The following is a 115,343-nucleotide window of genomic DNA, read 5'->3' as shown; positions in this document are numbered from 1 at the left end:
TCCCATCTTGGGAACATAGACAGAATGTAATTGAAATTGCCATAGGGCTTCGATTCCTAGGCATACAACGACCATTTCGGGCGGAAAGCCAATTGCGGGAAGCCACATGTAGAAGAGGGGTTTGTATAAAATGGTAAACCATCCGTTACGTACGGCGGTCCCTAAATTAAAATTGTCCGAGGAATGGTGTACAATATGTGCAGCCCATAGGATGCGCACTTCGTGATTGGCCCTGTGGAACCAATAATAAGTAAAATCATCCGCTAATTGACATAGTAACCAAACATACCATGCGTATCCAAAGGATTCATATCCAAAAATGTTGGTTCTGATGCCATTGGTTATTGGATTGAATAATTCATAGGTAAATTCAAATATTACAATGGCCGAAACAACTTTGATCAATGGGGCAATAATGGCAGAGCCAACACCCATAAATCCACTTGCTGCCAAATCTTTCCAATCATATAAATGATCGTCGCCATGAGTCTTGCTATAAGTGAGTTCCAATAAAATAAAAGCTATAAAACAAGGAACTCCATATACCAGGGGGTTGGTAAAATCCATAAAAAATCAGTTTTTGCAAATATAGGCTATTCTGGAGGGAATTCTTAAGGAATTACTCCAATTAACCATTAATTAATGTAAATAAAGAGGGATATCGGTATTTTTATTATTGAACAGTTATCCCTGTAATGTCCTAAAATAGAGTCGTCTGTCCTTCATCATCATCCTTATCCGGATTTTCTTCTTTCTTGGGTTCTTCTTTGCTTGCTCCTGTTTTTTGGGCATCTGCCTGTTGGTCTTCCTTGGGTGCTATGTTCTCTTCGTCCACAACTTCAATTTCGCCGGGTTCATTTTTTTTGGGCTCTTCAAAAGGAAGTGGTTCCAGGGCATTAATATTTTTCACCTTGTCAGAAGTAAGTTGGTTACCTAAAGCTTTTATTCCTTTAATCGATATAAAATCCTCTAAATCAACAATTTGATTAGGTTTCACATCCTTTCCTCTGGGTTTGGTAAATTCAATTTCGACCACTGGTCGCCAATCGGTGGAAACAAGTTCTAAAAACGATTTGGGGTGTTCCGAAATAAACAATTCCTCCTTGTTTTCATTTTCGATTATAAAGCGTTTTACGTAATAGCGTTCTTTTTCCCCTTCGTAGTATATGGCGGACAAGGGCTTTCTGGGATTCCATTTTTCCAAAACGACCATATCTTCATCGAAATGAGTGGAAAGGTTGGGGATGAAAGTTTTTGCCACCCCTTTTTGGGTAACGACCAATAGCATATCGTCCCCTTTGAATTCTCCGAGCAGTTCTCCGCGGCCATCGACATTTAGTCTTCTGACAATTTCATCAAACCATATTTTTCTAGGCTTTAGGGTGGAAACCCCTTTCTCCTTTAATTCGATTCGCTTTACAGAGTATTTGGTTACAATATTTCCTTTGGAGGCCCTTCCCTTGATCCGTACATCTGCGAAATCTATATCCCACTTCAGTTTCTTTACGCTGCCCACTTGTCTTAAAAGAACGGTAATAACTTCGGCCTCCCCATTGGGGTTGGCGGAGAAGTATAGAACCTCGGATTGTGGTTTGCCCGTGGTAAGGTCGTAAGGTTTGTCCCGGGTTACTCCCGTTACGCTGAATCGTTTAATGTAACTGGCTCCGCCTTTGCCATCTTTGTAGATCATGTTGTAAATGGTCCGTTTGTCCTTTTTCTTGAACACGGCCACATGAATAATATTCTTGCCTATAAAGATTTTGGAGTCTACTTTGGCAATCATCATTTTTCCCTCCTTGGTAAACACGATAATATCGTCTATATCGCTACAATCGGTAACATACTCATCCCGTTTTAGGGAGGTGCCAACAAATCCTTCCTCGCGGTTTACGTATAATTTTGTATTTCTGATCACTACCTTGGTAGCTTCGATGTCATCAAAAATCCTAATTTCCGATTTTCGCTCACGTCCCTTTCCGTATTTTTCCTTTAGGGATTTGAAATAATTAATGGCAAAGTCGATCAGATTGGCCAAATGGTGTTTTACCTCGGCAATCTTTTCTTCAAGGCTGTCCAAATATTGTTGGGCCTTGTCCAAATCGAATTTGGAAATTCTCTTTATTCTAATTTCGGTCAGACGAACAATATCGTCTTCGGTCACCTTTCTTTTCAAATGGGTTGTGTGCGGGGCAAGACCTTTGTCTATAGCGGCAATAACGCCTTCCCAGGTTTCCTCCTCTTCAATATCGCGATAAATCCTATTTTCAATAAAGATGCGCTCAAGGGAAGCAAAATGCCATTGCTCTTCCAGTTCTCCCAACTGTATCTCCAATTCCGCTTTTAGAAGTTCCACTGTGTAATCCGTAGAACGTTGCAACATTTCGGTAACTCCTATAAAAAGCGGTTTGTTGTCTTCGATGATACAGCCCAACGGGGATATGGATGATTCGCAGGAAGTAAAGGCGTAGAGGGCGTCTATGGTTTTGTCCGGTGATAACCCTGTTGGTAGGTGTACCAGTATTTCCACTTCTGCAGCAGTATTGTCCTCGATTTTTTTGATTTTAATCTTGCCCTTTTCGTTGGCTTTCAGGATAGAATCTATTAAAGAAGAGGTGTTGGTTCCGTAGGGTATCTCCCTGATTACCAATGTATTTTTATCTAACTGTTGTATCTTGGCCCTGACCCTGATCTTCCCTCCTCTTAATCCGTCGTTGTAATTGCTTACGTCTATGATGCCGGAGGTGGGGAAGTCTGGATATATGGTAAATTTCTGTCCTTTTAGATGTTTTATGGAGGCTTCAATAAGCTCTATAAAATTGTGTGGCAGTACCTTTGTGGAGAGTCCCACTGCAATACCCTCTGCTCCTTGAGCCAATAAAAGGGGGAATTTAACAGGGAGGTTTACAGGTTCTTTTTTTCTCCCGTCATAGGAGAGTTGCCATTCTGTAATTTTTGGACTAAAGACAACTTCGAGGGCAAACTTGGTTAATCTGGCCTCAATATAACGGGATGCAGCGGCACTATCGCCTGTTAAGATGTTTCCCCAGTTACCCTGGGTATCGATTAGGAGGTCTTTTTGTCCAATTTGCACCATGGCGTCCGCGATACTCGCATCTCCGTGAGGGTGATACTGCATGGTGTGGCCCACAACGTTGGCTACTTTATTGTATCGGCCGTCGTCCAGTTCTTTTAAGGCGTGCATAATCCTTCGCTGAACAGGTTTAAATCCGTCCTCTATTGCGGGTACTGCACGCTCCAGAATAACATAGGAAGCGTAATCTAAAAACCAGTCTTTGTACATCCCCGTAACCTTGGTAAGGGTGTTGTGGGTTTCTTCTTGATTTTCTTGTGGTACTTCGTTCAGTTCTTCATTCTCTTCCATAAAGAAAGATTCGTATTAGTTATGCCTGCGTAATAGCAGGCAGGTTTATATTTGGTTTTCCTCAACTAGGTCTACCTCTACTTTAAGGTTGTTTATTATAAATTCTTGACGGTCAGGGGTGTTCTTGCCCATATAAAACTCCAATAGGTTTTCTATGGACATTGCTTTGTCCAGCATTACCGGTTCCAATCTAATGTCTTCGCCAATAAAATGTTGGAACTCATCCGGGGAGATTTCTCCCAATCCCTTAAATCGGGTTATTTCGGGTTTTCCACTTAACTTTTCAATGGCCTGTAGTTTTTCCTCATGGCTGTAGCAATAATAGGTATCCTTTTTGTTTCGGACCCTGAACAGCGGTGTTTGAAGTATATATAGGTGGTTTTCCTTTATTAGTTCCGGGAAAAATTGCAGGAAAAAAGTTATCAATAAAAGTCGGATGTGCATGCCATCAACATCGGCATCCGTTGCTATTACTATTTTATTATACCTTAAGTCCTCCATAGATTCCTCTATGTTCAATGCCGCTTGGAGAAGGTTGAACTCCTCATTTTCATACACTATTTTTTTGGACATCCCATAGGAGTTCAAGGGCTTCCCCCTTAGGCTGAATACGGCTTGGGTGTTTACATCCCTGGACTTTGTTATGGAACCCGAGGCTGAATCCCCTTCCGTGATGAACAAGGTGCTTTCTAGGCAACGATCATTTTTGGAGTCGGCCAAATGTACTCTACAATCCCTTAATTTCTTATTGTGGAGACTGGCCTTTTTGGCTCTGTCCTTGGCCAATTTTCTAATTCCCGAGAGTTCCTTTCGCTCCCGCTCTGCCTGCATAATTTTGCGCTGCAGCTTTTCTGCGGTGTCCGGATTTTTGTGCAGGTAATTATTGAGCTGGGTTCCCACAAAATCGTTGATATAGGTGCGCACCGTTGGTAGGTCGCCACCCATATCGGTAGATCCCAATTTGGTTTTGGTCTGACTCTCAAAAACAGGTTCCATTACCTTGATGGCTATGGCGGAAATAATGGATTTCCTAACATCGGACGAATCGTAATTTTTACCGTAGAATTCCCTAACGGTTTTTACTATTGCCTCCCTAAATGCTGTTTGGTGCGTACCTCCTTGGGTAGTGTTTTGTCCATTGACAAACGAATGGTATTCTTCGCTATATTGTGTTTTGCTGTGCGTTAAGGCTATCTCTATATCATTACCCTTTAGGTGAATTATAGGGTAGGTCATGTCCTCAATATTGTTATTGTCTTCCAAGAGGTCTTTTAGTCCGTTCTCGGAATGAAATTTCTCACCGTTGTATATAATGGTGAGACCAGGATTGAGGTATACATAATTTTTGAGCATGCGTTCCACATACTCGTTCCTGTACTTGTATTTTTTAAAGATAATTTCATCGGGAGTAAAGGACACCTTGGTTCCTTTGCGCTTCGAAGTGTCTTCAGGACCTATTTCGGCTACGAGGTTTCCCTGTTGAAATTCTGCGGTTTTAAGCATATTGTCCCTAGAGGACTCCACTTTAAAAAAACTGGATAGCGCATTTACGGCTTTGGTACCTACCCCGTTTAGACCAACCGATTTTTTAAAGGCCCTGGAGTCGTACTTACCTCCCGTGTTCATTTTGGATACCACGTCCACAACCTTTCCCAAAGGGATCCCCCGGCCATAGTCCCTCACATTGACTATATTATCCTTTATCACGATTTCTATGGTCTTACCGGCACCCATTACAAACTCATCGATACAGTTGTCTATAACCTCTTTTAGAAGGATGTAGATACCGTCATCCGCTGAGGATCCGTCGCCCAATTTACCAATATACATTCCAGGACGCATCCGGATATGTTCTTTCCAGTCTAATGAGCGAATGTTGTCTTCTGTGTATTGGGCGTTATCTGACATGATCTAGGGCTTTATCCAAAGTGTTGCTAATATAGCAAGTGTTATAAAAAGATGAAACCCCTAGGCGTTAAAGTAATTAACAAAGGAAACCAACGATTTGTTGATAGTAAGGGGTTGTTTGTATGCTATAATCTTAACAGGAAGAATAATAGCAAAACAAAAGTATAAAAATTTATTGATTTTCCGGAGCAACAAAAAATCATGAACAAGGCTGTCCTGGCTTTTGCTAATTTGTGGATACAGTATTACAAGTGCCCACCCCTAAGGGAGCGGAATCATGGCAACTACAGCGTTTATCGGGCCTGTGTACTACTTTACACGTTAAACCTAAAGTGCATTACATCGCCATCCTTTACGATGTATTCCTTTCCTTCAACCCGCATTTTTCCAGCTTCCTTGACCTTGGCCTCGCTGCCAAAGGAAACAAAATCATTATAAGCAATTACTTCTGCTCGAATAAATCCCTTTTCAAAGTCGGTATGTATCACCCCCGCAGCTTGTGGCGCCGTGGCACCCACAGGAATGGTCCAGGCCCTTACTTCCTTTACGCCGGCGGTAAAATAGGTCTCCAGATTTAATAGTTTGTATGCTCCCCTGATCAATTTAGCGGAACCGGGTTCGGTAAGCCCTAAATCTTCCAAGAACATTTGCCGCTCTTCATAACTCTCCAATTCTGTAATGTCGGCTTCGGTGCCTACGGCCAAAAAGATAACCTCTGCATTTTCGTTGGCAACAGCAGCCTTAACTTGTTCTACGTATGCGTTACCTGTGGTTGCGGCATCTTCATCCACATTGCAGACATACATGACCGGCTTGTCAGTAATAAATTGTAAGGGCCTAACAAATTCTGCACGATCGTCCTTGCTGATATCCAGGGCGCGTACTGAGGTACCTGTTTCAAGGCCTTGTTTGATCTTCAATAGCACCGCCTCTTCTTTCTGGGCCTCTTTATTTCCAGTTTTGGCTGCCCGCTTTACTTTTTCAAGCTTTTTGTCCACGGTTTCCAAATCCTTTAACTGGAGTTCGATATCGATGGTTTCTTTATCCCTAACCGGATTTACAGAGCCATCTACGTGTACAATATTATCGTTGTCAAAACAGCGAAGCACATGTAATATGGCATCTGTCTCGCGAATATTGCCTAAAAACTGGTTGCCGAGACCTTCACCTTTACTGGCTCCTTTTACCAATCCTGCAATATCCACAATCTCTACAGTTGCAGGTAGCACTCTTTCAGGGTTCACCAATTCCTCCAATTTTTGAAGTCGCGTATCCGGTACGTTTACCACGCCAATATTGGGTTCAATGGTGCAAAATGGAAAATTGGCACTTTGCGCCTTTGCGTTGGACAAGCAATTAAAAAGGGTGGACTTTCCTACATTTGGCAATCCTACAATACCTGCTTTCATGATCGAGATCTATATTAAACGGGAAACATAAATTAGGTCTGTTTCCCAGCTATTTTTTAAACAGCTGCAAAGATACTATTTATGTACGTTTATGAACACATATTGGCAATCTTAATTATGTAAAAATAAAATACCTAAATTAGAAGTCTAAATACTTAAATTCATTGATATGAAAAAAATAATCTTATTAACTGTTTTTATGTTGGCCAATTTCACCTTGGCAGTAGCCCAAAACTCCGTATCGGGAAATATCACGGATGATACTGGCGAACCCTTGGTTGGCGTAAACATAGTGGAAAAGGGGACTACCAATGGCACAACAACCGATTTTGATGGGAATTATCAAATATCGGTCATGGATAATGCAACCCTTGTTTTTAGTTATATAGGTTATGATACCAAGGAGGAAAATGTTTCTGGAAAATCGGTTATCAATGTTTCCTTGTCCGGGGGTATGATGCTGGACGAAGTTCAATTAGTGGGGTCCAGAAGCCCTAAGCGAACCTCTACGGACACCGCCGTTCCAGTAGATGTTATAGATATAGCGGAAGTCTCCACACAAACTGGTCGTGTGGAAGTAAATGAGTTATTGCAATATACGGCACCTTCGTTCAATGCCAATAAACAGTCGGGATCGGACGGTGCCGACCATATAGATCCGGCTACCCTAAGGGGGTTGGGACCCGATCAAACCCTGGTACTTATCAATGGCAAAAGAAGGCATCAATCCTCTTTGATCAATATTTTTGGTACTAGGGGGCGTGGTAACACGGGTACCGATTTGAACGCCATACCGGCATCGGCCATAAAACGAATAGAAATATTACGTGATGGGGCTGCAGCGCAATATGGTTCGGATGCCATTGCAGGGGTAATAAACATTGTTTTGAAAAACCAAACGGATAAGGTATCCGGTTTTATTAATTATGGAGCCTATAGTACCAATGCCAAAGGAGATTTTCCGGCAGGAACGCCCAACACGGATGGTAATCGTTTGGATACGGATAAGGACGGAAATGCCATTGGGGAGGATAAGAGTTTTGATGGAGGCTCTTTAAAAGCTGGAGTTAATTTTGGAGCGGCTATTGGCAATGATGGCGGATTTGTCAATGTCACCACGGAATATATTAGCAAAAATAAAACCTTGAGACCAGGATTCGATTTTAGGCGAGGTTTTGGGGAAGCGGCCATAGATGGATTCAACTTAATGGTAAATGCCTCCGTTCCTCTTTCGGACAATTCAGAATTATATGCCTTTGGCGGAAGGAATTATAGGGATACGGATGCCTATGCCTTTACAAGAAACGGAGGCAATAGGGTAATTCCTTCCATATACCCCAATGGCTTTACCCCAAGGATTACCTCCAATATTATTGACAATTCCTTTTCGGCCGGGTTTAGAACCGAATTGGATAATGGCTGGAAACTGGATATTAGTAATACCTACGGCAGTAATAATTTTCATTATTATATAAAGGGCACCCTCAACGCTTCTTTGGAAGATGTTTCCCCCACCGATTTTGATGCGGGCGGACACAGTCTTGCCCAGAATACGGTGAATTTGGATTTTTCCAAGTATTATGACGATGTATTGGAAGGTATGAACTTGGCTTTTGGGGCAGAATACAGAACGGAAAATTTTATCATATTTGCTGGTGAAGAAGGATCTTGGGGCACCTATGACGTAAATGGCCTATTGATTACGGATCCGGCCAACCAAACCCAACCCATTGATCCGGATTCGGGCGATCCACGCCCCGGCGGATCCCAAGGTTTTCCAGGTTACAGTCCCAAGAACGAAGTGGACAGAAGTAGAAGCAACTTTTCCCTGTATGCGGACGGGGAGTTTGATCTAACGGAAGCCTTTCTCTTGAGTGCTGCTGCGCGATTCGAGAATTTCAGTGATTTCGGAAGTACGCTCAACGGCAAATTGGCCGCAAGGTTAAAAGCATCGGACAACGTTAATATAAGAGGTTCTGTTAGTACGGGCTTTAGAGCTCCTTCCTTGGCCCAAAAATATTACAATCTACAGTTCACCAATTTTGTTGGCGGAGCGGCATTGGAGTCCCTGTTGTCTCCCAATAACAGTCCGGTAACCGCTTCATTTGGAATAGATCAGTTAACGGAAGAAAAAGCCCTTAATGCCGGATTAGGGTTTACCGCGACTTTTGGGGATTTTACTGCTACGATAGACGGGTACTATATTAAAGTAGATGACCGTATAGTACTTACCGGTAATTTTGATGCGCCCCAGATCCCCAATGTGGAGGCAGCACAATTCTTTGTCAATGGGGTGGATACCAAAACTACGGGCTTGGATATTGTTCTGGCATGGAAGAAAAGTTTTAACGACAATAGGTTATCGGCCACCTTTACGGGGAATATAAACGATATGAAAATAGATAAGGTAAACAATGGTAGTCTGGATGCGGAAACCTTTTTTGGCGAAAGGGATAAAGGGTTTCTCCTTGCTTCGGCACCTAAAAGCAAATTTACCCTAAATATGAACTACAGTAGGGACAAGTTCGACGCCGGGCTGGCCTTTACCCATTTCAGTAAGGTGGAGCTATTGGATTACCAAATGTATGAGCCTACCTCTGATTATGCCAGTTTCGAGGACCAAATCAATCAGGCAACGGATACCTACGATGCAAGGTTGGTAACCGATCTGGTTTTTGGTTATCAATTATGTGAGGGATTGAAATTGAATGTAGGTGCCAATAACCTATTTAATGTATATCCCGATCAACAGGATGATTGGGTTGAAGGAGGAGGATATTGGGACTCTGTACAAATGGGCTTTGGCGGGGCATATTACTATGCTAAAATAGGATTTACATTTTAAAGGATTCTAAATCCATACATAAAAAAGGCTGCTTTAAAGCAGCCTTTTTTAATATTGTAGTATTCAAATAATCCTTCGTAAGGATATGTAATTTTATAAGAATGGGCATAAAAATTTTGAGCACCCGGCCTTAAATGGTAGTGGAAGATTTACCTAACCCATCTACAGCCCTATTCGGGATGCATAAAACGCTGCTTGCCCAAAAGAACTTCTTCAGACTCCACATGGTCTTCATCAGGGACACAGCAATCCACGGGGCATACTGCGGCACACTGTGGTTCATCATGGAAACCTTTACATTCCGTACACTTATCTGGGACAATAAAATATATCTCGTCGCTAACGGGCTCCTGTGATTCCTCGGCATTGACTGCTTTCCCATTGGGCAGTACAACATCTCCCTTTAAAAGGGTTCCATCACTATAGCGCCAATCATCCGCACCTTCGTAAATTGCAGTATTTGGGCATTCCGGTTCACAAGCTCCACAATTTATGCACTCATCTGTTATTATAATTGCCATATTTTATATTTCTTTTATGCTGATTTAATTTCAGTATCAATACTTTTGTACAAAGGTAAAGCCTAATAAAATCTTTTACAAATATAATGACTGACCTTAGACATAGATTTAATGCTTTTGTTAAACTTGGTAGTTTTTTCAAAGAATATTGCAAATATGCGAAAAACAAAATTCAAATTGATGATAATCAGCATGCATGGTTTGTAAAATTCGATGAAATACTAATCTTGGCCGGACATCACAATGGATGGTTTACCCCTGAAAATATTTTATTCAATATTGAAAGTTGGGCGGAGTTGCTTACACCGTCAGAACTTGAAAGTTGGCTTTCAAAGTATGATTTGGGTAAAAGCAGGCCAAAGACGGTGGCCTTGATCATGGCAGGGAATATCCCTTTGGTGGGCTTCCACGATTTTGTAAGTGCCGTGATAACGGGAAACCGGGTCTTGGTAAAACTCTCCTCCAACGATAAAATTTTACTGCCCTTCATAGCTCAATACTTAATTGAATTGGAGCCATTGCTAAAAGACCAAATTACATTTGCGGAAGGCAGACTGGACGATTTTGATGCCGTTATTGCCACGGGAAGCGACAATACATCCCGATATTTTGAGCATTATTTTGGTAAAAAGCCCAATATTATTAGGAGAAATCGGAATTCGGTGGCCATCCTTAGTGGCGATGAAACCAACGATGAGTTGATGGCCTTGGGTGAGGATATATTTAGGTATTACGGATTGGGCTGTAGAAGTGTTTCCAAATTGTTTGTACCTCAAAATTATAATTTTGAGGCCCTTTTTAAGGCGCTATATCCATTTAATACCATAATTGAGCAAAAAAAATATGCCAACAATTATGATTATAACAAGGCAGTTTACCTAATGAGTTTGTATAAGATACTGGAAAATGGTTTTCTAATGTTAAAGGAGGACAAGAATTATGCCTCCCCTATTGCCACCCTATTTTACGAGTTTTATGAGTCACCGGAGGAATTGAAAATTAGGCTAACCAATGAAAAGGATAGGATTCAATGCATGGTGGCCAATGGATTTATGGCCGATGAGGTGCCCTTTGGGCAGACGCAAAAACCAACCTTAACGGATTATGCGGATAATATTGATACTGTTGATTTTTTGTTGAAAACATAATGTAATAATTTAGGTGCATACTACCCTACTTCCTAAAATATTTATGACCTTTAACCTTTGAAAAAAATATAACTGAATTTGAGAATAACTGTAAAATAGCCGTAGCCCGAACATATGTGATTGATAAATATGTTTCTTGTGACCGGTATATAGCAGTAATTTTTTAACCTCTCAGAGAAGGAATACCATTCTTTGAACAACTCTAATAAGTGATAAATGAAAAAACATAATTTTAGTGCCGGCCCCTGTATCCTTCCTCAGGAAGTAATCATAAAGGCGTCCGAGGCCGTCTTGGATTTTAATGGATTGGGACTTTCCCTGATCGAAATTTCACATAGAAGTAAGGATTTTGTGGCGGTAATGGACAAGGCCAGGTCTCTGGCCTTGGAACTATTGGGTCTAGAAGGCAAGGGCTATCAGGCTTTATTCCTACAAGGAGGTGCTAGCATGGAGTTTTTAATGGTGGCCTACAACCTATTGGAAAAAAAGGCGGGTTATCTTAATACAGGTACCTGGGCAGATAAGGCGATAAAGGAAGCCAAGCTTTTTGGGGAGGTCATGGAAGTAGGATCATCCGAAGACGGGAATTTCAGTTATATTCCCAAAGGTTACAGTATTCCTAGAGACTTGGATTACCTGCACCTTACGTCCAATAATACCATTTATGGCACCCAAATAAAGAAATTTCCTAAAACGGAAGCTACTTTGGTCTGTGATATGAGTTCCGACATATTTTCCAGACAATTGGATTTCTCCCAATTTGATCTTATTTACGCTGGTGCCCAAAAAAACATGGGTCCGGCCGGTACCACCTTGGTAGTGGTAAAGGAGGAAATCTTGGGCAAGGTTAGTAGAAAAATTCCATCTATGTTGGATTACAAGGTGCATATTGCAAAGGAGAGTATGTTTAATACCCCAGCTGTATTCCCCGTGTATGTTTCCATGCTTACCTTGGAGTGGCTTCAAAAATTGGGCGGAATTGCTGCCATTGAAGAGATTAATGAAAAGAAGGCCCAACTTTTGTACTCTGAAATAGATTTAAATCCATTGTTCAACGGCTATGCACATAAAGAGGACCGTTCCAATATGAATGCCACCTTTACGCTAGCGGAGGAAAAACTTAAGGACGTATTTGATGAAATGTGCCGTGAAGCGGGAATTAATGGAATAAACGGACATCGTTCCGTTGGGGGATATAGGGCCTCCATGTATAATGCCCTTCCTTTGGAGAGCGTAGGTACCTTGGTAGATGTAATGAGTGAATTGGAGCGAAAAGCTTAAAAATCGAGTTTTAGGACTTGCGATATTGCCTAGGAAAGGTCTTGGCAATTAGCCAATACCATACAATTGGCGTATTGGAAGGGTCAACTCAGTAACAACTTTAGAGTTCTAAAGAATAACAATCAACAGTTAGTATGAAAATTTTAGCAAACGACGGAATATCAAAAAGTGGCATACATACTTTGGAAAATGCCGGTTTTGAAGTTTTGGCGGTGAATGTGGCACAAGAGCAGCTTGTATCCTATATAAATGAAAATAAAGTATCGGTGCTGCTGGTCAGAAGTGCTACTAAAGTCTTTAAGGATGTAATAGATGGTTGCCCAGGCTTGAAAATTATTGGCCGGGGTGGTGTGGGAATGGACAATATAGACGTGGATTACGCCAAATCCAAAGGCATACATGTCATCAATACTCCGGAAGCCTCATCTTCCTCGGTGGCTGAACTGGTGTTTGCCCATTTGTTTAGTGGGGTAAGGTTTTTGCACGATGCCAATAGGAATATGCCGTTGGAAGGGGATAGTAATTTTAAGAAACTAAAAAATGCCTATGCCAAAGGCGTGGAATTAAGAGGAAAGACCATAGGGATCATAGGGTTTGGAAGAATTGGAGTGGCAACCGCCAGAATAGCTTTGGGCATTGGGATGAAAGTAATTTTTACCGATCCATTTTTGGATGAGGCCACGGTGACCGTACCTTTTTATGACAATAGATCAATTTCTTTTGAACTTACAAGTACTCCTTTGGAAAACTTGTTGAAAACCGCTGACTTTATTAGTCTTCATGTTCCAGCTCAAAAATCCTATATTATTGGCAAAAGGGAATTTGGTTTGATGAAGGACGGCGTAGGTATAGTAAACGCTGCCCGTGGAGGTATCTTGGATGAGGTAGCCCTTGTAGATGCACTGGAAAGTAGGAAAGTGGCTTTTGCGGGATTGGATGTCTATGAATCCGAACCTATCCCGGAACTACGTATTTTGATGCATCCGGATATTTCCCTTAGTCCACATATAGGTGCTGCTACCGAGGAGGCCCAGGATAGGATCGGCTTGGAACTGGCTTCACAAATTATTGAACTTTATAAATAGGGATTTGAAAATAAAAACAGTTTGTTCAAACTCTTTTTTGTATCTTAAGCATATTAATACTAATCATAACACTTATAAAAATGTCAGGATTATTGGATCTTTTAAGTAGCCCAATGGGCAAACAATTAATTAGCGGAGTTGCAGGTCAGACTGGACAACCCGAAAACAAAACAGCAGATGTCCTGAGCATGGCGATGCCACTTTTATTAGGTGCCATGAAGAAGAATGTTTCTTCCCCACAAGGGGCCGAAGGTCTAATGAATGCACTTTCTTCCAAACACGATGGTGGATTGTTGGATAATCTTGGAGGATTGTTCGGTGGAGGGGTTGATGAATCCGTTATTAATGATGGAGCTGGTATATTAAGTCACGTTTTTGGTGGAAAACAAGCCAATGTTGAGAATGCCTTAAGTCAGAAATCCGGACTGGATGCAGGATCGGTGGCCCAAATCCTTAAAATTGCCGCGCCATTGGTAATGGCCTACTTGGGTAAACAAAAAGCACAGAGCAATGTAAACGACGCCAATGGACTAAATAGCTTATTGGGAAGTATGCTTGGTGGCCAACCTGAACAGAACCAGAGCTTGATTACTACTTTATTGGATGCGGATGGAGATGGCAGTGTACTGGACGATGTTGCTGGGATGGTCATGGGAACCGGTAAAAAGAAAGGTGGGTTGGGAGGCCTGCTAGGCGGACTTTTTGGTAAATAAGAGTTTTAACATAATATAAGGAAAGCCATTTGTAACATAAATGGCTTTTTTTGTATCTTATAAGTAGGAAATATAAGATATGTTGGCAATTGAATTTTAGGTTATAAACCCGGTAGACCATTGCTGATACGTATAATATTAATGACTTTTGAAATAATATAAGCGATGAAAAAGACTATTTTTACCATTGCGGTTACTGTGATGTTTCTTTTGTTTTTGGCCAATTGCTCCAGTACCAAGCAAGCAATTTCGGTTACAGAGGCAGAAAAGGCCGCTTTTTCCCAAACGGAAGGAGATACCATAACCATTAGGGACGAGAAAACGGAATACGAAATTATTATAATTGAGCCAGGCTTTGATCTATGGCTTCAGAGTATTGCCAAGCCTAAAGGGTTTTATTCCCAGTCCTATCTGGAAAACAGGAATAGGATCATGGTTCAGGAATGGAATCAAAGGGTAATGCAGCCATTTAGATATAGTCCCAATCTTTATGAGCTCCGCATCGATTACGACCCGAATATAGATTATGGGTACGAGGTGAATTATAAATTGTACAACTACTTTATTTATTTTCAACGCAAATACAATCAACGATTGGGGCCATTTGTTCCCCGTGTATAAAAAGTTATCTTTGTAACGATTTTTTATAGTATGAAGAAATTAAAACAACGTTGGGGCGTAAGTTCCAATATGCAGCTTGCAATCATATTTATAGTATTCTCCATTACTGGTTCATCAGCAGTGTATGCAGCTAAGCCGTTTCTAAATTGGATCGGATTGAATCGGGAAAACTTTTCCCCCGATTTCCTATGGGGAGGCCTTATTTATTTGATTTTTAGAATATTGTTGATTTTTCCCATCTATCAATTTCTATTGGTTATCTACGGGTGGTTGTTCGGTCAGTTCAAATTCTTTTGGGAATTTGAAAAAAAGATGTTAAATCGTATGGGCTTGGGCTTCATACTTAAGTGAAAAATATAACATAGCATATAAATCACCATTGGTATGCTACAGAAACGGCAGGAATCTAAATATCCTTGATAAATATTGGTTTGGTTGCATATACTTTTTTTCAATAAGCCAACCACCAACGACAGTAGCAAAGTCATAAATTATATTTTTATTAACAATCATTTTGTTGGGATACCACTAGATTTGAAGAGTGAAGATTCATTTGAGAAATATAACCTTTTCAATTATTGCCGTCCTCTTGGTCGGTTTAATAACCCTTCCTTCCATTTTAAAATTAAAACATGCCATCTTTGAGCACCACACCTTTGTCTGCAAGGAAAAAGGTAAACTGCATATACATGAAGTAGAATTGGATTGTGATTACCATAAATTCAATCTTACACATTTGTATACCCTTACGCAACAGGAGTTTGCTACATTTACAATAGTACCTAAAACAGAAAAAATTATAAACTTCTATAATTTTTTAAGTAAGTATCAAAAACTCCATTTCTCCAGAAGGGGACCTCCATCGGCCCTATAATACTTTTTACCGGACTTGTATAATCGTGCGCACGCTAACATTATGCCTGTGAAACCCTATAGTAATATAAGGCGGCCAAAACTCTATGTTGCAGGCACGCCTAGTTATATGAACTACATTTGGGGTATTTGAGATAAAAGGTCTTACTTATAATTACACCAAACAGTTTTAAACAATTTTTTGGACGCGAATTACCTCTAGCTAATTCTCGCCATTACCTATAAAAAAAATAAATGAGAAATATAATCCTGTCAATGCTCTGCATTTTGACATATATAACAGCAAACTCCCAAAATACCCTCTCCGGAAAAATAATTAATACAGAGAACCAAGAAGGTCTGGAACAGGTTACCATCTATTTTCCACAAATGGAAAAGGGTGGTGTAACCAATAATGATGGGGAATATAAAATTGGATCCTTACCAACGGGAACCTATAAAATAGTGGCTTCCTATATAGGTTTTCTAACTTTTTCAGACAATATTACCATTGAAAAAGGGAGCAATACCTTGGACATTTCATTGGTTCCAAGTGCCATTGAAATGGAAGAAGTTATTGTATCTACCCCATTCCATAAATTACAACGTGAAAATGTTATGAAGGTAGAATTCGCCAAATTGGCAACACTCAAGAGCCAAGGTGCCCCTACTCTGGTGGAAGGTATAGGGGCCATACCCGGGGTGGATGTGGTTTCAACAGGTGTGGGAATAGGGAAACCCGTAATTAGAGGGCTTACTTCCAATCGTGTTTTGGTGTATACCCAGGGTATTCGCTTAGAAAACCAGCAATTTGGGGCAGAACATGGTTTGGGAGTAAATGAAGCCGGCATAGAAAGTGTTGAGGTAATCAAGGGGCCTGCTTCCCTACTATATGGGTCTGATGCAATGGGGGGAGTGCTTTATCTGAACCCGGAAAAATTTGCAGTTCCCAATAGTACCGAGGGAGATATAAATTTCAACTACAATACCAACACCCAAGGTATAAGTAGTGGGGCCGGCATTAGAGCTTCAGGGGATAGATTTAAATATCTTCTACGCTTGGCAACCAATAACCATGTGGATTATTTGGGTGGAGATGGCAATAGGGTTACCAATTCCAGATTTAATGAGAAAGATCTAAAGGCCGGCTTGGGTTATCAGGCAACCTCCTTTAAAAGTGAGATTAGGTATAATTACAACCGATCCAATTTGGGGATACCTGAAGAGGTGGGCTTGCAAACCACTTCCAGAACACCCGATTTACCATATCAAAAATTGGACAACCATATATTGAGCTCCAACTCCAAATTATTCTTTAACAACTCCAATTTGGATATCACCTTGGGCTACATAGGAAATAATCGTAAGGAGTTTGAAGACCATCACCATGAGGAAGAGGAAGAAGGCCACGAGGAGCACGAAGAGCATGAAGAAGAAGGTGAAGAGGGGGCTGCCTTGGACATGAAGCTCAATACCTTTAATTATAATCTGCAGTACCATCTCCCTAAATCGGGAAAATTTGAAACTGTTGTTGGCGTACAAGGAATTTATCAGACCAATGAGAATTTTGGGGAAGAGATTTTAATTCCCGATGCCACTACACAAGATATAGGATTTTTAGGGACCACCCATTTTCACCTCGATCAAAACAACGATTTTCAGGTGGGATTGCGCTATGACCACAGGCAAATAGACGGAAAGGCCTATGGTATAAGCGGTGCAGAAGATTATATAGCCCCTTTAAAACGCAACTTTAATAGCTTTAATGGTGCTTTTGGATACAAAAACAATATTTCCGAACAACTCACTGCTAGAATCAATGTGGCTACAGGGTTCCGGGCGCCCAATTTGGCCGAACTCACTTCCTATGGTACCCATGAGGGGACCAATAGGTTCGAAATTGGAAACAGCGACCTGAAGAACGAGCAAAACCTACAAATTGATCTGGCATTGGAATTTCAAAATGAACATTACGAGTTTTTTCTGAATGGTTTTCACAATAGTATAAAGGATTATATCTATATAGCGCCCAGTGGAACTTTAATGGATGAAACCCCTGTTTTCAACTATCTACAACAGGATGCCATTCTTTATGGAGGGGAAATTGGATTTCATTTGCACCCCCACCCGTACGATTGGTTGCACATAGAAAGTAGTTACCAAACGGTGTTCGGTGAATTACAGACTAGTGAAGCCTTACCTTTGATCCCCGCCAATAAGTTGACCAATACGTTTAGGGTAGAGTTTAATAATGCTAAGGGATGGTGGCTTAGGTCCAATGCGTTCGTTTCCTTGAACACCACCTTTAAACATGGAAAAGTAAGTACTTTTGAAACCGTTACTCCTGGATATTCCCTATTAAATGCCGGTTTGGGAGGGGACATTCAATTTTTGAAAAAAAGCATGAATATTACTCTTAGTGCCAACAACTTATTGGATAAAAAATACATTGCCCATTTATCCCGTTTAAAAAGTGATGAAATTTTGAATATGGGAAGATCTGTTGTTGTAGGACTTAACATACTATTGTAAAAAGGTGTACCCATGAGGGGCCTTTAAACTAATTTTGGTGTAACACCCATTCCAATAATAAGAAATACCTACGGCTTGATTCTTTTTAAACCGTAGGTTATTTGTTTCCAAAAAGAATTTGGAATTTTTTCATCCCCTTCAAAGCCCAATTCAATGTTACCACTGTCTTCGGGGATATAGTTGGTTTTAAAAATATAATCCCATAGACTAAGGCTGATTCCAAAATTAACACCGTATTTCCCATCTGGTAAATCGTGCGCGTGATGGTATAGGTGCATTACCGGATTGTTTAAAATATATTTTAGCCAACCCCAGGTAATTTTTATGTTGGCATGATTGAAATGGCCAATGGCTATCGCAAAAAAATGGACTATATAGGCATGTTCGGGTTCAAAGCCGCCCAAGATCATGACCCCAAAGGTCTTTAAGGGTTTGTAGAACACATTTTCCATCCAATGATAACGTAGGTGTGCCGCAAATCCCATCTCCTTTACACTGTGGTGTATTTGATGGAATTTCCATAAAAATGGATACTTATGGAGCAAAATATGGGTAAACCACTGGACAAAATCCAATATTATAAAAAAGATCAATAATTGAAGCCAATTGGGAAAATGGGACATATCCAAAAGGGCAAGGCTACTTTGTTGTATGCCCAAATCGCTAAAAAGAAGACCCAATATCTTGTAAAATCCACTTATGGCAATGGCGAAAAGGAAAAAATTAAAAAACATATAAAAACCGTCCAACCAAAAATCCTTACGGAAAATGGATTGATCCTTACGCCATGGAAACAAAATTTCCAGCAACCAAACCACAAGGGAAATAATTATAAGCCCCCAAAAATAATTGGTATACCAAGGAACGTCGAATATTATGGATTTCCAGGTCCAATTCGCTGTTCCTATAATGGTGTTGATGAATGCTTCAAAATATTTTTCCAAGACCTTTATACTTATCGCAATAACTTATTCCGTTACTCATTTAATGGGTACCATTGCACATCGGTCAATGCCTCTCTCCTACCCTTGCTCTTGGGAGGGTAGTTGGTGACCAAATAATTAATAATGACCTTTTCATTGGCCCCTAAATCCCATAAATTTTGGGTTTTTTGCATCCAGCGAATGGTCTCCGTCCATCGCTCTTCGTTCATTCTATTCTGTATGACCAATTGGGCGGAATGACAATTGGTACAATTATTTACCACTGTCATTAAACCCTCTCCTTCTTTTAATCCTGTCCTCAGGTGGATACCGTTTTCAATCTTATCCCAATCTTCATCCTCGGTGCTTGTTCCAATTACTTCAGAATTGGGTGTATCGCCTTTAAAAGAAAAGGCAGATGGGTCCAACATATAGGTAATCCCCAATATCCCTATGAGTACAACCATGACGAAAGAAACCACTAAAACGCTATAAATGGACTTTACCTGCTTTCTAAAATTATCCTGTTTGTTCATTTAACTTACTTTTACCGCAATCCTATGGCATGCATTGTTAAGGTATCCTTTGGGGTTCCATCCGGGCAATAACATGGGCTGACTTACCCCCCTTGAATCCGTAGCCCGTGCCCATACCTCGTAATAACCGGATTTAGGAAAACTTATACTTGCCTTAAAATGTTGCCAAGCCAATCGGTTTGCTGGTTTTTCCAAGGAGCATTCGGACCAGGTAGCGCCGAAGTCGATAGAATAGGATACTTTGGAAACTTCCAATTCCCCTGCCCAGGCATGGCCTCTAATATTAAGCTTCTTTCCCATAGGAATCATGGCTCCCGATTTAGGATAGGTAATCAAGGATTTCACTGGCATGGATTCTATAATGCACATATCCTCATCCTTGACCTTTTCTCCAGGAGCAACAGGGTTACAGGGCACCTTATAAGAGGTTCCTGTCATTTTTTCCCCATCATGGACTATGTTGCGCACACTGATCCTATTTACCCATTTTCCGGAAGTAGATGCCGGCCATCCACCACATACCAAACGCAAGGGATACCCGTGTACCAAAGGAATATCCTCTCCGTTCATTTTAAAGGCCAACAAGGTTTCGTCCATCATAGCCTTGGCAATAGGAACCCCTCTGGAAATAGGCTCTTTGTTTGGGTCCCTACTTAAGTGTTGGTCTGCAGCATGATAGCCAATGTACACGGCATTGTCCTTGATTCCAACCTCTTTAAGGACATCTTTTAGGCGAACCCCTGTCCAGTTGGCACAACCTACGGCCCCAATGGTCCATTGGTTTCCCTTGGCGGGTGGATCGAATTCGCTCCTACCATTGCCGCCACATTCTACGGTAAGTTGATAGGTATGGTGGGGAAATTTTGTTTTTAGCTCTTCCAAGGTGAAAGTTTTCGACTCCATTACGGATTCACCATCAAATGTTATGGTCCACTCCTGTACATTGATGTTTTCAGGAACCAGTCCATTGTTTCGGATAAACATATATTTGTTTGGTGTTACCCTGTCGTCCAATAAATGGGCCACTGCTTCCATGTTCCATGGTTTGCTGTTCAGGACCACCATTTCCTTATCTTTGTTGAACATTTGAAATGGATCAGGATCCTGAAGCCCCAAAAGTGTATAATTTTCAGGAATTTTAGCACCATAAACAATATCCAATCCCAGGATTCCTGCCAAAGAACCTAAGCTGGTTTTTTTGACAAAATTTCTTCTTTTCATTTACTTGATATTAAAATACCAGATAAATCTAAGAAAGTTATCGGAAAATTGGGGTAACATTGGTTACTTAATAATTTTATATGGATTTGTTTGGTTCTAAAAAAAATGAATGCCAATTTACTTGGCCGAAATAATTTTTTCTTTTCTAAAGGACTTAAATACATAAGTATAAAGCCACATGATGGTAAAGGTGGGAACAATGTCCAAACCAGGTAATATTTCTTCAATAAAGGTTATTGCCCCTGCAGTCCGTCCAATCTTGCCCTTGTATAATCTGGTCATTAGCCAGCCGGCCAAGGGAGCCCAGATAACATCAGAAAATTCGCCGATACCGGGAATAACGAAGGAAAGCATTCCTATTCCGTCAAAAAGCAATCCCAATAATAGATTTCTTAATTTATGGTCTTTCAATGTAGTTATTTTTACATATTGATTTACAGCTGCTTTAAAGCAAATAAAGTGCCAAAGTATTGAACAAGCGATTTAAGATAATTTTGAACTTATTAATTTCAAGAATTCGTTCCTTGTTTCTATTTTCTCAAATTGCCCCCTAAAACCCGAGGTGGTGGTTACCGAATTTTGTTTTTGTACTCCCCGCATCATCATACACATATGCGAGGCTTCTATGACCACGGCAACACCTTGTGGCTTTAAAGTATTGTTAAGGCATTCCAGGATATCATTGGTCAATCGTTCCTGTACTTGTAATCTTCTTGCAAAAACATCTACTACCCTCGGTATTTTGCTAAGGCCAACTATATGGCCGTTGGGAATATATGCTATATGGGCCTTGCCAAAAAAGGGCAGCATATGGTGCTCGCACAAAGAATACACTTCAATATCCTTAATGATGACCATTTCATCGTAAGATTCCTTAAACATGGCACCTTTCAGGATTTCTACAGCATCCTGCTTATAGCCTTGGGTTAAAAAAAGCATGGCCTTTGCGGCTCTCTCGGGAGTTTTTATGAGTCCGTCCCTGTTCAGGTCCTCCCCTATTTCATTGATAATAGACGAGTATCTGGATCTGACCTCATCGGTAATTTCCAGATTGTATTCTTCCAAATTTCTATATTGTCTCATAAAAGGCTTGTCCTATAATTTATCATTTTGTAGCTCCCACAATATAATCATTACCTTATTATTATAAAAAGAATATCCAATTAGAATTTATTGGCATTGTTTCTGCTATAATCAGCTGTTATAAATGTGTATAATAAAAGGCCAACTAGAGAATAAGTATTTTGTATTCTTCTTCTTAATGTTTACTTTCAACCCATAATTTAGAAACATGATAAAGGCTACAAATATCAATAAATTTTACGGTAACCTACAGGTGCTCAAGGGGGTGGATTTGCACATAAAAAAGGGAGAAGTGGTGTCTATTGTAGGTCCCTCTGGAGCCGGAAAGACCACTCTTTTACAAATACTGGGCACTTTGGATACCCTAAGCAATAAGAAAGACAGTACCCTTTTGATCAATGATGAGGACGTAACTAAATTATCGGATAAGGCTATGGCCAAATTCCGAAATAGCCATATTGGTTTTATTTTTCAATTTCATCAGTTGTTACCGGAATTTACAGCCTTGGAAAATGTTTGTATCCCCGCTTTTATTAAAGGAACAAAAAAGGAAAAAGTGGAAACACGGGCTGCAGAACTTTTGGAGTTCTTGGGACTTTCCCACAGGTTGCAGCACAAGCCCAATGAACTTTCTGGGGGGGAACAACAGCGGGTAGCGGTGGCAAGGGCCTTGGTGAATAGCCCTTCGGTTATTTTTGCGGATGAACCCAGTGGCAATTTGGATTCTGAAAGTGCCGATAATCTTCATAAATTGTTCTTCGATCTGAGGGATGCCTTTGGGCAAACTTTTGTCATTGTAACCCATAATGAAGAACTTGCCAATATGGCCGACAGAAAGCTGACCATGGTAGACGGTGCCATTACCCTATGAAAATATTGGTCAGGGTCTGGAATTTTATAAAAGCGCCTGCATATATTCGCTTGGACCATACCTCCAATTCGTTAAAGTTAAAAATTGTTTTGGCCCTTCTGCAATGGGGTATTGTAATAGGTGTCACTATAGGCATGTTTAATCAATGGTTGATGGGGCTATTGAAAATTGATCTTGGCGAGCATGCCATTGAAACATTTCTAGCCAAATATTCCGTTATTTCGTTGTTTTTTGTGGCTGTAATTCTTGCCCCTATTGTTGAGGAAACGCTTTTTAGGGGTCCGTTGATTTGGTTCAGGAATACGAAGTATTTCAAATTTGGGATATATGCATCGGTTTTATTATTTGCGGCCGTGCATTTGACCAATTTTGAAATGTCTCGGCAAGTATATTATATTGCACCATTATTAGTGGCACCTCAATTGATCTTAGGTGTATTTTTGGGCTATGTTCGGGTTAAAATGGGGCTACAGTGGTCTATCTGTCTGCATGCCATGTATAATGGTGTGCTAATTACGCCCATGCTTCTTTATAAATTTTTAAATCTCCCTTTGGAATGACGCAGGAAGAACTAAAAGAATTTTTGGATACCAAGGTAGAACAATACAATCGCCCGGATTTTTTATCCACAGACCCCCTCCGGATTCCGCATAGATTTACAAAAAAGGAGGATATTGAGATCAGTGGGTTTTTAACCGCCACCATTGCCTGGGGCAATAGAAAAAGCATCATTAACAATTCGGAACGAATGATGGAATTGATGGATAATTCCCCTTTCGACTTTATTATGAACCACCAAGTGGCGGATTTGGACAAATTTAAAGGGTTTGTTCATCGGACCTTTAATGGGGAGGATCTTGCATATTTCATCCGTAGTTTAAACAATATTTATACAAATCGTGGGGGATTGGAAAATACATTCGCCTTAAAAGGGGATGTAACCACACTGCAAATGTCGATCTCGCAGTTCAAGACCACTTTCTTTGAACTGGACCACTTGCCCAGAACCACAAAACATGTGTCCGATCCCCAAAAGGGATCTGCCGCTAAACGAATCAACATGTTCTTAAGGTGGATGGTACGAAATAATAGCAGTGGAGTGGATTTTGGTATATGGAATAAAATTAAACCTTCCCAACTCTCATGCCCTTTGGATGTTCATACCGGTAATGTTGCCCGTAAACTGGGTCTCATCCAGCGCAAACAGAACGACGGTAGGGCCTTGGCAGAATTAGATGCGAACCTCAGAAAAATGGACCCCCATGACCCTGTAAAGTATGATTTCGCTTTATTTGGCTTGGGGGTGTTTGAAAATTTTTAAGGGGTAGTCTTCTTTTTCTGACCAGGTGCCGGGTTTGCCTTTTGCAGGTATTGGACCCTTGTATTAATTATCGTGATCAGTAAGCGACTCCAATATTTCCATTTCACTGTGTTTTTTGGAAAAGTTCATAGCACATTCAATTAGTGCCAAATGCGAATAGGCCTGCGGAAAGTTGCCCAATAACCTTTTAGTCTTAAAATCTATATCCTCACTGAACAGACCTAAATGGTTGCTGTAGCTCAGTAATTGATCAAAGTGTTTCATGGCCTTTTGTTCGTGACCTATTTTAAATAGACTATTTATAAACCAAAAGGTACAAATGGTGAAGGATGAGGAGGGCAGTCCAAAATCATCTTCATTTTTATATCGATACAGTAGTCCATCATTGCACAGCTCTTTTTCAATGGCCAGTACCGTACTCACATATTTTGGGTCTTTGGGGTCTATAAATCCGTAGGATTCCATCAGTAAGACAGAGGCATCCAAATGCGGTGAACCATAAGATTGGGTAAATGCCTGTTTTTCTTCATTCCAAGCGTGGCTATGAATATCCTCTCTAATTTCCTTTTCCAAAGTTCGCCATTTATCCAACTTTCTATGTTTCCCAAATAGTTCGGCCACTTTAATGGCCCTGTCAATAGCCGTCCAACAGAGCACTTTTGAAAACGTAAAATGCCTATCCTCGGTACGAAATTCCCATATCCCTTTATCGGCTTCCTGCCAATGCTTATTAACGATCCATACGATTCCCTTTGTAATTCCCCAAAGCTCTTCCCCATTCTCTATTTCCGTATTAAATTTTTCCAATTGCGTATATATAACATCCATTAGGATACCGTATATATCATTCTGTCGCTGCTTGTAGGCCGCATTTCCTATTCTTACCGGTTTGGAGCCCATGTAACCTTTTAAATGGTCCAAGGTTTCTTCCGTTAATATTTTTTCCTTGTTGATGCCATACATAATTTGCAACTTCTCATCCTTGTCGGGAATGAGGTCAATGATAAATTGCAAATACCGTTTTGCTATATTCTTATGACCCAATTGGCCTACAACCTTTATTACCATAGAGGCATCCCTGATCCAACAAAAGCGATAGTCCCAATTTCTAACCTCACCTATGGTTTCCGGAAGTGAGGTGGTAGCGGCGGCCAGTACGGCCCCCGACTTGTCATAGCTCAACATCTTTAAAGTTAGGGCACTTCTTTTTATCTCAGCATCGTACTTCTTATAGGTAGGGGTCTTGCTGGACCAATTTAACCAATAGACTTTGGTGCGCTCCAATTCTAAATATACCCTGTCCAGGCTTGGTTCCAATATCTTTTCATTGTATCCCAACAGAAAATAGCCATCGCCTTGCAGCACAATATCCCGTTGGTACATAACACTTTCCTTATCAAAGGAAGTGTAAAGAAAAAAAGTGTCGAACTTCACCTCATGGGTCAAACTGGCAATGAAGTTTTTTTTCACATAGGTATTGGTTTTCCCCATGGCATATTCCAATTTAGGATTGTACAATACCCTGAACACCGGCCTGCCCGAAATAAGCTTTATATATCGTATAATTTCCGGTGGTGCATTGTAATCCCCATTTTGCTTGTAATATCGAGGCATAAAATCCTGAACTTCAAAACTATTCTTACCATCGGAAAAGGTTGTGACCAAAATAGCCGTCAAAGGAATGTACTTTTGATGAATGGTATAGTTGTCATCCACTAAGATTTCAAAACTACCGCCTATTTTATCGTCAAGAATTTTTGCAAATATGGAGGAGGAATCAAATTCTGGCAAACAACACCAATCCAATGAGCCTTTCTTAGAAATCAAAGCAGCACTTCTACAATTTCCTATAATTCCATAGTCTAAATTATCCATATTCCATTTTGTTCTTTAAATAACCTTAATTAGTAGGTTTTACACATCATTTTACCGAAATTTAGGGAAATTAAATACGAATAACACTTAAAAATGTCAAATTATGGCCAAAACTATCATAATCTCAAATAGACTGCCCGTACAATTACAAATCGACAATGGAAACATCACTGCAATACCAAGTGTAGGCGGTTTGGCTACTGGTATGAAATCTGTTCATTCGGGAGGTGATAGCTTATGGATCGGATGGAGCGGATTAACGGATGAGGAGATTCCGGACGGACTTGCCCCGGAAATAGACAAGGCATTGGCCAAGCACGGATCATCCAAGGTAAATCTAACTTCCGAGGAAGTGGATGGTTTTTATTATGGATTCAGCAACCGTACCATATGGCCGCTCTTTCATTATTTTTTGGAATATTCAGAGTTTGAGCTTGAAAGTTGGGATACTTATAAATCCGTTAATCAAAAATTTGCGGATGCTATTTTGAAAGAAGCGGGGGACAACGATACTATTTGGGTACACGACTATCAGTTAATGCTGGTGCCTCAAATGGTTAGGGAAAAGCGCCCTAATATTTCCATTGGTTTCTTTTTGCATATTCCCTTTCCTTCCTATGAGATATTTAGAACCTTGCCCTGGCGTAAGGAAGTTTTAATGGGGCTTTTGGGATCTGATCTGATCGGTTTTCATACCTATGATTACGAACGTCATTTTTTAAGTTCTGTACGGAGGTTATTGGGACTTGATGTTAGTTTTAATGATATCTATTTGGAAGATCGGGTCATTAAAGTAGATTCTTTTCCCATGGGAATTGATTATAAAAAATTTAGTGATGCCGCAAAAAAGCATGATGAAAACAAGACAGGTCAGCGATCCGAATTACAGCGCAGGCTGGATATGCACAAAGAATCGGACCCCGAAGCCAAGTTCTTTTTATCTATAGACAGATTGGATTATTCCAAAGGGATAGCAAAAAGGCTTAATGCCTTTGAATACTTTTTAACCAAATACCCGCAGTACAAAGAAAAGGTGCGACTTATTGTCTTAGCGGTGCCATCGAGATCCCATGTTCCACAATATCAATTATTGAAAAAGGAAATAGACGAATTGGTAGGGAGGATCAATGGTGAATTTTCCACGGTAAGTTGGACTCCTATATGGTATTTTTACCGCTCCATGCCTTTTGAGAACCTGATTGATCTTTATACCTCCAGTGATATTGCCTGGCTAACACCAATAAGGGACGGGATGAACCTTGTTGCCAAAGAATATATTGCTACAAGAACAGATAAAACTGGGGTCCTAATCTTGAGTGAAATGGCCGGTTCCGCCAATGAGATGAACGAAGCCCTTTTAATAAACCCGAATAATTTTGAGGAAATTGCGGATACATTATATGAGGCTATCAATATGCCGGTAGAAGAGCAACAGGCCAGAAATGCCATTCTGCAAAAAAGATTGGAAAGATATAACGTAGAAAAATGGGCCAATGATTTCATGACCTCTTTGCAAAACCAGAAACTGATAGACCATTCCTATAAGTCGCGCAGGTTGTCCAATGACATTTTGAAGGGGATAGTAAAGGATTTTGGGAACGCAAAAAAAAGATTAATGTTCTTGGATTATGACGGCACTTTGGCAGGATTTCAGGGCGATCCACAAAAGGCGAATCCCGATGAGGCATTATATGATTTACTAGATCGTATGTCCGCATTGGAAAACACGGATGTCTATTTAATCAGTGGCCGTGATAAGGATACTTTTACCAAATGGTTTTTGCCCAAGAAGTACAATATGATCGTGGAACATGGAGTGTGGATTTCCGAAAAAGGGGAAGCCTTCAGAATGTTGGAAAATGTTAAAAAAGATTGGATGGAAAAAATTAATCCAGTACTGGAATCCTTTGTGGATAGGACCCCAGGTAGTTTTATCGAGGAGAAAAATTATTCTTTGGCCTGGCACTACCGTAAGACCGATCCAGACTTTGGGCAGAAACGCGCCACTGAACTCAATACGGTCCTTACAAGTTTAATAGCCAATGACGATTTGAGTATTTTAAACGGAAATAAGGTCATAGAAATAAAGAGCAGCAATGTGAACAAAGGTAGGGCGGCCATGCGGGTATTCTCCCAAAAGGAATATGATTTCGTATTTGCCATAGGCGATGATTGGACCGATGAATTTATGTTTCAGGAATTGCCGGAAAGCGCCATTACCGTAAAAGTGGGGCGACAAAAAACTCAAGCCAGGTACTACGTAGACAGTATTAAAAATGTCCGAGGATTACTGGAGCATTTTATCCGCTAGGAACAGGGAGCATTTCCTGTAAACAGCGGTTGGTTATTACCGCTGTTCTTTGATCATATTTGCTAGTGCATGTCCATTGTGAAATACAGTACTAAATTGAAGTTAGGGGGGTATATATTGCCCGTCATTATTATTTCGCAGTTTGCGTGCACCTCTTTGTGGTTTGCGGGGAATGCTGTTTTGGATGATCTGATATTAAAAACGGGATTGGGAATCCAAATTATTGGTTATGTGCTGTCTTCGGTTCAAATAGGCTTTATTTTGGGTACCTTGGTGTTTGCGATTTTAATGATATCGGATCGCCATTCCCCTTCCAAAGTCTTTTTGTTCAGCTCCTTTTTGGCGGCCCTCTGTAATATGATGTTACTGCTCCAGGACATCTCCAATACAACACATTTTGTTGCCAGATTGGGTACCGGTTTTTTTCTAGCCGGTATTTACCCTGTGGGGATGAAGATAGCGGCAGATTACTATGAACAGGGGTTGGGAAAGGCCTTGGGGTATTTGGTTGGGGCACTGGTCTTAGGTACTTCATTTCCCTATTTGCTACAAGGTTTGGAGTTGGGTGAAGATTATACGGTTGTAATTAAAACAACCTCATTATTAGCTATTTTGGGAGGTTTGTCCATGTTCTTTTTGGTACCTGACGGCCCTTACAGAAAGCCTTACAGGATATTGAAATTAAGAATGGGAATTAGGCTCTTTGGAATACCTGCCTTTAAAAAAGCTGCCTACGGTTATTTTGGCCATATGTGGGAACTTTATGCCTTTTGGGCCTTTATTCCGTATGCTATTAAAACGTACAATTCCATTCATTATAAAGATCTTCCAATTTCTTTATGGACCTTTGTAATTATTGGACTGGGCGGTATTTCCTGTGCCATTGGCGGACATATGGCACTTAAATGGGGCAGTGGAAAGGTAGCCATGGGCTCGTTATTGCTATCTGGACTCCTGTGTTTTGCCTCCCCTTTATTTTTTCTCTTGCCCACTCCCCTATTTCTAGTCGTATTTTGTCTTTGGGGAATATTTGTAACCTCAGATTCACCACAATTCTCTACTTTAGTAGCTTCCACAGTCCCTATGGAGTTAAAGGGTACGGCACTAACCCTGGTAAACTGCATTGGTTTCTCCATTAGTATAATTAGCATACAATTGCTAACTTTCTTGTTGGATGTTGTAGATACGCGCTTTATTTTTACCTTCTTGACGATTGGTCCAATAATTGGTTTATCGGCAATGTTTAAGGGAGGTCTTAACAAATAATTAAGAAGCTGTTTTTACGGATAAGCGTAAATTACCAAGCCAAATCCAGGACGAATGCACAAATTAACTATTGGTTGTATATTTCTATTTTCTTTCTGCCTCATGGGGCAAACAGATCAGCGTATTTATGATATAATAAACGAGGTTTCGGCCGAGAGAATTAAAAAGGACGTCATTACCTTGGTCAACTTTGGTACAAGGCATACCTTGAGCGATACTCTTTCCAATACCAGGGGAATTGGTGCAGCAAGACGATGGATCAAAAGTGAGTTCGACAGAATTTCCGACAATTGCAACAATTGTCTTGAGGTAAGTTTTCAAAGGGACTTGGTAAAAAAGGAAGAAAGTAACAGAATACCTCGGGATGTGTGGGTGGTAAATGTTATGGCCGTTCAAAGGGGGGGCAAATACCCAAACCGCTATATAATTATGAGTGGGGATATAGACTCCCGCGTAAGCGATGCCAATAATTATATTTCAGATTCACCCGGTGCCAATGACAATGCCAGTGGGATGGCAGGGACCTTAGAGGCCGCTAGGGTCCTATCCAATTATAAATTTGAAAATAGTATTATATATCTGGGACTTTCAGGAGAGGAACAAGGTCTTTTTGGAGGCCAGGGCCTGGTAAGAATGGCCAAAGCCAAGGGTTGGGATATTATAGGGATATTCAATAACGATATGATAGGTAATATAAAGGGCGGGGATGGAATTATTAGCAATACCGATTTTAGGATTTTTTCTGAACCTGTGCCCCCGACCGAGACGGAAAGGGAAAGGAATATGCGCCGTTTTTATGGGGGTGAAGTAGATGGTATATCAAGGCAGTTGGCCCGCTACGTTCACAAGAACGTAAAAACCTATATGCCGGAAATGAACCCTATGCTGATCTATAGATTGGATAGATTTGGACGTGGCGGGCATCACCGCCCATTCAATGATGCCGGTTATGCAGGAATAAGGATAATGGAAGCACACGAAAATTATACCCAACAGCATCAGGATATCAGGGTAGAAAATGGAATTGCCTATGGAGATGTATTGGAGCATGTGAACTTTGAATATGCCAAGAAACTAACGGCGGTGAATGCGATTAATTTGGCTTCTTTGGCCTGGGCACCTCCTGCTCCCAAAGAGGTTGGCATTGGAGGTATTGTAGAACCCTCGGCAAAGTTGGAGTGGAGCAAGGTACCCGGTGCAAACGGATATAAAATCTATTGGAGGGATACTACCTCCCCCACTTGGGACCATAGCAGGTTGGTAGGAGATGTTTCGGGATATACTTTGGAAGGCGTTGTATTGGACAATTTTTTATTTGGGGTGTCCGCTATCGGGAAGGATGGTTTTGAAAGTGTGGTGGCTTTTCCCAATGCAATTTTAAAGTAACATAGGTAGGTTATAACTAAATTTATGAAATTAATTTTGCAATTACTTGTCCTATTGTTGGGCTTTAGCGGGAATTTAAAGGCTCAGGAATTAATGCAGGCTGCTGAAATTCCCCGACCTGCGGAATGGGTAGATTTTAAAAGGGATAACGGAAGCGAAGTAAAAGCTTTGGTTGTTTACCCCGAAAGTGGTGAAGCTGTCAAAGCAGTAATATTAATACATGATAATTTAGGATTAAACCAATTTATAAAAGACTTTTCAGTAATGATAGCTGGTCAAGGATTTTTGGTCATAGCCCCAGATCTGATATCCAATATGGTTGAAGGTATTGAAAAAACGACCGATTTTGAAAATTCCGAAAAAGTCAGGGAAGCCATTTATGCCTTGGACGACTTGCAGGTGACTAAAGACTTGGATTTAGTATATGATTTTGTGAAAAACAACCCTTTGTTCAATGGGAAAATTTCCGTTGTTGGATTGGGTTGGGGCGGGTCCCAGAGTTTTGGTTATGCAACACAAAACCCAGATCTGGAAAGTACAATAGTTTATTACGGTACGGCCCCAAAGGATTTAACAAGCTTAAAAAATATTCAGTCCCCAGTGTTCGGTTTTTATGGTGCCGCCGATAATAGGGTAATTGGGACGATACCGGACACTGAAAAAACAATGAAGGAATATGGTAAACCTTATACTTTTGAGATCTATGAAAGTGTGGGGCATGCCTTTATGAGTAGAGGTGCCGAAGAAACTTATGGACCAAACAATATGGCTTATGAAAAGTCATGGAATAAATTAATAACTCTTTTAAAATGAAAAAAATCACCGCTACATTGATGTTGGCCATTGGGCTATCCTCCTATGCACAACAACAAAATTATACAGAACAGGATTCCCTAAGAGGCAGTATAACCCCGGAGCGCTCCTGGTGGGACCTAAATTTCTATAATTTGAGCGTTGAGGTGAAGCCGGATGAAAAATTCATCTCTGGTAGCAATATAATTCGTTATAAGGTTTTGGAGGAAAGGCAGCGGCTTCAGGTAGATCTACAACCGCCTTTAATTATCGAAAAGATCACTCAGGAAGGGGAAAATTTGGAGTGGGAATCCAATGGGAATGCCCATTTTGTAACGCTTAAGAAGCCACAATTGAAAGGGGAGATAAATGAAATTAAGGTCTATTACTCCGGCCATCCAAAAGAAGCGGTCCGAGCCCCATGGGACGGAGGTTTTTCATGGAAAAAGGATAACAATGGAAAACACTTTGTAGCTACTTCCTGCCAAGGTTTGGGTGCCAGTATCTGGTGGCCAAATAAAGACCACATGTACGACGAGGTAGATAGCATGGCCATCAATATTACAACTCCAAAAGATTTGATGGATGTTTCCAATGGTAGGCTTCTAAAAGTGGTAGAAAAAAAGGATAGTAAAACCTATCATTGGTACGTGTCCAATCCTATCAACAATTACGGGGTAAATATCAATTTGGGCGATTATGTTCATTTTGGAGAAACCTACAATGGGGAAAATGGACCACTGACGATGGACTATTATGTGTTACGGGATAATGAGGAAAAGGCAAAAGAACAGTTTAAGCAGGCGCCAATGATGATGGAGGCTTTTGAATATTGGTTTGGCCCCTACCCTTTTTATGAAGACGGTTATAAATTGGTGGAAGTACCTTACCTAGGGATGGAACATCAAAGTTCTGTTACCTATGGGAATAAATATGGTAACGGTTATTTGGGCAAGGATCTTTCAAAATCAGGGTGGGGATTAAAATTTGATTTTATCCTTATCCACGAATCGGGCCATGAATGGTTTGCCAATAATATTACCTATAAGGATATTGCCGATATGTGGGTCCATGAAGGCTTTACCGCCTATTCCGAAAATTTGTATGTGGATTACCACTTCGGGAAAAAAGCTTCTTCCGATTACGTTCTCGGTACCCGTAGCAGTATTCAAAACGACGTGCCCATCATTGGAACCTATAATGTAAATCAAAAGGGTTCCGGGGATATGTACTCCAAGGGAGCCAATGTACTTCATACCATAAGGCAGTTGGTGGACGATGATGAAAAATGGCGGACTATTTTACGGGGTCTCAATAAGGAGTTCTATCATCGGACAGTTACTACAAAACAGATAGAGGATTATATCAGTAGTAGTTCCGGCATAGATCTTTCCCGCTTTTTTGACCAATATTTACGCACTGTTAAAATTCCTATCCTAGAATACCAAGTGAAGGGCAAAAAACTGCGATATAGGTATACCAATATTATAAAGGGTTTTGAGATGCCGGTAAAAATCAGTATAAATGGCACCCAAGACTGGGTTTATCCCACCTCTGGTTGGCAGTCAAAATCTTTTAAAAAAGATATACTATCGGTTGATGTGGATAATAACTTTTATGTTGACTATAAGAAAATTTAATTCTTGAAAGTAGTAAGACAATTTTATTTTAAGACGGATGTGGAATGGCGGGCTTGGTTGGAAACCAATCACCAAAGTAGTACTGGTGTACATCTTATTTTCTATAAAGTGGCCCACGAAAGGGATAGCATGCGTTGGGAAGATGCCGTAAAGGTTGCTCTGTGCTTCGGTTGGATAGACAGTACCGTTAAAAGTCTTGGGGATGGAAAACGGCAACAATATTTTTGTCCCAGAAAGCCCAAAAGTGTTTGGAGTAAATTGAACAAAACATATATTATAGAACTCAAAACAAGGGGGGAAATGCACCCGAGCGGACTGGAGAAGATTAAGGTAGCAAAATTGGATGGTTCCTGGAATGCTTTGGACGATGTTGAAAACGGTGTTATCCCTGAAGACTTACAAGTTGCATTCGATGCGGAGCCAAAGGCTTATGTCAATTTTCAAGGTTTTGCCCCCAGTTACAGAAAAAGCTATCTTTATTGGCTCAACCAAGCCAAACGGCATGAAACAAGACAAAAGCGGATAGGGATAATTATATCGCTTTGCAAAGAGAATAAAAAGGGGCGCGACCAATAAATGGTTAGCTCCGTAAAAATTTAAATCCAATAATTTTATAAAATGGACATAAATCTAGCAGTATTAATAGACGGTGACAACATTCCCTCTGCCTATGTAAAGGAGATGATGGAGGAAATTGCCAAATACGGCAACCCTACCATAAAAAGAATTTATGGCGACTGGACCAATCCCAAACTATCCAAATGGAAGAATTTGTTATTGGAAAACGCCATAACGCCAATTCAGCAGTATGCTTATACCACTGGTAAAAATGCTACCGATTCCGCAATGATCATCGATGCCATGGATATCTTGTATTCCAATAAGGTTGGTGGTTTTTGTATTGTTTCCAGTGATAGCGATTTTACCCGTTTGGCAACAAGGCTAAGGGAGGCCGGTATGAATGTAATTGGCATAGGGGAAAAGAAGACCCCCAACCCATTTATTGTTGCTTGTGATAAATTTATTTATATTGAAATTCTTAAAAACCAATCAGAGGAAAGTTCCTCCGGAACATCAGATAGCAAGAGGGATAAGAAGGACAACGTGGACAAGATTACCCAAAAGGAAATTAAGCTTATAGCCTCCACTATTTCCGATCTTGCCGATGAGGATGGATGGGCCTTCTTGGGCGATGTGGGTAGCCTTCTTCAGAAGAAGCAGCCCAATTTCGATTCACGTAACTATGGTTTTCAAAAACTGACACCATTGATCAAATCCATTAAGAACTTTGAAATAGACCAACGCGAAAATGTAAAGGGACGGTTTAAATTAATTTACGTTAGAAACAGGTAGGACCTTTTTTTTGAACTAGGTTGAAATAAATGGTATTAAACCTCAGGGCAGGCCTGTCTGCCGACAAAGGCAGTCCCTGAACCCAATAATAGGAATCGACCCTAGGGTCGAGGTATTGAACCTAGATCCCGCCGAAAAAGGCGGGATTAGTTCCACTTGCAATTTTAAGTACGTCTTACGGACTTCTCAAAATTGAGTTTCACTATTAAATAATTCAGGACAATTCAGGTTGTCCATATTGGTTAATTCCCCCTGCCACCAATAATGGCATTGCTTGTTAACTTAAAACCTATACCAACATGAAAAAAATTAGTTTACTCATTTGTATTGTAACTTTTCTTTCCTGTTCCCCAAAAAAGATAAGCATTAGTCCCACGGCCGTATTGATAACAGATGTCAATATCGTTGATGTCAGTAATGGTGATATTCTAAAAAATAGACAGGTAGTAATCGACTCCGGGAAAATAAAAAAAATTTTGGAGTCGGTAGGGAATGTTGGGGAATATCCAAATATTATTGAAGCCAAGGGCAAGTACCTTATCCCGGGACTTGCAGAAATGCACGCACATATTCCCCAGCCTCCTACAAGCGATACCCGTATAGAGGAGACATTGTTTCTATATCTTTCCAATGGCATTACCACGATTAGGGGAATGTTGGGTCATCCTACCCATCTGGTATTAAGGGAAAAGGCTTTAAATGGGGAAGTTTTGAGCCCTCGTATTTTTACTTCCAGTCCTTCGTTCAATGGCAATTCCGTAACCACCAAAGAGGAGGCCGTGCAAATGGTTACTGCCTATAAGGATGAAGGTTACGATTTTTTAAAAATACACCCAGGAATAGAGCTGGAGGTTTTTGATCAAATGGTGGAAACCGCCAATGAACTTAATATCCCCTTTGCTGGCCATGTACCGGTGATGGTTGGGATTCGTCATGCCTTGGAAAGTAAATACGCTACCATAGACCATGTTGATGGATATTTGGAAGGACTTGTACCGCAATCTGAAGCTGTTGATCCTACTGCCAATGGGTTTTTCGGTTACTCCTTTACCACATTGGCAGATACTTCTAAAATTGATGAATTGGTGGCGCTGTCCAAAAAGAACCAGGTATGGGTCGTACCTACACAGAGTTTGTTTGAGCGGTGGTTTGCCCCGGTAAGCTCTGACGAATTGTTGAAGCAACCGGAAATGAAATATATGCCCGTTTCCACTTTGGAGAATTGGAAGAGAAGAAAGGATGAATCCACGAAACCTGAAACCGGTTTTAACGAAGAACAATGGAGTAAGTTTACAGCCATAAGAAGAGAATTGATACGAAAATTACAGGAGAATGGGCACGGTATGTTATTGGGCTCGGATGCTCCCCAATTGTTCAATGTGCCGGGCTTTTCCATTCATCATGAGGTTGAAGGAATGAAGGAAGCGGGATTAACGCCTTTGGAAATTTTGCAATCTGGGACCATTAACCCAGCTATTTTCTTTGGTATGGAGGACACCTTTGGAAGTATAAGGGAAGGTCTGGATGCAGATTTGGTGTTATTGGGCTCCAATCCATTATTGGATATTTCGGCGCTAAAAGATATTAATGGCGTAATGGTAAGGGGAAAATGGCTGTCCCAGGATTCAATAGCGGAGCAGTTAGGGCAAATAGCCAGTAATGCCAAAAACAATTAATATCCTTTATTCCTTAAGAAGACCTTTACTATCTAAATTCATTCATGATTTGGAAGGATACGAGGAGCCTGGAATCAAGTATATATAGAACGTTATTCATGGGAAACCCAAGAAATAAGCATTTCCACGGAAACTGTATTTTTGGGTCGGGGATGGAGTAAATTCCTCTCTATAGCGGAAATAATTATTAAATAAATCACAGACGGAAACATTTTAACATTATGAAGAAAATTTTAGGCTTGCTATTGCTTATCTCAACGTTTACAATTAAAGCACAGGAAAATGGGGAAAACAAATTGGGATCTTGGCATATGTATTTTGGCACCAATAAGATTAGCAACAAATTAAGTATCCACACGGAAGCGCAACTCCGCTATTACGAACAGGCCAAAAATTTTAATCAATTACTATTAAGAACAGGTATAAACTATCATATTGATGCCAATACATGGACCACTCTTGGGTATGGATATATTGTCACGGACGGTAGTTTTGAGGAATTCCCAGAAGAAACAAATTCTAAGGAGCACCGTATTTTTGAACGATTTTTCCTAAAAAATAAGGTTTGGGAATTTAACTTTGAACATAGGTATACTTTGGAACAACGTTTTTTGGATTTTGGGGATCGGACCGATGTACAGCATAGGATGCGGTATCGTTTGCAAATGACATTACCCTTGACCAATACTTTTTTCCTTAATTTCTACGATGAGATCTTCCTGAACCTTCAAGATGATATATTTGGTCAAAACCGACTATACGCTGCTCTTGGAGTAAATGTGACGGAAAATTTGAGCCTTCAGATAGGCTACCTAAAAAATCATTTTTCAGAGGCACATTATGATCGTCTCCAGATAGGTATTACCTATAATCCCGACTTAAGGGGTGTATTGAAGAAAAAATAGTGTTATGAACCAACAAAAAGTAAGTTTCAAAAATGTACGGGGAGAAACCCTGTTTGGGCGTTTATCCCTACCTGCCAATCAACATCCACATAATTTTGTGCTATTTGCCCATTGTTTTACCTGTAATAAAAATTTTACTGCCATAAGGAATATAAGTAGGGCCCTGACTTCTCATGGTTTTGGGGTCTTGCGGTTCGATTTTACGGGTCTAGGGGAAAGCGAGGGGGAATTTTCAGATTCCAATTTTTCTGGGAATGTGGAAGATTTATTGGAAGCGGCCAAATATTTGGAAGAGCACTATAAGGCCCCGACCTTGATTGTTGGGCATTCCTTGGGGGGAGCTGCAGTTATTCTTGCTGCGCAAAGAATATCTTCCATACGAGCTATTGCAACTATTGGAGCGCCATCCAATCCTTTACATGTAAAACATATCTTTAAAAATGATATTGAAACCATTAAGGATCAAGGAGCTGCCGAAGTAAATATTGGAGGAAGAAGCTTTACCATCAAAAAACAGTTTTTGGAAGATTTAAAATCACAATCCTTCCAGAATACTTTAAAGAACAATAGAAAGTCCATTTTGGTTCTTCATTCGCCCCAGGACAATGTTGTTGAGATAAAAAATGCAGAGGAGATTTACGTTGCCGTTCGCCATCCGAAAAGCTTTGTTTCCTTGGATGGGGCCGATCATTTGCTCGGTAACCCAAAAGATGCAACCTATACTGGGGAAATCATTGGAAAATGGTCCAAAAGGTATTTGGAGATGCCCGAGGCCAAAGCCTTGGAAACGGAAAAAGAAGTGGTGGCCAGTTTGGATAGTGATGATGGATTTACTACCCAAATGAAAGTTGGCAGCCATTATATCATCGCTGATGAGCCTGTTTCATATGGGGGCAATAATTTTGGCCCCTCTCCCTATGAATTGGTGTCCGCCGGGCTGTCGGCCTGTACGGTAATGACCATACAGATGTATGCCAAAAGAAAAAAATGGCCTTTGGAAAATGTGGAAGTACATACCTCCTATCAAAAATTACACGCAGCAGATTGTCAGAACTGTGATTCAAGCGTGGCAAAAATAGATACATTTCAAAGAGCTATCAAACTTACAGGTAGTTTGGATGAAAAACAAATTGCCCGAATTATGGAGATTGCAGATAAATGCCCGGTTCACAGAACCTTGGAAAGTGAAATAAAAATCAATACCACATTGATTAACAGGTAGAATTGTCCATATACCCTTATAAGATAGCAGGGCTTTAATAATTTATGATTATTTCATTTTAAAGAATTGTTGGACAATTTTTTTTATGCTTAACTTTATAGCTAATATTTCAAATAAAATATCATGAAAAAAATCGCTTTTGCATGCTTAGGTTTACTTTTGATTACGGGGATAAGCTGTAAGGATGCCAAAAAAGGTCAAGATGGTGGTGCCATGGAACAGGATACCGCCTCTTCCGAAAAATTTAGCTTGGTAAAAGATTCTACCAAAGTGGGCTTTACGGCTTATAAGACCACCGAAAAATTGCCGGTTGGTGGCAAGTTTACCAAAATTAATATTACAAATACCAAGGAAGGCAGTACAGCAATGGAAGCCCTGAACGGTACTACCTTTAGTATTCCCGTAAGCAGTTTGTTTACGAATGACGCCACGGGAACCAGGGATCCAAAAATATTGGAATTCTTTTTTGGTGTTATGGATAACACAGAGCTTATTTCAGGGGTCTTTAAAGTTACAGGGGAAGATACCTGTTCCATAGATGTTACCCTAAACGGAAAAACGGCCAATATTCCTTTGAAACATGAAATTTCAGGAGACAACAGCCATTCCTTTAGTGGTGTAATGGATTTGGAGAATTGGGACGCCTTGAATGCGGTGGCATCCATAAACAAAGCTTGTGAAGCTTTGCATACAGGTAAGGATGGGGTAAGTAAGACTTGGAGTGAAGTGGCCGTACATGCCGATGTCCTTATGCAAAAAAAATAGTTTTTAAATTATCAGAAAGGAATATTGTCCAAATGATCCCCTTTCCCTGAAATTAGAAGGATTTGGTAGAAAGTCCCTGTATTTGACACATTCAAATACAGGGACTTTTTAATTTATCTGAAGCTGTTATTGACGCTATTACATTATAAAATAACGCGTATCCCTTTTAGGCTTGACATCATTTCACAAAATTGGTAATTTTAAGAGAACCTAAAAAAAATAAAAGATGAGAAATATTCAAATATTATCAGTGGTGTTGCTTTTCCTGGGTTCCTATAGTTGTAAGGAAGCAAAGAAGGATACCAAAGGCACTATGGAAGCTGTGGAAGCTATGGCCGAGGAAATAAACAATGAGGTTAAAACCTTAAAATTTCCCTTGGAGCCAAAAAGTGATAGTAATGTTAAAGGCGAGGTAAGCTTTACGGAAGAAAATGGAACCGTAAGCATGAAAGCTAGCTTGTCCGGACTAAGCCCTGGGGAGCACGCTGTACATATCCATGAAAAGGCGGACTGTTCTTCGGCTGACGGAAAATCAACGGGGGGGCATTGGAACCCAACCTTTTCTCCTCATGGCGAATGGGGTTCCACAAAAGGCTATCACAGGGGAGATATTGGAAACTTTACGGCAGATGCGCAAGGCAATGCAACTATTGAGTTTTCTACAGATGAATGGTGTTTGGGCTGCTCGGACGATACCAAAAACCTAATGGGTAAAGCTGTGATAGTACACCAAGGAGCGGACGATTTTGTTACCCAACCCACAGGCGACGCCGGGGGAAGGATAAGTTGCGGTGGAATAATTGAATAGTGAGACACGAAAAAAAAAAAGCTGCCATTTTTGGGCAGCTTTTTTTTTCTTATAAAAACAACACTGAAGATCGGTATACAGGGGCAAGCCAAACATCCAAATTCCTATAGGGTGATGAAAAAATAAAAATAAAACAAAAACCTATGAAATTTTACTAATAATAATTCCTACAAAATGATAGACCTTTGTTTAGTTTAACACCCCAATATCTAATAATATGAACCTACCCAATAGCTATAAAGGGATAATCGGCTGCATTATTACGTTATTCTTCTGTTCGTTGTCCGCCCAAGAATCCAAGGTTTCCACCAACAGTAAGTCCAACGAGTACGAAAACAGCCAAAGAGCAGGCAAATATCTGCAACTTCTAAAACTGGGATACAAGGAAAACGAAATATTCGAGGATCTGGGCAATGCCAATTTTTTGGCTGAAAATTACGAGGAAGCCATATTTTGGTACAAAAAGTTAATTGATACCAATACAAGTTCCACTGCAAGGCCTGGTTACTATGAACGATATCTATTTGCACTAAAGAAAATTAGGTCAACAGTGGTGGAAAGTACCTCTGAAGATAAGGATTGGCTGGCCCAAATTAAAGGGGACTATAAAATAAACGGCACCCTCGTTGAAAATAATTCCAAACCTGAAAAAGTAAGTAAATATAGGGATTTCAATTTTCAACATCCTCAAGAAACTGTGGTGTCCAGGGAATTGACTATGGAAGATCTAGGTTTAAAAAATGAGTTGATATCCGATATGGGGGATCAGGAAAAATTTAAATTTGCCTATAATGCGCCCGTTGCAGTCACCGAAGATGGCAATACGGCATATTTCAGCAAGGCTGTATATACAAAGCCGTTGTATGGGGTCTTTTCAAAAAAAGAATTGGTACACAGAATATTCAAAGCGAATAAAGTGGACGGGAAATGGCAAAATATAAAAGAAGTTGCCTTGGCACCCAAGCATTATTCGGCCATCCATCCAACTGTTTCACCAGACGGGAAAAGATTGTTTTTTGCCTCCAATATGCCCGGTACTTTTGGTAAATATGACATTTACGTGGCAGACATACAAAATGACGGTTCCTTTAGTGTAGCTAAGAATTTGGGCAAAAAAGTGAACACGGACGACAACGATCTTTATCCAAAAATATTGGGAGGGTCTTCCTTGGTCTTTGCATCGGAAGGAAGAAAAGGATTTGGTGGATTGGATGTGTATATGGTTCAGGTTGATCAAAGGAAAGTGGGGACTTCCGTTAACTTGGGAACCGATATTAATAGTGTTGAGGATGACTTTTCAATTTTACTAACTGGTAGCAACGGAATGGGGTACGTTATGTCCAATAGAGGTAAAAGTAAAAGTACCCCTCAGAGGGTGGCATTTACCTATTCCAAAGAAAAAAAGGACAGGCTATTGGAAAAAAGGCAATTCAATATCTTGGAAAGTATTGATGACAAGGCCCAAATTAATTATTCAAATACTGTTTTTGAGGAGTAAGTCTTTCCCATATAAAAATAGCTATAGTAATGGATAATTTAAAAAGCAGTAATACTATGATAAATTAACAGTAAGAATTTACTTACAATATTGTAATTTGGTCCTCTATATTTTTTTGGACCATTTCAATCTAACTTTTTAAAGCCCAGACCAGGTTGGAGGTCAATAGGAATTGAATGATCCAAGTTAAGCGAGAGACACGCACTATATGATTATAAGAAATAAATTATGATCTGAATAACACAAATTTTCCCCCTTGGATGAACTGCAGAGTTGCCATTTTTAAGAAGGTATTACTCCTAATATTATTTTGCATTGCACTCTGCAATGCTACTGCATTTTGTCAAGAGGCCAATTCCGATTTTAATTCCTCTACCTCCTACCACAATCAATTGGTCTACAACAGGTTTTTAATAAATCCTGCCTTTTCATTGGTAAGGGAGAACAAATCCTACGTTAATATTCTACACCAAAATCAGTACGCCACCTTTAATGACAATAATCAAAATTATTTTCTGGGTTTTGGCAACAAATTGAACGATAATACCGCCATGGGTCTAGGTGTCTATACCAATCGTTCGGGGGTTATGCAGGAATTTGGGTTAAACGCCAATTATGCCACTGCGGTACAATTGGGACGGAACAGTAAGTTGAGTTTCGGAACCAATGTCACTTATCTCAATGCAGGGATCGATAAAAATAGGATTATTGCTTCGGAAAACGACCCGGAAATATTGGATGCCAGAAACGAGACGCGGTTGGCCCTACAGCCAGGGGTGGTACTTTCCATGGGGCAGTTGGATTTTGGACTATATGCCCAAGACCTTATCAGTTATAATCAAACGACCAATAGCGTTATCACCGATTTTAGCGAAAATGCCCTGAAGGCATCGGTGCAATATACGCATGAACTTGACGCTAGAAGGGGATTGTTTACCAATGGCAGAATTATGCCTTTGGTACAGGTCCATAGGGATGAAGAAGAGAATTTTTCTATAGCGGGATCGGTATTGTTGGACTTGCCGGATTATGGCTGGGTCCAGTCGACCCTGGATGATAGGTACGGCCTGTCCGTGGGATTGGGATTTAATCTTGGTAAAAAGATGACCTTGGGATACGTATTTGAAAAGAATTTTTTAAAATATGGGGCCAGCCTTGGTTGGAACCACGAATTATCCTTGGCCTACACATTTAAAAATGATTTCCCCGAAACTAGAAGGCCTATAGTAAATTCAACCTATAGAAAACCAACCTCATCCAAAAAAAGAAAATCGGACCCCGTTGTAAAAAATTACCAAAAAGAGATTAAAAAACTGAAAGCTGAAATACGGAGAAGGGATCAGGACATAAAATTAAGTGATCGACCATATTCAGAAACGACAGAAGATGATTATACCGTTAACGAGGGTTCTGGGAATCAAATGTTAAGATTAGGCTCCGGCAATGACAGTGGTAGCGCTAGTAATTGCGAATGTCAAAGCACATTGGCGTACCAGAATCACTTGCTTTTAAAAGAGCTGCTTAAAAAGCAATATGCAAATAATGACGACTCCAAAGATCATGTAATAAACCTTACTGTTAATACCGCCAATGCCGATAATGTTGATAAAACAGAGAAAAATGATGCCTGTCAAAACACCCTTGCCTATGAAAATCGGTTAATATTGGACGGACTTATATTACGACAAGACTCGTTGGAATCTGCCAACAAAAGGGAGATTGATAAAAGGTTCGATATGTTGGTACGTATACTGAAAGACGAAATAAGGCAGAACATGAAAACCGACCTTCAGAAATTAAATAGTGAAGAATACGAAACCGCTGTAGCCGATATCCAAGAAAAAACGATATATAAAATTAATAATGCGGAGAAAAAAGATTACACCAAGTTGCCTATAAGGATGGAGCAGCAATCTGGCATAGCTGGTGTAAAGACAGGTTATTATTTGATAGCCAACGTTTACAAGAATAAGGAAAACGTGGATTCCTTTATAAGCGACCTTAAACACAAGGGAATTGACGCCAAACATTTTTTTAATAAGGAAAATGGTCTATACTATGTGTATTTGGCAGATTACAACCTGAAGAACGAGGCGGAAATGGCCTATACCACAGACTTGGATGGTAAGTATTTCAGTGAAAAGTGGATTATGAAAGTCAATAATAACACGGCAACGGCCGAGACTTTATTCGAAGACGGGGAATAGCCGGCCGAACGCTCTGTATTGTAAATATCCAATAGGAAGGGCTGTATTGTTAGTATTGTTCATACAAACAAAGGTTTGCAAATTCTGGAAGAATTTTTGACCACTATTTGTTTTTAAATGTACTCCCTCCCTACCCTTGTCATGGCTCGGCTATTTGGATAACTTTCGTGTTCCTATGTCCTTCAATATGACCTACTTATCCTATTGGTTTGCTTCCAAGTGGCAAGCAATTGAAGTTGTAATAATACATTTAAATTGGCTAATTTTTATGAATAATTCATAATTAACCTTATAAATTAATTTTGTAGGAAAATACATCGACTATTTATGCAGGTTCTAATTTTTATACTTATATTTAACTTTTATTAACATAACTTTAGGCTTTAAAATTTGATAGTTCAAGACAAACCACAATTGTATGCGATTTACCTACGGTCTTAATACGAAATTTATCAGTGTGTTTTTTGCTACCAAATACGAATACAAATAGAAATAATAGTAACACCCCAAATCACCAAAACATGAAAATTCAATCTACCCCATTAAGTAAAGAAAGGAATAATAGCGTATCCCTAATGGGCACCAAGAGTTTCTTTTAATATTGAATTCAAGTATTGCGCTAGAATTTTATTGGCACCGCCAAAGGGTATAATACCCCGAGGCTTGCCTCGAAAATTAAAGTTCGTCTCCTACGAATGCCTCGCGGGCTTGCCTCGAGGTAGTTTACTAACATTAAAATAAAAAAATTCCCCAAACCTCCTTTAATATGAAATCCAATCTCCTAAAAATTATCGTTATAGATGATGATCTGTCTTTACATGATGCCTACAAATACTACTTTAAAACTTATAAGGAATATACCCTTGCTGGAATATATGTTTCGGTAAAGGAAGCGTTATTGGATTACGACAATGTTCTGCCCGATATTATTGCTTCGGAAGTGGCTATGCCCGATGGTTGCGGTATTGAAGGTATTGGACATTTTCGGAAAAAAGATCCTGAAGTAAAAATTATTATGATAAGTGATCAAAATGATTTTGAGATCGTAAAAAGAGCTTTTAAAAATATGGCGAACGGTTATCTATCCAAACCTGTTGGCATAGATAATCTGTACCATGCCCTTAATGCAATAAAGTATGAAGGTGCTACCATGAGCAACGATATTGCCAAGAAAATAATATCTATGTTTCAAAGAAAAACCCAGGCATCATTTTCCGAAAGGGAAAATCAGATTATTGACTATTTATGTCAGGGAGCTACCTATAAGACTATTGCGGAGAATTTATATGTTACGCCGAGCACCGTTAATTTTCATATTCAGAATATTTATGTAAAATTAAATGTAAATTCAAAATCCGAGGCCTTGTCCAAATTGAGGGAAATGGAAAATTCTGCGCAACTGATCTAAAGGGAAATAATTGGAATGATTAAATAGTTACTCTTAATTATAGAGGTTGTTCTTAACATTTGCCTGGTTTATTGAAGTATCCCGTAGACTATCTTTGGCAGTGGTGTAGCTAGTTGAACCACAAGGAAAGTATAGGCCCATTTAGATCAAAGCCCTATAATTAAAAAAAGATGCCCTTAGGCACCTTTATACTCTTTTAGAAGAATATTTATTACGAATTCATTGCTGAGATAATAAACTCTTTGAATTCCTTGGAAATAGGTATCAGGGTATTGTTAATCAATATATCCTTGGAGTTGATGGCATCAATATGGTCTACGTTGACAATATAGGATTTATGTGCCCTATAGAATTTTTGCTGTGGTAGTTTCTCCAAGTAATCCTTCAGCGGGGATCTAACCAAAAACTTTTTATCTACAGTATTTACTTCTAAATAAACATTATCTGCTTTAATAAATTGTATATCCCCAAATTGGATTCGATAGTACAAATGTTGTTTTTTAACGAAGATGGAATCCTTTAATACCTTATTGGACATAAGTTTATCATCTTCTTCTTCCTGATTTTCCGATGCCCCATTGTTCTTGACCGAAGTAAAGTTGGAGAGCGCAATTTCGATGGAAGTATATAAATCCTGCTGCTCAAATGGCTTAACCAAATAGCCATTGGGTTTCACAGTCTTTGCATTTTCAACAGTGGCCCTATCGGAATTTGAAGTAACAAATATAAAGGGGATATTGTAGTTCTCCCTGATATGCTTGCCCAAATCAATTCCTGTTTTATCGGACGCCAAGATAATGTCGATTAAAACCAGGTCAACTTCCTTATTTTTTAAGACTTCAACAGCCTGTTCGTAAACAATTACATTGTCCACGATTTCGTATCCAATCTCTTCCAACATAGATTGCATATCATCTGCAATTATTACGTTGTCCTCTACAATAAGAATTCTAATTGGTTGTTCCAAAGTGCATTTTTTTGATTGGTTATTATCTCAAAATTACGAAAAATTATTAAAACTAAAATAAAACAGAATCGACAATAAAAAAGTGCTCAATGCCAGCTTTTTTAATTCGGGATCCAGTAGAACCGTATTCTTAAGTTTCCACATTTTGTTAAGATGCATAAATATAGGTACAAAAGCTAATAAATGGATGGCATTTTTCCAATTCTCGTAATGAATTATGGTAAAGGCCAAGATGCTTATAAAACTGAATACGATTAGGAAAACATGGTATATCTTGCCATTTTTAATACCCATTTTCACGACTATTGTGTTTTTATTGGAATTCTTATCCGACTCATAGTCCCTTAAATTGTTAAGATTAAGGACTCCCGTACTCAATAGGCCTATAGCTACTGCCGGAAAAATGGACATGGCATAAAGAGTTTTGGTGTAAAGAAACATTGAACCCATAACCCCTAGTAGACCAAAAAAAAGAAATACGAAAACATCCCCCAGTCCCTTATATCCATAGGCCGATGATCCAACTGTGTATTTTATGGCGGCCCATATACTAAATACACCTAAAGCTCCAAAAATTACCGTGAAAAGTAGGTATTTAGTACCAAATGCAACATATAAAAGGGCTATCGTTAAAAGGGCACATATAATAATAGATATAATAATACCCATTTTAAGCTCGTTCCGGGACAATTGTCCGCTTTGAAGTGCACGCTTGGGCCCTACTCTGTTTTCATTATCGGTACCTTTAACGCCATCGCCATAATCATTGGCAAAATTTGAAGTAATCTGGAATCCGACAGTGGTTAATAAAGCCAAGACAAAAATATCCCAACTAAATTGGCTGTACATACTTGCAAGTGCCGTGCCTACAATAATTCCTGACAACGAAAGAGGAAGTGTCCTCAATCGGGCCGCACCTATCCATGCTCTTATTTTTGGCAATTTAATATGGGTCTTCTATTTCTAAACGCTTTCCTTCTTTGTAAGAGGCAACGAATGCATCCTCAAAACCCATTTTTACCAATTGGAACCTGAATGACCTGGCTTCTTCCAAAGTTTCGAAATTTCCAAGGGAGTAAGAATAGAAGGGATTGGTTTTAACAAATATTGTATTGTTAAGTGATTCGGACGCAAGGGTTATGTTGTTGTCCACAAAGGATTTAACCTGTACGGAATAAATTTTTTCTTTATCCAAAAACTTTTTGGCTAAATAAAACTCCTTCACCAAACTAAGTTCTTCGTTCTGCTCCTTAAGATTGTCTATTCTTGCTTTTATGACCTCCAAACTATCTATGGACACCAAAAGGTTATTCCCCATATTATTTCTACTTTCATAATTGGAGGACCTAATAAATCCGGCATTGTACGAGAAAATGGCCAGAGTACCAATTAAAAAAAGCACGGTAATACTACCGAATAGATTTCGTTGTATCTTACTGCGCTTTAATTCCTTGTTCTTGTATTTTATCTGATCCAACAGACGCTCATTAATAATTTGGGCCTTGTCTATGTCTTTATGCAATTCCAATAAATCACTTTCCTCAATGAATGGCATAGTATAAATTGTTTAGGGGATGAGTTCTAAAATTAGTAAAAATAAATCGACTATATAACTTTTTAAACTTGGTTGTTGTAAAAGTAATGGTTTTTGTTGCAAAACGACAAATAATTAAAACGAAAATCCATAAATAATTGGACACCATTTAATTAAAGATTGCTATTTAAAGCTAGTTGCTTATAGCAAGTTTATACTATCTGGCTTAATCTCTATCTTTCTTTCCTTGTACAAAGCCCCTATCCCCTTTTTAAAAGTCTTCTTGCTCATCTGCAAAATTCTTTTGATATCCTCCGGGTCCGACTTGTCGTGTAAATTTAATACCCCACCATTGGAGACAAGTTTGTCATAGATTAGGTTGGCTGCCGGCTCTAAACTTTTATAACCTATAGGCTGCAGGCTGACATCAATTTTGTTGTCCGGTCTAATATTTTTAACATACCCCTTTATCTTGTCCCCGACGGCCACTTTTTTGAAAATTTCATTGGAGTAGACCAATCCTTTGTGCTTATGGTTGATGATTACTTCCCAGCCCAAATCGGTCAGCCTTGTAACTACCAGATCTACCTCGTCCAATGCATTCACTGTTAAGTCGTCATTGGATAAAAATTTATCCAGTTTGTTGGAAGCTACCAATCTATCTGTTTTTTCATCCAAATAGCAGTAAACAACGTACCATTGGCCTTCCTGCATTTTATTGCGCTGTTCTCTAAATGGCACCAACAAATGTTTTTCCAACCCCCAGTCCATAAATGCACCGTATTCGTTTACTTCGGCAACCTGTAATAGTTGAAACTGATCAACCGTCACATAAGGAACCAATGTGGTAGCCACAATTCGTTCTTCGTGGTCTAGATAACAAAATACTTCAATGCGGTCTCCGATCTCAAATTCCTCTGGAACATATTTATTGGGCAATAGAACATCATTACCCTCGTCATCGCCCAAAAAGAGACCCACTGTGGTATCCCTAAGTATTTCTAAATTATTATATTTCCCAAGTGCTATCATTCGGCAAAAATACGTTTAAAATAAATCTCAATAAAAAAAAGCCGCTCTTTTTAAAGGCGGCTCAAATATTATATACAGCGGGTACCATTATTTATAGACGGACTCCTTTTTAAAGTGCTTGGCCAACATGTAATAAACTACTGCCCTATGCTTACTCTTCACGGAACTACCGTATTTATCTGTCACAGATTTGATGGCATCCATTAATTGAGGGCTATCTTTTAGTCCAAGTTTTTTAATCAGGAAATTATTTTTAACCGTTTGCAATTCTTTATCATCCGACCCGGACACTTTTGATGCATCCATGTTATATATGGAAGGTCCTAATCCTATCGTCACCTTCGTCAGTAAATCCATATTAGGTGTTTCACCAAATTTGTCCTTGATGTCTGCCGCATATTTTTCGATCAATTCATCTCTTTTGCTCATAATATTAAATATTCTTAATGATTAGATTAATATCCTTCTAAGATATGAAATCAAAATAACTAAGCAAAATATTGTCATTCAATAATCTTGGCGTTTTTATTTCCAGGATTTTGGGTTTTTCTGATTCGTTATAAAAGTTCTTCATGGCCTTGTTTAAGTCGGTTTTATTGGAAACAGATTCAAATTTAAAGCCATACATTTTGGCCAGGGATTGTAACTTAAGCGTATGGGTTGTCTCGAAAAAGGTGTTAAAATTGTCTGTTTCCTCTTTACCGGGCAGGATCCTAAAAATGCCACCACCATTATTGTTAATGACAATTATCCTAAAACTTGGCTTAATATAATTATTCCATAAACCATTGCTGTCGTATATAAAACTTAAATCGCCTGTAATCAACAAGGTTGGATTTTGCTCGTAAATTGAAGCTCCTACGGCCGTTGAAGTACTCCCGTCTATACCGCTGGTACCTCGATTACAGTAAACACGGATAGAGGGCTCCAAATCGAATAATTGGGCATATCTCACCGTAGAACTGTTGGACAATTGTAGCTGGTAGTTTTTCGGAATGCTTCCCAAGGCCTTGTGGAACACCCACATGTCCGAAAATGGTATTTCCAGTAAGTACTGTTTTCTTTTTACCCTGTAACGATCCCTCCTTTTCGCCCAATACTCGTAATAGGAGCCTTCCTTGGCCGAGGTGTCTGTCAAAAGGTTTTTAAATAGTTCATTGGGACTTGTTTTAAAATGTTTATTTAGACAAAAAAAGGTATTATACGCTTTTTTGGGATTTACGTGCCAATGCATAAGCGGGGAATAATCCCTTAAAAAGGCTTTTATTTTTTTCGAGACAATCAGTCCTCCAAAGGTTAGGACAATTTCGGGACGGAGCATTTGGAACAATTCGTCCTTGTTGGCGGATTTCTCAATGGGAGCTATGATACTGTCTATATTGGGGAAAAAGTTGGGGTGGAATATATTGGAGGTGCATTCTGTAAGTACCACAACCGTTGGGTCTTTTGCCAGCATATCCAAATAGATTTTTTCAACTTCGTTAGGCGCATTTACCCCTACCAAAACCATTTTCCGTGAAGCGTTTTGCCAGCGATCAATATATTCCTTCCATTCTTCCTGGCCATTTTTAGCCTGGACCTCCAACAAATCAATTTGTGGCAAAATTGGGGATTCATCCATTGTATCATATAAAGGCTCTTCGAACGGAATATTTACATGTACCGGAGTATTATTGGCAATGGCTATGTTTAGAGCCTTGTTGAGAATCTTATCATTGTATTTTTGAACCAGGGCCTGGGATTGCTCAACGGTATGGCCCGCCAATTGAACAGGGTCATATTTCCGTACTTTATGGGTAGCATGGCAGACATCCTGCTTGAGGTTTGCCGAATACCCAATATGATTTTCAAACACATTGTTCTGTCTTATGGTTTGTCCGTCCCCAATATCAACTTTATAGGATGGCCTGTCCGCAGAAATAACAATAATGGGTATATCGCTATAGAAAGCTTCCGCAATGGCAGGATAATAATTGAGCAAGGCGCTTCCGGAAGTGCACAGGATCGCAGTAGGCCGTTTTAGTTGTTGTGCTATGCCCAGGGCAAAAAACGCAGCACAACGCTCGTCAACAATACTGTAACAAGTAAAAAAAGGGTCTTCCGAAAAACTTATGGTCAAGGGGGCATTTCTTGATCCCGGGGAAATGATTATGTTTTTAACACCGCGTGCCTTGCAGTGATGGACAAGGGACTGTGCTGTGGGAATACTGGAATATTTCATTATTGCAAAATTACAACTCAGGTTTTTCTAAAACCAATACATTGTTGCTTTTTGGTTTATTTTAAAACTATATTTAACATGGTGTTACTTTTGTCCTTGGTCTCCTGCCATTCTTTTTCAGGTACGGACCTGCTCGTTAAGCCGCCACCAACATAAATTTTAACCTTATTTCCCAATACTTGCATACATCTTAAATTCACGAATAAAGAGGTCTTGTTCTTTATGGTCCTGTAAGCCATATTTTCCTGATTTCTTCTTGTTGACGGTCTGCTGATATCTTCCTTGAAATTCAACTCCCCCAAAAAACCGGTATAAAATTGCCGATCATAGTTCTCATTGTCCAATATAAATTCTTTGGCCGCTTTCTTGGGTAGCCCGCAAACGGCAGGTGTTGGATGTAGGGCCCCTATTATTTCTTCAAGCCGCGAATTATTTATGTTCCCGGTCACGGATGTTTTTAGGTGCCAAAGATTCCCCGCTTTAAATGAACTTGTCTCCGATACCTTTAGAGGGGTAGCCTTATCTTCCAGTGAACTACGGATGAACTGGGTCACCATCTGCTGCTCCTCCAGTTCCTTTTCTTGCCAAATAGGTTCCTTGCCTATCCTGTGCAGTTGGGTGCCGGCCAAAGACATGGTTCTAAATTTATTGTTTTCGGTTTCAAGAAATATCTCGGGGGTGGCTCCCAGCCACAGACCAACCCTTGGGTGGAACCAAATATAGCAGAAAGCTTTTGGGTATTGGGTCAGCAAATCGTTGAACATAACAAAGGAGGTCTTGGAGGTTTGCACCTCTATACTTCTGGAAAGGACCACCTTTCTTATATTTCCCGAATCGATACTACTGATCGCCCGTTCTATTAGTTTAAGATAAATATCCTTATCGGCGTCCTGGTCAATAGTTCTTGGTAAAGGATTTCCGGAATGTTTTGGAACCGCCCCAAAGGCTTCGGCAATAGCCTTGTCTTTTCTAATTAACACCGCAGGTCTGTCCCCATCAAAGGGGGCAAAAACAAAACCGCACTCGGTATAGTCGGTTACATAATGTATCTCAGGGTCATTTTGAAAAATTACCTTTACATCACCCTCATTGGGTTTCCTATAAGCCACAAATGGCAGCCCTTTACGATACTGTTCTTTTATTTGATCCAAAAAACCTAGGGACATACTATTTTTTTGATAAGGCAATGGTGGTAAGTTTGCAGATCGAAATTAGCTTACCGTCTTTATCCGTTACTTTGATATCCCAGATTTGTGTAGTACGTCCTTTATGTACCACCTCTGCCCTGGCGTAAACATCACCTTCCTTGATACTCTTGACATGATTGGCCGAAATTTCCAATCCACGAACAAAAAATTCTTTGGTATCCAAAAATATATGGGAAGCCATACTTCCTACACTTTCGGCCAAGGCTACCGTTGCCCCACCGTGTAATACTCCGTCTGGTTGATGAACCTGGGAAGTAACTGGCATTTTCGCCACCAAATAATTCTCTCCCACATCTATGTATTCTATCTTCAAGGTTTCCATTAGGGTAGCCTTGTTGGACTCATTACAAATTTTCAGAATTTTTTCTTTGTATTCGTTCATGAATTATTTTTTTGTAAAATTAAGCATTAGAAATTCAACAATTGCGTTACTTTATCCCTTATCCCAAAATTTATGTCATCAGAAGAAAAACAAATTTCATACACAACGGCCAATACCTACAGTACCATGAATACCTTAAATGAAAAGACAAGGAACGTGTGGATCGTATTTCACGGTATTGGGTTTTTGAGCAGGTATTTTATTAAATATTTTAGTGAACTGCCCAAAGAAGAAAATTATATAATAGCCCCACAAGCTCCCTCAAAGTATTATTTGAACACGGATTTCAAGCATGTTGGGGCTAGTTGGCTTACGAAGGAAAACACGGCCTTGGAAACGACAAATGTTCTGAACTATATGGATAAGCTCTTTGCCACGGAAAAAATTCCCGCCCATTGCCGACTATTGGTATTGGGGTTTTCCCAAGGGGTATCCATAGCTACCCGTTGGACTGCGAAACGTAAAATAGAACTGGATCAATTAATATTATATGCAGGACGAATTCCAGAGGAACTCACTCCAGAGGATTTTAAATTTTTACATACCGGAAATGCCAGGATAAAATTGGTAGTGGGCAACCAAGATCAATTTATAACCAAAGCCCGTCTTGAAAATGAGAAGGAAAAAATGGATTCCCTATTCAATGGAAAAGCCGAATTGATTAAATTTGAAGGCGGACATGAAATAAACAAGGAAGTTTTAATCAACCTAATTAAATGAAAAATGCCACCCCGATCCTGGAAAACGATTTTGTGAAACTGTCGCCACTCTCTTTGGGCAACTACCATTATTTACTTCCTATTGCCGGTCAGAAAAAGCTTGTTCAGTATTCCCCTTCCGATATTGAGACTTCCGAAGCTCTAAAAAATTACGTTGAACAAGCTTTGGAAAAAGAAAGGAGTTTTTTGGCAATGCCTTTCATCATATATGACAAAAAAAATGAAAAGTACGCAGGAAGTACCCGATTTATGAATATCGACCGGAAAAATAAGGTTCTTGAAATAGGTGCTACCTGGATTGGAAGGGAATTTCAAGGCACTGGGCTCAATGGTCAGGCAAAACTTCTCATGATCAATTATGTGTTTAATGAAATGTTGTTCGAAAAGGTTGAATTTAGAATCGACGAGCGCAATGTTCGTTCCCGAAGGGCAGTGGAGAAATTGGGGGCGAAATTGGAGGGTATTTTGCGCAAAAATGTTTACCTGCTGGATGGGTTTAAAAGAAATACCTGTTGTTATGGTATTTTAAAGGAGGAATGGGGCTAACGCTTTGAAGTATCTTCAAAGTGGGGTAAATCCATACTTTTGTAATTAAAAAAAAGATTTAGGATTTGACTTCCTCTATAGGTTCCTTTTCGTAATATTTGATTTTTCTGGTTTTATAAGTGTTGTCCGGGGTAATGATCTGTTTGATCCAGTTGCCCGATTCGTGGCTATCATATTGGTAGATAAATTCTTGGACTTTCACAGATTTACCAACTAGGGTCTTTAGTGAAGTTAGCATACCCTTGTCATTGTACGTGTAAATAAAACTCTCGGTAGGAATAAAGGTTTTTTGGCCCTCGTTGTAGACGAACTTTTTTTCGGAAACTAATTTATTGGAATTGTCATAGGTTTGTTCCAGGGCCTTTTGAGGTAAGCCTTCCAGAAATTCCTTGGTCAGAATCATTTTGTGGACCGTATTGTCTTTTCCTTTTACCTTGGAGGTTCTTATTGATTTGAATATAATATCGTTCAAATAATAAGTAACGGTAAACTCTCCTTTATAAACTTCATATTTCAGGGCAGTTTCATCAATACCGCTGTCATTGATTCGCTTTATGGTAGAAAGCTTGCCATCCTCCCCATAGCTATATTCGTATTGCTCTAAGAATTCCTTGTTATATGAAATTATTTTTTCCGTAATCTTTTTCCCTTCAGTGGTATCCAATTCATAAAAATTGGCAATGGAGGTATTCTTTACAAAAACGCCATCCCTATAATTTTCCAGCCGTTTTTCCAATAGTGCAGATCCATCCAGCTTGTAAATTGTTATGTCGTAATCCGTATCATTATAACGCGTAACTGCCTTTGTAAGAAGGCCATCTTCGTTGAAGGCATATTCCTCTTTTCCATAGTCGGTCGAAACCAAGCAGGATTTAACGGGGCCGTTTAAATCAAAATCTTCCACAGAAAACACTTTTATTTCTTGAGCGGACGTACCTAGAGGGAAGGCAATACCCAGAACAAGGGCAATACGCAAAAGAATATGGATCAAGTAGTTTTTCATCATATGCCAAAATTAGTCTTTAATAAGTCATAATAAAAGCAAAAAAGAAGATAACAATAGCATAGTATTGGGCTTTTGGCCATAATGGACCTATGATATAGTATGGTTTCATTTAATTTTGGTAACCACTAAGTTAGAAAATTGGAAATTTACGTAGAAATTGAAGTCGGTTGTAATTTTGTCCCCAACCATAATAATATAATCAAGACCCATGTTATAAAGGTCTGCCAGCTGTTGGCATTCTATCCAAGACCTAATTTTTATTGGCACCGCCAAAGGGTATAATACCCCGAGACTTGCCTCGAAAATTAAAGTTCGTTTCCTACAAATGCCTCGCGGGCTTGCCCCGAGGTAGTTTACTTTGATGTTTTACAAGGTTCTCCTTTGCTCTAAATTTTACGATTTTGGTAATTAAAGGCAAAGGCAAGGGGTGGTCCAATGGAAATTGAACGGAGCCCTTCCCTTGTTTGTAGGGCGCCAATTCTTTTTCAAACTCTTTATGGCCCGTAGGTGTGGCATAGAATCCGATATGTTTTTTGTGGGCAGCAAAGTACACCAACATACCATGGTATTTATAGGCTGGCATTTTGTAACTTATCAATTCTTCCGCCTCGGGCGCTGCCCTTAGTATGGTATTTCGCAATTTTTCCAAAACCTCCTGCATTTTTGTCGGACAATTGGCAATGTATGTTGAAACATCTTCTACAGTGTTTTTTGAGGTGATCTTGGACATAATGGTTTATTTAGAATTAAAAGTCAATATAATTCCATTAAATTGTTGATTTTTAAACACTTGTATGTTGTGTGTTTAATTTAAGATCCAAAGATTATGCGAAGCATAACTTACATTGATTGGTCTTCGTTGAAGCTGATCATCCATCGAATACCGAACTTGTCAACGAAGCTGCCAAAATAATCGCCCCAGAACATATCATCCATATCCATTTCAACATTACCTCCTATGGAAAGTCCCTTGAACAATCGATCAGCTTCCTCTCTACTTTCTGTAGTCAACATGATATAGGTTTGGCTGCCTGCTTGTAAAACCTGTCCGGCCGAAGGCATAATATCCGAAGCCATTAAAACAGTGTCCTTTGCAATTTGTAGGGAAATGTGCATGGTAAGGTTTTGTTCTTGCTCGGAGAGTTTATCACTTTCAGGGATTTCAGACATTTTCATATTGGCCAAAAACTCGCCTCCAAAGACCGATTTATAGAAATTAAACGCTTCCTCTGCCTGCCCGGCAAAATTTAAATAAGGATGTACTTTCATTACAATTAGGTTTTAGTTGAGAATAATTCTCTTTGGAGTTACATAGTTTGGGTACATATTTGAAACATGGATTTGGGGGATGATTTTATAAAGATAATTCAATTTAGATAATTCCGGGAAGTGAATTGTGACCATAGCTCTACCCTAGGGTCGATTCCTAATTATTGGGTTCGGGGCCTGCCTTTGTCGGCAGACAGGCCTGCCTTTGTCGGCAGACAGGCTTGCCCTGAGGTTTAATACCTTTTATTTGCCCTTGACAGTGCTATATTTGTTAATGGAAAAATGAAAATTTCCAAACTATTGTCAAGAGGACTACACTAATCGTAGTTGATTGAAATACGATAGGTTGGCCAACTTCCAGGTAATATAAAATGTCTGGTTTTTAGGAGGTGCATTTCATTTGTTGAACCTCAAAACCCATTTTTTTTGTCGACATATTCAGGTACTAAATTGCGTCAACCCTTATTGCATAAGGGTTCGGCGATTTATAATAATTTAGAATTAATTTTAGTATAACATACTGTATATTTGTTTCTTATAAAATGCCAAACACTAACCCTGGGCATTAAAGTTGATGGTATTCCTGTGGCCAATGGTAGCGGGAAATTTGGGCTGTTCCCAAACTTTGGTCTTGCTCAACTTTAATACCTTATGGTGGCTTGTTCAAATTTCGACCATGAAAAACACTAAATTAAAATGCATTTTAATAGACGACTCCACCTTACAGCGACGTGCAGTGGCCAAGGTTATAAAGGAACATTCCAAGCTGGATCTTATAAATGAATACGATAATGGTTTGGATGCCAAAAACGACATAGGAAGCAGTATTGTGGATTTAATTTTTTTGGATATTGAAATGCCGGGCTTTAACGGGTTTGAGTTCTTGGAATCCATGGAGCATAAACCTCAGGTTATCCTTGTTTCCGGTAACCCGAATTATGCAATGAAGGCCTTTGATTATGATGTAACCGATTATTTACAGAAACCATTGGATAAAAAGCGCTTCGATGTCTCCATTAGAAAGGCGATCAACAAGTATGAACTTCAAAATGCAGAGGAGGTAGTGCTAGAGTACATATATGTAAATAGTAACCTAAAGAAAACAAAATTAGTCCTGAACGAGATTTTATGGATAGAGGCTTATGGAGATTATGTAAAAGTTATCTCAAATGGAAAAAAGACTTTAGTACTTTCTACCATGAAGGCATTTGCCAAACAATTGCCCAAGGATAAATTTTTGAGAATCCATAAGTCCTATACCGTTAATCTGGAAAAAATTGAAAATTTCAACGGTTCCACGGTAGAGATAAACGAACAGGTCATTCCTTTAAGTAGGCATAAAAAAGAGGCCTTGATCAAGGCCTTGGTGGTAATTGAATAGAACACCCGAAAAGTAAGGCAGAGCCCATATCGGGAAAGCCATTTTTTTTATATCTTTACTGTATAAATGAGCAAAATATTTTCCATAACCCTGTCTCTACTATTGTTGTTCCAAAGTTTTAACTTGGACATGGTTGATGTTGCCCAGTTGGATGATTTCTTGGCCCATGCCCAGTTCCATAAACAAAAATACGGTGACAATTTGTTGGTTTTTATCTCAAAACATTATGGGGAACTTAAAACCCAGCACAATTTGGAACATAAGGAAGAACATGAGGATCACGAAGATTTGCCCTTTAATCATCAAACCTGTTCCCATTTCTCCATTGCCTTTGTAATGTGCGGCGCTGATTTCGCGGTTCTTAAAACGCCTCAGGTGGCAGATACCACTTCAAACTTTTTTTATCAAGAATCGTATCGCCAAATAGAAAATTCCGACATTTTTCAACCCCCCAAGACTGCATAATTCATTACTGATTTAAATCATTATTTAACAAGTTGTTTTTCAATAGCTTGTAATCTTTATTATCTATGAATTATGTTATCCAATATTATACTATTCAGTGTAAAGAACAAATTGATTGTTTTTTTACTAACAATATCCATTATAGGTTTTGGATTGTATTCCTTGACCCAAATACCCATTGGGGCCGTACCCGATGTAACCAATAATCAGGTACAGGTAATAACCACTTCCCAAAATTTGTCCACCCAGGATATGGAGCAATTCATAACCTATCCGGTGGAATTGGAAATGGCCAACCTACCTGGCGTTATTGAAATTCGTTCGGTGTCAAAATTCGGACAGTCGGTGGTCACCATTGTCTTTGAGGATAAGATGGGGACTTTTTTGCCACGGCAGTTAATTTCCGAAAAATTAATATCGGCTTCCGAGAAAATACCCGAAGGTTTTGGTACTCCCCAAATGGGCCCGATCACCACTGGTCTTGGCGAAATTTATCAGTACATTCTGGATACCAAGCCGGGGTATAGGGACAAGTATTCCGCTATGGACCTTCGTACTATCCAAGATTGGGTGGTTAAGAGACAGCTGTCTGGAATTCCAGGGGTTGTGGAAGTAAATACCTGGGGTGGCTATTTAAAACAATATGAAGTGGCCATAAATACCCAAAAGCTGCACGCTATGAATATAACCATTGCCGATATATTTACGGCCTTGGAGAAAAATAATAGTGTTTCGGGCGGTGGCTACATCGAAAAAGTAAACCAGGCCTACTTTATTCGGGGAGAAGGACTTATTTCCTCGCTGGGGGATATTGAAAACATTGTGGTTAAATCCACCAACAACCTTCCCATTTATATTAAGGATGTAGCACAAGTTGGTTACGGAAGTGCCACGCGTTTTGGGGCCATCACTGGAAATGGCGAAGGGGAAAAGGTTTTGGGACAGGTAATGATGCTCAAGGATGCCAATTCCAAAAAGGTTATTGAAGCGGTTCATGAGCGCATAGATGCAATTTCCAAAACCTTGCCTGAAGGTGTTTTCATCAATGGATTTTTGGAACGTAGCGAGCTTATAGGCAAAACAACTTTCACCGTAGCGGAGAATTTGATCTTGGGCTGTTTGATCGTTATTTTCGTCGTTGTCTTGTTGCTGGGGAATCTTCGTTCGGGTTTGGTCGTAGCTTCCGTAATTCCACTTTGTTTGTTATTTGCCCTTTCCTTAATGTACATTTTTGGGGTAGATGCCAATCTTATGAGCCTTGGGGCCATAGATTTTGGGATCATTATAGATGGCGCGGTTATTATTGTTGAGTTCATAGCCTTTCAAATAACCGCTAAAAAGAGTGAATTGCAACTGCTCGGCGCTAAGGCCCAACAGACTTTAAAAAATGAAATAACCATTAAGGGCGCTTCCAAAATGATGAACTCGGCCATCTTTGGACAACTGATCATATTAATCGTATTTATTCCCATTTTGTCCTTAAGTGGTGTAGAAGGAAAGATGTTCAAGCCTATGGCACTAACCTTTAGTTTTGCTTTAATAGGTGCAATGATCCTGTGTTTTACCTATGTGCCTGTAGCAGCTTCAATATTTATTAAACCCTCTACCGCGTCCCCAAGAAACATTTCGGTACGCCTTATGGATTTTCTAAATAGATCCTACGATCCCATTATTCGTTGGGCCCTTAAAAAGAAAAAAATGGTGTTGGCCATTTCTGTCTTGCTATTGGGGGGGTCCATATATTTATTTACCACTATGGGAGGGGAATTTGTTCCCACCCTGGACGAGGGGGACTTTGTTATACAACCTGTTTTGAAGACCGGGACATCCTTGAGCGAAACGGTTAAAATTACCACCAAGATAGAACGGATACTATTGGATAATTTTCCAGAGGTAAAACAGGTGGTTACCAGAATTGGTGCGGCCGAAGTGCCCACGGACCCTATGTCTATGGAGGAGAGTGATGTTATTATCATCCTTAAGCCCAAAAAGGAATGGGTTTCTGCAGAAAGTAAGGATGAACTGGCCGATAAGTTTAAGGAGGCCTTGGCCGTAATCCCGGGAATGGAGGTGGAATTCACCCAGCCCATTGAAATGCGCTTTAATGAACTAATAACGGGAGTGCGTGCAGATATCGCCATTAAAGTTTTCGGCGAAGATTTGGAGATCCTTAATAAGAAAGGGAATGAAATAAAAAATTTGGTCAAGAATGTTGATGGGGCCGCGGACATAACGGTAGAGAAAATTGCAGGACTTCCGCAAATGAACGTAAAATTTGACCGCGCCAAGATAGCTAGGTACGGTCTTAATATTGCCGATTTAAACAGTATTATTTCCATGGGGTTTGCAGGTGCCAATCTGGGGAGTGTCTTTGAAGGGGAAAAACGATTTGATCTTACCCTAAGGCTGGATCAAAAAAGTAGACAGGACATTACCAATTTAAAGAATTTGTATGTGGACACCCCGTTAGCGGGTAAAATTCCCTTAGGGGAGTTGGCCCAGATATCCTACACCACCGGAGCGGCCAAAATTTCCAGGGACGATACCAAACGTCGGATCGTTGTGGGTATCAATGTGAGGAATAGGGACCTTCAGTCTGTAGTGGACGACGTTCAAAGGCTCATCGAGGAAAATGTAAAACTTCCTATAGGTTACACCATCACCTATGGAGGGCAGTTCGAGAATCTACAAAGTGCCAAGGATCGTTTAAAAATTGCCGTACCAGTGGCGTTGGTCCTCATTCTAATATTGCTCTATTTTGCGTTTAAATCTATAAGGGAAGCATTGATTATTTACTCGGCCATTCCTTTGGCAGCTGTAGGTGGTATACTCCTTTTATTTGTAAGGAACATGCCATTTAGTATTTCTGCGGGAGTTGGCTTCATCGCCCTTTTCGGAATTGCTGTCCTTAATGGGATTGTATTGATAGAACATTTTAAAGAACTTAAACACCAAGGTATGGAAGATTCTGATGAGTTGATTATCCAAGGCTCCAAAGATAGATTGAGGGCGGTTTTGCTTACTGCATCCGCTGCAGCACTTGGTTTCCTTCCAATGGCTATTTCCACCAACGTTGGGGCAGAGGTGCAAAGACCACTTGCCACCGTGGTTATTGGGGGGCTTATTACCGCAACCATTCTAACATTGGTAGTACTGCCTATCCTCTACTCTATTTTTCATTTAAACGATGAACACAAGGAGTTACAAATTAAAGGCAGCTCAAAGATACTGGGAATTATTATACTGTTTATGGTGTCTGCCACATCGGTTCAAGCACAGGAGGAAGGACTTAATTTTGAGGAAATACGTGCAATGGCACTCAAGGGGAATTCTGGTCTAAAAGCATCTAAATTAAAAGTAGATGAATCCAAGGCACTGATAGCAAGTGCCTACAACTTTGACAAGACAGAGTTCTATTATCATTACGACCAAAATAACTTAGCCTTTAACGACAAACCATTGAAGGTATTCGGTGTACAGCAAAATTTCCTTTTCCCAACCGTATATTTTGCTGCCAAAGGAGTAAATAAAGCCAATTATCTTATAGAAAGTAGTAATTATGAGCTGAAAAGGCAAATTCTGGAACAGGAATTGGCGTCTAGCTATCATGAACTGCAATATGCCAGACAAAAGGAAAAGACCTATAGTGAATTGAATCGGATGTATGAACGCTTTTCCTACTCCGCACAAAGAAAGTTTGAATTGGGGGAGAGTAATTATTTGGAAAAAATAACGGCCCAGGCCAAGCAAAGGGAACTTCAGACACTTTATGAAAAAGCCATTGAAGATGTTAAGCTTGCCTATAATCAGTTGATTAAAGTGGTACAACCAGATTCTACCTTGTTGGTCAATACCCTGCCTATGGAAAAACTACAGTTAAAGGATATCAATATCGAGGAAAATGTTGGTATGGCCTACTTTGAAAACAGAAGTAAAATGTTCGTAGCCAAAAGTAATCTTGAACAACAGCATTTATTGCCCGATCTGAACTTCAATTATTTCCAGGGCACCAATTCCAATTTGGGAGAGAATCTCCAAGGTTTTCAATTGGGTATCAAAATTCCATTATTTTTTAGTGGTAACGCCTCAAAAATAAAGGCCGCCAAAATAGCCAAGGATATTTCCCAAGCCGAAGCACAGGATTACCGGGTACAGCTTAGGGTCAAGTACGATTCACTAATGGGACAGTTAAAAAAGTATCAAGAGGTACTGTCCTACTATGAGACCGAAGGTCAGGGTCTTGCCGATGAAATTATTAAAACTGCGACCTTAAGTTATCAAAGTGGGGAAATTGACTTCTTCCAATATATCCAAAGTATGGAAAATGGCTATAATATAACCCTTGCCTATCTGGAAAATTTAAATGCCTATAATCAAACGGTCATTGCAATTAATTTCATAAACCTATAAAATAAAGACTATGTCACGTATACTATATATTTCGCTTTTATCCATCCTTTTGTTCAATGTTATGGGCTGTGGGGATTTTAGTAATAAAGATAATGACCAAGGCGTTTCGGAGGAAAGTGCCGATAATGCAAATACCATAAAGGTTACAAGAGCTCAATTTGAAGGAGAAGAAATGGCGTTAGGGAGTCTTAGCCAGCAAAATTTTCCGGTGGTGGTGGAGGTTACGGGTACTATAGATGTCCCACCTCAAAACAAGGCAATAGTTAGTGCCTTTTCTGGCGGATATATAAAAAGGACTCCCCTTTTAATAGGTAATAAAGTAAAAAAGGGGCAACCCTTGCTGAGCCTGGAAAATCCGGAATTCGTTCAAATACAACAGGAATATCAGGAAAGCTTTGAACAGCTAAGCTACCTTAAATCGGAATATGAAAGACAAAAAAGTTTGGTTGCCGAGCAAATAACCTCACAAAAGAATTTTTTAAAGGCGGAGAGCGAATATAAACGCACTCTTGCCAGGTATAACGGTTTGGGACAAAAGCTTAAAATGCTAAATATCTCTCCAGGAAATGTGGAAAAGGGAATAATTGTATCCGAAGTAACCATCTTCGCCCCTATTGATGGCAGTATCACCAAAGTAAATGTTAGTAAGGGTATGTATGTGTCCCCTTCAGATGAAATAATGGAGATCATAAATACGGACCATATTCATTTGGAATTATCCGTGTTTGAAAAGGATGTTATGAAAATCAAAAAAAATCAAAAAATTCGCTTTAGGATTTCAGAGGCCTCACAAGAATATTATGAGGCGGAGGTATATTTGGTCGGTACTTCTATTGATACTGACAGTAGAACCGTGAAAATACATGGCCATTTACATGATGATGAAAATCACAATTTTGCTGTAGGGATGTTTGTAGAAGCTACCATTATTACCGAAAATAGGGTTATGAAGGCTTTGCCCAGTGAGAGTGTTGTTACCATGGACAACAAGCAATATGTTTTATCACTGGTTTCCGAAGACAATGAGGTAAATGTTTTTAAAACAAATCGGGTACAGACGGGTGACGGTTATAACGGTTATATAGCCATCACCGATGTTGGCGAACTTAAGGATAATGACCAGGTAATCGTTAAGGGTGGATTTAATTTGTTGGGCGAGACTGCTGGTCATGATCACTAACCATCTTGGCATACACAATAGTCGACCAGAAATGTAAAAACTGTTTAAAATACATTTCTGGTCAGCTAGTATTGTGCATTAGAACTTTCTATTTGGCGAAAAGCCATTTATGTCCATAGATGTTTTCTTGTCCGAAATTATTTCCGAGACCAGTTGTCCTGTAACCGGTCCTAGGCTCCATCCCATCATGGAATGTCCTGTGGCAATGGTTAAATTTTTTAAGGAACTACATTTTCCAATATAGGGCAGGCCGTCTGGAGAAACTGGGCGTAGACCGCTTTTGGCATCCCCTATTTCTTTGGTGTTGATTTCTATTTCAGGATAAAACTGGGAGACAGCCTTGGCAATGGCCTCAACACGTTGTTTTTTAATAATATCGTTAATTCCCGAAAATTCCATGGTGCCTGCAAAACGGGTATATTCTGCCATTGGAGTTACCGCTACCTTGGCTTCCATTAGAATGGCGGGAATGGTAATCCCGGTAGGTCTTGCTACATTTATACTATATCCCTTTCCTGCCTGTATGGGAAGTTTAAGGTTCATTTTCTTGGATAATTTTTCACTCCAAGAGCCTGCCGCCAATACAATTTCTTCAGGTGAATACTGGGTCTTATCTGTAATTACGGTGGTTATTCGGCCATTATCGGTCACAATATCGGTAACCTCCTCATTGGTTTTTATGATTACACCGCTTCGCTTTAAATAATCCAACATTTTTTTCATGAACTCGGTCGGAGTGGTATGTCCATCGCACTCATAATGAACGGCTCCCTTAACATCCATGGTAAGGTTGGGTTGTAATTTGTTCAACGCTTTTTTGTCCAAGGAATTAACTTCCAGGCCTAAATAGGAAGCCTTTTTAGCGACCTCCATTTCATGTTCTCCTTCTGCGTCGGTTTTATACAACATTAATAAGCCCTTTCTTTCCAGCTGAAAATCCCCTAAATCCCCAGTGTTTTTAATAGCAGTGAAAAGTTCCCTGCTCAATATGTTTATCTCCTTGATCAGGGGAATGGCCAGAGCAACCTTTTCCTTAGTGGAGGATTTATGGAAATACCAGGACCATTTAAAAAAATCGGTATCCCAACGGGGTTGCATATAAAATGGACTGGATGAATTGAACATCCATTTAATGCCTTTTAAAATCATCCCAGGGGAAGCAAGGGGAATAATATGGCTGGGGGTAATATATCCAGCGTTGACAAAGGAGGCTCCCGAGCTAATATCAGATTTGTCCAATAGGGTAACATTATGGCCCTCTTTATGTAAAAAGTAGGCAGAACAGAGTCCTACTATTCCCCCGCCAATAATCAATACGTTCTTTTTCATTCTATATTACTTGAAAACCGTGGGCATAGGGATCATCATCATCAATAATGATATTGTTATAGCCGTAAACCTGTGCCCAACCCTTAATACTGGGGATAATGGCTTTCATTCCGGCCAAACTAGTCTCTTCTTCCACTTTCCCAACAAATTGGGAACCAATAAAACTTTCATGGATAAACTCATCTCCCACTTTTAGCTTCCCCTTGGCATGCCACTGTGCCATACGTGCAGAGGTTCCGGTACCACATGGAGATCTGTCTATAGCCTTGTCCCCATAAAAAACAGCATTCCTTGCCGTAGCTTCGGGTGATATCGTTTTCCCCGTCCACTCTATGTGGCTCACACTATTGATCGTTGGATTCTCTGGGTGGATAAATTTGTTTGGATATTTGAGGTTTATCTTCTCCCTTATCTCTTGACTGTATTGGACCAATTTTCCTGCAGAATAATCCTGGATACCCTTAAAATTCTTTTGTGGATCAATAATAGCATAATAGTTGCCGCCATATGAGACATCAAAGACGAGCTCCCCTAAATCGGAGCAATCCACAGTCAGTTCGGATGCCGCTAGGTACGATTTAACATTTGTTAATTTTACCCAATCAATCTTTTTGCCTGTTTGTTGATACTGGATATTCACCAAACCAGCAGGGGTTTCCATTCTTATTTTTCCCGGTTCCCTTGGGGTTAGCAGACCTTCTTCTATCCCGATGGTTATTGCCCCTATAGTACCGTGTCCGCACATGGGGAGACAGCCACTGGTTTCTATAAACAGAATACCAAAATCGTTTTCAGGGTCGGTGGGCGGGTAAAAAATACTTCCGCTCATCATATCATGGCCTCTTGGTTCAAACATTAAACCTTTCCGAATCCAATCGAACTCTTTAAGGAAATGCTGGCGCTTTTCGCTCATATTGTTCCCCAATAGATTTGGTCCTCCCCCGGCTACCACCCGAACGGGATTGCCACAGGTATGGGCATCCACGCAAAAAAAGGTCTTCCTGGCCATTAATCTATATTTTCTGTTTGGTATGTTCGCCGTTTACTAGCCTCATAATGTCCAAGGGATTATTATTCCTTAAGGCTTCCGGCAATAATTCTTCCGGCCAACTTTGGAAAGACACCGGTCTTACCCATCGTTTTATTGCCGAGGTTCCAACGGAAGTGAACCTACTGTCCGTAGTGGATGGAAATGGGCCTCCATGCATCATGGATGGGCAAACTTCCACTCCTGTGGGAACTCCGTTGAAGATGATGCGTCCTACTCTATTTACCAGGGCGTTTACTACCTCCGGACTGGATTTTATCTCGGATTCCGTTCCTAGGATGGTTCCGGTTAATTGTCCCTCCAAATGCTGGATTACTGTGGCCAATTCCGATTTGTCCTGACATTGTACAACAATAGAGAAGGGGCCAAAGACCTCCCTGTGTAGCACGGGGTTCTCCAAAAAATCCTTTGCCGCAACGGTCAATACTTTTTGTTCGGCAAAATTGGGATCAACCTGCCCTTTAAAGGAGGCTACTTCTTTAGTGTTGGGTTGGGAGGACAATTCCTTTTTTCCTTTTTCATAACCTTCGTGTATGTTGGGGTGCAACATACAGGTAGGATCCAATTTTTCTATTTCCTTGCCCAAGTGGGTGGTAAAACTATCCATGGCCTGTCCTTTAATGCCAATAATAAGTCCTGGATTGGTACAAAATTGGCCTGCTCCCAACATAATGGAACCCGCGTATTGGGATGCCCATTCGGACCCTTTTTCTTCCAAGGCAGATGGAAGAACCACTACGGGATTAATACTGCCCATCTCCGCAAACACAGGGATCGGCTCTTTTCTTTGTGTTGCCAATCTATATAAGGCCATACCTCCATTGGTACTCCCTGTGAAACCTATCCCTTTTACTTTGGGATGTACGGTTAATAGCTGTCCAACCTCTAAATCACTACTGTTTAGATTGGAAAATACACCATCGGGCATTCCTGTTTTTTTGGCTGCTATGGCTATAGCGGAGGCTACCAATTCTCCGGTACCGGCATGCATGGGATGACTTTTTACAATTACGGGACACCCTGCAGCAAGAGCACTGGCGGTATCTCCCCCAGCGGTGGAAAAGGCCAATGGGAAATTGCTGGCACCAAATACAACTATAGGACCTAAGGGAAGCAACATTTTTCTAATGTCCGCTTTTGGCAACGGCTCCCTGTCCGGCTGAGCGGTATCTATGGTAGCTTCTACCCATGAGCCTTCCTCCAATAAGGTGGCAAAGGCACGAAGTTGTCCCATGGTCCTACCGCGTTCGCCTTTGGCCCTGCCTTCCGGCAAACCCGACTCCTGGACATAAACTGAAATCAGTTCGTCGCCCAAGGCTTCAATTTCACTGGCTATGGCCCTTAAAAATTCTGCTTTTTTTCTGTCCGAGAAAGTGCGATATGTTTCAAATGCTATCGCAGCCTTGTCAATTGCGGCATTTACCTCTTCCTTAGAGGCCTCATGGAAAATCCATTCCGTAGGTTTATTCAATTTTGGATTGAAAGTTGAATATGTTCTACTGTTCTTGGCCGATGTATCTAGTCCAATATAGTTTTTCCCTGTAATCATTGTAAATTTAAATTTTATTTATTCGCTCTATTGAGCTTGAATTTCCTTGACTAAAGTAATACTTTTAGGAGGGTATTAAAAGTATTATTGGTTTAAACCAATTCCGATTTATAATCAGGAAGGGTCGGCCTAGTCTTCATTCCTTCTTCAATAATTCCCAACACCCTTTTTCTTTCCTCTCCCTGAAGAGGTAATCTAGGAGCTCTTACCTGTTCCGTTCCTATGCCGGTAGCCACTTCTGCCAATTTAATGTTTTGTACCAACTGGGGGTTGATATCCAGTTCCAATAAAGGTAAAAACCACCTGTAAATAGCTAGGGCTTCTTGAATTCTCCCGGTTTTTGCCAAGCTATATATAGCTACGGTTTCTGCAGGAAAAGCACAGACCAGACCAGCAACCCAGCCATCTGCACCCATTAGAACACTTTCCAATCCTAAAGTGTCAACCCCTGTAAACACCTTCAAACGGTCGCCAAATCTATTTTTAATCCGGGTAATGTTGGAGATATCCCGGGTAGATTCCTTTACGGCCTGTATGTTCGGCATGGTCAATAATTCTTCGAACATATCCAAAGTTACCTCTATTCCGTAATCTACAGGATTGTTGTATATCATTATTGGCAAATCTGTACTCATGGCCACTGCCTTAAAGTAGGTAACCGTTTCAAAGTCATTCGCCTTGTAACGCATAGGAGGAAGCATCATTAAACCGCTGGCCCCATATTTTTTAGCTTTATATGCGGCTTCAATGGCACCTTTGGTGGTTTGTTCCGCTATGTTTATGATTACTGGGATTTTATCATTGACAATTCTTACTGTCTCTTGTATTAAAATCTTTTTCTCTTCATCGGTCAAGGTACTGGCTTCCCCAAGTGTACCGCCCAGGATAATAGCACTGACCCCAGCTTCCAGCTGTGCCTGAATATTGAGTTCGAACATTTTTAGGTCTAGAGTATCCTCTTTAGTGAATTTTGTAGTAACTGCAGGCATTACGCCTTCCCAATTTATTTGCATAACAAAGATTTTTTAATGAACTACAAAATTAATACAACAATTAGCCTCTTAATAGGGGAATATTAGCCGAAATTGAGATAATATTAACTTGTTGTGGCTTCTTTTTGGAAATAACGTGTTAAAAAATAATGCGAACCTTACCCAATCCTAAACAATGGGAATTTAATCGAACTTGTTCATTTTTCTAACTTTTAAGGATTTGTACCACTTAAATAAGGTCAAGTTTCATAGTCCAAACAGTTTTATAAAAATACTAAGATTCTTTCTTTAAGATTTCCTTATTTTTGGAAAATTCTGAATTAATTAAAAATAGCTGAATGAAAAAGATACTGTTTGTTGCATTAGGACTTTCGTTGGCCTGCAACTCATCGCAAAAAACCATTTCCCAACAAATTGAACCGGTAAAGACCACGGTTGACCCCCAGGTTTACGCGGAATCCATTACAGAAGCCGAATTAAAGGAGCATCTCTATATATATGCTTCGGATGAATTTGAAGGTAGGGACACCGGAGAGCCAGGACAGAAATTGGCGGTTGAATATCTCAAGGATAACTATGTAGAACTAGGTATTCCTGCTGCCCAGTCCGATGGGAATTACTTTCAAAATGTTCCTTTGGTCATTAGTAAGCTGCCCAAGGGGACTGTTTCCATTAATGGGAAGGAATACCAAAATGGAGAAGGTTTGTTGACATTTACAGCTGCCACGGGTAGCTATGATAATATAGTATATGTAAACCATGGCATTGAGGAGGGGGATTACTCGGATTATGCAGGCATGGATGTAAAGGGGAAAATAGTTTTGCTGAAAGCAGGGGAACCTATGAACGCCGATGGAACCTATAGGCTGTCAGGTACCAATGAAAAGTCCGTTTGGAGCAATATGTCCGAATCCATAGGCAAAAGAATGGAATTGGCCTCGAGTAAAGGTGCAATTGGGATAATGTATTTTGACGAGGACAACTATGGTCGCTTTAAAAACAGGTTTAATTTTATGCAGAACAAAGATAGCGGAAGCATGGGCTTGAAGGATGAGGTGCAAAATGATTTTTTTAGCTTTTTTATCGATGCCCTTGTGGCAAATGCGCTTCTCCCTAATATCGAATCCGAAAATACTTCTAAAAATGTTCCCACCAAATTGGTTCTGAATATTGATAGTGACAGTCAGGACGTGGAATCGGAGAATGTAGTGGCCGTAATTAAAGGTACGGAAAAACCCGATGAGTATGTTATTATTTCAGCACATCTTGATCATGTTGGGGTAAATAAGGAGGGAGAGATTTTTAATGGCGCTGACGATGATGGCTCGGGTACCGTTGGTCTTTTAGAGATTGCCGAAGCTTTTAAGAAAGCAGCCGATGCGGGTCACGGCCCAAAAAGATCTGTTGTTTTTCTACATGTGACCGGAGAGGAAAAAGGTCTTTTGGGTTCAAAATATTACGCGGATCACGACCCTATTTTTCCGTTGTCCCAAACGGTAGCCGATTTAAATATTGATATGATAGGGAGAATAGACCCAAAGCGCACGGGAGAAAGGAATTATATTTATTTAATTGGTTCCGATAAGTTGAGTACGGAACTTCATGAGCTATCCGAAGAGGTCAATAAAAAATATATGAATATTGAACTGGATTACACCTATAATGATGAAAATGATCCCAACCGTTTCTATTATAGAAGTGATCACTATAATTTCGCTAAAAATAATATTCCCATCATATTCTATTTTAATGGAACCCACGCCGACTATCACCAACCTGGGGATACACCGGACAAAATAAATTATGACCTCTTGCAAAATAGAATCAGACTGGTTTTTCATACCGCTTGGGAAATAGCCAATAGGGATGCCCGTCTTAAGGTGGACAAAGCAGCCAAGTAATTTAATATAGCTTCTGATGAAGAGGTTTTAAAAGGTGGATGAACTAGTTTTGTCCACCTTTGTTATTAGTGATAATTGTGGCTATTTCTGCTTTAGCCCCTCCCCAGGAATAATATTCCCAAATAGGTGATGATCGGCTAAAGGCCGTTTCGTAAAAAAGTACTGGTTATATTCCAAACATTCACTAACTTTTATGTTGAACATCGTAATTATTACTATATTAATTTCAGTGATTTACAAGATAGTCTTAATTTTGCATGCTAGTAAAAAAGTAGGCAATGGGCCACTTTACGAATATTAAATCTAAGATCATAAATCATAACCCTATAAAATGAAGAAAACGTTATTTGATAAAGTGTGGGATTCCCATGTTGTTCATAAGATTGAAAATGGGCCGGATGTATTGTTCATAGACCGTCATATGGTTCATGAAGTTACCAGTCCGGTGGCATTTTTAGGTTTAAAAAGTAGGGGTATTCCAGTAATGTATCCAGGGCGCACTTTCGCCACTGCGGATCATAATACACCTACCATTAACCAACACTTACCGGTTAAGGATCCGCTTTCGGCCAACCAGTTAAAAGCGTTGGAGGAAAACTCCAAGGCTCACGGTATTTCCTATTGGGGATTAGGGCATGAAAAAAATGGTATTGTGCACGTAGTAGGTCCGGAATACGGGATTACCCAACCCGGGGCTACCATTGTATGTGGTGATTCCCATACATCTACCCATGGGGCATTTGGAGCAATTGCATTTGGCATTGGAACCTCGGAAGTGGAAATGGTATTGGCTACCCAATGTATTATGCAGCAGAAAGCCAAATCTATGCGTATAAATGTTAATGGAAAACTTAGTTTGGGCGTTACTCCCAAAGATGTGGCCCTCTATATTATCTCCAAATTAACAACCTCAGGTGCAACTGGATACTTTGTGGAGTATGCAGGGGATGTTTTTAGGAACATGACCATGGAGGGCAGGATGACCGTTTGTAACCTAAGTATAGAAATGGGTGCCCGTGGTGGGATGATTGCCCCGGATGAAAAAACCTTTGAATATATCAAAGGACGTGAGTTTACCCCTGTGGGTGCCGATTGGGACAAGGCCATGGAATATTGGAAAACCCTTAAAACGGATGAGGGTGCAAGCTTTGATAAAGAAATAACTTTTGATGCTGCCGATATAGAACCTATGATTACCTACGGGACCAATCCAGGAATGGGTATCGGAATTTCCAATGGTATTCCAAAGGCAGAATCTTTGGAGGGTGGTGTTGCCACATATAAAAAATCACTTCATTATATGGCCTTCCATGAGGGCGATAATATGATTGGAAAGCCAATCGATTTTGTGTTCTTGGGGAGTTGTACCAATGGGCGTATTGAAGACTTTAGAGCCTTTGCTTCCATAGTGAAGGGTAGAAAAAAAGCCGATAATGTAACGGCTTGGTTGGTTCCCGGTTCCCATAAGGTGGAGTCCGCTATTAAGGAGGAAGGAATTTTGGATATTTTGAACGCCGCCGGTTTTGAATTACGCGAGCCTGGATGCTCTGCATGTTTGGCCATGAACGATGATAAGGTTCCTGCCGGAAAATATGCCGTTAGTACCTCGAATAGAAATTTTGAAGGAAGACAAGGACCTGGGTCCAGAACGCTTTTGGCAAGTCCGTTGGTGGCAGCTGCAGCGGCCGTGACGGGTAAGGTTACCGATCCAAGGGAGTTGATGCAGGAGGAATTGGTTTAAAATATAATTGCACTTTTGGCAAAACCTATAATAATCCGGACCAACCACATAGTATTGGTACGTTAGTTTTAGGAAATGGCCTCTGGAGGGTTTTGTTGTGGTCAAAATAATTTTGTGATAAAAAAAGTTTAATTTTCGTTTGACGCCGGGCGTTGAACACATAAGTCTAAATAAGATGGCATACGATAAATTTGATATTTTAAAAACAACAGCGGTTCCGCTTCCCATTGAAAATGTGGATACAGATCAAATAATTCCGGCGCGTTTCCTTAAGGCGACAGAGCGTAAGGGTTTTGGAGACAATTTGTTCAGGGACTGGCGCTACAATCCGGATAATAGTCCAAAAGAGGATTTTGTACTGAACAATCCTACCTTTAGTGGCAAAATTTTGGTAGGGGGCAAAAACTTTGGATCTGGTTCTTCCAGGGAACATGCCGCCTGGGCGGTATACGATTACGGATTTAGATGCGTGGTATCCAGTTTTTTTGCAGATATTTTTAAGAATAACTGTTTAAACATCGGTGTGTTGCCCGTACAGGTCAGTGCTCCGTTTTTGGAAAAAATATTTGAGGCAATCTATGCAGATCCCAAAACGGAATTGGTGGTTAATTTACCGGAACAGACCATTACGTTGACAACTACGGGCGAATCCGAAAGTTTTGATATCAATCATTACAAAAAGGATAATATGCTTAACGGCTTTGATGATATTGATTACCTTTTGAATATCAAAGAGAATATTAGGGCATTTGCCGAAGATACTCCATTGTAAAATATTGGGTTGTAGTAAATGTACCCAAATGTTGATTGGAGAAAATCCCTTTTGTCTTCATATTGCACTAAGGAATTTTACTGTTTTTAAGTTATTGGGCATTAGAGATACCGTTACTAGTTCTGCATAAATGAAACGAAGAATAATTGAAATAATGGACACCACCCTTCGGGATGGGGAACAGACCTCCGGGGTGTCTTTTTCAGCATCCGAGAAACTAACTTTGGCCAAGTTGTTATTGGATGAGTTGAATGTGGATAGAATTGAAGTGGCTTCTGCGCGTGTATCGGAGGGAGAACTTTCGGCGGTACAACAGATTACCGAATGGGCCAATACCAAGGGGTATATGGACCGCGTTGAGGTGTTGACCTTTGTGGATGGGGGCGTTTCCATTGATTGGATGAAAAAATCCGGTGCCAAGGTCCAAAACCTTTTAACAAAAGGTTCTATGAACCACCTAACGCACCAACTTAAAAAAACGCCACAACAACATTTTAGGGAAATAGAAAATACCATCGCCGAGGCTGCCAAGGAAGGTATTTCTACCAATGTATATTTGGAAGACTGGAGCAATGGGATGCGAAATTCGAAGGAATACGTGTTCCAGTTTATAGACTTCCTGTCCACATTACCTATTAAAAGGGTCTTGTTGCCCGACACTTTGGGAATTCTGACCTATTCCGAGACATACAATTATATATCGGAAATAGTAGAGCGCTACCCCACAATGCATTTTGATTTTCATGGGCACAATGATTATGATTTAAGTGTTTCCAATGTTATGGAGGCCATAAAAGCGGGTTGCCATGGACTTCATTTAACCGTAAATGGAATGGGTGAAAGGGCCGGTAACGCCCCCATGGCAAGTGCCATAGCGGTGATCAACGATTTTATGCCCGAAATAGAGGTGGCCGTTAACGAATCTTCCCTTTACAAGGTGAGCAAGTTGGTATCTGCCTTTACCGGATTTGGAATTCCTGCCAATAAGCCAATAGTAGGTGATAATGTTTTTACTCAAACTGCAGGAATCCACGCAGATGGGGATAGTAAAAAGAATTTGTATTTTAACGATTTAATGCCGGAGAGATTTGGTAGAAAACGTAAATATGCCTTAGGTAAAACCTCGGGTAAGGCCAATATTCAAAAGAACTTACAGGAGCTTGGATTAACGCTCAACGATGATGAATTAAGAAAGGTTACTGCCCGTATTATTGAATTGGGGGATAAAAAGGAAAAGGTAACCAAGGAGGATCTGCCCTATATTATTTCCGATGTATTGGATAGCGATACCTATCAACAAAAAGTTTTTGTTAAATCGTATGTTCTAACCCATTCCAAAGGTTTAAAGCCTTCCACTACCCTAGCCCTTGAAATTAATGGAGAACTTATAGAGGAACATGCCCAGGGCGACGGACAATACGATGCTTTTATGAATGCCTTGAGAAAAGTTTATAAATCCAAAAAAATGGAATTGCCCACCTTGGTCGATTATGCGGTTCGCATACCGCCAGGAAGCAATTCCGATGCGCTCTGTGAAACCATTATTACATGGAAAAGGGATGGTAAGGAATTTATATCCAGGGGGTTGGACTCCGATCAAACCGTTTCGGCCATAAAAGCGACTGAAAAAATGTTGAATATTATTTAGGAATATATAAACAATTATAACCATGCCAGGCGTAGCACGAATGGCGAAAAGCAAGAATAAATGAATTTAAAAATTGCCCTTTTAGCAGGAGATGGAATAGGTCCTGAAGTAATTGACCAAGCAGTAAAAGTGTCCAATGCCATTGCCAAGAAATACAATCATGAGATAAGCTGGACACCGGCCCTTACCGGTGCAGCGGCAATTGATGCGGTTGGAGAGCCTTACCCGGATGAGACCCATGCGGTTTGTGAAGCTGCGGATGCTGTATTATTTGGTGCTATTGGGCATCCAAGATTTGACAATGATCCTTCTGCCAAGGTACGTCCAGAACAGGGGTTGTTGAAAATGAGACAAAAATTGGGCTTGTTCGCCAACGTTAGGCCTACTTTTACATTTCCTTCGCTGATAGACAAATCCCCTTTGAAACGGGAGCGAATAGAAGGTACGGATTTAATTATTCTAAGAGAATTAACGGGTGGAGTGTATTTTGGAGAACGTGGAAGAAAGGATAACGGGAATACGGCCTTTGACACTATGACCTATACCCGTGCGGAAATTCAGCGTTTGGCCAAAAAAGGTTTTGAAATGGCAATGGCCAGATCTAAAAAGCTTTGTTGTGTAGATAAGGCCAACGTGTTGGAATCCTCCAGATTGTGGAGAGAAACGGTACAGGCAATGGAAAAGGATTACCCAGAAGTAACTGTTTCCTATGAGTTTGTCGATGCAGTGGCCATGAGATTGGTGCAATGGCCAAAAGGATATGATGTAATAATAACTGAAAATCTCTTTGGAGATATTTTAACGGATGAGGCTTCGGTAATTTCCGGTTCTATGGGATTAATGCCATCGGCTTCCGTAGGAACCAAAACTAGATTGTACGAACCAATTCACGGATCCTATCCACAAGCAGCAGGAAAGGATATTGCAAATCCGTTGGCTACCGTACTTTCTGCTGCCATGATGTTCGAAGATTTCGACTTGAAGGAAGAGGCGCAGGCCATACGTGATGTCGTAAACAAATCGCTGGCCGAAGGAGTGGTTTCAGAAGATCTTGCTGAAGGTGGAAAAGCCTATAAGACCAGTGAAATTGGCGATTGGTTGGCATCGCACATTTAATATGACTATTATTTCCGCGCAGGCAGGAATATATAAAAAGCGGGCATCCAATTAAGTTTGGATGCCCGCTTTTTTGTTTCCAAAGAATGTTGGATAATATGTTTAAGAATTGAATGCCATTTTTCTTTTAGTACTGACCGATCTACTTTTAGAGAACACAATTATTAATACAGCAATGGCTATACCTGTTCCTGCCATTAATGCCCCTACAAGACTTGCCGATGTAAAACCGTACCCTAAGGCTATGGGTAACCCGGCAAAGAAGGCTCCAGAGGCGTTGCCCATATTGAAGGCGCTCTGGTTCATGGAAGACCCCAGCATCTCAGACCCCTTTGATGCCTTTATAATAGCCAATTGAATTGGGGTTCCCACCATAAAGGAGACGATTCCAATTATGAACGTTAATATTAATATGGCCACTGGGTTTGCTGCGACCAAGTAGTTGATTAGTAGTACCATTACCATTAGCGATAAACTGATGATTACAGCTTTTAACGGACTAAATATTTCTGCCATTTTAGCGCCAATAAAATTACCGAACACCATTCCAACACCCGCCAAGATCATGGCATAACCTACCATGTTTTCAGAATGCCCAGAAACATTGGTCAATAAGGGGGCTATATAACTGTACCAAGCAAAGAATCCTCCAGTACCAATGGTAGTAAGCAATATTAACATCCAGATTTCCACTCTTTTAAAAACCTTCAAATCCTTTATAAACCCTTCGGAAGATGATTTTTCCATTTTTGGCATCCAAAAATAGATGCTAAGCAGTGCTATTACACCTACAATACCCACCAAAAGAAAAGAAAGGTTCCAATTATAGTGGTGACCCAGATAGGTACCTATGGGCACTCCAATTACATTGGCTATGGTTAGTCCGGCAAACATGGTGGCTATGGCCTGGGCCGCTTTTCCTTCTTTCGCCAATTTTCCCGCAACTACCGCACCAATTCCAAAAAATGCTCCATGTGGCAAACCTGATAGGAATCTGGTAATCATTAAAGTGACGTAGTTGGTTGAAAATGCCGAAAGGGTGTTGAAAACCGTAAACCATATCATTAAATACATCAACACTTTATGTGCAGGCCACTTTCCGCTCATAGCGGTCAAGGTGGGTGCCCCCACTACCACTCCCAAAGCATAGGCCGAAATAAAATGTCCGGCTTGAGGTATACTTATTTGCAGGGAATTGGCCACGTCTGGTAGAATCCCCATTATTACAAACTCGGTCATACCTATACCAAAGCCTCCTACCCCTAGGGCAAGTAGCGCTTTTTTGTTCGATTTCTCCATACTCATAATACTAACATTTAAGTCATTAATACAGGTACAATATTACTACAAGGCAATTTCTTACCGCTATGGAGAATTATCCTATTTATATTCAATTATATCCTATAAAAAAGCGGCAAAATTAATACTCTTTACCCAAATAATAAGTGTTTATGGTAGTTTTTAAGTCTGTTGGGAAAAATTTAATAGTTGAGAGGTACGACCCATTTACCATTTTTTTAATCTAAATGTTGCAACAACGACAGTCAGAGGGCACCATCGTCTACCGGAAAAGGTTCGGCAGTTTATATTACTGGATGGAAAAATGCCTTAAACCCTGTGGTATGGCCCATGAAACATCAAAATCTATACGATTTAGGAATATTGAACGTTGATAGCATATGTTTAGGAAGTTTTTTCCTACAAAATTTTTAGTATGAAAATATATCAGCACAAAATACTTCATCTAGAAGATTTAGATAAAATGGATTTGGATTTTATTCCTGATGTATTTTTCCTCTTCGCATCCCCCACCTTTATAGGTACGGAAGAGTTTGTATCCAATCTGGCAGACAAATTTGAAAATGCCAATCTAATAGGATGTTCCACTGCTGGGGAAATATTGGGAAATGAGGTAATGGATTCAACCATTGCCTTAACAGCCGTTAAGTTTGAAAAGACCAATCTTAGAATAGAGGAAGTTGATCTGGTTTCATGCAACCTTGATAGTTTTGAGGCAGGGAAAGCTATAAGCGGAAAATTAAAAGGGCCTGACTTAAGGCATATCTTCGTTTTAAGTGATGGGCTAATCGTAAATGGAGCAGAATTGGTAAAGGGGTTGCACCGGGATTTGGATAAGTCTGTAAGTATCACTGGTGGTTTGGCTGGTGATTGTTCAAACTTTGAGAATACATTTGTCATATCCGGGAACCAAGTGGCATCCAAAAAAATTGTTGCCCTAGGTCTATATAGCTCGGAACTAAGCATAGGATTTGCATCCAAAGGAGGGTGGGATAGTTTTGGTATTGAAAGATTGGTGACAAAATCTACGGATAATGTGCTCTATGAATTGGACGGACAACCGGCATTGGATCTGTATAAATCATTTTTGGGAGAGTTGGCGAAGGATTTGCCCGGTTCGGGGCTATTATTCCCTTTGAGTATGAGGGATGAGGACAATCAAATACCAGTAGTCAGGACAATTTTGTCCATTGATGAAAAAAAAGGTAGCCTCACTTTTGCTGGAAATATTCCTCAAGGTTCCTATGTAAGATTGATGAAAGCCAATATTGATCGAATTATAGGAGGAGCGGAACAATCGGCGGTAATAGCCAAGAACAGTACAAAAGACCAACATCAACTGGCTTTCCTGATAAGCTGTGTAGGGAGGAGATTGGTTATGAAACAGTTGGTGGAGGAAGAGGTAGAAGCTGTAAATGAGGTGTTTGGAGATAAAATTTATACCACTGGTTTCTATTCATATGGGGAAATTGCTCCCTTTGATAAGTTTTCGCCCTGCACCTTGCACAATCAAACTATGACGATAACAACATTTTCCGAATGAGCAATAATTACCACAGATTACTCAAAAGACAGTTGAAAAAGATAGATTTGGACGATGGCACCCTAGATCTTATTACCCCCCTATTGGGTCTAGTGAACGACGCATATATGGCATATGATCGTGATATGGAACAGGTGGAGAATGTTTTGGAAATAAGTTCACAGGAATTGTTTCAGGCCAACCAACAGTTGAAAAACAGTGTGGAATCCATTTCGGGGCAATTGTCCAAAGTGGCTGGAAACATAAAGGATGTAATTTTTGAAATGGACTTGAATGGGAATTGGTCCTATTTGAATCCGGCTTGGAGAAAGTTGACTGGTTATATGGTCAAGGATTGTTTAGGAAAACCCTACTACCAATTTTTGAAGGACGACAAGGGGAATGATTTTAAGGATCTTATAGATTTAAAGACCCATAATTTTAGTACTATAAGCAAATCATTTAAGTCCCAAATTATTACCGGAGAATATAAGTGGCTGGATTTTTCCTTGAAGGTAATTATGTCCGAAGATGGAAAAATTGAAGGATATATTGGTGCTATAGTGGATATAAGCAAAATAAAGGAAACCGAATTGGCCCTGATCGAGGCCAAGGAAAAGGAATCTATGGCCAATAAGGCCAAGGACGAATTTTTAACGACTATGTCCCATGAGATTAGGACGCCATTGAACGCGGTCATTGGTATAAGCCACTTGCTAATACTGGAAAATCCAAAAATGGAGCAGATGGAAAACCTAAGCACTTTAAAGCACTCCTCGGAGCATTTATTGTGTTTGGTGAACGATATTTTGGATTTCAACAAAATTGCCTCCGGACAATTGGAATTGGAAAATAGGGATTTTAATTTAAATCAGGTTCTTAATGGTTTACAAAGCATATTCCACAATACGGCAAAAGAAAAGGACATTCGGTTGCTTGTAAAAAAAGATACCTCCCTCCCGAAAATGTTTATAGGGGACAGTACTAGACTGTCGCAAATTCTGACCAATCTGGTAAGCAACGCTATTAAGTTTACAGAGGAAGGTAAAGTAATGGTAGATATTGAAGTGTTGGGGGTGGAAGGAGATTCCTACCTTGTGGAATTTGTGATATCCGATACGGGCATTGGAATCCCTGAGGATAAAAAGGATAAAATATTTCTTTCATTTGCCCAAGCCAATTCAGATACGACAAGAAAATATGGTGGTACCGGCTTGGGACTGGCCATCTGTAAACGATTGTTGGAAATCATGGACAGCGATTTAAAACTGGAGAGCCAAGTTGGCAAAGGATCCACCTTTAGTTTTAAGCTAAAGCTACAAAGGAGTGGCGTTACGGATTATCAAGAGGATGCCAATGCCTTTGATGTCAAATCGATTCATGAACAGGATAATTTAAAAGGGACTAGAATTCTTGTGGCGGAAGACAACAAAGTAAATATAATGGTCATTGAAAAATTTCTCTCCAAGTGGCAGGTAGATTTTGATATAGCGGAAAATGGATTAATAGCCCTTAATAAGGCTATGGAAAACACCTATGATATGATTTTGATGGACCTTCAAATGCCTGTAATGAATGGTTTTGAAGCCAGCAAGGCTATTAGGGAGTCCAACAACCCGCTCAATAAGGTAATGCCCATCTACGCGCTTTCGGCATCTACGGGAATGGATACCAAGAACCAATTAGGGAAATACGGAATAGATGGTCTAATATGCAAGCCTTTTAATCCAACCGAATTATTCAAAACCTTGACCTCCATCCTTCAACAAAAGTATGTTCAGTAATTATTACATAAAAAGTGAAAGGTTTTCTCAATCAAAAGTCCTTCCATTCCTTTTGGAAGTGATAGGGATGGGAGGATTGAGATAAGTAAAAATCAAGGCCCATCCGATACATGTCAGGTGGGCCTTGATTTTAGAATATTCCAATGATGTACAATCCGTGCAATATGAATTACGGGTTATAGAATATAATCGGTACTAATAAAATTGGACAATTTGGACTCCAATAACTGTTCTACGGTTTCATTATTAAGTTCATTGTCCTTAAAGGCAACAAAGGTTCTTATAGAGAAGGAACGTAATGCATCATAGACACTTAGGGTAGCTTGGGCCGAGTCCTTTCGCCCGGTAAATGGATAAACGTCCGGGCCGCGTTGGCAAGAACTGTTCAGGTTTACCCTACACACTAAGTTCACCAAGGTGTCTATTAACGGAGCTATGGCGTATACATCTTTCCCGAACAAACTTACCTGTTGTCCATAGTTGGATTCGGCCATATCATCTAGTGGTTCTTCAATATCCTTAAAGGTAACGATGGGAATTACCGGACCAAATTGTTCTTCCTGATAGACCCGCATTTCTTTATGAACCGGATACAAAATTGCCGGCCAAATGTAATTGTCGGAATGCGTACCGCCTTTCTTATTCAAAATCTTGGCACCTTTTTCCCTAGCGTCATCTATCAACTCCTGTATATAGGCAGGTTTATGAGGTTCGGGAAGAGGGGTTAACTTAACGCCATCTTCCCAAGGGTTCCCAAATTTTAAGGCATCGACCCTTTCGGAAAACCGCTTATTAAATTCCTGGGCAATATCCTCGTGGACGTAGATTATTTTTAGTGCGGTACAACGTTGACCGTTGAAGGACAAGGTGCCGGCAATACACTCGTCTATGGTTAAATCCAAATCTGCGTCGGGCAGTATTATGGCTGGGTTTTTGGCTTCCAGTCCAAGCACCAATCGCAGTCTGTTGCTTTTAGGATGTTGGTTTTGAAGTGCATTTGCCGATTTACTATTGCCTATCAAGGCCAAAACATCTACTTTTCCGGTCTTCATTATTGGGGCGGCTACTGCCCTACCCCTACCGAATACAATATTCACTACCCCTTTTGGGAAACTGGATTGAAAAGCTTCCAGCAAGGGTGTAATCAATAATACGCCATGTTTTGCAGGTTTAAATATGGTGGTATTCCCCATGATTATGGCAGGAATAAGCAAGGCGAAAGTTTCGTTTAGAGGATAGTTATAGGGGCCTAAACAAAGTACCACTCCAAGTGGCCCCCTTCGGATATGGGCATAGACACCGTCATTTTTTTCAAATTTGGCATTATCACGGTCAAGTTGCTTGTAATCCTCAATGGTATCGTATATATACTCTACCGTCCTGTCGAACTCCTTTTGGGAATCTGGAAGCGATTTGCCTATTTCCCACATCAGAAGTTTTACAATCTCATCCCTTTTGGTCTGCATTTTCTTTACAAAAATCTCCATGCAGTCTATGCGTTCCTTGACCCGCATGGTGGGCCATATCCCCTTACCTTTGTTGTAGGCCATAAGGGCTGCATCCAGGGCTTCCAAAGCTTCCTTTTCCTCCATGTCCGGAATGCTTCCCAGTAAGGTTGGCGCGTATTTTTCTGTGCTGGATATGGTGGAATACACCTCAGAGGTCTTCCCGTCCCAAGCCTTTAATTCGCCATTGATGAGATAAGTTCTTTGATGGTTAGCCTCGTTTATTTTGTATTCTGAAGGTATGCCCGATTTGCCCATAATTGATTCTTTTTTGAAAAATGAAACTATTGAAATTTAACTATCAGACCACTAAATTAATAAAACGATAATTCTAATTCCGTATAAATTTGGTAGAATATTTGAGGGAAAGTCACGAAAAGGATTTCGTATTTTTCAATATCACAAAATACCGCAAATTTTATCAAACCAAATACTCAAACAAATCCGGTTTATCGTTAATGTAGTCGCCAAAAAAATTGTTTTCCTTCATCCGTTTTACAAGCGGAGCCAAATCTTCTGGATTTTTTAATTCGATTCCCACTACGGCCGGAGCATTCTCCCGACTCGATTTTTTTGAATATTCAAAATGGGTAATATCATCGGTTGGACCCAAAATATCAACCACGAATTCCTTCAGAGCTCCTGGTCTTTGGGGAAAGCGTATAATAAAATAATGTTTTAATTTGCCGTAAAGCAAGGCGCGTTCCTTTATTTCGGCCGTACGGGTAATATCGTTGTTACTGCCACTTACAATGCAAACCACGTTTTTCCCTTTTATTTCTTCCTTATAATCGTCCAATACCGTAATGGTGAGGGCTCCTGCGGGTTCCACAACTATGGCGTCCCTGTTATAAAGGTCTAAGATGGTTTGGCAAACCTTGCCTTCCGGTACGGTTACCATATCATAAAGATGGTCCTTGCATATATTGAACGTGAGGTTTCCCACACGTTTTACCGCAGCACCATCAATAAATTTATCTATATGTTCCAATTCTGTGTTAACTCCCTTTTCCATGGAAGTTTTCATGGATGGGGCTCCTTCAGGTTCCACCCCAATGATTTTTGTTTGTGGTGATAATGTCTTAAATACGGCACAGAGTCCGGAGGCCAATCCACCGCCACCAACAGCCACAAAAATATAATCTATCGGTTTCTTGGTCTGTTCCAAAATTTCCAAACCGACCGTAGCCTGACCTTCAATAATTTTGGGGTCATCAAAAGGATGGATATAAGTCTTTTTCCCAGCGGCACAGAATGCCTTGGCCGCATCCGAGGAATCATCAAAGGTATCCCCCTCCAGTACCACGGTTACCCATTCCCCTCCAAATAATTTTGTTTGTTCAACCTTTTGTTTAGGTGTAACGGAAGGCATATAAATGGTTCCTTTTATTCCTAAGTGATTACAGGCAAAAGCAACGCCTTGGGCATGGTTTCCTGCACTGGCACAAACCACCCCGTTAGCAGTTTCTTTTTTACTAAGGGAACTGATCTTATTAAAGGCTCCTCTTATTTTATAACTTCTTACCCTATGTAGATCTTCCCTTTTTAAAAGAATGTTGGCATCATAGGCCTTGGAATATCTGATGCTCTGCATCAATGGGGTAATATCGGCTACCTGCCTAATGGTTTCGGCAGCCTTTCGGATGTCCTCTATTTTGGGGAAATATGTTTCCATTAATAGGTATATAAACAAAGACCTGCCCAGTAAATTAAACTCGGCAGGCCTTATAATTAGTTGATTGTAATTAAACTATAGGTTTCATAGCCGTCATGGATGCGCGCAACCTAGCTCCTACAATTTCTACAGGATGCTCGCGTAAGGCCTTGTTCACTGCAATTAGTTTTGCGTTGTCCACACTTAAATGTTTCTGGTCTGCAAAATGTCTTCCAATTACATCGGTATCTATGGTTTTCATAAAATCGGCCAATAAAGGCTTACAGGCATGGTCAAACAAATAGCAACCGTATTCGGCCGTATCGGATATGACCCTGTTCATTTCGAACAATTTTTTTCTAGCAATGGTATTGGCGATCAATGGAGTTTCATGAAGCGATTCATAGTAAGCGGATTCGGCAATAATTCCGGATTCGGTCATGGACTCAAATGCCAATTCCACACCAGCTCTAACCATTGCCACCATTAATACACCGTGGTCATAAAATTCCTGTTCAGAAATTTTATCGGATCCTGCAGGGGTTTTTTCAAATGCGGTCTCTCCCGTTGCAGCTCTCCAGGTCAATAGATTTTTATCGTCATTGGCCCAGTCTTCCATCATGGTTTTTGAAAAATGGCCACTCATGATATCGTCCATATGTTTATGGAAAAGTGGGCGCATTATATCCTTTAATTCTTCTGAAAGTTCAAAAGCTTTGATTTTCGCAGGGTTGGACAAACGATCCATCATATGGGTAATACCTCCATATTTTAGACCCTCTGTTATGGTTTCCCATCCGTATTGAATTAACTTGGAGGCATATCCCGGGTCAATTCCTTTTTCAATCATTTTATCAAAACAAAGTATAGAACCTGTTTGCAACAAACCACAAAGAATAGTTTGTTCTCCCATTAAGTCCGATTTTACTTCTGCAACAAAGGATGACTCCAATACACCTGCCTTATGACCTCCGGTAGCCACTGCGTAGGCTTTTGCCTGCGCCAACCCTTTATCTTCGGGGTCATTGTTAGGGTGTACCGCAATTAGGGTAGGTACCCCAAAACCTCTTTTGTATTCTTCACGTACTTCCGAGCCTGGACACTTTGGTGCCACCATGATGACAGTTAAATCCTCACGGATCTGCATTCCTTCCTCCACAATATTAAAACCGTGTGAGTAGGATAAGGTAGCGCCTTTTTTCATTAGGGGCATAACCGCGGAAACCACACTGGTGTGTTGTTTGTCCGGGGTTAAATTAATTACCACATCGGCGGTAGGGATAAGTTCCTCGTAGGTTCCAACTGTAAAGCCATTTTCACTTGCGTTTATAAAAGACTGTCTTTTTTCTTTTATAGCCGCATCCCTTAGGGCATATGAAATATCCAATCCGGAATCGCGCATATTTAAACCTTGGTTAAGACCTTGGGCTCCACAGCCAACGATTACAATTTTTTTCCCTTTTAGAGCGGATACACCATCAGAAAATTCGGTAGATTCCATAAACCTACATTTTCCCAATTGGGTCAGTTGTTCTCTTAATGATAGCGTATTAAAGTAATTTGCCATTTTTTAAACTCGATTTTATGTCCCGATTAACTTCGGGGATGATTATTTATTGATTAAACTCTTTTAACAATGATGAAATTTTCATTTCCGATTTGGTAACCGCTATCCGCCCGGAGCGTACAAATTGCATAATGCCGTATGGCTTCAATTGCTGGTACATGTCATCAATTTCATTTCTTCTTCCGCTTTTGGCCAAAACAAAGAAATCCCTGGACACGGTAACAATTTGCGAATTACTATCCTTAATGATATTTTGAATATTTCGTTCATCGAACAATAAGGTGGAAGCCACTTTAAACAATGCAGATTCCTGATATATGGTTTCTTCATCGGTATGGTAGAAGGCTTTGATTACCTCGATTTGTTTTTCAACCTGTCCCACAATATTGCGCACCCAATCTTCTGTAGTGTACACTACAATGGTGAATTTTGACACGTGTTCTATTTCCGATTTAGAAACATTTAAACTCTCAATGTTTATATGACGTTTTAAAAATATCCCTGAAATTCTGTTCAGTAGTCCTACGCTGTTCTCGGAGTAAACTGAAATTGTAAACCATTTTTTTTCCATCTCCTTATCCCAATCCTCTATTAAAAATATGAAGTTATGGGCAATTTTAATTAATAATTATTTTATTTCAAACGTATATCCGATACTGATGCCCCGGAAGGAATCATAGGAAAAACATTATCCTCTTTTTCAACCTTAACTTCCAAAAAGTAAGCATCCTTGGAGGCCAACATCTCTTTTATGGTAGCCTTTAAATCCTTCCTTTCGCTTATGCGCTTTGATTCTATATGGTAACCTTCGGCAATTTTTACAAAATCGGGATTTACCATTACCGTGGAGGCATATCTACTTTCAAAGAACAGTTCCTGCCACTGGCGGACCATTCCCAAATGGTCATTATTAAGCACCACTATTTTTACAGGGGTCTTGTTCTGAAAGATAGTTCCCAACTCCTGTATGGTCATTTGATATCCGCCATCACCAATAATGGCAACGACTTCCCTGTCCATAGCTCCCATTTTGGCTCCGATAGCCGCTGGTAATGCGAAGCCCATAGTTCCCAGTCCACCAGAGGTAACATTACTTTTGGTCTGTTTAAACTTGGCGTATCTGCAGGCTATCATTTGGTGCTGCCCTACATCCGATACTATAATGGCCTTATGGCCACTGGCTATATTGATTTCCTCTATAACCTCCGCCATTGTGAGTTTGTCCTTGGTAGGATAAACATCATTTTTGATGATCTGGTCAAATTCTATCTTATATTTTTCTTTAAACTCATTGTGCCAAGCTTCATGCTTGTTGGTTTTGATCAACGGCAATAATAAATCCAAGGTTACTTTGGAATCGCCCAATACCGCTACATCGGCCTTTACGTTTTTGTTTATTTCGGCAGGGTCTATGTCGAAATGGATAATCTTTGCCTGTTTGGCATAGGTATCCAAACTTCCTGTTACCCTATCGTCAAAGCGCATACCAATGGCAATGAGTACATCGCATTCATTGGTCAATAAATTAGGGCCGTAATTACCGTGCATACCTACCATTCCAACATTCAAGGGATGGTCTGTATCCATGGCCGAAAGTCCAAGTATGGTCCAGGCAGCAGGAATACCCGCTTTCTCCACCAAGGTCCTTAGTTGTTCCTCGGCTTGTCCTAAAATAACCCCTTGTCCAAAGACGATAAAAGGCTTTTTGGCCGTATTTATCAGATGGGCCGCTTCCTCAATGGCTTTTATATCTGGTTTGGGGTAAGGGTTGTAACTTCGAACCCCTTTGCAATGTTCATAGGAAAAGTCGAACTCATCAATTTGTGCATTTTTGGTAATATCCACCAATACAGGTCCTGGCCTACCAGATTTCGCAATATAGAACGCTTTGGCCAAAACCTCAGGAATTTCAGAAGCTTTGGTAACTTGACAGTTCCATTTGGTTACCGGTGTGGAAATTCCAATAATATCGGTTTCCTGAAAAGCGTCGGACCCCAGCAAATGTCTCGCTACCTGTCCCGTGATGCAGACCATGGGTGTCGAGTCTATCTGGGCGTCTGCAATACCGGTAATTAAATTGGTAGCCCCAGGTCCCGATGTGGCCACGGCCACACCTACTTTTCCGGTTACTCTAGAGTAACCCTGTGCAGCATGGGTAGCCCCCTGCTCATGTCTTGTTAAGATATGGGTAAGTTTGTCCTGAAATTTGTATAGTTCATCATACAGCGGCATGATGGCCCCTCCAGGATATCCATAAATCAAGTCTACACCCTCAGCCAATAGGCAATGGATTATAGCCTCCGCACCACTGATCCTCTTCGTGGCCTGCTTTGTTGATGCTGTTTTTTCCTTTTTTAATGTTTCCATAATTGTAGACCTAATCGGTTAACATACTTGGTATAAAACCCTTTATTTTTTTGGGTAAAAGCTTTATCTCTATTACCCTTAATATTATAATTCATCGGTTACACAACCTTGGGAGGCCGATGACACCGTTTTTGCATATTTGTATAAACTACCTTTTTTGACCTTTAGGGGTGGTTGTACCCAGTTTGCCCTGCGCGTTTTGATCTCTTCCTCGGACAATGCCACAGAAATACTATTTTTTTCTGCATCAATGGTGATGACATCCCCATCCTTCAGGAGGGCTATAGTTCCTCCATCTTGTGCTTCAGGGCATACGTGGCCCACAACAAAACCGTGTGTACCTCCAGAAAAACGACCATCCGTAATCAAGGCTACATCCTTCCCTAATCCGGCACCCATAATAGCAGCGGTTGGTTTCAACATTTCCGGCATACCTGGGCCACCTTTTGGTCCTTCGTACCTAATAACCACAACATCTCCTTTTTTTACCAAACCTTTGCCTATACCGGCATTGGCCAGAAATTCATCATCAAAAACTTTTGCAGGACCGGTAAAGTGCAATCCTTCCTTTCCTGTAATCTTGGCTACCGCACCGTCTATTGCAAGGTTTCCGTATAAAATTCTCAAGTGTCCGGATTCCTTGATCGGAGCGCTTAATGGTTTTATAATCTGTTGCCCTTCTTTTAAGCTAGGAACCTCTGCAAGGTTCTCGGCTACCGTCTTACCGGTTATGGTCAAGCAATCTCCGTGTAGCATACCATTTTCCAACATAAACTTCATAACTGCCGGTGTACCACCAGCACGGTGTAGGTCTTCCATTAGATATTTGCCACTAGGCTTCAAATCTGCCAAGAATGGAGTGTTGTCACTAATTTTTTGAAAATCATCCAAGGTAAAGTCAACATCTGCCGCCTTTGCAATAGCCAGGAAATGTAGGACCGCGTTAGTGGAACCTCCCAATAACGTAAGTAAGCGTACAGCATTTTCAAAAGATTTTTTTGTTATGATATCGCTGGGCTTAATATCGTTTTCCAATAGATGTCGTAATGCAAAACCCGCACTAATGGCATCTTGTTTCTTTTCCTTACCAATAGCGGGGTTGGAAGAATTGTATGGCAAGGCCATTCCCAAAGCTTCAATGGCAGAGGCCATGGTGTTGGCAGTATACATACCGCCGCAGGCGCCCGCTCCGGGACATGCATTTTGAATGACTCCTTTATAATCCTCTTCGTTCATAGTTCCGGCTACCTTTTCGCCCCATGCCTCAAAGGCAGAAACTACATCCAATTTCTTATCCTTGAAACAACCAGAGGCAATAGTACCACCATATACCAAAACAGATGGTCTGTTTAATCTAATCATGGCCATTAGCGCACCTGGCATGTTCTTGTCACAACCTACAACTGTTACCAAACCATCATAGTTCATAGCTTGTACCACAGTTTCCATAGAATCTGCAATGATATCCCTGGATGGAAGTGAGTATCTCATACCATAGGTACCCATTGAAATACCGTCACTTACACCTATCGTATTGAACACGAGTCCAACCAAGCCCCCTTTTTCGGTTCCAAGTTTTACTTCTTGTGCCAGATCATTCAAATGCATATTACAAGGATTGCCCTCGTAACCAGTACTTCCAATTCCTATCAAAGGTTTTTTTAGATCCTCTTCATCCAATCCTATGGCGTATAACATAGCCTGAGCGGCGGGTTGTGTGGGGTCCTGGGTAACGTTTTTGCTAAATTTATTTAATTCCATTAATTTGTATACTTTGTATTTTAATACTATCCTATATAAACTACGACTACCAAAGATAAAAGTTTAAAACCCCTTAGATTATTAACATAAATAATTGATTTAAATTCAATTATAATGATTTAATTTTAAACATCTGATAATCAAATGTTTAAACATATAAACCATATCATATTCAGTAGGTTTTTATTCTTTGATAAACCTTTTGTTATCCACTTAAAAAGAACATAAATCCAAGCTTTTGGTTTGTCAAAACCTTAAAAAAAAGCCTGTATCAAATATATCTGATACAGGCTTTTTAAATAAATAGAAATCCGTATCATCCCAGTTATGGGACGATAATGACCAATTTTATTATGCTTCCATTTATTTTCATAAGTGTAAAATTAGGCATTAAAATTTAATTGACAAAGAAATAAATTTCCACCCCCTATTTTAATTTGAAACGAATAAGGTCTCCTGGTCTTTTTTGTGCTAAAATGGACATGGCCATGTCCGATAACTGCAAAATTCTTGGATAACCACCCGTAGTCTGACCATCCTTCATTAAAATGATCAATTTTCCAGCAGGGGTAAGTTGTATCGTACCGGGCAATGTGGCGGAAGTCAACATGGATAGAGTGTTGCCTTCAATAGCCTCACTGAGTTGATATGCCATTCTGTTGTTCTCGTTGGCAACCGAGAATTCATTGTAAAATATTTGGGACAACTGTTTATCAGTCAATAGATTGTATTCAGGCCCTTTAAAGACTTCCAATTGTGATTTGTCCAAAACGGAGTCTACTTTGAGTTTCGTAATTTTGGGACTGAACTCTTTATATTTATTATAGGGAAGAGCAGGGATTTTTTTAATGGAATCGTGTTCGGTAATTGGTTTAAAGAAAGACCTGCTTCCCAACACCAGGGAAGTCTTGAACCCGTCCTTAATTGCCAAATAGGCCCTGAATCCCTTTAATAATTTGCCATAGGATAGGATATCACCACTATTGACCTTGTAGACTTTGTAGTTCTCAACGGCCATATCGTTCAGGGTAACCGACATTTCCGCACCGCCCAAAACAATATAGGTATCCTCTTCAAATTCCAGGGTTGGTCCCGTCATGGTTATTTCGAGGACGGCGCTGTTTTCCTCATTTTCCAACAAGGTATTTAGCTTTGAGGCGGTGAACGAATCCATAGCCCCGGCAACGGGCACCCCTTTGTCCCTATAGCCAAATCTACCGGAATCCTGTACAGTAGTGAAAAAGCCCGATTTTATAATGTTAAGCATTGAGCACTATTTTTTCTATGTTATAAATCCCAACCTCACTTTCAATTTTGTGCAATTGGTACTCCGCCATTGAAATTGGGTAAAATTGTATTTTATCGCCCACTTTAACGAAACAGGGGTTTTCCTTGTTTACATCGAACATGGGAATGGGACATTTGCCAATAATATTCCAACCTCCAGGTGAATCCTGCGGATAAATTCCTGTTTGTTTTCCGGCCAGGCCAACCGAGCCCATAAGTACCTTGGGTCTTGGCGAGGACTTGCGTGGCACTTCCAGAGTCTCTGGCACACCGCCCAAGTACATAAATCCAGGTAAAAAGCCAATGCCATATACTGTATAGATACCCTTGGAGTGTAATGCAGTGATATCTGCTATGGATCTGCCCAATTTTTCCGACAGCTCCTCCAGATCCAAGCCAAACTTTAAATCATAACATACTGGCAATCGCCAGAGATACCGCGTAGCTGGTTCAATTTTGCCTTTTATGGCATACCATTCCTTGATCTTGGGTTTAAAATAATCAAAATCGAGAAGAGTGTCCTTGCAGATCAATGTGAGTGAATTATAGGCGGGTACAAACTCCCACTCCTTTTCATCCAAGTGATTCTCCTTTAAGTATTGAATGAACTGAAGAATCTCATTCAATATGGTTTCTTCCACCTTATTTGGCCACTCCACCAATATGGCATGGGCACCAAATTGCCTTACCGATATGTTAAAATTACTCACTTCTTTATTAAGATTTGGTTCTTTGGTAAATGTCTTGAAAGATACGCTAATATTTGTAAAGTTGTTGGAGAATCCCCGTGAATACAGTAAGTGTCCGCTTTGATTTTTACTAGCCTCCCGGAAAGGGTCAAAACCGAACCTTTTGTAGCCATAATCAGTAAATGGTCCATAACGGCCTTGGGATCCTGAATCATGGCCCTAGGGTCTTTGCGGGACACTAGGGAGAGGTCTTCGTTATAATTGCGATCTACAAACGCCTCATATTTTATTTGAAACCCTAAGCGCCGGGCTTCCTCCCCTATTTTGGAATGGTACGGCACATATAGAAACACTTCCTTTTTATATTTTTCAATAGAGTCCAAAAATACCGCTGCCAATTTCCTGTCCTTGGCTACATCATTGTATAAGGCACCATGGGGTTTTATGTGGTTCAGCACTGCCCCCAAGGATTTTAGAACAGTTCCTAATTCTTCCAATTGGGCTTGGATGCTTTTTTTTAATTCATCGTTGGCAATTTTGATACTGGTTCTCCCAAAATTTTCCCTATCCGGATAAGATGGGTGCGCCCCTATGAGAACCTTGTTTTCTTTGGCCAATGAGGCCACTTTCATCATGGTGACTGTATCCCCGGCATGGCCACCACAAGCAATATTACAGGAGGAAATCAATGGCATTAGCTGAGCTTCGTTGCCTATTCCCTCCCCTACGTCACAATTTATGTCGATATTCATCATATCTTTAAAATAACCCAAATACGGTTAATATGCTTTTTATACCAAGTATGACCGACAACACAATGATTATAATTCCCAATATATTTTGAAATTGTGTATTTTGATACTCCAACATTACTGTTTTCCGATTAACGATCCAAAGTAGAAAAACAGCTATAATTGGCAATAGCATCCCATTGGTCACCTGGGCAAATTTAATAATCTCCAAAGGTTTTATTCCTATGGACATGGATAGAACGCCAACGAATAAAATGATCATCCAAACCATTTTGAACCGCAGGTTGTCCATAGTGGTATTCCATCCAAAACAGCTGTTGGCCACGTAGGCAGCGGCTAAAGGTGCGGTAATGGCAGAGGTTATCCCCGCCGCAAAAAGTCCTACTCCCATAAAATATTTGGCGCCTTCCCCATAAAGTGGTTCCAGGCCTTTGGTCATATCCATTATGTTGCTAATTTCGTTGGACGGAATGGCAGTTGCAGTAACAACGATCGCCATAGATACCGTACCTCCCAGAACAATGGACAATAGGGTATCCCTACGTGCTTCCTTCAAATTTTCTTTGGACTTCCATTTTTCACTTACCAAAGAGGTATGTAAAAATAAATTATAGGGTACTACTGTGGTGCCTACCAAGGCAATAATGGTCAAAATACTTCCATCTGGAGCTTTGGGGATGAAAAGGCCATGTAAGATGGATGAAATATCGGGTTTTGTAATTATGGCGGTCAGTAAGAAGGATAGGCTCATGACCACGACCAAGGATACCAATACCTTTTCCAGAACCTGATAATTGCCAAAAAACAAGAGTAGAAATGCAAAAATCCCCACTATCCAAGGATAAAAAATTAGATATTCCTGTCCAAATATAGCTTCCAAACCTAAGGAAGCACCTCCTATATTACCGCCCTCATAGGCTGCATTCCCTATGACTATTGCTGCCAGGATCAAACCCAGTACCATCATCTTTATCCAGCGAACACCTATCTCTTCTTTTATAACATGGGCCAATCCCTTTTGGGTCACAATTCCCAATCTCGCCGCCATTTCTTGTAGTACCGCAGTGGCCACAATGGAGAGCAACATGGCCCAGAGAAGTGAATATCCATATTGTACTCCCGCAATGGAGCACACGGCAACGGTACCAGGACCTATAAAGGCTGCCGCTACCAACACTCCTGGCCCCATCTTCCATTTCATCCTATTGGGCTGTATTTAAGGCATATAATGCAAAACTTCCCAACCAATGGGTACCACTGTAATTATCATCAATTATACCGGGGAGGGAATAGTTAATATGATCGGTGGCTATTTGTTTTAAATGGGAGTATTGGGGAAGTGTCTGCGCAATACCGTACAAACACCAGGCCCTACTAAAATTGAGGCCATCCAAATGCACTAATTTTCCATCTGTTCTGTCGGATACTTTTCCGGGTACCAGACTAAATTGGGGATCGGCCAATTGCGGTAAGAATTTATCCAACCATTTCTTATACTTGTCAGGGCTATATATTTTTCTCACCAGATTGGCTTCTTCCAAGCATGGAGATAGAAAATCGAATCCGCTAGGTTCCCAGTTCAAAGGGCAATTGGCATCGCTTTCATAAAAACGGGCAACACTGGTGGTAATGGCATTTTTTAAGGCGTCGTCCTCAAGAACAACTGCATAGTCCCAAGCCAAGGAAAGCCCGAATGCGGTATTGCTATGTTCCCCAACCCTAATGGGGTAATTTAATTTCGGTAAAAATTCTATATAGGCAGCCACTATATAATTTGTCAAAGGTAGTAAATTAGCTTCCAGGTCACGGGCCAAAGGGTCCTGCCAAGTATGGATCTCCTCGGCCAATTTTAAGATCCAAGCCCACCCATAAGTCCGTTCATATGACTTGTTCCCTATCATGTTAAAATAATCTACTTCGGCCATAATATTTTCCTTGGAAATATTTTCTACCAATTTATTGCGTATTGTGGAAGCCTGATTTAAACTAGGGAACTGCTTTAGCAAAGAGACCAAGGACCAATGACCATGTACTGAGGAATGCCAATCGTAGCAACCATAAAATGCGGGATGCAATTGTTTCGGACCGCCCAAATGTGTTGAATCCTGTAGAGACTGATTTAATTTGTTGGGATATTCGGTCTGTAGACATTCCAAAGGCAAACGCACCAGCCGGTTGGCTTCATTAAAAGTTAGCTCGGGCAGAGCCATGGATAAAGAATTATCAGGTAATGTCTTTTGTTGATTCCTACAGCTTACAAGAAAGACAAAGATCGAAAAAGTAGTAATGATTGTTTTATGGTCCATTATTTTGGTTTGAAAAGCGAATATGTAAATATATAGGGATATTCCAAAATGCGGAAGAATAATTGTTTTTTAAAGGCCATGTGGTTTAAAAAGTAGGTCGTTCATCTAAAAAGTTGCAGTTCGTCTAAAAGATGGCCTTTTTGGATAACCCACATATAATAATCTAAAAATATTACGGTTATAATAATCCCAAATTAAATTTTTAACCTACTTGAATGACATGTTTAGATTGTAATAAAGAGCTTGATTATCTTGACCACAAAAGAGCGATGGATCTCTTGGGAATAGAGCTTTGTGCGAAGCACAAAAGCAGAATGGAAAAGCTGATCAAACTTAAAAGTACCCCCAAAGAAGCCATACAATTATACTATGGTTTAAAAAATGCAGGAGTAAATCCAATGCTGGAATGGTGGGATGGAAAAAAATCAGTTGATATTGCTATATCCAGGGTAAAACTTAATATAGAGATAGACACGGAATACCAATCCATTACCCAAGAACAAGCCATCAATGATTTGGAAGAGGCTATGCATTCTTTTAGAAATGGATTTACCACCATTCGTATCCCCCATGTACTCATCAAATATTATTTAAAGGAAACCGTAGATAATATTTTGGGAATAATGGAAGGACTAAAGGCCAATATCAAGGTCGTTTAACCTTTGATGCCATAGGGAAATGTCTTTTCAAGTAAGGACCGAGGCATTTCGGCTCAAGCAGAACTGAAATGCAATGAATCTTAAAAACAATTTTATGGAAACAGAAAAGAAGATTTTGAGAACACCTTTAAGAATTGCCATTTCCCTACTTGTTGTAGGCTTTCTTTTTAAAATTCTACATATTACGACCCTCGCAAATCCAATTATTTTGTTTGCCCTTAGTGCTATTGGTGTGTTGTACGCGTGGCGATTTTGGAAAAGGACAAAGAAAGGATTTCTGCAATACAACAAATTGGTTTTAGTTACTTCTTGGTCCTTAAATGGAATTTTTAAAATTCTGAATATATCCCACAACGAGTTTTTTCAAGTATTAGGGGGCTTGGCATTCATTATTTGGATCATCATGGAAGGCACATCTTATCTCATTGATGACAAGGAAGATAATAGGAGCGATATTGCGTATTTTATGTGGAACACCATGATGATTATCGGCATATTGGCCATAATTATCGGAAGCCTCACTAAAATATTGGAATGGGAGTATGCTACTCCTACCCTGATTACGGGATTCATACTTGTGGCCGCTTACGTTTTAAAGGACCTATTGGTACAGAACCTGCAAAAGAAGGAATAAGGGGTTCTACGCCCTTTAATTTTACGGTGTAATTGTAAATACTTGAAATTCAATAGGATGTGGTATAGTACGTATATTGATTAAAGATTTGCGATATCCGGAAAGTGAGTGTGCAATCGTTGTAATACTGTAGTTTTTTTTCATCTTCAAAGGCTTTTCAAATTTTCATGGAAATATCAAAATTTTGTGGTATTTTTTGACTTTAAATTGAAGCCATGGAAAAACAAAGACGAATTTTTATTCAAAAGGCTGGGTTAATTGCAGCAGCCAGTGCGTTTACACCTCAAATATTATTGTCCTCGACCAGGACTCAAAATAAAAAATTAGGAGTAGCCCTGGTTGGATTGGGGTACTACAGCACCGATCTTCTTGCCCCTGCCCTACAATTGACCAACAATTGTGAATTAAGGGGTATTGTAACCGGTAGTCCCGAAAAAATTCCTGTTTGGAAGGAAAAATATGGTATTAAGGATAAGAATATATACAACTACAATAATTTTGATACAATAGCCAATAACCCGGATATCGATGTAGTTTATGTGGTATTGCCACCGTCGATGCACGCAGAATATACTATTAGGGCGGCCAATGCCGGTAAGCATGTATGGTGCGAAAAGCCCATGGCACCTTCTGTGGCCGATTGTGAGGCCATGATCAAGGCCTGCAAGGACAATAAGGTAAAACTTGCTATAGGGTACCGTTGTCAGCACGATCCCAATATTCAGGCCTATATGAAAGTGGGCAAGGAAAGGCCATTTGGGAAAGTAAGGATGGTCACTTCTGCCGCAGGATATTTTGACGGCCGGACCAACCATTGGAAACAAAATAAAAAATTAGGTGGAGGCGTAATGGGCGATATGGGGGTGTACGCCCTACAAGGTGCCCGTTTGGCCACTGGAGAAGAACCCATTTCGGTCTTGGCGCAGGCCTCCACTACCCGACCTGAAATTTATCACGAAGTAGAGGAGACCATGATGTTCCAATTGGAATTTCCCAGCGGGGCCCGGGCATCCTGCCAGACCAGTTTTGGAATCAATATGAACCATCTCCAAGTAAATTATGAAAAAGGGTGGTTGAAAATGGAACCGCATAGTTCCTACAATGGCAATAATGGAAGTATGTCCGATGGGACCATCATAAAATTTTCCATACCCAGCCAGCAAGCCAAACAAATGGATGAGGATGCTATGGCCATTATGAACAAAACCGACCTGCTCGTTCCTGGGGAAGAAGGCTTAAGGGATATTCGCGTGGTTGAGGCCATCTACAAATCGGCTGCACAGAATTGTGTGGTAAAATTGTAGGTTAGTGTGAAGATAGTTGGGTAAAATATCGGTAAACCGTTGACTTTATTGGTTTTACGGATTTATGGAATTTGACGTTGATAGATGATTTTGACCCTTCATCCGAATTGGGGTCATGTCGTCGAAATTATGTTCCATACATGGGGACGAAAATGCTTTTCCTTTCATTTCGGGGTTTTATATATAAACCTGACATATGAAGGAAAATACTACATTAAATCAATTTTTATTCTATCTCTTTTGCGCCTTTTGTTTTGCTTGGGCCATTTATGTACTAGCCTCTTAAATGAGGTTACGGCAATTTAAGGATCCGTATGCATGCTATGTGGTTACAACATTAATACATATACTTAAATAAGGCTAAGGTTGTAATTTAATAAATTCACTGGCATACCTTTCGCCTAGAAGTCGCTGTGCCTCGGAGTTAAAATGCACCTTATCCCCTTTGTCCTTTAGATCTTGGGTTTTGACCATCCCGGTATATGGATCGGTGGATACATAATATTTTATATGGTCATTGATCTTGGACCATAAAGAATTGGTAGAATAACTGCCCAGTTGCCCTACGACAATGGTGGTCTCTGGCCTTCCAATTATCTTTCTAAATTGATGGAACAATTCCGATAATCTGCTTTGGTATAATGGAGCCAACTTGGTTGTGGCATCACTTTCTCCCTGATGCCATAGAATCCCTTTTACGGTCCCATAATGTTTACCCAATTCCGCCTTTTGTTTAAAATTGGACAAAAGTTTAACCTCCCTATGGATGGAGTCGTTTAGCCATTGTGAAATGGAGCTTCCCCCTACTGCAGTGGGAATTAACAGTACCGATATACTGTCCGGGATACGCCTCGCCAAGGCCTTGCCGAAGGAAAGACCACTATCCAATCCTGCCATGGATGGTTCATAAAAATGTAAAGGTTCTTGAGCAATGATGATATTGCCTTGTTTGTTTAGGGTATATACCCTTTTGTTGGGTATGGTATCCTGAGGTTCTACTAGGCCTCTTCCTGCCATATTGGACTGCCCGGCAAGAAGAAAGACCCATAGATTCTCTTTATTTGGCACATTGTCCACAGACAGTTCAAGTTTTGGAAAGAATTGGGTCCTTTTGTCTTTTTCCTGCCCTCTACACCAAAAAATTACGGAAAATGTAAGTAAGGAAAACAAAAATATTTTTTTAGTCATTTTGGGTCCATTGGTATTAGCTTCCACTGTTGATTGGTGTTTTTTTTAACAGCTACAATATATTAATTTATTTATTTATGCTTGTGTCCTTAGCCGTATACCAAGGATAATGAAAAGATTGGTATTGGCGCAGGGACATGACACAGTACTTTTTGATGGATTTCGGGCAAAACCAATACTGTTATAGTATAAAAAAAATTGGGACATAAATAAGAAACAGTGCATTTCATCCGTTATTTAAGTATATCATCCTATATTTAGCAAAAATTACCTTTAAAAAACGCACCCCCTATGAAGAAAAGCAAAACCTTTATCGGAATTTCGCTTTTAATCCTTACACTGGTAACACTTTTTTTAAACGCTTTTAAGTCGGCCCCTGATTTGGGACCCAAAGTGGCCGTTACAAGTATTGAACATTTGAAGGACGCTTTGGCCGCCAAAGAAAATCTCCTATACAAAAAACATCAAGATGAACTGAAAGTAGCCCTACAGGCCTATTTTTACAAGGCTATTTCAGCAGGCGATATTGTTGGAGCGGGTGTGAGTATTGTAAAGGATGATTCCATTCTAATTTCGGATGGTTATGGCAAAAGAAACATCAATCGTGACGAGGGTGTGGATGGAGGGACCATTTTTAGGCTTGGATCCCTTTCAAAAGGGTTTGCGGGGGTATTGGCTGCTGAATTAAAGGATGAGGGAAAATTGCACTGGGAGGATAGGGTGAGCGATTTTATACCAGAATTTAAGTTTGGTGACAAGGACAATACGAATAAAATCACCTTAGCCAATATATTATCGCATACTTCAGGAACCCCTTATCACAGTTATACCAACCTTGTGGAGGCTGGACTACCTCTACAGGATATCGCACAACGTTTTAAGGACATTACACCGATAAGTGAACCAGGATCCATGTACAGTTATCAGAATGCCATGTTCGCATTATGTGGGGAAATGATACACAAAGCAACCGGACAGGATATTAGTGAGGTGTTGACCAATACTTTTTTTAATCCCTTGGGCATGTGTTCTACGACCATGGATTATGAAACCTTGACGCACACGGAAAATGTGGCCATGCCACATTCCAAAAGAAGAAACAGCTGGAAAACATTGCCACTTTCCAATAATTATTACAACGCCATTGCAGCGGGTGGTATTAGTGCCAGTTCTGTTGATATGGCCAAATGGATGCGATTTCTATTGGGGCATAATCCTGAATTAATGAGTAAATCGGCTCTTGCCGAAACTTTTTCCCCATTTATAGAAATAAAGGGAGGAAGTAAGTATTATCAACATTGGCCCGGACATAAAGCCTCTTACTATGGTTATGGGTGGAGAATACATAAATTCCATGAAAAGGATTCGGACCAAGAGAAAACCATTTGGCATCATGGTGGAAGTGTCAACAACTACAGAAATGAAATTGCTATTTATCCAGAAGCAGATCTGGGTATTTGCGTACTTTTGAGCAATAATAGTAGAATTGCCAAAACCGTTATCCCGGATCTATATGCCATAGTGAAGGAAATATATGGAAAAACGGCCCCCTATAACAATTTTAAGAAAAGTGATGATTTAGTCCAACTGCATTTGGAATAAACTGGTAAAAGTTCAATGTTGTAGGTTGTTTGTCTCTGCTGCTGCATATTATTGACGGCCACGCAAAGCCAGTTACGCAAAGCCAGCTACGCAAAGTCTCCCGACTTTGCGCTATATATAATCCTTGATTTCAGGAAGCCTTTAGTATTAATTTTTGGAAGTGCCAGGGCTTTTGTCTTATCCAATGCTTAGAATCCTGTTCAAAGGGTAGCTGTAATAAAAAATTTGAAATGGATTTTCATAATGTGAATATTGATAATGAATTATAGTGTAATCAGTGTATGGTTTGGCAGTTTTACCCCAACCATCCTTCACGGTCAAGACTGCGGTACTGAATGGCTTCGGTGATTCACCCGAATGTGTAAGTATAAATATCTTCAATGACTGCTGTTATTTTAAATCATAAGTATGGACTAGTTTATAGATACAATAGAAATTACGCTACACCAGCATTTCCATTTATGAGGTCAATTATTCTAACAATTTTCACTATGTCTGCATCATTATCAAAAACACCGCTTAAGCCTTGATCATTGAGATCCGTAAAAGGGGGTTCATATAACATTGATTTATCAATAGTTCCATTCTTTGACAAAAAGGATACTATTGTTTTTATAAAAGTCATTTGATCCGCTCTCAAATTACCTACTTGTAAGAATTCTGAAAAGGCTTCGTTCAATGTTGCCTGCTCAAGCCCTGTTATACTTCTTATAAAGGCTCCTAAGGGCCTTTCTCCATATTGCTTTACAAACTCCTCTTTGGTACCGGCAACACCCTCTGCAAATAGTATTTTTTCTAATTCATTAAGCTCCGCTTTGGTAATTGGTAAGTTGGTGGACAGCTTGTGAATGGTCAAATGATTCTTATTTTTTCTTATATAACTCTCTACACGATCTTTATAAGATTGCAAACTTACATATGAGGTTACAGGTTGTCTTGTTGTAATACCATCATAATCTAGCTCATCTTCAAAATTAGTGTATACAGGCTCCTGTTTTTCAATTTCTAAGTACTTGATCAGTTCTCTTAGGGCAATTCTAAGTTCATCCAATTTCTTCACATTTATGGTCTCCCAATAATGATCAGTCTGTAGTTCCTTTATTAGGGGTAAATGCACAGATACTTGAGGTATATTATCCTTCTTCTCTAAAGCAACGGCAGTTCTAAAAATTTTACCCATATACTTGGCTGTATCTCCAGACCCGGTAAGGAGTACTATTTGATATACCAACACTAGCATATCAAATCTTCTAGCTAGCTCATCATCTCCCTTAGATGGAGGCTGCAAGTGTGCTAAATGGCTGTTGATCTCTTGGACATCACTTTTTGAAAGATTTAACCACCTACTTTTATTACTATATTCTTTTACATACCTGAGCTCTTTCCTTACTCTAAACCTACTTTCATCTAGGTTCAATATTGTCTTATGTAGTTCCGTTAGATAGCTATCTCTTATTTCAATCTCCTCAGGTGTTCTATCCGATAGGTGTGCAATCAGTTGAGATACTTTTACCTTGGCTTCAAAAATTTGTTGTAGCAGAGGTTTCATGTTATTAGCCGTGGCTCCATCTGGATACTCATCAAAGAATTCAAAGTTCTCACAGTAATCAAAAATTAGAAACTCTTTTTTATCTTCTCCAGGTCCAAATAAGTTTGGACATAATCTAGTGCCACGGCCTATCATTTGCCAAAACTTGGAAGAACTTTTTACTATTTTAAAGAATACCAAATTGACAACCCTAGGTGCATCTACCCCAGTATCCATCATATCCACTGACACAGCAATTTGTGGCTCTTGCTCATCAAAAGGGTCTGCAAACTTCTCTAAAAGATCTTGTGCCTTGGTTTCATAATTATCAATGACTCTTAGAAACTTTCCAGAATACTCTGGGTAATTCTTATTAAATCTTTCTTCTATAAAAATAGCGTGCGAATGATTCTTTGCAAAGATGATAGTTTTACCTAGCTTGTCTCCTCCGCTTACCTTAATGCCATCATTCATTAAGTGTTCCAACACTTTATCTACAGTACCTGTATTAAATAGCCATTTGTTAATAGCTTCACTACCTATAGCCTCCGGTACTTCCTCGTTAGTAGGATCTCCAAATTTTTCTTCATACTCTTCCTTCTCCCTGTCTGATAAATCTGCATACCTGATACCTTCTCTTTGAAACTTCAGTGGAACACTAATTGATTTTGGAGGCACTAAAAAACCTTGATCAACCGCAGTATTTAGTTCATAGGCAAAGGTTGGGTTATCATCTTCTATTCCAAAAAGCCCATAGGTATTCCGGTCAATCTCCTTTTTAGGAGTAGCTGTTAACCCAATGATCATAGCATCAAAATAATCAAAGATTGCTCTGTACTTTTGATACACACTACGGTGTGCTTCATCAATGATGATTAAATCAAAATGACCTACACCATAGAAACGTTCATCATCTGTTTTAACTTTATCAATTTTATTGATTATGGTTGGATAGGTAGAGAACACTAAGCGTGTACTATTATCTTGTTTTTCTTTTGTTAAATCAATAGAGGAGAGGTCCGGTAAGTGCTCTTTAAAAGCATTTTTAGCTTGCCTAACCAATGCATTTCTATCTGCTAGGAACAATATCCTTTTAGCCCAATTACACTTAGTTAACATATCTACGATAGCTGCTGCAGTTCTTGTCTTTCCACTACCTGTGGCCATTACTAATAGACTTTCTCTTTTAGCCCCTCTTAAGCTACCTTCCTTCGTATTGACAACCAGGTTCTCAGAAACTCTTTTAATAGCTTCTAACTGATAATCTCGTTCGACAATGGTTGTATTAACTTTAAAACTACTTAGGTCTTTTCTGGTGATTCGTCTGTCTATAAGTAGTTGTAATTCATCTTGGGTGTAAAATCCTTGTATTTCTCGATCAACATAAAAGGTGTCATCCCAAATAAAGGTTTCAAACCCATTGGTATAGAAAATAACAGGGCGTTGCCCATACATTTGTTCTAAACAATCCGCATAGAGTACAGCTTGATGTCTGCCTTTTCGAGAATCAGCCATAGTTTTTTTAGCTTCTACAACAGCCAAAGGCTTACCATCCTTGCCCCAAAGTACATAATCGACATACCCTATTCGAGAAGGATTGGTACTTACTGGCATACCAGTTACCTCAAATTCTATTTCCCTTCCTGCGTTTAAATTATCCCAACCTGCATCTTTTAATAATACATTTATATAGAGCTTTCTAGTGACAGACTCTGGAATTAGTATAGGAATAGTTTTATTGGGATCTTTTGTTTTTTCTCTTGCAACTCTTCGTTGGGTACTTTCTTTTTGCTGAGCCTCTAATTGTTTTTGAAGTAGTTCAATTTGAGCTGCTTGTGATTCAAGCTTGGCACGTTCCTCTTTGTCTTTTTCTCTTCTTTTATCTAATTGCGACTCTAACAGTTGCAGAGCCTTTAGGGTTTCCTTTTGCTCATTTCCATCTGGAATCTGGCCCATGTTGAAGGATGGAACATTGATTTCCTCTTCACTATAATAGACGCCTATAAAGCTCAAGAACCTGAATAGGTTTTTTATACTTGCAATTGACTGATCATGTGTAATGGATTTTCCATGAGCAGCCGCATTACCATTTAGACGGATGAGATTTATTTCCCTAAACATGGAGGGTTTAATGATTTCTCTAAAACACTGCTCATGTATTAAGCTGGAGAGTTTGGTATCATAAGGCCATTGTAATTCTACATCATTTTGGTAGAGCCATTGCACCGCTTTTTCAAGCGTACTTCTTGCAATCATGGCACTGGCCTTTGGAGACGTTAAAGTAAGCTGTTCTGCTTCTTTCGCTTCACTATATATGGCAGGCCATTCCCTATGTAGAAATTGGAAATTACTCATTAATAGATATTGTATATTTCACCCAATCGATTGTTGAAAACTGCTTTGTAAAATCCATCATAATCACCATTCTCCAACTCAAAACTTCTGATAATTACACCATAAGAAGATAATGCTTCAAGAATATTTCTATTTTTTTCTATTGAAAAACTAGGAATGAAATACTCTATTCGGTTTTTAATAATATAGGCTGGATGACTTTCCTTTAAGTAGTTCCTATAAGCCAATACCCAATATAGAGGATATTCTGTATGTTTCATTGACAATCCAACTATTCTAATATTATCCGTAAAGAAATATTTAACCCAAGATGATTTTTGGTCAGATAAATGAATTTTATTTTTTAACGAAAAAAGGTCATCATGAGCTTGCTTTTTTACCCTAGCACTATAATTGATGTAATGTCTAAATCCAAACAATATTGAACTATATGAACACTGTTCACCATGAATGTGCCATATTTTTTTTTCATTTAATTCTTGTCGTCGGTAACAACTAAAGGAAATTTCTCGATGACCAAAATTGTTTTTTCTTTTCCATTCAATATTCAGAGCTTTTTCAAATAAATAATCATAGTTGGTGGTTAAAATTTCATCATACCTAAGCTTAGGAAGATCTTCATATCTAGGGTTTAATTTAATTTTGCCGACTTCAATTTGAATAAATTTCTTAATCTCTATTTCATCATTTGTTTTATGAGAAAAATTATAATTAACAATTTCATCATATGCCAGGGGAAATGGCTTCTTATAAATCTCATTTATTCTACCATCAGCGTACTTATTATTTAAACTATCGAGAATATCTTCCCACCCAACATAAAAGGTTGAAGTAGTTTCTAAGTCTTTGACTCCCTTATTAATGCCATTACCAAATAGAAATATTTGTTTTGGGTGATCGGATAATGTTTTACAAGCATTTAAATTTTTTTTTCTTCTTTTCATACCAACTCCCCTTTAAAAGCCCTTTGAATAAGGCTGTTAAACAAATCTTCTGCTTGTACCAAGCTGGCCTTAGCTTGTGATTTTTGTGCTTCTATTGCTTGAACTCTTTCTTTAAATTGGTTTTGGAGGTCAATTGGGGGTATAATTATTTTAAAATTCTGTAATTGTTCTTTTGTAATAGCCTCCATAACTGCTCCGCCGCCAGAGCCGATTCCGAGAAGTTTTCTTTTGACATTTAGAGAAATTAATAAATGACTTAAAAACAAAGAATAAATTATTGCTCTATTTGGTCGTATGATAGAAACATGTTGATTAACTCTAGCTGGTAAAACATCATTTGGCACAACTGTACTTCTACAAATAGATGCTCCAGTTATGTTAAACAAAACATCATTCTCTTGCACAATTACATTTTTAAGTTTGAAAGCCTGATCAGAATCTATAAAAGCCAGGTTTTTATATTTAAATCTGTTGTCATAAACATTTAAACTTCTTATCAAGGAAATGCCTTCTTCCTTATAAGCCTCTTTTCCACCTCTAGGAGTGGCTCCACTTCCTATTTTTGAAGTTATATTTTCTAATGTATTTTTTCTCCATCCCTTTGGATTCTTCACAGGATCACCAAACATATCTATAAACAGGCTTTGAGTTAACTCATTATACTTAGCTATGAGAGCTTTTGTTTTTTGCCTGTAGGTATCTGCTTCATCTAATATGGAAGCTATCTTTTTTTGTTGGTCTAGTGGTGGGAGGGGGATTTTGAGTTTCTTAACCTGTTCTAGACTAAGATTTGGTATTGTTGCTGTAACTTTTCCTTTGACGAACTGAGATTGAGCGTTGGGACTAGAAATGAAGTGACACAAAAAATTAGAATTTATTTGAGAATCTCCAAGTCTAATTATTGCTACTGCTTGATTACAATTCAAATCCTCTTCAATTTCCACAATAGCGGTCCTTCCAATCGTTCCAGCTATTGTAACAAGCACATCACCTTTTTTTATCTGAGACCTCTGCAGTTCTGAATTGTGTGTTTCTTCATCTATGAACAGAATATCATCATTGATAAAGACTTTCCCATTTATCACATTTTGAGCACGTAAGAATCTAACACCACTTTCTGTAAAACGCTTACCAACTGATGTTGGTGTAGTGCCTTTTGTCACTACTTCTACAGAACTTCCTAACTCAACTATCCTCATCTCAACATCTCTTTTAAAGCAGCCAATGCTTGGTTTCTTTCTTGATCTAGGGTTTCAATATCTTTTATAATCTCAGCTGGCGGGGAATATTCAATTTCTTCATAGTGTATCTCCTTATACCTGTTTATAGACAAATCCCAAGCATTGGTCTTTAACTCCTCAATAGGGACTAGGAAACTTTGATCGGTTCTAGTTCGATTGGCTTCATCACTAAGATTATGGTATCTGGCCAGAATATCTGGGATGTCATTTGTTTTAATTTCATGGCGCTTGTCATCCAAACTATAACCATCTGTTTGCATGTCATAAAACCATACGGTATTTGTGCCTCCTGTGCCTGTTTTAGTAAAAAAGAGTACAGCTGTACTTACCCCTGCGTAGGGCTTAAACACCCCACTGGGCATAGAGATAACTGCATCAAGTTTGTGATTTTCTATAATCTCTTTTCTAATCTGCTTATGGGCGTTAGAGCTTCCAAATAGCACCCCGTCTGGTACAATTACAGCGCATCTGCCGCCTTTTTTCAACATTCTCAATATTAGCCCCAAAAAGAGCAGTTCTGTCTTCTTAGACTTGACAGTTTTCAATATAGAATTCTCCACGGCATCATAGTCCAAACTACCTTTGAAGGGTGGATTGGCCAATATTAAGGAATACTTGTTTCTTAGGTCTCCAGCACTTTCACTAAGTGCATCATTCTTTACAAGGTTAGGATTTTCAATTCCATGAAGCTGTAAATTCATAGCCCCAATCCGAATCATAGTGTCATCAATCTCTACCCCATTAAACATCTCATTGTTAAAATGATCTCTAAAGGATTTATCTAAAAACCAATCTTTATGATTGTTTCTAAAATACTCACCTGCGGCCACTAAAAAACCAGCAGTACCTGACGCAGGATCACATATGACATCATCCTTTTTAGGCTGTGTCATATCCACCATCATCTTTATAATATGTCTTGGGGTCCTAAACTGCCCATTGGTTCCTGCAGAGGCTATCTTAGAGAGCATGTACTCATACAAATCTCCTTTGGTGTCTCTATCATTCATATTGATCTTATCAATCAACTGCACCACTTGATCCACTAATCTTGGGGTAGCAATGATAAAAGTAGCTTGGCTCATATACTTAGCAAACACTCCGGCAGAATCTCCTACTTGTTTCATATGGTCGAAGACTGTCATATCATCTACCAAAGGTTTAGTAAAGACATCGAACATACTTTGGGGATCTTTATTTTTGAAGGAGCTCCATCTCAACTCTTTTTGTCCAGGTGTGAAAATGATATTCTGGACAGTTATGCCAACAGTATTGGCTTTTTTTTCCTCCAGCAGCTGTCGCTCATCTAGTCTTCTTATAAAAAGCAAATATGTAAACTGTTCTATAACAGATAAGGGGTTAGATATTCCTCCTGTCCAAAAGGCATCCCATATCTTGTCTACCTGTGATTTTAATTCTCCTGTAATCATTAATTTTTTTGGAATATGCTAAGATTAAAGCTTTAGATTTTTGAAAAAATAAATATAGTGGAAAAATTAGATTACTCCTCACCTATTTTGATTTCCTAAATCTACAAAACCAAAAAGACGACCTAATGAGTCGTCTTGATCTTAACAGTACTTCCATATAAACCCTCTCTTTCTTTCTTTCTTTCTTTCTTTCTTTCTTTCGCTCCTTTAACTGATGCAGGGTTTGTTTGGCCCATCGCCCTTAGGGGCTTTTGCCACTGAATTGTTTTTGGCTATGTACCCATTTATTTAAACCTGATTGAATACACTTTTCTTTCTTTTATCATTACCCCTATTGGAAAAGTAGAAGAAAAAGGCCAAATGAGACCCTTACAGAACCTATTTGAACAATCTTAGTATTACCTACGTTAGTTTTAGTTAGACCTAAAGAGCTATCGGCATGATCTTAAACAGCTATAAGTATTTAGTACCTATCTGTTCATTTGGAATTACTTCAAAACAAAGCAGAGTTTTCCCCTTTAGGAATTGTACTTCCTTTGAGTATTGAATTACTTCATAACCGATTTAAACCTTAAACTTCATCAGTGCTGTACGTCAGTTTTTACACCTACACCCTCATGGATAACTAACTCGTTGTTAATTCAACAGGATACTACTTGTTCCTATTATCCACCCACTAACTTATATTAAGGCCATTTTTCAGAGCTACCGGAGAAAACCTCGCCGCTATGTATGGATATTATTACAATCCTGCAGTTACTAATCCAATGTCTTGTCCCCTAATAATCACTCTGGATCCTCAAGGCTGACAGTGCTCTTAATTTAAAAAAAATGCCTACTTAATAGAATTTCCACAGTTTCTATATAGTAGGCAAGCTAGCATTCTGAATGCTTATATTACTTCTACCCTGTGGAGTAGTACAATTTTCTTGTACTAATATAGACATGAACTGGACATAATTCAAATCACTATTATAGCTAAAATGTACACTTCAAAGGTATGAATCCAGTACAATTTTTGATTGGAGTATTGTTAAGAGTTATCAACCTTGAATGATTTTTGAATTAAGGAGGTCATAATCTCATTTTAACAAATAGTTTAATCTCAAATAGGCAATGATTCGAGCGTTTTATGTATTCATTTTAGCGATTTATAATTATCTGGCTAAGTATTGAAACAATGAAATTTAGTCAAAATGGGGGTGTTTTGGATTAGGAAGAGAAAAAGTTGGAGTAGTAACCCGGCCCTTCTCTCTCCTTTTCCAATGTGAACACAACATTTTCAGGTCCTTTTGTTCATTAAATTAGGAGAGGATTCTCAAAAGTTTGGTTATACAAAATTCATAAACTCCTATTTTTAAAATGCTTAATCAATTAGAATCTCGAAATAATTGTAGTAATAAGCATTGCCGTCTATAACAAATACAGTCTTTAGATCCATTGTCACTTTCACAAGCTCCACCCAAACAACTTTCCCCTTGTCTAACTGTCCTATGGGTATCAATACAAGCACCTTAAAAGGCGTGTGAAGCTTTTTCAGTAAGTTGTTCCAAGTGACTATATAGATCCAGTCAGATGAGCTGTATTTAAGCTGTTCGGCCAAGTCTCGTTTGTTCATATAATATCCAAGACTTCTTAATTTAAAAACCAGTTTTCAGTTCGATTCTGCATAGAATCTGCAAGGCCCGAAACAAACTCAAAGGCATTGGCGTTTCTCTCTAAATTAGAGTCTATATAGCTCGACTTGTTGGCCTCTGTAAAGAGATTATACAACCGCCATAGGTTAATGGATCCTTCTTGATTTCGATTGAAATTATCATCTTCATAGTAGTTCTTCACTACTGTTCCGATCTGGTTGTCATTCAATCCAAGTGCCAGTTTGCCAACTTTCTCTGTCTTATGTAGATGTTGGTACATTTTCATCTTCCCTATAGTATGTCCGAATTGTAACTCATCGAGACTAAACTTGCTCATGCGCTCCATGTTGCCAAGAAATCTATCTTTATCAAAAGAATGAATCAACTCATGGATCTTATCTTTCAATTCTGTAACACTACTTACTCTAATGTCCGCTTTTAGCCCATCTGTACTGATACATAGGTTGCAACAAACCAAATTATTGAAGCCAATGAATACTTTAAATTTTTCAAGATTTCTTTTACTATATAAATTTTCTTGATTAAGAGCCCTAACCCCACCTATGGTCAAAGTCAGTGGATTGTTGTTCACTTTTTCTTTCAAACTTGGCACTTCTATCATGAAGGCACATCGTTGATAATAAATGGTTTTTTCATGTTGCTGAAGTTCTTTGACAGGTTTGCCTAGTGCACTGGGGACGCGGCCTTTGATTATGTGTGATATCCTGATATTGGGTTGTAATATCCTAGCTCCTGAAAAATTTGCATGGACTACTTCGTTTGTGGCATCAATAAATTCTGAATGAGCTATAGTGCTTTCGGAATCACTATAGTTTGGTATAATACACTCACTTTTAAGGTGATCTAATGTCACCTGTTCCGTGTTAGCCTCTATAAAGGGCCCTTTTGATATAGTAATATCTTCTTCTGAGATAATCTGGGTATCTATATTATTTTTATTATTAACTGTTATCAATTCCATTTTCTTGGTTTTTAGATTGTTGTATGATTTGTGTGTTTGATATTACTTGAGATTGTATATTCTCCAGTAATTGCTTCTTGGCCATTATCATTGGCTTGATAGTATCCTGAATCTTATGATGTTTAGAATAGACAAGTCTCAATTCTTCAATGCTTTCACAAGCTTCAATTTCCAGTCTAACTTTTTCTTCTCCTGTTCCGGACCCTTGGTCGCACCACTGAATTATCTTTTTACCGGTACTTGCATTGATTATAAATTCCGGCTTATCAATAAATAGACCAGTACGATCCTTAGATGCTTTGGCATTGTGTGCACTATCTATGTCAAAAACAATAGTGAATTCATAATCCAGATCATTCCTTTGTATGGCCTTCAAACCAACCTTTTCAGGAACCATTTTACCATTCTTTTGATTCAACACATAGTCTTGCTTTACTCTCATTGTAGAGAGGATATGGGCATTGGAACGAAGTATTTTATTGACAAAGGCATTTTGCCTGGGTGTCACCTTCCCCCAATTTGTGAAACTATTGCCCAACATATTACTGTGGACATCCAATAGATAGTCCCAGCAATGGGATATACTATCAATGACGATAGCTTCCATTCCTGCCCTTTCACAAAGCTCAATGGCCTCTATATACCTTTCTGGGGAATATGGAGGATCCAAGGAAACCACATTGTAATCCCCTAAATGCGCATATAAGTCAGCAGACCTATTTTCCGTATCTATTATAGCTGTTTTGGTGAAATCTCCACCTACCAAGCCCTTTGCAATGAGCAGTGATGAATAGGTTTTTCCACTTCCTGCACAGCCCTGAAGCGCCAGCTTTATCTTTGCTTTTTTCCTTTCGGATATTCTTATTTCCATTATAGTTGTTTTTAAATAATTAGTTAATCAAAAAGGACTTACACATAGCCTGTATAAGTCCTTAGAGGTTATTAGATAATACTCAGTGTTAAATCACTGCCTGATCATCAATAAGTTGTTTTGATACTTGCAACAAGCCAGAGAAGTCATCAGCAGTGACTCGATTCGCATTAGATAAATGTGACATGCGGATGTTTGGATTGTTTTCTTCATCAAAACTCAGATTACATAAATAGTCTTTACCCACTTCTAGACCATAGGAATAGTTAGACTGGTAACACATAGCTGTGCGCTCCACTTCCTCACCATCTGGCAAATTGAATTTCAGAGTTACAATTTTGTAAAGCTTGCCATTGGTGTTTTCCAATTCACTTGTTCCAATTTTTAGCAACGTAGCATTGAATAAGAATTCTGTCTCACCCGTTTCCGGATTTTCAATTTGTTTGTACTTGGTCATACTGTTTAAGATTTTAGTTATGAGATAAGCCAATCCTATCTCCCAGGACTTAAAAAGGGTGGGGTGAAGTTTGATTCCATGAGCGGAGCGAATGCAGACTGAGTAATGGCACTTGGGGTTGACAAATGTAAAATACGCTCTTAAACAGCGTCGGATGGCCTAGCAAGGTGTTTGAAGGATGATCCGAATAAAGGAAGTACCCAAGCAACCCAATTCTAAATTGGGGAGGGGCTTCTTTATAGTTTATTCAGTGTATGATCATTTGAAAAAAAATAAAAAATTTTAATTTTCAGGAAACAATAAATACAACTGATATGAAACATCTCAGATTTGAAGATTTACCCAAGGCCATGGAAACCATTCTTGACAAATTAACCAGAGTTGAAGAAGAACTGGAAAATATCAAAATGAATTTCCAACCCAAGACCCCGGTTGAGTTAATGACCAGACAAGAAGTGACAAATTATCTTAAAATTTCCTTTCCTACTTTACACCAATGGACAAAAAATGGAATTCTATCTGGTTATAGGACTGGCAATAGAGTGTATTATAAAAGAAGTGAGATTGAAAGTAGGCTAGTTAGAATAAACTAAATTCAATTTTTAAACGTTCTTAAATTTTGTTTAACCTATTTAATTGAACGTTTAATTCATTTTTGAATTATATTCATCCTTTCAAGCAGGACATCTAATCATGTAAAGATGAATAGTGATGTAAACTACTTGGTTACAATACGAAGAATATGGATAAGATTTTACTTTCCACATATTTGATAAAGATTCAGGACAGAGAGAAAAATGATCAAATCTTGAGTCATTTCAACGGGGAAGATGATTTTTTTAGAGTATTTGAAAATTATTTGAATACTATTTTTGAGAACATTTTGGCAACTTCTGATGCAAGACAAACTACGTCTCTGCATTTGACTTTGGATGCACCACCAACTGTTGATAACGAAAATAGGCGGATCTATGGACACTTCTCAACAGGTGTTAGTGGAGAGCAATATCAAATACGTGATGTTGACACTAGAGAAGAGGTTTTAGAAGTACAGAGAAATCACGCTGCTTTTAGAAATATATTCTTTTATATTCAAATGCCAACTCAAAAAGATAATGGAGCCTTAATACTCCAACGTAAGGCTAAATTTGGAATTAAGACAGTTTTCAAAAAAACCATTAATCAATACGTAAAGGAACAAGGTTATCAAGACTATACGGTATTAGTTAATAATATTGTACACGGAAGGGTTTATAGAAGAATGATGGCTGATGGAAATTTAAAAAAGGTTGAGTTTATTAAAAGAAGGATACCAAGCTCTATTGAGGAATATTATAGGAATGGAGGAACTCCAGAGCAAATCCCCGGTACTTTAAAAACATCCATGCTGTCGCCAACAAGTTTGCCTCAAAACTTCAAAAATTTTGTAAATGAACTTTTTACTAATCCGGATCAAGAGCGAATCGAGATAGAGGGAATTGATGAAGACTTTGATGAAGTAGAATTTGAATTAGAGTTAAATGGCAAACGTAAAACTTTTTATGTTATGCATAAACATAGAATTCAGCCTGATGTAGATGTAACAGCTCAAATCGAGTTTACGGACCAGGGAGAACCAACCCTTGAATCATTAATTGAACAAAGTGAGGAACTTATTAGGGATTTAATTGAATTAAGACTTTAATATGTTGGAGCGTATTAATATAACAACAATTATTAAAGACCACTTTAAGACTTTAAGAAGCTTGAATCAAAAGTCAAATTTGGTTAATGGAAAAGATGTACTTTTATTTATTGGGATTCCGCTATTACTTGCTAATGTCCTAGCTTATAGGGGTTATGATTTCAAAGACCAGTTAGGGAACTTGATAGCAGCAATTTCAATCTTCGGAGGGTTTCTATTCAACCTTTTGGCTATCATTTATAGTCAATTAGATAACATAGAAAAAGATGCGTCAAAGGAAGATAATGATCTGAAGAAAAAATTTGTAAAAGAAATTCATAGTAATATATCCTTTTGTATTCTTCTATCTATTTTGATAGTTCTTACATTGCTACTCACGTCTATTGATATCCCTAAATTCCAATATGATTGGTTGATAAATAAGATAATAATCGGTCTGAATTACTTTTTATTGACTCTGTTTTTGTTAACCCTCATAATGGTTTTAAATAGGGTATATATTTTATTAAAGAAAAATGGTGAAAAATAGGGAGAGTACTCAATATTGACTACAGTCAAACCGGTTGAAAGGCTACAATGATTACTTGAGATATTATATCCTTTTAATCCTATTTCAACTGAATATGGAGGAATCCTGTACATTAACATTAAGCTGATCTTTCAAGTGATTTTTCTAGACAACCTTTTTATCGCGTCACTAACTCTCTTCTTAATAACCTTTCCATAATTTCCCTAGTAATCTGCATACTGGAATACCCCAATGAATTACTTAATAGCCCCATAGGAGCATCATTATAAAGCACTACACTGGACGCAAAGGTCTTACGCTTTAAATGATGAATTAATGGATTGTTAGTGCCTACAATCGCCCCTATTTCCTTTAGATAGGAATTGATCTTTTGATTGGGGAATCTAAGAAGTACGTGGGGCACTTATATAGATTGATAAACGGATGACTTTTTTGAAAATAATTTAATTTTCAAGAAAACATAAATGCAGCAGATATGAAACATTTGAGATTTGAAGATTTACCCATGGCCATGGAATCTGTCCTGGACCAATTAACCAGAGTTGAAGAAGAACTGGAAAATATCAAAATGAATTTCCAACCTATGGCCCCTGTAGAGTTAATGACCAGACAAGAGGTGGCAGACTATTTTAAAATCAACATCACTACTCTATGGAATTGGACAAAGAAGGGTAGGTTGAAATCATATGGCATAGGGTATAGAGTTTACTATAAGCGAAGTGAAATTGAAACCAGTTTAATTAAAATAGTGTAAACTTTATCTCTTTAAAAAGTGTTTGTTCATGATTTTTATAATTAATTTAACTCACTAACAACTAGTTGTGTATAATTTGAAAAAATATGGATATAAAAATCTGGACAAAAAGACATTTTAGTAAAGATTCCAATTTTGAATGGCCTTGTCCCAATTGTAAAAGTCAATCATTAGAATTATTGATAGATCGTTTTTTTCAGGATCAGTCAGCTGAATCAAAAAGAATGAGGGAGGATGATGAATTCTGGCAAATCGAATGGATAGATCTAATATTTTCTGGGGCCCTTAGATGTTCAGTTTGTTCAGAATATATCACATTTACAGGAAGAGGGAATCCTGAGCCTAATGGATATTATGATTACGAATTAGATCAACATCATTTAGAATACGACGAGGTTTTTGTTCCATCATTTTTCGAGCCGGCGTTAAGAATTTTTGACATTCCAGACCAGTGCCCTGAATTGGTCAAAAATGAAATTATTAATTCATTTAAACTTTTCTGGTCAGATTTACCAGCAAGTGCTAATAGGATTAGAACCTCCCTCGAAATAATAATGAACGAGAATAAAGTGAAAAGGTTTGAAATAATTGGAAATCAACGCAAACCTATATCATTGCATAAAAGAATTCTGATCTTTAATAATCCAGGTTTGACAGAATTACTTTTAGCTATAAAATGGATTGGTAATACAGGTAGTCACTTAGGAAATTTACAAACAATAGATATTTTAGAAGCTTATAGATTATTGGAATATACTTTGACCAAACTATATGATAACCAGGAAAAGGAAATTTTAAAGATTACAAAGGAGATAAATAAACGAAAAGGAACTCGAAAGCGAAAATAACTTTGCTTAAGAGATGGAATGATCTGCCAGTAAACTCTTCATGGGATTGATTCATTTTATCGCATGGATTAATTTTTAGGAATTTTGATCTTGTAAATAACTGGTTATCAGTATAATATGTAATAAATTTTTAAGGTATTGTTGATATGTTGTTTGTAAGTCTACAGCATGTGTATGTTTTAACAGTCTATCTTTACCTCATATTAATCTAAATAATTTTATATGTATTTATCAGTTTTAAATGATTACCTAATTGATACTGCCTTAGGTGTAGTACTTTTAGGTGTCATAGCAGGACTCTTGGATACTTCGGACCAAATTGCGCCAGGCTTTTCGGTTTCATTGCGCCAGTGATTTCGGTTCAAACTGCGCCACTTCCCTGAGGGATTTCGGTTCGTTTTGCGCCAGTGATTTCGGTTCGTT

General features: G+C 39.4%; 97 protein-coding genes (1 of these 97 running past the window's edge). 49 read left to right on the top strand and 48 right to left on the bottom strand.

The features are described from left to right. From QSE00_RS08345 to ychF, 4 genes are all read right to left on the bottom strand, one after another. On the bottom strand, positions 1-567 hold the 5' portion of the coding sequence (locus tag QSE00_RS08345) for a sterol desaturase family protein (protein WP_110355316.1). Its footprint begins 390 nt before the window's first position; only the first 567 of its 957 coding nucleotides appear in the window; it begins with the start codon at positions 565-567; its stop codon lies off the left edge, out of view. A 133-nt stretch (positions 568-700) separates the two neighbouring features. Then, a complete protein-coding gene (locus QSE00_RS08340; RefSeq protein WP_286105595.1) occupies positions 701-3,382 on the bottom strand; it encodes a DNA gyrase/topoisomerase IV subunit A in 2,682 nt (893 codons plus the stop codon). 45 nt (positions 3,383-3,427) lie between these two features. Then, positions 3,428-5,290: a DNA topoisomerase IV subunit B gene (locus QSE00_RS08335; protein ID WP_110355318.1), complete on the bottom strand. Its 1,863-nt coding sequence runs from the start codon at positions 5,288-5,290 to the stop codon at positions 3,428-3,430. Between the two features lie 314 nt (positions 5,291-5,604). Beyond that, positions 5,605-6,699, bottom strand: coding sequence for a redox-regulated ATPase YchF (gene ychF, locus QSE00_RS08330; RefSeq protein WP_286105594.1), 1,095 nt, complete (start codon positions 6,697-6,699; stop codon positions 5,605-5,607). Between the two features lie 169 nt (positions 6,700-6,868). Between ychF and QSE00_RS08325 the strand changes: the two genes are divergently transcribed. After that, positions 6,869-9,544: a TonB-dependent receptor gene (locus QSE00_RS08325; protein WP_286105593.1), complete on the top strand. Its 2,676-nt coding sequence runs from the start codon at positions 6,869-6,871 to the stop codon at positions 9,542-9,544. A gap of 170 nt (positions 9,545-9,714) precedes the next feature. On the opposite strand, the gene QSE00_RS08320 is transcribed toward QSE00_RS08325, so the two are convergent. Next, positions 9,715-10,065 carry a 4Fe-4S dicluster domain-containing protein gene (locus QSE00_RS08320; RefSeq protein WP_110355321.1) on the bottom strand — a complete coding sequence of 117 codons (351 nt, stop codon included), beginning with the start codon at positions 10,063-10,065 and terminating at the stop codon, positions 9,715-9,717. An 86-nt stretch (positions 10,066-10,151) separates the two neighbouring features. On the opposite strand from QSE00_RS08320, the gene QSE00_RS08315 reads away from it, so the two are divergent. From QSE00_RS08315 to QSE00_RS08280, 8 genes are all read left to right on the top strand, one after another. Then, a complete protein-coding gene (locus tag QSE00_RS08315) occupies positions 10,152-11,213 on the top strand; it encodes an acyl-CoA reductase (RefSeq protein ID WP_286105592.1) in 1,062 nt (353 codons plus the stop codon). 216 nt (positions 11,214-11,429) lie between these two features. Next, the gene (gene serC, locus QSE00_RS08310; protein WP_286105591.1) at positions 11,430-12,494 is read left to right on the top strand and encodes a 3-phosphoserine/phosphohydroxythreonine transaminase; all 1,065 of its coding nucleotides are present in this window, start codon (positions 11,430-11,432) and stop codon (positions 12,492-12,494) included. Positions 12,495-12,628: 134 nt separating this feature from the next. Next, positions 12,629-13,579 carry a D-2-hydroxyacid dehydrogenase gene (locus tag QSE00_RS08305; RefSeq protein ID WP_110355324.1) on the top strand — a complete coding sequence of 317 codons (951 nt, stop codon included), beginning with the start codon at positions 12,629-12,631 and terminating at the stop codon, positions 13,577-13,579. 80 nt (positions 13,580-13,659) lie between these two features. Then, the gene (locus tag QSE00_RS08300) at positions 13,660-14,292 is read left to right on the top strand and encodes a DUF937 domain-containing protein (protein ID WP_110355325.1); all 633 of its coding nucleotides are present in this window, start codon (positions 13,660-13,662) and stop codon (positions 14,290-14,292) included. A 165-nt stretch (positions 14,293-14,457) separates the two neighbouring features. After that, positions 14,458-14,913, top strand: coding sequence for a DUF6146 family protein (locus tag QSE00_RS08295; RefSeq protein WP_110355326.1), 456 nt, complete (start codon positions 14,458-14,460; stop codon positions 14,911-14,913). Positions 14,914-14,943: 30 nt separating this feature from the next. Then, the gene (locus QSE00_RS08290; RefSeq protein WP_110355327.1) at positions 14,944-15,264 is read left to right on the top strand and encodes a DUF6787 family protein; all 321 of its coding nucleotides are present in this window, start codon (positions 14,944-14,946) and stop codon (positions 15,262-15,264) included. 190 nt (positions 15,265-15,454) lie between these two features. Further along, the gene (locus QSE00_RS08285; protein ID WP_110355328.1) at positions 15,455-15,787 is read left to right on the top strand and encodes a hypothetical protein; all 333 of its coding nucleotides are present in this window, start codon (positions 15,455-15,457) and stop codon (positions 15,785-15,787) included. 233 nt (positions 15,788-16,020) lie between these two features. Next, on the top strand, positions 16,021-18,297 hold the full coding sequence (locus tag QSE00_RS08280; RefSeq protein ID WP_286105590.1) for a TonB-dependent receptor: 2,277 nt from the start codon (positions 16,021-16,023) through the stop codon (positions 18,295-18,297). Positions 18,298-18,365: 68 nt separating this feature from the next. Here QSE00_RS08280 and QSE00_RS08275 read toward each other — a convergent pair whose 3' ends face one another. The 5 genes from QSE00_RS08275 to folE all read right to left on the bottom strand — a co-directional run bounded on the left by QSE00_RS08275 (position 18,366) and on the right by folE (position 22,060). Further along, a complete protein-coding gene (locus QSE00_RS08275; RefSeq protein ID WP_110355330.1) occupies positions 18,366-19,241 on the bottom strand; it encodes a sterol desaturase family protein in 876 nt (291 codons plus the stop codon). 32 nt (positions 19,242-19,273) lie between these two features. After that, a complete protein-coding gene (locus QSE00_RS08270; RefSeq protein WP_110355331.1) occupies positions 19,274-19,756 on the bottom strand; it encodes a monoheme cytochrome C in 483 nt (160 codons plus the stop codon). Beyond that, positions 19,757-20,977 carry a sulfite oxidase gene (locus tag QSE00_RS08265; RefSeq protein ID WP_286105589.1) on the bottom strand — a complete coding sequence of 407 codons (1,221 nt, stop codon included), beginning with the start codon at positions 20,975-20,977 and terminating at the stop codon, positions 19,757-19,759. 117 nt (positions 20,978-21,094) lie between these two features. Further along, the gene (locus QSE00_RS08260; RefSeq protein WP_286105620.1) at positions 21,095-21,397 is read right to left on the bottom strand and encodes a hypothetical protein; all 303 of its coding nucleotides are present in this window, start codon (positions 21,395-21,397) and stop codon (positions 21,095-21,097) included. A gap of 63 nt (positions 21,398-21,460) precedes the next feature. Beyond that, complete coding sequence (folE, locus tag QSE00_RS08255; protein WP_110355334.1) at positions 21,461-22,060, bottom strand: GTP cyclohydrolase I FolE; 600 nt, start codon at positions 22,058-22,060, stop codon at positions 21,461-21,463. Between the two features lie 208 nt (positions 22,061-22,268). Between folE and QSE00_RS08250 the strand changes: the two genes are divergently transcribed. Genes QSE00_RS08250 through QSE00_RS08240 form a run of 3 tightly spaced genes read left to right on the top strand, consistent with a single transcriptional unit; the run spans position 22,269 to position 24,252 of the window. Next, positions 22,269-22,931 (top strand): ABC transporter ATP-binding protein, encoded by a 663-nt coding sequence (locus tag QSE00_RS08250; RefSeq protein WP_286105587.1) that lies wholly within the window; start codon positions 22,269-22,271, stop codon positions 22,929-22,931. Further along, positions 22,928-23,491 carry a CPBP family intramembrane glutamic endopeptidase gene (locus QSE00_RS08245; protein WP_286105586.1) on the top strand — a complete coding sequence of 188 codons (564 nt, stop codon included), beginning with the start codon at positions 22,928-22,930 and terminating at the stop codon, positions 23,489-23,491. The genes QSE00_RS08250 and QSE00_RS08245 overlap by 4 nt, the downstream gene beginning before the upstream one ends. Next, on the top strand, positions 23,488-24,252 hold the full coding sequence (locus QSE00_RS08240) for a TIGR02757 family protein (protein WP_286105585.1): 765 nt from the start codon (positions 23,488-23,490) through the stop codon (positions 24,250-24,252). Before QSE00_RS08245 ends, QSE00_RS08240 begins: the two co-directional genes overlap by 4 nt. Positions 24,253-24,315: 63 nt before the next feature. On the opposite strand, the gene QSE00_RS08235 is transcribed toward QSE00_RS08240, so the two are convergent. Further along, positions 24,316-26,127: a glycoside hydrolase family 15 protein gene (locus QSE00_RS08235; protein WP_286105584.1), complete on the bottom strand. Its 1,812-nt coding sequence runs from the start codon at positions 26,125-26,127 to the stop codon at positions 24,316-24,318. A 103-nt stretch (positions 26,128-26,230) separates the two neighbouring features. Here QSE00_RS08235 and QSE00_RS08230 point away from each other — a divergent pair, with 103 nt between their 5' ends. The 15 genes from QSE00_RS08230 (at position 26,231) to QSE00_RS08160 (ending at position 45,364) form a co-directional block, all read left to right on the top strand. Continuing rightward, a complete protein-coding gene (locus tag QSE00_RS08230) occupies positions 26,231-28,438 on the top strand; it encodes a bifunctional alpha,alpha-trehalose-phosphate synthase (UDP-forming)/trehalose-phosphatase (RefSeq protein WP_286105583.1) in 2,208 nt (735 codons plus the stop codon). A 69-nt stretch (positions 28,439-28,507) separates the two neighbouring features. Continuing rightward, the gene (locus QSE00_RS08225) at positions 28,508-29,704 is read left to right on the top strand and encodes an MFS transporter (RefSeq protein WP_286105582.1); all 1,197 of its coding nucleotides are present in this window, start codon (positions 28,508-28,510) and stop codon (positions 29,702-29,704) included. A 54-nt stretch (positions 29,705-29,758) separates the two neighbouring features. Next, the gene (locus QSE00_RS08220) at positions 29,759-31,090 is read left to right on the top strand and encodes a M28 family metallopeptidase (RefSeq protein ID WP_286105581.1); all 1,332 of its coding nucleotides are present in this window, start codon (positions 29,759-29,761) and stop codon (positions 31,088-31,090) included. Positions 31,091-31,114: 24 nt separating this feature from the next. Further along, a complete protein-coding gene (locus QSE00_RS08215; protein ID WP_110355342.1) occupies positions 31,115-31,903 on the top strand; it encodes a dienelactone hydrolase family protein in 789 nt (262 codons plus the stop codon). Continuing rightward, complete coding sequence (locus QSE00_RS08210) at positions 31,900-33,522, top strand: M1 family metallopeptidase (protein ID WP_286105580.1); 1,623 nt, start codon at positions 31,900-31,902, stop codon at positions 33,520-33,522. The genes QSE00_RS08215 and QSE00_RS08210 overlap by 4 nt, the downstream gene beginning before the upstream one ends. A 3-nt stretch (positions 33,523-33,525) precedes the next feature. Continuing rightward, entirely contained in the window at positions 33,526-34,098 is a 573-nt protein-coding gene (locus tag QSE00_RS08205; RefSeq protein WP_286105579.1) for a YdeI/OmpD-associated family protein, read from the top strand. 42 nt (positions 34,099-34,140) lie between these two features. Next, on the top strand, positions 34,141-34,875 hold the full coding sequence (locus QSE00_RS08200) for an NYN domain-containing protein (RefSeq protein WP_110355345.1): 735 nt from the start codon (positions 34,141-34,143) through the stop codon (positions 34,873-34,875). Between the two features lie 299 nt (positions 34,876-35,174). Continuing rightward, on the top strand, positions 35,175-36,551 hold the full coding sequence (locus QSE00_RS08195; RefSeq protein WP_286105578.1) for an amidohydrolase family protein: 1,377 nt from the start codon (positions 35,175-35,177) through the stop codon (positions 36,549-36,551). A gap of 221 nt (positions 36,552-36,772) precedes the next feature. Next, complete coding sequence (locus QSE00_RS08190) at positions 36,773-37,456, top strand: DUF2490 domain-containing protein (RefSeq protein WP_286105577.1); 684 nt, start codon at positions 36,773-36,775, stop codon at positions 37,454-37,456. A 4-nt stretch (positions 37,457-37,460) separates the two neighbouring features. Next, entirely contained in the window at positions 37,461-38,678 is a 1,218-nt protein-coding gene (locus tag QSE00_RS08185) for a bifunctional alpha/beta hydrolase/OsmC family protein (protein ID WP_286105576.1), read from the top strand. Positions 38,679-38,801: 123 nt separating this feature from the next. Next, positions 38,802-39,443 carry a YceI family protein gene (locus QSE00_RS08180; protein WP_286105575.1) on the top strand — a complete coding sequence of 214 codons (642 nt, stop codon included), beginning with the start codon at positions 38,802-38,804 and terminating at the stop codon, positions 39,441-39,443. A gap of 226 nt (positions 39,444-39,669) precedes the next feature. Next, a complete protein-coding gene (locus QSE00_RS08175; RefSeq protein ID WP_286105574.1) occupies positions 39,670-40,251 on the top strand; it encodes a superoxide dismutase family protein in 582 nt (193 codons plus the stop codon). 217 nt (positions 40,252-40,468) lie between these two features. After that, entirely contained in the window at positions 40,469-41,749 is a 1,281-nt protein-coding gene (locus QSE00_RS08170; protein WP_286105573.1) for a TolB-like translocation protein, read from the top strand. A gap of 260 nt (positions 41,750-42,009) precedes the next feature. Beyond that, positions 42,010-43,956 carry a PorP/SprF family type IX secretion system membrane protein gene (locus QSE00_RS08165; protein ID WP_286105572.1) on the top strand — a complete coding sequence of 649 codons (1,947 nt, stop codon included), beginning with the start codon at positions 42,010-42,012 and terminating at the stop codon, positions 43,954-43,956. A gap of 766 nt (positions 43,957-44,722) precedes the next feature. Beyond that, positions 44,723-45,364, top strand: a complete 642-nt coding sequence (locus tag QSE00_RS08160) for a response regulator transcription factor (RefSeq protein ID WP_286105571.1) — start codon at positions 44,723-44,725, stop codon at positions 45,362-45,364. Between the two features lie 211 nt (positions 45,365-45,575). On the opposite strand, the gene QSE00_RS08155 is transcribed toward QSE00_RS08160, so the two are convergent. From QSE00_RS08155 to QSE00_RS08120, 8 genes are all read right to left on the bottom strand, one after another. Next, positions 45,576-46,331 (bottom strand): LytR/AlgR family response regulator transcription factor, encoded by a 756-nt coding sequence (locus tag QSE00_RS08155; protein ID WP_110355353.1) that lies wholly within the window; start codon positions 46,329-46,331, stop codon positions 45,576-45,578. A 33-nt stretch (positions 46,332-46,364) separates the two neighbouring features. Further along, complete coding sequence (gene menA, locus QSE00_RS08150) at positions 46,365-47,273, bottom strand: 1,4-dihydroxy-2-naphthoate octaprenyltransferase (protein WP_286105569.1); 909 nt, start codon at positions 47,271-47,273, stop codon at positions 46,365-46,367. 1 nt (position 47,274) lies between these two features. Next, positions 47,275-47,886 carry an SPOR domain-containing protein gene (locus QSE00_RS08145; RefSeq protein WP_110355355.1) on the bottom strand — a complete coding sequence of 204 codons (612 nt, stop codon included), beginning with the start codon at positions 47,884-47,886 and terminating at the stop codon, positions 47,275-47,277. 180 nt (positions 47,887-48,066) lie between these two features. After that, positions 48,067-48,897 (bottom strand): CvfB family protein, encoded by an 831-nt coding sequence (locus QSE00_RS08140; RefSeq protein ID WP_110355356.1) that lies wholly within the window; start codon positions 48,895-48,897, stop codon positions 48,067-48,069. Positions 48,898-48,984: 87 nt separating this feature from the next. After that, positions 48,985-49,326: a DUF2853 family protein gene (locus QSE00_RS08135; protein WP_031444095.1), complete on the bottom strand. Its 342-nt coding sequence runs from the start codon at positions 49,324-49,326 to the stop codon at positions 48,985-48,987. Between the two features lie 37 nt (positions 49,327-49,363). Beyond that, a complete protein-coding gene (menD, locus tag QSE00_RS08130; protein ID WP_286105567.1) occupies positions 49,364-51,118 on the bottom strand; it encodes a 2-succinyl-5-enolpyruvyl-6-hydroxy-3-cyclohexene-1-carboxylic-acid synthase in 1,755 nt (584 codons plus the stop codon). Between the two features lie 56 nt (positions 51,119-51,174). Next, positions 51,175-52,284: a chorismate-binding protein gene (locus tag QSE00_RS08125; RefSeq protein WP_286105566.1), complete on the bottom strand. Its 1,110-nt coding sequence runs from the start codon at positions 52,282-52,284 to the stop codon at positions 51,175-51,177. 1 nt (position 52,285) lies between these two features. Then, positions 52,286-52,708, bottom strand: a complete 423-nt coding sequence (locus QSE00_RS08120; protein ID WP_110355359.1) for a PaaI family thioesterase — start codon at positions 52,706-52,708, stop codon at positions 52,286-52,288. Positions 52,709-52,780: 72 nt separating this feature from the next. Here QSE00_RS08120 and QSE00_RS08115 point away from each other — a divergent pair, with 72 nt between their 5' ends. After that, positions 52,781-53,428 carry an alpha/beta hydrolase gene (locus QSE00_RS08115; protein WP_286105565.1) on the top strand — a complete coding sequence of 216 codons (648 nt, stop codon included), beginning with the start codon at positions 52,781-52,783 and terminating at the stop codon, positions 53,426-53,428. Next, positions 53,425-53,973 carry a GNAT family N-acetyltransferase gene (locus QSE00_RS08110; RefSeq protein ID WP_110355360.1) on the top strand — a complete coding sequence of 183 codons (549 nt, stop codon included), beginning with the start codon at positions 53,425-53,427 and terminating at the stop codon, positions 53,971-53,973. Before QSE00_RS08115 ends, QSE00_RS08110 begins: the two co-directional genes overlap by 4 nt. Before the next feature lie 58 nt (positions 53,974-54,031). On the opposite strand, the gene QSE00_RS08105 is transcribed toward QSE00_RS08110, so the two are convergent. The 3 genes from QSE00_RS08105 to QSE00_RS08095 all read right to left on the bottom strand — a co-directional run bounded on the left by QSE00_RS08105 (position 54,032) and on the right by QSE00_RS08095 (position 56,248). Continuing rightward, positions 54,032-54,979: a hypothetical protein gene (locus QSE00_RS08105; RefSeq protein ID WP_110355361.1), complete on the bottom strand. Its 948-nt coding sequence runs from the start codon at positions 54,977-54,979 to the stop codon at positions 54,032-54,034. A gap of 319 nt (positions 54,980-55,298) precedes the next feature. After that, positions 55,299-55,709 (bottom strand): iron chaperone, encoded by a 411-nt coding sequence (locus QSE00_RS08100; protein ID WP_110355362.1) that lies wholly within the window; start codon positions 55,707-55,709, stop codon positions 55,299-55,301. Positions 55,710-55,819: 110 nt separating this feature from the next. Beyond that, positions 55,820-56,248: a VOC family protein gene (locus tag QSE00_RS08095; RefSeq protein ID WP_286105564.1), complete on the bottom strand. Its 429-nt coding sequence runs from the start codon at positions 56,246-56,248 to the stop codon at positions 55,820-55,822. Between the two features lie 676 nt (positions 56,249-56,924). Here QSE00_RS08095 and QSE00_RS08090 point away from each other — a divergent pair. The 4 genes from QSE00_RS08090 to QSE00_RS08075 all read left to right on the top strand — a co-directional run bounded on the left by QSE00_RS08090 (position 56,925) and on the right by QSE00_RS08075 (position 63,684). Continuing rightward, a complete protein-coding gene (locus tag QSE00_RS08090) occupies positions 56,925-57,629 on the top strand; it encodes a LytR/AlgR family response regulator transcription factor (protein ID WP_110355505.1) in 705 nt (234 codons plus the stop codon). 66 nt (positions 57,630-57,695) lie between these two features. Further along, on the top strand, positions 57,696-58,094 hold the full coding sequence (locus tag QSE00_RS08085; RefSeq protein WP_286105563.1) for a hypothetical protein: 399 nt from the start codon (positions 57,696-57,698) through the stop codon (positions 58,092-58,094). A gap of 72 nt (positions 58,095-58,166) precedes the next feature. Next, positions 58,167-62,504: a CusA/CzcA family heavy metal efflux RND transporter gene (locus QSE00_RS08080; RefSeq protein ID WP_286105562.1), complete on the top strand. Its 4,338-nt coding sequence runs from the start codon at positions 58,167-58,169 to the stop codon at positions 62,502-62,504. A gap of 10 nt (positions 62,505-62,514) precedes the next feature. Beyond that, a complete protein-coding gene (locus QSE00_RS08075; RefSeq protein ID WP_286105561.1) occupies positions 62,515-63,684 on the top strand; it encodes an efflux RND transporter periplasmic adaptor subunit in 1,170 nt (389 codons plus the stop codon). Between the two features lie 78 nt (positions 63,685-63,762). Here the strand turns inward: QSE00_RS08075 and QSE00_RS08070 are convergent, their stop codons facing one another. From QSE00_RS08070 to QSE00_RS08055, 4 genes are all read right to left on the bottom strand, one after another. Further along, entirely contained in the window at positions 63,763-65,013 is a 1,251-nt protein-coding gene (locus QSE00_RS08070; RefSeq protein WP_286105560.1) for an NAD(P)/FAD-dependent oxidoreductase, read from the bottom strand. Between the two features lies 1 nt (position 65,014). Continuing rightward, positions 65,015-66,022 (bottom strand): 4-hydroxyproline epimerase, encoded by a 1,008-nt coding sequence (locus QSE00_RS08065; RefSeq protein ID WP_286105559.1) that lies wholly within the window; start codon positions 66,020-66,022, stop codon positions 65,015-65,017. 4 nt (positions 66,023-66,026) lie between these two features. Then, the gene (locus QSE00_RS08060) at positions 66,027-67,610 is read right to left on the bottom strand and encodes an aldehyde dehydrogenase (NADP(+)) (RefSeq protein WP_286105558.1); all 1,584 of its coding nucleotides are present in this window, start codon (positions 67,608-67,610) and stop codon (positions 66,027-66,029) included. Between the two features lie 92 nt (positions 67,611-67,702). Continuing rightward, entirely contained in the window at positions 67,703-68,623 is a 921-nt protein-coding gene (locus QSE00_RS08055) for a dihydrodipicolinate synthase family protein (RefSeq protein WP_110355370.1), read from the bottom strand. 317 nt (positions 68,624-68,940) lie between these two features. Here QSE00_RS08055 and QSE00_RS08050 point away from each other — a divergent pair, with 317 nt between their 5' ends. The 5 genes from QSE00_RS08050 (at position 68,941) to leuB (ending at position 75,780) form a co-directional block, all read left to right on the top strand. Then, entirely contained in the window at positions 68,941-70,503 is a 1,563-nt protein-coding gene (locus QSE00_RS08050; RefSeq protein ID WP_286105557.1) for a M28 family peptidase, read from the top strand. A gap of 331 nt (positions 70,504-70,834) precedes the next feature. Beyond that, positions 70,835-72,244 carry a 3-isopropylmalate dehydratase large subunit gene (leuC, locus tag QSE00_RS08045; protein ID WP_110355372.1) on the top strand — a complete coding sequence of 470 codons (1,410 nt, stop codon included), beginning with the start codon at positions 70,835-70,837 and terminating at the stop codon, positions 72,242-72,244. A 175-nt stretch (positions 72,245-72,419) separates the two neighbouring features. Next, the gene (gene leuD / locus QSE00_RS08040) at positions 72,420-73,016 is read left to right on the top strand and encodes a 3-isopropylmalate dehydratase small subunit (protein ID WP_110355373.1); all 597 of its coding nucleotides are present in this window, start codon (positions 72,420-72,422) and stop codon (positions 73,014-73,016) included. A gap of 130 nt (positions 73,017-73,146) precedes the next feature. Then, a complete protein-coding gene (locus QSE00_RS08035; RefSeq protein WP_286105556.1) occupies positions 73,147-74,664 on the top strand; it encodes an alpha-isopropylmalate synthase regulatory domain-containing protein in 1,518 nt (505 codons plus the stop codon). Between the two features lie 60 nt (positions 74,665-74,724). Next, complete coding sequence (gene leuB / locus QSE00_RS08030; RefSeq protein ID WP_110355375.1) at positions 74,725-75,780, top strand: 3-isopropylmalate dehydrogenase; 1,056 nt, start codon at positions 74,725-74,727, stop codon at positions 75,778-75,780. A 102-nt stretch (positions 75,781-75,882) separates the two neighbouring features. On the opposite strand, the gene QSE00_RS08025 is transcribed toward leuB, so the two are convergent. After that, entirely contained in the window at positions 75,883-77,079 is a 1,197-nt protein-coding gene (locus tag QSE00_RS08025; protein WP_110355506.1) for an MFS transporter, read from the bottom strand. A 415-nt stretch (positions 77,080-77,494) separates the two neighbouring features. On the opposite strand from QSE00_RS08025, the gene QSE00_RS08020 reads away from it, so the two are divergent. Beyond that, complete coding sequence (locus tag QSE00_RS08020) at positions 77,495-78,622, top strand: FIST signal transduction protein (RefSeq protein ID WP_286105555.1); 1,128 nt, start codon at positions 77,495-77,497, stop codon at positions 78,620-78,622. Beyond that, entirely contained in the window at positions 78,619-80,385 is a 1,767-nt protein-coding gene (locus QSE00_RS08015; protein WP_286105554.1) for a PAS domain-containing hybrid sensor histidine kinase/response regulator, read from the top strand. Before QSE00_RS08020 ends, QSE00_RS08015 begins: the two co-directional genes overlap by 4 nt. A 176-nt stretch (positions 80,386-80,561) precedes the next feature. On the opposite strand, the gene QSE00_RS08010 is transcribed toward QSE00_RS08015, so the two are convergent. From QSE00_RS08010 to QSE00_RS07960, 11 genes are all read right to left on the bottom strand, one after another. Then, a complete protein-coding gene (locus QSE00_RS08010; protein WP_286105553.1) occupies positions 80,562-82,148 on the bottom strand; it encodes an NADP-dependent glyceraldehyde-3-phosphate dehydrogenase in 1,587 nt (528 codons plus the stop codon). A 163-nt stretch (positions 82,149-82,311) separates the two neighbouring features. Continuing rightward, positions 82,312-83,565: a threonine ammonia-lyase IlvA gene (gene ilvA, locus QSE00_RS08005; protein WP_286105551.1), complete on the bottom strand. Its 1,254-nt coding sequence runs from the start codon at positions 83,563-83,565 to the stop codon at positions 82,312-82,314. A gap of 70 nt (positions 83,566-83,635) precedes the next feature. After that, positions 83,636-85,111, bottom strand: a complete 1,476-nt coding sequence (gene ilvC, locus QSE00_RS08000) for a ketol-acid reductoisomerase (protein WP_110355380.1) — start codon at positions 85,109-85,111, stop codon at positions 83,636-83,638. 46 nt (positions 85,112-85,157) lie between these two features. After that, the gene (ilvN, locus tag QSE00_RS07995) at positions 85,158-85,682 is read right to left on the bottom strand and encodes an acetolactate synthase small subunit (RefSeq protein ID WP_110355381.1); all 525 of its coding nucleotides are present in this window, start codon (positions 85,680-85,682) and stop codon (positions 85,158-85,160) included. Positions 85,683-85,744: 62 nt separating this feature from the next. Further along, on the bottom strand, positions 85,745-87,478 hold the full coding sequence (gene ilvB / locus QSE00_RS07990; RefSeq protein ID WP_110355382.1) for a biosynthetic-type acetolactate synthase large subunit: 1,734 nt from the start codon (positions 87,476-87,478) through the stop codon (positions 85,745-85,747). 84 nt (positions 87,479-87,562) lie between these two features. Then, positions 87,563-89,239, bottom strand: a complete 1,677-nt coding sequence (gene ilvD, locus QSE00_RS07985; RefSeq protein WP_110355383.1) for a dihydroxy-acid dehydratase — start codon at positions 89,237-89,239, stop codon at positions 87,563-87,565. A gap of 427 nt (positions 89,240-89,666) precedes the next feature. Further along, positions 89,667-90,506 (bottom strand): 5-oxoprolinase subunit C family protein, encoded by an 840-nt coding sequence (locus QSE00_RS07980; RefSeq protein WP_286105550.1) that lies wholly within the window; start codon positions 90,504-90,506, stop codon positions 89,667-89,669. Continuing rightward, the gene (gene pxpB, locus QSE00_RS07975; protein ID WP_110355385.1) at positions 90,499-91,236 is read right to left on the bottom strand and encodes a 5-oxoprolinase subunit PxpB; all 738 of its coding nucleotides are present in this window, start codon (positions 91,234-91,236) and stop codon (positions 90,499-90,501) included. Before pxpB ends, QSE00_RS07980 begins: the two co-directional genes overlap by 8 nt. Then, positions 91,233-91,970 carry a 5-oxoprolinase subunit PxpA gene (gene pxpA, locus QSE00_RS07970; RefSeq protein WP_353477450.1) on the bottom strand — a complete coding sequence of 246 codons (738 nt, stop codon included), beginning with the start codon at positions 91,968-91,970 and terminating at the stop codon, positions 91,233-91,235. The genes pxpB and pxpA overlap by 4 nt, the downstream gene beginning before the upstream one ends. 4 nt (positions 91,971-91,974) lie before the next feature. Continuing rightward, on the bottom strand, positions 91,975-93,168 hold the full coding sequence (locus tag QSE00_RS07965) for an Nramp family divalent metal transporter (protein ID WP_286105549.1): 1,194 nt from the start codon (positions 93,166-93,168) through the stop codon (positions 91,975-91,977). 1 nt (position 93,169) lies between these two features. Continuing rightward, positions 93,170-94,273, bottom strand: a complete 1,104-nt coding sequence (locus QSE00_RS07960) for a DUF2891 domain-containing protein (RefSeq protein WP_286105548.1) — start codon at positions 94,271-94,273, stop codon at positions 93,170-93,172. Positions 94,274-94,488: 215 nt separating this feature from the next. On the opposite strand from QSE00_RS07960, the gene QSE00_RS07955 reads away from it, so the two are divergent. The 3 genes from QSE00_RS07955 (at position 94,489) to QSE00_RS07945 (ending at position 96,870) form a co-directional block, all read left to right on the top strand. Further along, positions 94,489-94,932, top strand: a complete 444-nt coding sequence (locus QSE00_RS07955; RefSeq protein WP_110355389.1) for a hypothetical protein — start codon at positions 94,489-94,491, stop codon at positions 94,930-94,932. 94 nt (positions 94,933-95,026) lie between these two features. Beyond that, a complete protein-coding gene (locus tag QSE00_RS07950) occupies positions 95,027-95,566 on the top strand; it encodes a hypothetical protein (RefSeq protein WP_286105547.1) in 540 nt (179 codons plus the stop codon). A 215-nt stretch (positions 95,567-95,781) separates the two neighbouring features. Next, positions 95,782-96,870, top strand: a complete 1,089-nt coding sequence (locus QSE00_RS07945) for a Gfo/Idh/MocA family protein (RefSeq protein WP_110355391.1) — start codon at positions 95,782-95,784, stop codon at positions 96,868-96,870. A gap of 360 nt (positions 96,871-97,230) precedes the next feature. Here the strand turns inward: QSE00_RS07945 and QSE00_RS07940 are convergent, their stop codons facing one another. Continuing rightward, a complete protein-coding gene (locus QSE00_RS07940; protein ID WP_286105546.1) occupies positions 97,231-98,058 on the bottom strand; it encodes a sialate O-acetylesterase in 828 nt (275 codons plus the stop codon). A 291-nt stretch (positions 98,059-98,349) separates the two neighbouring features. Here QSE00_RS07940 and QSE00_RS07935 point away from each other — a divergent pair, with 291 nt between their 5' ends. Beyond that, positions 98,350-99,660, top strand: a complete 1,311-nt coding sequence (locus QSE00_RS07935) for a serine hydrolase domain-containing protein (RefSeq protein WP_286105545.1) — start codon at positions 98,350-98,352, stop codon at positions 99,658-99,660. Positions 99,661-100,096: 436 nt separating this feature from the next. On the opposite strand, the gene QSE00_RS07930 is transcribed toward QSE00_RS07935, so the two are convergent. The 8 genes from QSE00_RS07930 to QSE00_RS07895 all read right to left on the bottom strand — a co-directional run bounded on the left by QSE00_RS07930 (position 100,097) and on the right by QSE00_RS07895 (position 111,105). Beyond that, complete coding sequence (locus QSE00_RS07930; RefSeq protein ID WP_286105544.1) at positions 100,097-103,543, bottom strand: DEAD/DEAH box helicase family protein; 3,447 nt, start codon at positions 103,541-103,543, stop codon at positions 100,097-100,099. After that, positions 103,543-104,487, bottom strand: coding sequence for an SIR2 family protein (locus QSE00_RS07925; RefSeq protein ID WP_286105543.1), 945 nt, complete (start codon positions 104,485-104,487; stop codon positions 103,543-103,545). The genes QSE00_RS07930 and QSE00_RS07925 overlap by 1 nt, the downstream gene beginning before the upstream one ends. Further along, on the bottom strand, positions 104,484-105,686 hold the full coding sequence (locus QSE00_RS07920; RefSeq protein WP_286105542.1) for a restriction endonuclease subunit S: 1,203 nt from the start codon (positions 105,684-105,686) through the stop codon (positions 104,484-104,486). Before QSE00_RS07920 ends, QSE00_RS07925 begins: the two co-directional genes overlap by 4 nt. Continuing rightward, on the bottom strand, positions 105,683-107,158 hold the full coding sequence (locus QSE00_RS07915) for a type I restriction-modification system subunit M (protein ID WP_286105541.1): 1,476 nt from the start codon (positions 107,156-107,158) through the stop codon (positions 105,683-105,685). The genes QSE00_RS07920 and QSE00_RS07915 overlap by 4 nt, the downstream gene beginning before the upstream one ends. A gap of 1,366 nt (positions 107,159-108,524) precedes the next feature. Beyond that, the gene (locus tag QSE00_RS07910) at positions 108,525-108,776 is read right to left on the bottom strand and encodes a hypothetical protein (RefSeq protein WP_286105540.1); all 252 of its coding nucleotides are present in this window, start codon (positions 108,774-108,776) and stop codon (positions 108,525-108,527) included. A gap of 17 nt (positions 108,777-108,793) precedes the next feature. Next, on the bottom strand, positions 108,794-109,777 hold the full coding sequence (locus QSE00_RS07905) for a DUF3871 family protein (protein ID WP_286105539.1): 984 nt from the start codon (positions 109,775-109,777) through the stop codon (positions 108,794-108,796). Further along, positions 109,758-110,648 (bottom strand): AAA family ATPase, encoded by an 891-nt coding sequence (locus QSE00_RS07900; RefSeq protein WP_286105538.1) that lies wholly within the window; start codon positions 110,646-110,648, stop codon positions 109,758-109,760. Before QSE00_RS07900 ends, QSE00_RS07905 begins: the two co-directional genes overlap by 20 nt. A gap of 88 nt (positions 110,649-110,736) precedes the next feature. Beyond that, the gene (locus QSE00_RS07895; RefSeq protein ID WP_286105537.1) at positions 110,737-111,105 is read right to left on the bottom strand and encodes a hypothetical protein; all 369 of its coding nucleotides are present in this window, start codon (positions 111,103-111,105) and stop codon (positions 110,737-110,739) included. A 314-nt stretch (positions 111,106-111,419) separates the two neighbouring features. Between QSE00_RS07895 and QSE00_RS07890 the strand changes: the two genes are divergently transcribed. The 3 genes from QSE00_RS07890 (at position 111,420) to QSE00_RS07880 (ending at position 113,318) form a co-directional block, all read left to right on the top strand. Beyond that, a complete protein-coding gene (locus tag QSE00_RS07890; protein WP_286105536.1) occupies positions 111,420-111,698 on the top strand; it encodes a helix-turn-helix domain-containing protein in 279 nt (92 codons plus the stop codon). 149 nt (positions 111,699-111,847) lie between these two features. Then, a complete protein-coding gene (locus tag QSE00_RS07885) occupies positions 111,848-112,789 on the top strand; it encodes a hypothetical protein (RefSeq protein WP_286105535.1) in 942 nt (313 codons plus the stop codon). 1 nt (position 112,790) lies between these two features. Next, on the top strand, positions 112,791-113,318 hold the full coding sequence (locus tag QSE00_RS07880) for a hypothetical protein (protein ID WP_286105533.1): 528 nt from the start codon (positions 112,791-112,793) through the stop codon (positions 113,316-113,318). A 157-nt stretch (positions 113,319-113,475) separates the two neighbouring features. Here QSE00_RS07880 and QSE00_RS07875 read toward each other — a convergent pair whose 3' ends face one another. After that, a complete protein-coding gene (locus QSE00_RS07875) occupies positions 113,476-113,721 on the bottom strand; it encodes a site-specific integrase (RefSeq protein ID WP_286105532.1) in 246 nt (81 codons plus the stop codon). A gap of 72 nt (positions 113,722-113,793) precedes the next feature. Here QSE00_RS07875 and QSE00_RS07870 point away from each other — a divergent pair, with 72 nt between their 5' ends. Continuing rightward, a complete protein-coding gene (locus tag QSE00_RS07870) occupies positions 113,794-114,072 on the top strand; it encodes a helix-turn-helix domain-containing protein (protein WP_286105531.1) in 279 nt (92 codons plus the stop codon). A gap of 86 nt (positions 114,073-114,158) precedes the next feature. Next, entirely contained in the window at positions 114,159-114,920 is a 762-nt protein-coding gene (locus QSE00_RS07865) for a DUF4145 domain-containing protein (protein ID WP_286105530.1), read from the top strand. Positions 114,921-115,343 lie beyond the last annotated feature (423 nt).

Origin of the sequence: Arenibacter flavimaris, assembly GCF_030291335.1 — a bacterium.
Taxonomy (GTDB): Bacteria; Bacteroidota; Bacteroidia; order Flavobacteriales; family Flavobacteriaceae; genus Arenibacter.
The sequence above is the reverse complement of the archived record's forward strand: the minus strand, read 5'-3'. Positions and strand labels throughout refer to the sequence as shown.

Bases quoted from the DNA above. Each gene is read 5' to 3' on its own strand.
- QSE00_RS08090 (WP_110355505.1), top strand. From the start codon at position 56,925: ATGAAAAACACTAAATTAAAATGCATTTTAATAGACGACTCCACCTTA.
- QSE00_RS08025 (WP_110355506.1), bottom strand. From the start codon at position 77,079: ATGGAGAAATCGAACAAAAAAGCGCTACTTGCCCTAGGGGTAGGAGGC.
- QSE00_RS08250 (WP_286105587.1), top strand. From the start codon at position 22,269: ATGATAAAGGCTACAAATATCAATAAATTTTACGGTAACCTACAGGTG.
- QSE00_RS08075 (WP_286105561.1), top strand. From the start codon at position 62,515: ATGTCACGTATACTATATATTTCGCTTTTATCCATCCTTTTGTTCAAT.
- leuD (WP_110355373.1), top strand. From the start codon at position 72,420: ATGGCATACGATAAATTTGATATTTTAAAAACAACAGCGGTTCCGCTT.
- QSE00_RS08020 (WP_286105555.1), top strand. From the start codon at position 77,495: ATGAAAATATATCAGCACAAAATACTTCATCTAGAAGATTTAGATAAA.
- QSE00_RS07920 (WP_286105542.1), bottom strand. From the start codon at position 105,686: ATGAGGATAGTTGAGTTAGGAAGTTCTGTAGAAGTAGTGACAAAAGGC.
- QSE00_RS08145 (WP_110355355.1), bottom strand. From the start codon at position 47,886: ATGCCATTCATTGAGGAAAGTGATTTATTGGAATTGCATAAAGACATA.
- QSE00_RS07900 (WP_286105538.1), bottom strand. From the start codon at position 110,648: ATGGAAATAAGAATATCCGAAAGGAAAAAAGCAAAGATAAAGCTGGCG.
- QSE00_RS08165 (WP_286105572.1), top strand. From the start codon at position 42,010: ATGAACTGCAGAGTTGCCATTTTTAAGAAGGTATTACTCCTAATATTA.
- QSE00_RS07945 (WP_110355391.1), top strand. From the start codon at position 95,782: ATGGAAAAACAAAGACGAATTTTTATTCAAAAGGCTGGGTTAATTGCA.
- QSE00_RS07940 (WP_286105546.1), bottom strand. From the start codon at position 98,058: ATGACTAAAAAAATATTTTTGTTTTCCTTACTTACATTTTCCGTAATT.
- QSE00_RS08115 (WP_286105565.1), top strand. From the start codon at position 52,781: ATGTCATCAGAAGAAAAACAAATTTCATACACAACGGCCAATACCTAC.
- QSE00_RS08300 (WP_110355325.1), top strand. From the start codon at position 13,660: ATGTCAGGATTATTGGATCTTTTAAGTAGCCCAATGGGCAAACAATTA.
- QSE00_RS08235 (WP_286105584.1), bottom strand. From the start codon at position 26,127: ATGGATAATTTAGACTATGGAATTATAGGAAATTGTAGAAGTGCTGCT.
- QSE00_RS07930 (WP_286105544.1), bottom strand. From the start codon at position 103,543: ATGAGTAATTTCCAATTTCTACATAGGGAATGGCCTGCCATATATAGT.
- QSE00_RS08320 (WP_110355321.1), bottom strand. From the start codon at position 10,065: ATGGCAATTATAATAACAGATGAGTGCATAAATTGTGGAGCTTGTGAA.
- QSE00_RS08325 (WP_286105593.1), top strand. From the start codon at position 6,869: ATGAAAAAAATAATCTTATTAACTGTTTTTATGTTGGCCAATTTCACC.
- QSE00_RS07885 (WP_286105535.1), top strand. From the start codon at position 111,848: ATGGATAAGATTTTACTTTCCACATATTTGATAAAGATTCAGGACAGA.
- QSE00_RS08120 (WP_110355359.1), bottom strand. From the start codon at position 52,708: ATGAACGAATACAAAGAAAAAATTCTGAAAATTTGTAATGAGTCCAAC.
- QSE00_RS07980 (WP_286105550.1), bottom strand. From the start codon at position 90,506: ATGCTTAACATTATAAAATCGGGCTTTTTCACTACTGTACAGGATTCC.
- QSE00_RS08295 (WP_110355326.1), top strand. From the start codon at position 14,458: ATGAAAAAGACTATTTTTACCATTGCGGTTACTGTGATGTTTCTTTTG.
- QSE00_RS08125 (WP_286105566.1), bottom strand. From the start codon at position 52,284: ATGTCCCTAGGTTTTTTGGATCAAATAAAAGAACAGTATCGTAAAGGG.
- QSE00_RS08225 (WP_286105582.1), top strand. From the start codon at position 28,508: ATGTCCATTGTGAAATACAGTACTAAATTGAAGTTAGGGGGGTATATA.
- QSE00_RS08170 (WP_286105573.1), top strand. From the start codon at position 40,469: ATGAACCTACCCAATAGCTATAAAGGGATAATCGGCTGCATTATTACG.
- QSE00_RS08265 (WP_286105589.1), bottom strand. From the start codon at position 20,977: ATGAAAAGAAGAAATTTTGTCAAAAAAACCAGCTTAGGTTCTTTGGCA.
- QSE00_RS07925 (WP_286105543.1), bottom strand. From the start codon at position 104,487: ATGAAAAGAAGAAAAAAAAATTTAAATGCTTGTAAAACATTATCCGAT.
- QSE00_RS08085 (WP_286105563.1), top strand. From the start codon at position 57,696: ATGAGCAAAATATTTTCCATAACCCTGTCTCTACTATTGTTGTTCCAA.
- QSE00_RS08335 (WP_110355318.1), bottom strand. From the start codon at position 5,290: ATGTCAGATAACGCCCAATACACAGAAGACAACATTCGCTCATTAGAC.
- QSE00_RS08245 (WP_286105586.1), top strand. From the start codon at position 22,928: ATGAAAATATTGGTCAGGGTCTGGAATTTTATAAAAGCGCCTGCATAT.
- QSE00_RS07870 (WP_286105531.1), top strand. From the start codon at position 113,794: ATGAAACATTTGAGATTTGAAGATTTACCCATGGCCATGGAATCTGTC.
- QSE00_RS08270 (WP_110355331.1), bottom strand. From the start codon at position 19,756: ATGAACAAACAGGATAATTTTAGAAAGCAGGTAAAGTCCATTTATAGC.
- QSE00_RS08280 (WP_286105590.1), top strand. From the start codon at position 16,021: ATGAGAAATATAATCCTGTCAATGCTCTGCATTTTGACATATATAACA.
- QSE00_RS08140 (WP_110355356.1), bottom strand. From the start codon at position 48,897: ATGATAGCACTTGGGAAATATAATAATTTAGAAATACTTAGGGATACC.
- QSE00_RS07955 (WP_110355389.1), top strand. From the start codon at position 94,489: ATGACATGTTTAGATTGTAATAAAGAGCTTGATTATCTTGACCACAAA.
- QSE00_RS08095 (WP_286105564.1), bottom strand. From the start codon at position 56,248: ATGAAAGTACATCCTTATTTAAATTTTGCCGGGCAGGCAGAGGAAGCG.
- QSE00_RS07880 (WP_286105533.1), top strand. From the start codon at position 112,791: ATGTTGGAGCGTATTAATATAACAACAATTATTAAAGACCACTTTAAG.
- leuC (WP_110355372.1), top strand. From the start codon at position 70,835: ATGAAGAAAACGTTATTTGATAAAGTGTGGGATTCCCATGTTGTTCAT.
- serC (WP_286105591.1), top strand. From the start codon at position 11,430: ATGAAAAAACATAATTTTAGTGCCGGCCCCTGTATCCTTCCTCAGGAA.
- pxpA (WP_353477450.1), bottom strand. From the start codon at position 91,970: ATGATGAATATCGACATAAATTGTGACGTAGGGGAGGGAATAGGCAAC.
- ilvA (WP_286105551.1), bottom strand. From the start codon at position 83,565: ATGGAAACATATTTCCCCAAAATAGAGGACATCCGAAAGGCTGCCGAA.
- QSE00_RS08160 (WP_286105571.1), top strand. From the start codon at position 44,723: ATGAAATCCAATCTCCTAAAAATTATCGTTATAGATGATGATCTGTCT.
- QSE00_RS08195 (WP_286105578.1), top strand. From the start codon at position 35,175: ATGAAAAAAATTAGTTTACTCATTTGTATTGTAACTTTTCTTTCCTGT.
- QSE00_RS08070 (WP_286105560.1), bottom strand. From the start codon at position 65,013: ATGAAAAAGAACGTATTGATTATTGGCGGGGGAATAGTAGGACTCTGT.
- QSE00_RS08210 (WP_286105580.1), top strand. From the start codon at position 31,900: ATGAAAAAAATCACCGCTACATTGATGTTGGCCATTGGGCTATCCTCC.
- QSE00_RS08190 (WP_286105577.1), top strand. From the start codon at position 36,773: ATGAAGAAAATTTTAGGCTTGCTATTGCTTATCTCAACGTTTACAATT.
- QSE00_RS08230 (WP_286105583.1), top strand. From the start codon at position 26,231: ATGGCCAAAACTATCATAATCTCAAATAGACTGCCCGTACAATTACAA.
- QSE00_RS07865 (WP_286105530.1), top strand. From the start codon at position 114,159: ATGGATATAAAAATCTGGACAAAAAGACATTTTAGTAAAGATTCCAAT.
- QSE00_RS08220 (WP_286105581.1), top strand. From the start codon at position 29,759: ATGCACAAATTAACTATTGGTTGTATATTTCTATTTTCTTTCTGCCTC.
- QSE00_RS08100 (WP_110355362.1), bottom strand. From the start codon at position 55,709: ATGTCCAAGATCACCTCAAAAAACACTGTAGAAGATGTTTCAACATAC.
- QSE00_RS08200 (WP_110355345.1), top strand. From the start codon at position 34,141: ATGGACATAAATCTAGCAGTATTAATAGACGGTGACAACATTCCCTCT.
- QSE00_RS08050 (WP_286105557.1), top strand. From the start codon at position 68,941: ATGAAAAAGATACTGTTTGTTGCATTAGGACTTTCGTTGGCCTGCAAC.
- QSE00_RS08010 (WP_286105553.1), bottom strand. From the start codon at position 82,148: ATGGGCAAATCGGGCATACCTTCAGAATACAAAATAAACGAGGCTAAC.
- QSE00_RS08305 (WP_110355324.1), top strand. From the start codon at position 12,629: ATGAAAATTTTAGCAAACGACGGAATATCAAAAAGTGGCATACATACT.
- ychF (WP_286105594.1), bottom strand. From the start codon at position 6,699: ATGAAAGCAGGTATTGTAGGATTGCCAAATGTAGGAAAGTCCACCCTT.
- QSE00_RS08135 (WP_031444095.1), bottom strand. From the start codon at position 49,326: ATGAGCAAAAGAGATGAATTGATCGAAAAATATGCGGCAGACATCAAG.
- QSE00_RS08215 (WP_110355342.1), top strand. From the start codon at position 31,115: ATGAAATTAATTTTGCAATTACTTGTCCTATTGTTGGGCTTTAGCGGG.
- QSE00_RS08340 (WP_286105595.1), bottom strand. From the start codon at position 3,382: ATGGAAGAGAATGAAGAACTGAACGAAGTACCACAAGAAAATCAAGAA.
- ilvN (WP_110355381.1), bottom strand. From the start codon at position 85,682: ATGGAAAAAAAATGGTTTACAATTTCAGTTTACTCCGAGAACAGCGTA.
- QSE00_RS08105 (WP_110355361.1), bottom strand. From the start codon at position 54,979: ATGATGAAAAACTACTTGATCCATATTCTTTTGCGTATTGCCCTTGTT.
- QSE00_RS07935 (WP_286105545.1), top strand. From the start codon at position 98,350: ATGAAGAAAAGCAAAACCTTTATCGGAATTTCGCTTTTAATCCTTACA.
- ilvD (WP_110355383.1), bottom strand. From the start codon at position 89,239: ATGGAATTAAATAAATTTAGCAAAAACGTTACCCAGGACCCCACACAA.
- menD (WP_286105567.1), bottom strand. From the start codon at position 51,118: ATGAAATATTCCAGTATTCCCACAGCACAGTCCCTTGTCCATCACTGC.
- QSE00_RS08080 (WP_286105562.1), top strand. From the start codon at position 58,167: ATGTTATCCAATATTATACTATTCAGTGTAAAGAACAAATTGATTGTT.
- QSE00_RS07895 (WP_286105537.1), bottom strand. From the start codon at position 111,105: ATGACCAAGTACAAACAAATTGAAAATCCGGAAACGGGTGAGACAGAA.
- QSE00_RS08015 (WP_286105554.1), top strand. From the start codon at position 78,619: ATGAGCAATAATTACCACAGATTACTCAAAAGACAGTTGAAAAAGATA.
- QSE00_RS07905 (WP_286105539.1), bottom strand. From the start codon at position 109,777: ATGGAATTGATAACAGTTAATAATAAAAATAATATAGATACCCAGATT.
- QSE00_RS07890 (WP_286105536.1), top strand. From the start codon at position 111,420: ATGAAACATCTCAGATTTGAAGATTTACCCAAGGCCATGGAAACCATT.
- QSE00_RS07965 (WP_286105549.1), bottom strand. From the start codon at position 93,168: ATGAAATGGAAGATGGGGCCAGGAGTGTTGGTAGCGGCAGCCTTTATA.
- ilvB (WP_110355382.1), bottom strand. From the start codon at position 87,478: ATGGAAACATTAAAAAAGGAAAAAACAGCATCAACAAAGCAGGCCACG.
- QSE00_RS08240 (WP_286105585.1), top strand. From the start codon at position 23,488: ATGACGCAGGAAGAACTAAAAGAATTTTTGGATACCAAGGTAGAACAA.
- QSE00_RS08060 (WP_286105558.1), bottom strand. From the start codon at position 67,610: ATGATTACAGGGAAAAACTATATTGGACTAGATACATCGGCCAAGAAC.
- QSE00_RS08290 (WP_110355327.1), top strand. From the start codon at position 14,944: ATGAAGAAATTAAAACAACGTTGGGGCGTAAGTTCCAATATGCAGCTT.
- QSE00_RS08110 (WP_110355360.1), top strand. From the start codon at position 53,425: ATGAAAAATGCCACCCCGATCCTGGAAAACGATTTTGTGAAACTGTCG.
- leuB (WP_110355375.1), top strand. From the start codon at position 74,725: ATGAATTTAAAAATTGCCCTTTTAGCAGGAGATGGAATAGGTCCTGAA.
- QSE00_RS07960 (WP_286105548.1), bottom strand. From the start codon at position 94,273: ATGGACCATAAAACAATCATTACTACTTTTTCGATCTTTGTCTTTCTT.
- QSE00_RS08035 (WP_286105556.1), top strand. From the start codon at position 73,147: ATGAAACGAAGAATAATTGAAATAATGGACACCACCCTTCGGGATGGG.
- QSE00_RS08180 (WP_286105575.1), top strand. From the start codon at position 38,802: ATGAAAAAAATCGCTTTTGCATGCTTAGGTTTACTTTTGATTACGGGG.
- ilvC (WP_110355380.1), bottom strand. From the start codon at position 85,111: ATGGCAAATTACTTTAATACGCTATCATTAAGAGAACAACTGACCCAA.
- folE (WP_110355334.1), bottom strand. From the start codon at position 22,060: ATGAGACAATATAGAAATTTGGAAGAATACAATCTGGAAATTACCGAT.
- QSE00_RS08175 (WP_286105574.1), top strand. From the start codon at position 39,670: ATGAGAAATATTCAAATATTATCAGTGGTGTTGCTTTTCCTGGGTTCC.
- QSE00_RS08055 (WP_110355370.1), bottom strand. From the start codon at position 68,623: ATGCAAATAAATTGGGAAGGCGTAATGCCTGCAGTTACTACAAAATTC.
- QSE00_RS07915 (WP_286105541.1), bottom strand. From the start codon at position 107,158: ATGATTACAGGAGAATTAAAATCACAGGTAGACAAGATATGGGATGCC.
- QSE00_RS07910 (WP_286105540.1), bottom strand. From the start codon at position 108,776: ATGAACAAACGAGACTTGGCCGAACAGCTTAAATACAGCTCATCTGAC.
- QSE00_RS07950 (WP_286105547.1), top strand. From the start codon at position 95,027: ATGGAAACAGAAAAGAAGATTTTGAGAACACCTTTAAGAATTGCCATT.
- QSE00_RS08185 (WP_286105576.1), top strand. From the start codon at position 37,461: ATGAACCAACAAAAAGTAAGTTTCAAAAATGTACGGGGAGAAACCCTG.
- QSE00_RS08065 (WP_286105559.1), bottom strand. From the start codon at position 66,022: ATGGCCAGGAAGACCTTTTTTTGCGTGGATGCCCATACCTGTGGCAAT.
- QSE00_RS08315 (WP_286105592.1), top strand. From the start codon at position 10,152: ATGACTGACCTTAGACATAGATTTAATGCTTTTGTTAAACTTGGTAGT.